We start from the raw sequence: 113,087 nt of genomic DNA, 5'->3' as shown, positions 1-113,087 counted from the left end.
CGGACATAGAGCGACAGGATCGGACTGATTGATTGTGCCGCGAACTGAATCAGGAACGTCGTCAAAAAGAGACTTAAAATCAGTTCCGGATGACGCAGCGACTGGATGATTTCCTTCGCGGACGCCATCTTTTTAACTTCCATTGGGACGAATTCTTCTTTAACTAAGAAGTAGGTCACGAGGAAGGTAATGAAGAGCGGTACGCTCGTAAAGAGAAAAACGGGTCGAAGCCCAACAACGTCGGCGAGGAATCCTCCAATGAGAGGTCCTAGCAATCCACCGGCAATCCCACCGGTCGACAGGGTGCCGAGCGCCCAGCCACTTTTCTCTTTTGGGGTTTGGGAAGCAACGAGTGTAATGCCGGCTGAAATGAATCCGGATACGGCTCCCATGACAAGACGTAAGAATACGAGTTGATAGACGTCTTGAACGAAACTAATCAAGAACATGACGATCGACATACCAAGACTTGCACGAAGCAACATCAGCTTCCGTCCTTTTCGGTCAGCGAGACGTCCCCAGATTGGTGAGACGATCGCAGCGACGAGGAACGTTGCACCAAAGGCGATGCCGGACCAGGTCGTAATGTCTTGTCGGCTGTCGACACCAAGTTCTTCAATGAATAAGGGCAAAAACGGTAAAACGAGACTGAGGGCTGCAGCGGTCAAAAAACTACCGAACCAAACGACGACTAAATTTCTTTTCCACAATGGCATTGTGGCATCACTTCCTTTTATTTTACAATTCGTTTCAATACAACAACTTCTAATATACACTTCACAATGTGAAATGTCTAGCGTTTGAATCGTTCAAGTATTTCTTCCAGTTGTCCTCTACTCTTCATTAATTCGCAAAATGAATGCTACAAAAAAAGAAGCATTCTCCGTTGAGAACACTTCCATCTTTTCATCACTTGCCTAGATTATCGAGCATGATGCCTGTACCGCGTGCGACACATAGCATTGGATCTTCTGCGATCAGAACCGGTAGTCCGAGTTCTTTTGCAAGCAGTTGATCGATGCCGTCAAGGAGTGCGCCCCCACCCGTCAGGATGATACCGCGATCGATGATATCCGCTGCAAGCTCTGGTGGCGTCTTCTCGAGCACACGCTTCGTTGCTTCGACGATTTCCATCGCTGCTTCCGCGAGCGCTTCGTGCATCTCTTCTGATGTCACCGTGATGTTGTGCGGTAAGCCTGTCACGAGATTGCGTCCCCGAATATCCATCTGTTCGCTCCGTCCGTCTTCTGAAACAGTAGCAACTGTCGTCTTGACCGCTTGTGCCGTCCGTTCCCCGATGATGAGCTTATGTGTATCCTTGATTGAACGGATGATGTCGTGGTCGAAGCGATCTCCTGCGACTTTGATCGTCTCCCCGCATACGATATCACCCATCGATAGTACAGCGACGTCCGTCGTTCCCCCACCGATATCAATGACCATGTGCCCTGCTGGCATCCAAATGTCCATACCAGCACCGACTGCTGCGACCTTCGGCTCGACTTCGAGGAAGACCGTCTTTGCGCCTGATTTTTCACCGGCTTGACGAATCGCCTTCGCTTCAACCGTCGTGATGCTTGCTGGTGTACAGATCAACATCCGGACGCCACCGAACATCTTACGGACTTCAATCTTATCGATGAAATGGCGAAGCATTGCTTCCGTCATCTCGAAGTCCGCGATGACTCCGTCTTGTAAAGGACGAATCGCGACGATGTTCCCCGGTGTCCGCCCTACCATCAAGTGTGCTTCCGTTCCTACTGCATGAATCTTACCTGTTGCCTTATCGATCGCGACGACCGATGGCTCATCGAGGACGATGCCTCTCCCTTTGACATGAATGACGACGTTCGCCGTCCCTAAGTCGATTCCGATATCTTTTGAAAACATCTCGTGTGCTCTCCTTTACCCGATGGCTATTCTTCCAAAATATAGAACGTCGTTTGGACGTCTAACCCATTTATGTATACATACTTTTCAATTCTAGCATACGCCTCATAACGAAACGACTTTCTTTTTCGCTTTTCACATTTCATTGTCATCTTTTTGAAAATACAGCAAAAAAGCATCATCTCAAAAACATGAGATGATGCTTGGATAATTGGAATTAAAGCTTTGTTGCTGCCGTTTCTTCGACGATTGCCGCTTCTTCTGTCACACGTTCGACGTCTGCACCGAGTGCTTGAAGTTTGAGGTGGAAGTCGACGTATCCACGATCGATGTGGTGAAGCGCACCGACACGCGTTTCGCCTTCAGCGATCAATCCTGCTGTGACGAGTGCAGCACCTGAGCGAAGATCCGTTGAAAGAACTTCCGCACCTTGTAACTGTACACCACCATTGATGATCGACGAGCGACCTTCAATCTTGATGTCCGCGTTCATGCGACGGAATTCTTCAACGTGCATGAAACGGTTCTCAAAAACTGTTTCCGTGATGACCGATGTGCCGCCTGCTTTGAGGACGAGAGCCATCATCTGTGCTTGAACGTCTGTCGGGAAACCAGGGTGTGGCATCGTCTTGACATCAACCGCTTCAAGTTTTGCTGGACCAACGACACGGAGTCCTTCTTCTGTATCCGTGATCTTAACGCCCATCTCTTCCATCTTCGAGATGAGTGGACGAAGGTGTTCGCGCTCAGCACCGATGACTTCGACGTCACCTTCTGTGATCGCTGCTGCAATCATGAACGTACCTGCTTCGATCCGGTCAGGAATGACATAGTGTGTTGCACCGTGTAATTTCTCGACGCCTTCGATGCGGATCGTTTCTGTACCTGCACCGCGGACTTTTGCGCCCATTGCGTTCAAGAAGTTCGCAAGGTCAACGATTTCTGGTTCTTTTGCGACGTTCTCGATGACTGTCGTTCCTTCTGCGAGTGTCGCAGCCATCATGATGTTCTCTGTCGCACCGACTGATGGGAAGTCAAGATAGATTTTTGCACCTTGGAGACGACCGTCGACATGCGCTTCAACAAATCCGTTTCCGATGATCGTCTTCGCGCCCATCGCTTCGAAGCCTTTCAAGTGAAGATCGATCGGACGTGATCCGATTGCACAGCCACCTGGCATTGCAACGCGTGCGCGCCCGAGGCGTGCAAGTAATGGACCCATGACGAGAATCGAAGCTCGCATCTTACGCACGTACTCGAGTGGTGCCTCGTCTTTAAGATTCGGCTCTGCATTGACCGTCACCGTGTTGGCTTCCGCATCGAATTCGACTTCCGCGTTCAAGTTGCGCAACACGTTATTGATCGTATAGACGTCTGCTAAACGTGGTACGTTTTGAAGGACGGATTTCCCTTCTGATGCAAGCAATGTTGCAACGAGTGTTTTTAATACGGCATTTTTTGCACCTTCTACTTTGACTGTGCCAGCTAATTTACGTCCGCCTCGGACAACGATTTTTTCCATTCCCCATACTCCTCTGCTTCGTTTCTGTTCTATTTATGATGGCGTGATAAGTGCGTATGCGGTTCGAGATGAACCGATAGAAGAGAAACTCCCAATAGTTAAAACTACTACGCGACTGTTTCGATGATTGATAAATTGACTGTGTTCTTTCATTAAAGAACAGTGTCCTTTTCCATGGTAATCCAGTTTCACGATACAAGGTTTACAATGAAGTTACAAGTTCAGCTGAATAAGAATTTCAGACGTTGCGCAAAACCCGCATATTCAAGTAAAAAGCGCGCCAGACTGGAACCAAGAGCAACAGCAAGCAGGACACGTAGTAAAACCGCCTGTGGACCTCTAGGATGTTGCAGGAATTTATCCCATTTGATTGGTAACATCACCCACCAAGCAAACAAGATGGCGATCACGTACATGAGCATGCTGATCAGAGCACTAATACCAATTGACGTCACTACCATTGCACCTCTTCTTCATAATTTCTTCAACTTTACCATGATTTCATAAAATGAATGATTGCGCAAACAAAATGACACAAGCTGCATTTATTTTATCGCATAAAATATATTTATTGAAGAGCAAATGAGGAAAATCATGAGCTTTCTGTTGAAGAAATCGTGAAAACAAGGCATATAGTGTTCTTTTACATATTTTTCGCTTCCTAAACCTGATTCCAAGCGCCTCGCTCAGAAAACGCTTCTTCGCACTCATTCATTGATGCGTCGTACAAAAAAAGACCCGATTCCATGAAGGAATCGAGTCTTTGATCGACATCAATCGCGACCGTAGTCTTTCAAGCTGAGACGGTTAACTGCTCGTTTCAGTGAAAGTTCAGCACGCTTGAATTCGAGTTCTGATAATTTCGTGTCCTGGAGACGACGTTCTGCACGAACCTTCGCAGCTGCAGCACGGTCGTAGTCGACCTTGTCTGCTTGCTCCGCAGTTTCCGCAAGAACCGTTACAGTATCCTGGCGCACTTCCATAAAGCCACCGCTGATAGCGATCAACGTGCGTCCGCCATCTTCGTGGCGCAACTTCAAGATGCTGATGTCGAGTGGTGTCACGAGTGGGACGTGGTGCGGGAGAACCCCGATCTCACCAGAAATCGTCTTCGCAACGACCATACGGACATCGCCATCATACACTTCGCCATCCGGGGTGACGATATTGACATGAAGTGTGTTCATCTCAAGTCCCCCTTATGCTTTGTCACTTAGACAAGCGCCTTCGCTTTTTCAATCGCATCTTCGATCGGACCGACGAGACGGAATGCTTCTTCCGTTAAGTCATCGTGTTTACCTTCGAGGATTTCTTTGAAGCCGCGGATCGTGTCCTTAACTGGGACGTACGATCCTTTTTGTCCTGTGAACTGCTCAGCTACGTGGAAGTTCTGCGACAAGAAGAATTGGATACGACGCGCACGGTGTACAGTCAATTTGTCGTCTTCTGACAACTCGTCCATACCGAGGATCGCGATGATATCTTGAAGTTCTTTATAACGCTGAAGTGTTTCCTGAACTTGACGTGCAACACCGTAGTGCTCTTCGCCGACGATTTCCGGTGAAAGGGCGCGTGATGTTGAAGCAAGTGGATCCACGGCAGGATAGATCCCCATCTCAGAGAGACGGCGCTCAAGGTTCGTCGTTGCATCTAAGTGAGCAAACGTCGTCGCAGGAGCCGGGTCAGTATAGTCATCGGCTGGTACATAAACCGCTTGGATCGATGTAACCGAACCTTTGTTTGTTGATGTGATTCGCTCTTGGAGCATACCCATCTCTGTTGCGAGTGTTGGCTGGTAACCAACGGCAGATGGCATACGACCGAGAAGGGCCGATACCTCAGAACCCGCTTGTGTGTAACGGAAGATGTTATCAACGAAGAGAAGAACGTCTTGTCCTTGCTCATCACGGAAGTATTCTGCCATTGTCAAACCAGTCAAGGCAACACGAAGACGTGCACCCGGTGGTTCGTTCATCTGACCGAAGACCATCGCTGTTTGTTTGATAACGCCTGAATCCGTCATCTCGTGGAACAAGTCATTTCCTTCACGCGTCCGCTCACCAACACCTGCGAATACCGAGATACCGCTGTGCTCTTGCGCGATGTTGTTGATCAATTCCTGGATGAGGACGGTCTTACCTACACCGGCACCACCGAAGAGACCGATCTTACCACCCTTGATGTAAGGAGCGAGCAAGTCGACGACTTTAATTCCAGTCTCGAGGATTTCAACTTTCGTTGAAAGGTTATCGAAAGTCGGTGCTTTTTTGTGGATCGGAAGACGTTCCACGTCAGCAGCGATTTCTTTTTCATCAATTGGGTTACCGAGTACGTTGAAGACGCGACCAAGTGTCGCTTCTCCGACGGGTACCGAGATTGGAGCATTCGTATCGAGTACTTCCATTCCACGGCGTACTCCATCCGTAGAGTCCATCGCAATGGTACGGACGACGTCGTCACCAAGGTGCAGGGCGACCTCAAGCGTCAAGTCGATAGCCACTTCTTCTACAGTTTGCGGCGTATATTGAATACGAAGCGCGTTGTAGATGTTCGGTAAGTGTCCTTCGAACTTAACGTCGATGACAGGTCCCATGACCGCGACGACGCGGCCTTTTAAACCGAGTTCGTTCATCGTGTTTCCTCCTACCTATCGTTACGCCAGTCGGGATTACTGCTGCGCAGCAGCCCCACTGACGATCTCTGTGATTTCTTGCGTGATCGCAGCTTGTCGAGCTCGGTTGTAGACGAGAGTCAATCGACCGATCAAGTCATCTGCGTTATCTGTCGCACTTTGCATTGCTGTCATACGTGACGCATGTTCTGCTACTTTCGCGTCAAGAAGCGCACCGAAGATCAAGCTCTCCGCATAACGCGGGAGGAGTTCAGCAAGGATTTGTTCCTCGCTTGGCTCGTACTCATAAGTCGTCGAAGACGAAGCTTCGATTTCTCCGAGTGGGAGAAGAGTTTCGACTTTCACTTCTTGGCTGATGACAGATAAGAAGTGGTTGTAGCACAGCTTGAGCTCGTCGATTTCGCCGATCGTGAACGCACTCACTGTGCGCTTCACGATCTCAGCGACGTCGACATACGAAGGAGAATCGTTCAAGCCTGTGATCGCATCCGTGACCGTGATTCCGCGTGAACGGAAGAACTGGACACCGACTTTACCGACCACGAAGAGAACGTAACTGTCCGCAGTATGCTTTTCTTTGATTTCCCGGTAGACTTCACGCAGCACGTTGGCGTTATATGCACCAGCTAAGCCGCGATCCGATGTGATGACGATATAGCCCGTCTTTTTGACGGGACGTTTCTCGAGCATCGGATGGCTCGCACCTGTCGTGCCATTCGCAATGGTTCCGAGTACCTCTTGCATTTTCAGCATGTAAGGTTGGAACTTCGCGCTATGTGCTTGAGCGCGGTTCAGTTTCGACGCCGAAACCATGTTCATCGCTTTCGTGATCTGTTTCGTACTTTTCGTCGAGTTGATCCGCGTTTGTATCTCGCGCAACGATGCCATTTCGATTCACCACCTTGTTAGTATCAAGAGCGTTCCGCCGGATTAAACCGTCGCTTGGAACGTTTTCTTAAATTCTGAGATTGCTGCTACGATCTCTTCGTCTGCTGGAAGGTTACCTGTCTTACGGATCTCATCGCAAAGTTGTTTGCGGTTTTGATCGAGCCAGAGGTTGAGTTCCTTTTCAAAACGACGAATATCCGTTACAGCAACATCATCAAGGTGACCACGAGTCAAGGCATAGATGATGATGACTTGCTTATCGACAGTAAGTGGTTGGTTCAAGTCTTGTTTCAAGACTTCAACTGTCCGCTCACCACGGTTAAGCTTCGATTGAGTCGCTTTATCAAGGTCAGATCCGAACTGAGCGAATGCTTCAAGCTCACGGTAAGATGCGAGGTCAAGACGGAGCGTACCCGCTACCTTCTTCATCGCTTTTACTTGAGCCGAACCACCTACACGCGATACCGAGAGACCCGGGTTGATCGCGGGACGGACACCTGAGAAGAAGAGATCCGATTGAAGGAAGATTTGACCATCCGTGATCGAGATAACGTTCGTCGGGATATAAGCTGAGATATCCGACGCTTGTGTTTCGATGAACGGAAGGGCAGTCAAGCTACCTGCGCCAAGCTCGTCGTTCAACTTCGCCGCACGCTCAAGAAGGCGTGAGTGGAGGTAGAAGACATCCCCTGGGTAAGCTTCGCGGCCTGGTGGGCGTTTCAAGAGAAGTGAAAGCTCACGGTAAGCAGCTGCTTGTTTTGAAAGATCATCATAGATGACAAGAACGTGTTTGCCTTGGTCCATGAAGTGTTCACCCATCGCGACACCTGCGAATGGTGCGAGGTAAAGAAGTGGAGCTGGCTGTGAAGCCGCTGCCGAAACGACGATCGTGTAATCGAGGGCACCGTTTTTACGGAGCGTCTCGACGACGCCACGGACTGTTGATTCTTTTTGTCCGATTGCGACATAGATACAGATCATGTTTTCTTCTTTTTGGTTGATGATCGTATCGATGGCGATCGACGTTTTACCCGTCTGACGGTCACCGATGATCAACTCACGCTGTCCACGACCGATTGGAACGAGGGCATCGATCGCCTTGATTCCTGTCTGAAGTGGCTCGTGTACCGATTTACGCGCCATGACGCCAGACGCCTTACGCTCGATCGGGTTGTAGTGTTCTGTTTCGATTGGACCAAGACCATCGATTGGCATACCGAGTGGGTTGACGACACGTCCGAGGAGTGCGTCTCCTGTTGGTACTTCCATGATGCGGCCCGTACGGCGAACAGAGTCGCCTTCTTTGATTTCAAGGTAGTCACCGAGGATGATGATACCGACGTTGCCTTCTTCTAAGTTTTGCGCCAAGCCCATTGTGCCGTTAGCGAATTCTACGAGCTCTCCCGACATGACGTTGTCGAGTCCGTGTGCACGAGCGATACCATCACCGATTTGGATGACCGTACCTGTCTCGTTCACTTCCATCGTAGAACCGTACTGCGCGATACGCGCTTTAAGCAGGGCGCTGATTTCTTCAGCTCTAATGCTCATGCGTTTCACCCCTATTTTCTTACGCTTTTAACAGCTCACGCTCAAGGCGCGTTAGTTTAGTTTCGATCGTACCGTCATATGTCGTGTAACCGATTTGAACGCGAAGTCCTCCGATGACACTCGTGTCGACGACGTTCTCGACTTCAAGCGTTTTACCTGATTTTTGGCCAAACGTCTCTTTCACTTTCGTGAGTTCCTCGTCTGACAATTTGTATGCACTCGTGACGATTGCCGTCGCGACATTGCGGTGTTCATTCAACAATGCAATGAAGTGTTCCGGTAATGTAACGATCTCTGCCGCCCGGTCGTTTTCGACCATGACGAGCAATGTGTTCAAGACGATCGAGTTGAAGCCCGTGAAGCTTGTTTGAAGAACTTGCTTGAGCTCTTCAGCAGAAATCGATGGGTTATCTAAAACCGAAGCGAGCTCTGGTGTTGCGTGGAGCACTTCGCCGAGCGTCCGCACATCAGCTTCTGCTTGCTCGAGCACATGGTGCTCAAGCGCAAGATCGAAGAGCGCTTTTGCGTAGCGTCCCGCTACGTGATCACGCATTAGTTCGTGCCCTTAGTATCAGCAAGGAATTGATCGACGAGTGCTTTTTGAGCGGCTTCGTCTGTCGCAAGCTGTGTTTTCATGACGTGGCGTGCTGCAGCGATTGCTTGAAGAGCGACATCGTTCTTCAAAGCAGCTTGTGCTTCAGCGCGTTCACGTTCGATCGCACGGCGAGCTTCTTCCTTACTCATTTCGGATTCAAGACGTGCCTGCTCCATCGCACGTGCTTGCTCTGCTTCTGCCTGACGGCGTGATGCTTCTAAAAGATCGCGTGCTTCCGTACGCGCCTTGTTTAATTCTTCGCGTTGTTGTTCTACGTAGACTTCAGCGTCTTTACGGCTCTTTTCAGCCGAGTTGATCTCGCTAGCCACATGCTCTTCCCGCGCTTTCATCATGTTGACGAGCGGGCCCCATGCGAATTTCTTCAAGAGGATGAGGAGCAAGAGGAAAACGACGATCGTGACGATCATGTTGGCTAATAAGAGTTGGTTGCCTTCGCCGCCAGCCTCTGCCGCAAGATACGTTAGATTCATTCGATTACACTCCCCTCGTGGTTGGTTCAACTTCAATATCTACATAAGGGAGCCTAAGCTCCCGTGACGGTTCACTCAAACGTTGAACGAATAGCGCCCTATGTAGTCCGTTCTCGTTAATCGTGGATTAAGAGTTGAGAAGAAGGAAACCGACCGCTACACCGATGATTGGAAGTGCCTCAACAAGACCGATACCGATGAACATTGTTTGACGAAGTTCGTTTTTGAGTTCTGGCTGACGTGCTTGACCTAATACTGTACCGTTTACGATAAGACCGTTACCGATACCTGCGCCGAGTGCGCCGAGTCCGATGATGATCGCTGTTGCAATAAGATTCATGATAAATTGCCTCCCTAGAGTATGTTCATTGATTTGTCGTGCTGTTATCGGAAAAGCGGATGCTTTACCTTCGAATTAATGGTCGTGCGCTGCCTTATGTCCGATGTAAACCATCGTCAGGATAAGGAAGATGTACGCTTGGATACCACCGATGAAGAGTGAGAATCCTTGCCAGATCAACATCGGGATACCCGAGATGATCGCGCCGACTGGTCCGAGGAATTGGAAATCGTTCGTACCAGAGACGATACCGATCGAAAGAATGATTCCGATCATGATTTCACCAGCGAAGATGTTTCCGTAAAGACGAAGACCGAGCGTCAACGTGTTTGCAAACTCCTCGATGATGGTAATGATAAACATCGGCGTCATGAATGTTTTCGCATAAGCGCCGAAGCCTCGCATCTTCACACCGTAGTAATGACTTAAGACTACTACGAGAGATGAAAGTGCCAGTGTCACGTAAGGATCTGCAGTTGGTGAGTTGAACCAAATGTAGTGTCCCGTCACGACGTTGAATGGGAGACCCATGATGTTGGACACAAGGATGAACAGGAATAATGTCATTCCGAACGTAAGGAAGCGACCCCCTGTTTTCCAGTCCATCGTGCTGCTGATGATTCCGCGAACGAATTCAAGGAACATCTCCATCACGTTTTGAGCACCGGTTGGCTTCATCACAAGACGTCGCGTACCGGCCACGGCAATCAAGAAGACGAGAGCAGCAGCAATTAATACTGTGATCAAGTTCGTCCAGCTACCGTACAGAACGAAGTCACCCCAGAGTGGGATTTCGTAAAGTGGCATTTCGTGGTTCATTTGACTATTCACCTCTTTTCCCGCTTGAGTTCGTGAGTCAAGAACTCACAAAATTGTATGACGTGGCCGGCGAGAAGGCCTATTACCACCGCAGTTAATGACAATTCAGTTTGATATTTCAAACCGATCATCACACAAAGTACCGCGACCGCCATGCGTGAAACGGTCCCTCGAGACACTGGCTTGCGCCCGGTCTCAATTACACGATACATACGATCGACGCTTAATCGTTGAAGCGTCAAGATCAGAAAGCTGCCAGTTCCACCAAGTGCTAGTCCATAAATGACCGGGTCACTCGGGCGTCCGATGAGCAGCAGGACAGCCAGGATTCCGTAAAAGAGTCCAAACCATCGTAAGTACGCACGATACAACGCATCTTGAAGGATGATGTTCATGTCTTCTCCCCTAACAAGTGCCTGATCATGGCGATCATGCAAAGAATGCCGATGAAAATCCCGATGAACACGGCGAATGTCGCACCCATTTTTTCCCACCATTGTTGTTGTTCCCCATAGTTCCCAACCAAAAAGCCAATGACGATCGGTGCAGCCAGTGCCGTCGAAATTTGCGAGGCCATGACCATACTCTTCGCGAGCCCACTTTGGCGCACTAGAGACGACCCCCTTTTTTCCCAATTGCGAGTTCTTTTTCTTTCCCACAATTTGCGGATTTTCATACTAGTCAAGAATACAATGAAGCAGCTTTCATAGTCAAATGAATTCACAATAAAAACAGAGCCAAAAAACCTATACATATCAACGAATGATAAGGTTTTCACAGATGTCATACGTGCAACTCATTTCACGAAGATGTGAAGAAAATATGTAGTACTATCAACGGTTATAGAGATTGTTCATATGGTGAACAAAACCGTTGAATAGTAACGTTATATCGTGCTACCTCAACCGAAACAAGACCTCTAAAATTGATTTGTGTCGATTTTGTGAAAAAACATTTTCTGTTCACAATTGTAAACGCTTCCGAATCGGGACGCAAAAACAGCTCTGACATCTGTTTGTAACAATAGATTTCAACGATTTCCAATTTTTCAATCGTGAGGTGTGTCACAGCCTGAATCGTCATGGTTTATCTTCCAGTTTCAAGGTCATCTGGTTTTACATTTTCTAAACAAATGGGCTGATTTTAGTGGAAATGGTAAGAATTAAAGATGTTATTCCTATAAACTAAAACCTCTTGTCGCCATAGATGTACTAAAACAAAAAGAATCGCTTATTTCACGCGACTCCTACAGGAAAAAGCACAAGTCTTTGTGCTGTCAGAGACAGGTGAGACCTGACTCCTCGTCTAAGGACGATGGAGACGCGGCTTGCGTCTCGCCTGAGGAAAGCAAGTGAATGTAAGCGATTCGGAGAGTGATCGTCGTTTCTCATTGCGTGAGTAGCGGTGCCGGCGCTTCCCCTTGACCGAAGTGATGCAGGATCGCTTGGACGATCCGTTCTGACGCATGACCATCACCGTATGGGTTTGAGGCATGTGCCATTTCTTTATAAAGTGCGTCATTCGTCAACAGTTCGGTTGCCATCTGATAAATCGTCTCTTCTTCTGTTCCGGCAAGCTTTAACGTCCCAGCAGTAATTCCTTCCGGACGCTCGGTCGTATCGCGTAAGACAAGTACCGGAACACCGAGTGACGGCGCTTCTTCCTGTACACCACCGGAGTCCGTTAAGATTAAGTGAGCACGACTCGCGAAGTTGTGGAAGTCGAACACGTCGAGCGGAGCAATTAACGAAATCCGATCATGTCCCTCAAAGACCGTCTTCGCCGCTTCCTGAACAACTGGGTTAAGGTGAACTGGATAAACGACGTGTGTATCCGGGAATGCATCGACGAGACGACGAATCGCGCGGAACATCTGGTGCATCTTCTCGCCTTGGTTCTCACGACGGTGCGCTGTCATCAAGATCAACTTCCGATCCCCGACCGTCTCAAGCATCGGATGGACGTAATCGGCTTGGACCGTCGTTTGCAGGGCATCGATTGCTGTGTTCCCTGTAATATAGACGCCAGCATGACGATTCTCGGACGCAAGGTTCGCTGCCGCTTGTGCGGTCGGAGCAAAATGTAAGTCTGCGAGCGTCGACGTCAACTGACGATTGACCTCTTCCGGGAACGGTGAGTATTTATTATACGTGCGCAGCCCTGCCTCGACGTGACCGACCACGATTTGGTTGTAATAGGCAGCAAGGCTCCCAACGAACGTCGTCGTCGTGTCGCCATGGACGAGGACAAGGTCCGGCTTGATCTCTTTCATGATCGCATCGAGTCCTTCAAGACCACGCGTCGTAATGTCAACGAGAGTTTGACGTTGCTTCATGATGTTCAAATCGTGATCCGGTTCGATTTCGAACAGGGTAAGTACTTGATCGAGCATCTCGCGGTGCTGGGCTGTAATTGTGACATGAACATCAAAAGCAGGGTGTTGCTTCAGGGCGTTGACGAGCGGTGCCATTTTAATAGCTTCCGGTCGAGTCCCGAAAATCGGCATGACTGTAATCGGCATGGTGACTTCCTCCTTTTTTCCTTTTTTCATTAAAACATATTTCAGCAGTCTTGCGCAGTTTACGAAATAGCAACGAAAAGACCGCAGATCATCGTCTGCGGTCTTTTTGTGTATCTTACTATTTTTACTTCGTTCCGAAGAGACGGTCTCCTGCGTCACCGAGTCCTGGGACGATGTAGCCGTGGTCGTTCAACTTCTCGTCGAGTGCCGCGAGATAGATATCGACGTCCGGGTGTTCTTCTTGAACGCGTTTGACGCCTTCAGGTGCTGCACAGAGACATGCGAGCTTAATGCTCTTCGCCCCTTGTTTCTTTAAGGAGGAGATGGCGTCTGCCGCCGAACCACCTGTCGCAAGCATCGGGTCAACGACGACGAAATCACGTTCTGCGACGTCTGTTGGGAGCTTGAGGTAGTATTCCGTTGGCTCGAGTGTCTCCGGATCACGGTACAAACCGATGTGACCGACCTTGACGTTTGGCATCATGCGGAGCATGCCGTCGACCATCCCGAGACCGGCGCGGAGAATCGGGACGATCCCGAGTTTCTTGCCTTCGATCATCTTCTGCGTCGTCTTCGTGACCGGTGTCTCGATCGCGACATCTGTGAGTGGAAGGTCACGTGTGATTTCATATGCCATCAATGAAGCCACCTCGTCGACAAGTTCCCGGAATTGTTTCGTTCCTGTTTCGACCTTACGCATGATCGTCATCTTGTGCTGAATCAATGGGTGATCAAATACATGTACTTTACTCATTGTTTGCATCTCCTCTCCATTCTCTTTTCGCATTGTACTCTAAAAGCGCACTGCTTGGGAACTGTTTTTTCGTCAGTCCCCAAGCGTGCTCTTGCCGGAAAGAATCGCTTTCGCCGCGTAAGACCATTCATTGTCCGGCTGTTGTGCGAGTTCTTGCAAGGTCGCGCGATAATCACCTTTTTTATATTTTTGTTCATAGACCGCTTGCATCCAGAGGACATCACTCATGTAACCCGACTTCGGAAAATCCTCACGGTACGCGATATAGTCCGCCTGTGTCGTCTTCTTTAACTTACCAGCGGCAATCAACTTATAAAAACGCGCCATCCCTGCCGTCTCTTTATTTTTCAAGACGTCTGCACTCAACAGGTCATTTGCTTTTTGATAATCCTTTGCTTGGACAGCCGCAACCGCTTCCTTTAATGCGGCTTCCGGTTTCAGACCACTCGTTTTCGTCGTTTTCTTTTCCTTAACCGGCGACTCTTCTTGTTTTACTTCCGCTTCCGTCTTTTCCTTCTGATCGGTATTCAATTTCTCGTTTTCTTTTTTTAACTGCTCGACTTCCGTTTGTAAGGCAGCCAATTGTTGCGCAATTTTTTGATCGGTCTCTTCTTTCGGTGCAGCATTTTCTGAAGTAGGAGACCACGCTTGAATACCTACGAATAAGAGGCCGGCCGCTACCACTCCGGTTGCCGCCATCCACCATTGATTCTGATTCACCGCTTGGCGCCACTGTTTTAATTTGTCATGTTTCTGAATCGCTTCCGGCAGCGCCTTGAATCGCTTCTTCGCAAGACGTCGTCCGCCTGCCTTTGAGGCGATCGCAAGACGATATGTATAATATTCAACCGGCATCGGTAAATGTTTCCATTGCAGAAGCCGTGCATCCGCTTGTTCATAAAAGCCTGCTTGTTGCATGATGATGATCGTCTTGAAATCTTCGTACAGTCGTTTGTATTCTGATTTCGTCGTACTCTTCTTCTCCAACCATTTCAACATCTGGCTTCCTGTCGTCGACGCGAGCTCGGCTTGGGTCAACTTCATAATATTCATAACGCGTAAACTCCTTCATTTCCTTTTTTAAAAAGTATAGCAAATTTTTGGAATGACATCGCCTCCTCTTACAAGATTGAATATAAAAAAAGAATCGCTTTCCATTCTCTCGAAAGCGATCCATTCGTTGTCTTATGCTGTATGAATTTTTCCATCCTCGATCCGCCAGATGCGATCACAGACGTCAAGCATCCGTTCATCATGAGTGATGACGATAATCGTCTTGTTTGACTCATGCGCTTGCCGTTGTAATAGCTCCATCACTCGACGCCCATTCGCATAATCGAGACTTGCGGTCGGCTCGTCCGCTAAGACAAGTTGCGGATCATTGACGAAGGCGCGGGCAATCGCGATGCGTTGACGCTCACCGCCCGATAACGCATGCGGCAAATGGTCTTTGCGATGTTCGAGTCCGAACATGGCGAGTGCTGCGACCGTATCCACTGTTCGTCCAGCTTCTTTTGCGACGAGTTCCAGTTGCTCCTGGGCTGTCAAAAAGGGTACGAGATGCGACTCCTGAAAGATGAACCCGACTTCCTCAAGACGTAAGCGACGACGTTCTTCGCCCGATGCTTCACTGACGCACGTACCATCAAAATAGACGGCACCTTTTGTTGGTGTCTGCAGTAAACCGAGCAACTGAAGGAGTGTACTTTTCCCACTCCCGCTCGGTCCAACAAGGGCAATCAGTTCCCCTGCTTCTGCCTGTAAGTTGATATCGTGCAAGACGGTCATCTCACCATAACTCTGTTCAATCCGTTCTAACTGAATCATCCGTTCATTCCTCCCATCGCGTCTGCCACCTCAAGTTTTTTCACCATTCGTAACGGAACGAGCGCTCCGAGGATCGCCGTTATGAGTAAAATGCCGCCGTACATCAGACTCGTCGACCATTCAAATCGGAAGGGAAGATCCGTTGGTAAGAAGCGGCTCGTCAGATAGGTGATAACGACACTGACACCAAAGGCGAGGCTCGTCAGGAGGATGACTTGTACGAGTAGACTCGCACCCATCGTCCGTGTTCGGATGCCGATTGCTTTTAGGACGCCAAGTTGTTTCATCTTCTGCATCGTCAAGATATAGAAGAAAGCTGTCAGAATCAATGCCCCGATGACGACGAGTGCAACCCGCATCATCTGGAAGGAGTTTTGCTCCGCTGCATAGCCTGGCACATTCTCAACGACTGCTTGTTTTGAGAAGACGGCTTGATCCGTTTGCAACGACTGACCGATGTACGCTGAGACGTATGATGCCCCCATCTTGGATTGCCACGCTTGCCACGATTCATCCGTCATCCAGAGGACCGGTGCGTGACTATAACGTCCGTCCGTGACCGTGCCGGCAATCCGGAACGTCTCTTTCGTCCGAAAATCGGTGATCGTATCGCCGACACGGGTTCCGCGTTGTTCCGCATACGCGGCATCAACGAGCACTTCTCCTTGTTTCAATGATTGCAACTGTTTTGGACCATAGTTCGTAGTCTCTGGTAACGCAAAGACTGTCACGTCATCCTTCGTTCCATTCTTCTTCTCAAGCACCATGTTCTGGACACCGAGCGCTTCCGCGCCCTTCGGTGTCTCATCCGCCCGTAAGAATGAACGGGTCAGCTGCCCTTCCGCATCTTTACTCAGTGCAAACTGCTCGACCGGCAGATTACGGACGGCAGCCCCATTGTCGTAGGCCAGCCCGTCCGCAAGACCGGTGATCATTAAAATCAATAAAACGATCAACATCGTCACGATCGTCATCCAACTGAATCGTCCTTTCATCCGGACGAGTTCTTTCCATCCTAGTTTCATTGCATGATCCCTCCTGTATGTTCGCTACAGGATTGATGATACGACTGCAATATGAACGGAACATGAACGCACGCGTCAAGTACGTAAAAAAATCAATGTCACAGTCAGACCGGATGAATCGGACGACAAGCTCGCATCCCCACCAAGTTGGCGCATCGTCTCTTTGACGATCGCAAGCCCAAGACCCGTCCCGCGCGACGTGCGGGATACATCACCTTGATAAAAGCGTTCAAAGGCATGTTCCATCTGTTGTTCGGTCATGCCTGGTCCTTCGTCCTTGATTCGGACGATGACCTGATTCACTTGTTCTTCCGCTTGAATGTGAATCGTCGCTCCTTCGGCTGAGACCGAAACAGCGTTTCGAATGACGTTTTGGAAAACATGTTCGAGCGCACTAGCATCTGCTTGAATCTGTAGCGCTGCTGGTACATCGAGTGCGACGGCGATGCCTTGCTCATCGAGCTGAAAGGCAAGTGTTGCGAGTGTCGTCTCTAGACTCGCGCGTAGATCGAGTGCTTGCCGCTTGAAGCGCCGTCCTTCATCGAGCTTCGCTAAGATCAATAATTGACGCGTCAGCTCCGACATTCGCGCTGCCTCTTGTTGAATGATTGCCCGTCTCCTGACGTCTTCTCCCGTCACGTCGAGTTGTCCCGCGTACCCCGAGATTGTCGTCAGCGGTGACTGAAATTCATGCGAAACGTTTGCGACGAACCGGCGTCGTTCTGTATCAGACGCTTCGACTGCCGTTGCCATCTCGTCAAAGCGTCGGGACAGCTCTCCAATCTCATCGCGTGCCTTCGTTCCGACGCGGATTCCGTAGTCACCGTACGCCATCTGTTCCGTCGCTTTTGTCAGGCGCCGGATCGGACGCACGAGATACCGGATGGAGAAGACAAGCAAGAGGAAGCTGATCACGACCAGCAGTCCGAGGAACAGACCAACAAACAGGTGCAACTCACGGATCTGCCGACTTAAGTCCGGACGAACGAAGATCGCATCCGTTCCTTGCGCCGTCTTGACTGACGTCCCGTACGTATTGATGACTTCATTGTCGAATAGACCGAGCAAGAAGAGGTGGAACGGATACTCACGCATCCCGTAGTACGGTTGACCATTTTTCACTTGCTCGACGATTTGACTTGAGAGCGTTTCATCACGAAATGGATTTCCGTAACGCTCCGTTCCGTCTTCGGTCTGCACATATAGTTGAAAGCCAGTCGCTTGTAACATCCGGTAAAACGATTCTGTCTTTCCGTCACCGTGCGTCTCGTAATAATCAATCGCTGTCTCGACCGCTTCCTCAACTTTTTGACTATAGCTGTCCTGCCAAAACGAATAGTAGGCGATGTTACTGATTAAAAGCGCGAGTAGTGCGGACACGAGTAGGACGACACAGACGAGTCCGACGATTTTCGTATAGAGGGATCTCATGATTCGACCTCCAACCGGTACCCGAGTCCACGAACCGTCTCAATCTTCACCTGATTCGTCTCCTTTAAGCGTCCACGGAGTCGTTTGATGTGGACGTCAATCGTCCGGTCATCTCCCATGAAATCAAGTCCCCAGACGTGTTCAATCAATTCCTCGCGACTGAAGACCCGTCCCGGAAAACTTGCCAGCTGATGTAATAATTCGAATTCGCGCCGCGGAAGTGTCCACTCGGTCGACTGGATCGTCACGAGCTGACTGCGTTTATCGATCGTGACATCTCCGAGATGCAGAACGGGTTGCGCCGCTTTTTGATAGCGCCGCGCCACGGCGTGAAGCCGAAACACTAATTCTTCCGGATCAAACGGTTTCGTGATGTAATCATCGGCACCGGCTGCAAAGCCGTCCCGCTTATCCGTCAGTTCACCGAGTGCTGTCAGCATCAAGATCGGGATGTCCCCGTTTTGCCGTAATCGCTCACACAGGACGAGACCGGTCTGCCCGGGAAGCAAGACATCGAGCACCGCTGCTTCGAACGTCATCGTGTCAATCCAAGCGAGCGCTTCATTTCCGTTTGCTGTCGCTCGAACGGAATGTCCGTCGGCTTGTAACGTCGATACGACAAGTACTTGGATATGTGGATCATCTTCAACGACTAGAATATACATCGTACGCCTCCTTTTTTAGACAAACAAAAATCCCCTTCCCCTTCTCATAACGAAAAGGACGAAGGGGATGACGATCATCCGCGCTCTGGGTAGAGTGGGAAACGACCTGTCAAAGCAACGACACGCTCACGTGCTTGTGTGAGAACGTCTGCTTCTTCTGGGTGATTCAAGACGAGTTCGATCAACTCGGCGATTTCTTTCATCTCCGCTTCCTTAAAGCCACGTGATGTCATCGCAGCCGTTCCGATTCGGATACCGCTCGTGACGAACGGGCTCGCTGGGTCGAACGGAATCGTGTTCTTGTTGACCGTGATACCGGCTTCGTCAAGCGCGTGCTCTGCGAGTTTCCCTGTGATCCCGAGCGGTTGCAAGTCGACGAGGAGCAAGTGATTGTCCGTTCCGCCTGAGACGATCCGGAGTCCACGCTTCGTCAATTCCTCACCGAGGACTTTCGCGTTCGTGACGACTTGACCGATGTAGTCCTTGAACTCAGGTGCCAGTGCTTCACCGAACGCGACAGCTTTCGCAGCGATGACATGCATGAGTGGACCACCTTGAATTCCTGGGAAGATCGCTTTATCGATCGCTTTCGCATGCTCTTCTTTACAGAGGATCATCCCACCACGTGGACCACGCAACGTCTTATGCGTCGTCGTCGTGACGAAGTGTGCATGCTCGACCGGGTTCGGATGCTGACCTGCTGCGACGAGTCCAGCGATGTGTGCCATGTCGACCATCAAGTAAGCACCGACGCTGTCTGCGATTTCACGGAAACGTTTGAAGTCGATGACGCGCGGATACGCCGATGCGCCCGCGACGATTAATTTTGGTTTGTGCTCTTCTGCTAATTGTGCGACGACGTCGTAATCAATCATCTCTGTCTCTTGATCGACACCGTATTCCACGAAGTTGTACTGGACACCGGAGAAATTGACGGGGCTACCGTGCGTCAGATGGCCACCGTGCGAGAGGTTCATCCCGAGGACCGTATCGCCTTGCTCGAGAATCGTGAAGTAGACCGCCATGTTCGCTTGTGCGCCCGAGTGTGGTTGCACATTCGCGTGCTCCGCCCCAAAGATTTCCTTCGCGCGGTCGCGTGCTAAATTCTCAGCGAGATCGACATACTCACAGCCACCATAATAACGACGACCTGGGTAACCTTCTGCGTACTTGTTCGTCAAGACGCTGCCTTGTGCTTCCATGACAGCTTGCGAGACGAAGTTCTCGGATGCGATCAATTCGATGTTATCCCGTTGACGACCTAGTTCCTGGCGCATTGCCGAAAAGAGTGCCTCATCTTGTTGTTTCAGATACGTAAGCGGTGTTTGTTCCATCTGAATTCCCCCATTTCATTTCGATAGACCTATCTTAACACGAATGTTTCGTTCCCGGCATCCCTAAAAACAACATCAAAAAAGCAAGGGGTGCGCAACCCCTTGCATCAATCATTCGTATTTAGCACGTGCTCCACCGATTAATTTCGGTCGTGTCACGGCTGCCGTCACGTGTGCCTCACCGATTTCCTTGTGCGGCAAGCGCACGGGAATCGCAACAGCTTTCAAGTGCATCCCGATGAACGTGTCCCCGATATCAATCCCGGCGTCTGCCTGAATCGCTTCGACGACGACCGGTGCCGAGAAGCGCTGATAGGCAGCACTTGCCATCGATCCACCGGCTTCCGGAACCGGAACGACCGTCACTGGATCCAGTCCGAGTCGTTCTGCTGTTTGCCGCTCAAGCGTCAGCGCTCGGTTGATATGCTCACAGCCTTGGAAGGCAAGATCAACTTGGTGCGACCGACGAAAGGCATCAAACACGTCGAACAACGCGTCCGCGACTTCTGGTGAACCGGCCTTGCCGATTTGTTTGCCGATGACTTCGCTCGTCGAACAGCCGATCACGAGCAATTTTCCTTTTAAGGAAAATCGTTCATCCAGAGCGTTCAGTGCTTCTTCTAAATCGTGCTGGATGCGTGTCAAGTCCATTACTTCACCTCATAATCTGAGATTTTGCAAACGCGGTTCTCATGACGTCCGCCTTCGAATTCCGTTTCAAGCCAAAGCTGTGCGATCTCACGAGCCAGTCCTGGACCGATGACGCGTTCGCCCATCGTCAAGATGTTCGAATCGTTGTGCTGACGCGTCGCTTTCGCGCTGAACGTGTCATGGACGAGTGCTGCTCGGATGCCCTTGACCTTGTTCGCTGCGATTCCGATCCCGATGCCTGTTCCACAAATCAAGATGCCACGATCAAACTCTCCGCTTGCGACTGCCTCAGCGACTGGAATCGCGACATCCGGATAATCGATCGAGTCGGCTGAATGCGTACCGAAGTCCGTATAGTCGATGCCGAGCTCTTGTAAGAGATCGTTGATTTCTGCCTTTAACTTAAAACCGCCATGATCCGCGCCGATTGCTACTTTCATCTTTACTATTCCCCCGTTTGTTTAGGTTGTTTTTTCGGAAGTTTCCGTGTATCCGGAGCTTTTCTTCCGTTTCCGTTCTGCGTCAATTTTAACACAAGACGGTTGACGAGGGGTTCGAGTTCATTACGTACTTGCCGGTAGACGTTCATCGATCCGCCATACGGATCATTGATGTCCCGTTCAAGCCCTGTCACATATTCATATAAGGTGAACGTCCGTTCCTTCAGTTCCGGATAGCGTTCACCGACTTCCTGCTTGTGCTGACGCGTCATCGTCAAGATGATGTCAGACCAACGTCCGAGTACATCATCAAAGACTTGCGTATAGTGCTCGAGTTCGATACCGCGCTCACGTAACACTTGTAAGGCGTTCTCGGACGCATCAAATCCTTGCATCGAACGTAGTCCTGCTGAACGGACGTCGAATTCCTGATCAGCGACCTTCGAGCGTAGTAACGCCATCGCCATCGGGCTACGGCATGTATTTCCTGTACAGATGAATAAAACGCGACGTGTGCTCATCTCCGTATCCTCCTTCTTCAAGGGCGAATGACCCGACCACCTGCTGCTTTATGGAGGCGGTTGCGGACCGCAAGCCCCACCCCTTCTTCTGATAGGTCTCGTACAAAAATCTGATCCACCGTCGTCTGATCAAATCGCCGTAAACAATCGTAAAGACGTTGTGCCGCCGTCTCCATCGAGTTACCAAGGGAGCAGCGAACATCTGCGTCGACATCCTCCCCATCAAACAGGAGAACGCCCGTCTTGTGTCCGGTTTGTCGTGCATCATCGATGAGTTGCTGTAAGAATGAAAGATCTCCCTCAACTACGGACAGTGTTGCTTCCGGTGCATAGTGAGTATATTTCATCCCGGGTGCCTTCGGTGTAACATCTTTCATCGATAAGGCAGGATCGAGTGTGACAGGACCGATGACCGACTCGATTTGTTCGCGTGTCACGCCGCCCGGTCGTAAAATCGCCGGTGGCGTCATCGTACAATCGATGACAGTCGATTCGACCCCGATGCCCGTTTCCCCTCCATCGACGATCGCAGCGATGCGCCCCGAGAGGTCATGTGCGACGTGCGCAGATGACGTCGGTGAAGGTTTTCCAGAACGGTTGGCACTCGGTGCTGCGAGACCCAACCCTGTCGCCTCGATCAATCGAAGCGCGAGCGGATGGTCTGGCATCCGTAATCCGATCGTATCTAGTCCTGCTGTGACGAGTGTGGATGCGGTGCCGTTCGATTCGAGGATGATCGTCAAGGCTCCTGGCCAGAACGCCTCCATCAAACGTGCCGCGACATCTGGAATATGCGTGACGAACTGATGTGCCTGTTCTACGGATGCGACATGGACAATCAGCGGATTGTCAGAAGGTCGACCCTTCGCGGCGAAGATTCGCCGAACAGCCGCTTCGTTCGTTGCGTCTCCTGCGAGACCATAGACGGTCTCGGTCGGCATCGCCACGACCTCTCCTTCCTGCAATAACCGAACTGCTTCATCCATCGTCTGTAAGTCAATCATTTCCGTCTTCACGCTGTACAATCCTTTCGTTCCGCATACACGATACGGTCTTTACCGTTTATATCTTTTAAAATACCCGTTTCCGCATTTGGATAACGTTCTTTTAACATCATTTGCACTTCTGGTCCTTGATTGTGTCCAATTTCAAACGCAATCAGTCGGAAATCGTCGCGTAGGACCCGTCCACTCTCCTCGACGAGACGTCGGTAAAAGACGAGACCGTCTTTTCCGCCAAACAGGGCGAGATGCGGTTCATGATCGAACACGACTTCACTGAGTAATTCCTCTTCCTCGATATAAGGAGGATTCGAAACAAGCACCCGCACGGAATTATCCGCAAGTGGCGCTAGTAAATCTCCTTCAAGGAACGTCACGTCTCCACCAAGCGCTGCTTGATTTTGCTTCGCGACCGCGATTGCAGCTGGTGAAATATCGACGGTCGTGACCGGTTGCTCGAGTTCGAGGGCGAGCGTGATTCCAATCGCCCCGCTACCGGTACCGATGTCGACGATCTGTCCCGCGGTGAACGTCTCGCGTTTGAGACGCTCCGTCACGAAGACGATCAACTCTTCCGTTTCCGGTCGTGGAATCAAGACATCCGGTGTGACACGAAAGTCCCGTCCGTAAAACGGCTGATAGCCGATTAAATGCTGAACGGGCACACCGTGAACATGAGCAAGCAAGTATTCACTGAATCGTAAATCCTGCTCCGGTGTCAATTCATCGGACAAGCGGACAAGGAGTCCGGTCCGGTCGACTTCTAAGACGTGCATGAGTAACCATTCGGCACTTGAACCCTCGCGTCCTGCTTGTTCCATCATCGTTTTTGCCTCATTTAGACGTTTTGCGATCCGCATCAGTTTGCCGCCTCCGATGCTCGCGCCTGATGTTCCATGACGAGCGTATCGATGACTTCATCCATCTCGCCTTGCAAGATTCGATCAAGCTTCTGAATCGTCAATCCGATGCGATGGTCCGTCACCCGGTTTTGGGCGAAATTATACGTCCGAATCCGCTCTGAACGGTCACCCGTACCAACAGCCGACTTTCGTTTTTCATCATACTCCGCTTGCTGTTCGCGTTGAATTTTATCGTAGACACGCGCCCGTAAAACTTTCATCGCTTTTTCCTTGTTCTTGATTTGCGATTTCTCATCCTGACAGCTCGCGACGATCCCCGTCGGCACGTGCGTGACACGGACGGCGGACTGCGTCGTATTGACGGACTGTCCACCCGGTCCACTCGACGTGAACGTATCGACCCGGACATCCTTATCATGGATTTCGACCTCGACGTCTTCTGCTTCCGGTAACACGGCAACCGTTGCGGTCGATGTATGAATCCGTCCACCCGATTCCGTTGACGGAACGCGTTGGACGCGGTGTGCCCCGTTCTCATACTTCAGTTTCGAGTAGGCGCCTGTTCCTTTGACGATAAAGATGATTTCTTTATAACCACCGAGCTCCGTATAGCTCGCGTCGATGATCTCAATCTTCCAGTTCTGTTTCTCAGCAAACTTCGAGTACATCTTAAACAGGTCACCCGCAAATAAGGCTGCCTCATCTCCCCCTGCCGCACCACGAATCTCGACGATGACGTTCTTGTCGTCATTCGGATCCTTCGGTAAGAGTAAAGCTTTCAGCTTCGCTTCGAGCTCTTTGATCTCCGGCTCAAGCATCGCGACTTCTTCCTTCGCAAGGTCGCGCATCTCCGGATCTGTCAACATCTGACGTGCCTCTTGATAGGCTTCCATCTTCTCGCGATAGACGCGATATGTCTCAACGGTTGGGGCAAGCTGCGACTGCTCCTTTGAGACCTCGCGTAATTGATTCGTATCATTGATGATGGCTGGATCAGCCAACATATCATTCAGTTTTTCATAACGGTCCTCTAAGGCACTCAATCGATCCAACATCTCGGTCATCCTTCCTGGCGGTTCTTCTGTCGTCAGTATAGCAAATATTGCGATCGTTGGCGTAACCGTCTTCTCGAAAAGAAACATTGACAGACCGATTCGAAATTCCTATAATTGGTGTATTAATTGAATTAGTACACTTAAGGAGGTGAAGAAATGTTCACCGTCGATCCGAAAAGTCCCTTGCCGATTTATGAACAGTTAGTCACGCAAATCATCCGCTCGATTGCTCGTGGTCTACTCCGCTCCGGCGAACAGATGCCATCCGTTCGTGAACTTGCCGGTACACTCCTTGTCAATCCGAACACGGTCTCCCGTGCCTATCAGGAACTCGAGAGCCGCAACTTCATCGTCACGATGCGCGGCAAAGGCTCCTTCATCTCAGATATTCCCCTCAGTGAAGTCAAACAAGCCGCTATTCAAGATCCACTCATCCGTCTTTGTTCCGTCGCCGACGAACTCTCGATCTCAAACGAAGAACTCTATCAACTCATCTTACACATAAGGGAGGATTCCTCATGTTGACCGTTTCTCATCTAACGAAACAAATTGACCGTACCATGATTTATGAAAATGCATCCTTCACCCTGCCAGCAGGAACGATCACCGCGTTGATCGGTCGTAATGGTGCCGGAAAAACGACGTTACTGAAAACACTCGTCGGAGCCCTCGAGCCGACACGCGGAAAGGTCGAATGGAACAACGAATCCATTCACCATGTCCCGCAGACGCGGGAGCACCTCTTTCTCGTTCCGGACTCCGTCTCCGTCTATCGTCAAATGACACTTGGCGAACTGATCAACTTCTACAATGCGTTCTATCCGAATTTCGAAAAGACGTATATCGAAAATTATTGTCGCTCGTCGAATCTCGATCGTGGTCGTCGCGTGACATCTTTATCAAAGGGACAAGCCCAGTTGTTCCTTCTCCAACTCGCGTTTGCAACCAATGCTCCGGTTCTCTTACTCGACGAACCAACTGATGGACTTGACCGGATCAACAAACGTGATTATCTGAAACAACTCGTCTCATTACTCGCGGAGCGCCAGACAGCCGTTCTGATTGCTTCGCACCAACTCGAAGAACTTGATTCCCTTGCCGATCGTGTCATGACGATCGAAAAACACCTCGTCCGCGAACCAAAGGCACTCGACGATGCCAAAGCTAGCATGCAGAAATGGCAAGTCGTCTATGAAGACGTTCCAGAGCTCAGTCATGCCGATCTCCACGTCTTATCCCAAACGGGTCGGGTCGTGACGTTACTCGTCTTATCGGATGAAGGCGCACGTTATCTTGAAACGACAAGCCCTCTCTTAAAGGATGCTTTACCGGTGCAGATGGAAGATTACTTCTTAGGGACATTTGGAGGGAAACGACATGGTTAAGCAATTGATCCGCTATCATATCAAGCAAGGTATTTGGCCTCTCGCTTGTTTCATTCTGCTCGCAATCTTCAGTTATGGGTTCGGCAGTTATACCGTCATCAATGAATTCGAAAAATACGATGTATCTCAGCAACCCGATCTACTCAACACTGTACTCGTCAGTCCGTTCTTCGCTGGGTTCGCAGCAATTCTGATTGCCGTCTTTGCAATCCTGATGCTCGGCTCTGAGCGTGGAAGTGGTCGTAGTTTGATCTTGCATGCACTCCCATTCCCGAAGGTCTGGTTGTTCTGGATCAAATGGATCATCGGTGTCGTGACATTGATCGTCTTCCCGATCATCGGCTTTTTTGCTAGTTGGTTATTACTTCAAGCATTCGGAATCGATCCGTTCGATTACGTCACGTGGTCGTCACTCCTTCAAGATTTTGGTCTATTCCTTCTATTTGATGTGACGATTTTGACGATCTTCCTATTCGCCGGAACGATTGCTGGTGATATCATCGGTCAGCTATTGCTCGGAACGTTCTTCTTATTCTTGAACTACTTCACGTACTTCAGCATCTATGCCATCGGTCAGCTGGGCTTCGGTATGGGCTACGAAGAGTTAGACAAACCAATAAGCTTCCTGATGACGATTACGACACCGTTTGCGCTCTTCTTTGAGTACAATACTGAAATTAACATCACGTATGCCGTGTTGTTCAGCTTAGCCTTGACAATCGTCTTACTGATTTTCGGTAGTCGTCTCTATGTCAAAGGTGCGAACGAACGTCTCGGTCGTTTCACGATCTTCCCGAAATTACATCCAGCACTCATCATCACCTTCTCGATCTATACGACGATTTTGCTCGCTGGCATCATCGGTCTGATCTCGTCTGAGAACCAGTTCCTGTACTGGCTCGCAATCGCGATTCTCGCCTGGCCGACGTTTAGCTCGTATCGTCGGATGATTGGGTGGAGTCGCTAATGCAACGAATGGACCTTCTGAAATGACTTTTCAGAAGGTCCATTTTTTTGTTATCGATTCTTCACAAAGCTTTACACACTATACACATGGTTTTCATATTTCACCCGTAAGGTGGAGTTTGTAGTTCGTATCGATTATCAAACCCCATCACCTTTCGAGGAGGAACCTGTATGAAATTAAAACGTATCATTCCGATTTTTGCCTTATCAACCCTTTCCCTCAGTACGATGTTCTCGATGCCTGAAGCAGAAGCAAAGACAAAACCTGTTAAATCACCGGAAATCCGGAACGTCATCTTCTTGATCGGCGACGGAATGGGGGTCTCGTATACATCTGCTCATCGTTACTTAAAGAACGATCCATCGACACCGGTTGCTGAAAAAACAGCGTTTGACCAATACCTCGTTGGTCAACAGATGACTTATCCGGAAGATCCGAAGGAAAACGTCACCGATTCCGCTTCCGCAGCAACAGCGATGTCATCCGGCGTCAAGACGTATAATGCAGCAATTGCCGTTGATAACGATAAATCGGAAGTCAAGACCGTCCTTGAAGCAGCGAAAGAACGGGGTAAGTCAACAGGACTCGTTGCAACATCGGAAATCACGCATGCGACACCTGCTTCGTTCGGTGCTCATGATGAGAGCCGAAAGAACATGAACGCGATCGCAGACGATTACTTCAAGGAACGCGTCAATGGGAAGCATAAAATTGACGTCATGCTCGGTGGCGGTAAGTCGAACTTCGTCCGTCCGGATGTTGATTTGACGAAAGCATTCAAAAAAGACGGTTACAGTTACGTCACGGATCTGGATCAATTGCAAGGTGATAAAAACAAACAAGTCCTCGGTCTGTTCGCAGATGGTGGATTACCAAAACGGATTGACCGCGAAAACTCGGTCCCATCGCTTGAACAAATGACGAACTCTGCCATTAAGCGACTCGACTCGAATAAAAAAGGATTCTTCCTGATGGTCGAAGGTAGCCAAGTCGACTGGGCCGGTCATGACAATGATATCGTCGGTGCCATGAGTGAGATGGAAGACTTCGAGCGGGCATTCAAAGCCGCGATCGCATTTGCAAAGAAGGATAAACATACACTCGTCGTCGCGACAGCTGACCACTCAACGGGTGGATATTCAATCGGTGCAGATGGCATCTATAACTGGTTCGCTGAACCGATCAAAGCGGCAAAGAAAACACCTGACTTCATGGCGCAAAAAATCGTCGATGGTGCGGACGTCCGCAAGACGTTGACGACGTATATCGATCAGGACAAACTCGCCTTGACGGACAAAGAAATCGATAGCGTCTCCCGCGCTGCTGAATCGAAGAAATTACTCGAGATCGATAATGCGATTGAAGAAATCTTTAACGAACGCTCGCATACAGGCTGGACGACAGGTGGACATACAGGTGAAGACGTACCGGTCTATGCGTTCGGTCCTGCTAAAGAACGTTTCGCGGGACAAGTCGACAACACGGATCACGCGAAAATCATCTTCGATCTCTTGAAATCGAAGAAATAAGGAGAATGTTCATGAGACAGATACTTGCTACTTTGATGCTCGGGACGGTGCTCGCTGGTTGTGGCACTTCAGCATCACAAGACACACCAAAAGAACCAGCGTCTGCGAAACAGGAGCAGCCGGTATCGCTTGAAAAAACAAGCGCCTACGTTCCAAACCCACAAATTCCAGACGATCGCGATTTGACAAAAATCGATCAGACCGTCACGGATGATAAGGGCGACCTGACGCTTAAACAATTCAAACGAGTGAACGAAACACGGAAGATTGGTCCGATCGAGATGACGATCGAAGAGATCAAAGTATTCCATGCTCGTCCAAGCTATGGCATGATTGATTTCTTCCATGGCTTTACGCACGATGAATCCTTTGATTTGATCAAGACACGGGTCACGATCAAGAACACAAGTAATGAACCGGTCACGTTCAATCCTGTCGCCCACTTCAAACTCGATGCTGCGACAGAAAAGACGCTCGAGGACGACGTCTATTTGGAGTCGCTTGCGAAGACTTACGCCCCGTCCGAGTCACGGAGTGGTAACTTCGGCTTCATCTTGGAACATCCGGTTGACTCGATTGAACTCTTGACGAGTGATGTTCTCGATGAAAAACAAGATGTCCTCAAAAAAGGAACGACGTTTTCGACGTCTCTTCGTTGACTGACATTCACACTTCTACGCTCTATCTATTTTCCGGTCATGTCCGGATCATAGGTGGAGCTATTTTGATGCCTGTAATCGTTCCGTGCTACACTAAAGGCATTATTTGAGTGTAAAGGACGGATCATATGCCGAAGTATGTAAACATCTATCACGAGCTCGCACAGCGGATTCAGGAAGGAACGCTTCCGGCCGAAACGAAATTACCTTCTGAAACGGAATTGATGCATGAATTCGAGGCGAGCCGCGGAACGGTTCGAAAAGCGATTGATGCCCTGCAAGAAAAAGGCTTCGTCCGTAAACACCAGGGGAAAGGTGTCTTCGTCCTGTCGCAAGAAGCGATCGAGTTCCAATTCAACGGCATCGTCAGCTTCTCGGAAGCACATCGCCGGATGGGGCGTCATACCGTCGAGACGGATGTCTTATCCTGCGAAGTCCTTTCCGCTTCTGCTGAACTCGCTTCGTTATTACATGTGGCACAAGGAACGGACGTGACGCGCATCGAGCGCATTCGCCAAATCGATGGTGAACGTGTCATCCGTGACATCAATCATTTCGTGACAGCACTCGTACCCGGACTCACGACTGACATCGCTCAAGGTTCGATCTATCAGTACATCGAAGAGACACTTGGTCGGCAGATCAGCTACGCAAAACGAAAAATCGAAGCTCGCCCTGCGACAATGGAAGACCAAGAACGACTCGACCTTCACGATATGACGCATGTCATCGTTGTCACGAACGATACGTATTTCTATGAAGGACAACATTTCGAACGGACGGAATCGCGTCACCGGCTCGATAAGTTTCAGTTCACTGATATTGCCCGTCGTTGAATATAGGCTGCAAGATGAGGGAATCCGTAGATGACGGATTCCCTCTTTTTTATTCTTCCCAACTTATCTATATAAGTTCTTGACCAACTTATATAGATAAGTTAAGATAAGTGTGCGCAGATAAGAAAACGTTTTCATTTCAAAAGTGGTCGAGTATGTCACTTCCAAAAAGGAGCATCGAGATGAAACCAAACTATCGTCAGATTGCAGAGCAAATCATTGAGAACATCGGAGGTAAGGAGAACGTTGAGCAGGCAGCTCACTGTGTCACCCGTCTTCGTTTAACGCTTAAGAATCAAGAGCTTGTCGATCAAGAAGCCTTACTTGAAGTTCCGCTCGTCAAAGGCGCGTTCTTGAACGCGGGTGTCTATCAAATCGTCATTGGTGCCGGAGACGTCGACCGGGTCTATGCAGAATTCATTCAATTAACCGGTTTACAGGCAACGACGATCGCAGATGTCAAATCGTCTGGCGCTGCTAAGATGAATCCGTTCCAAAAGTTGATCAAAGTCTTTTCTGATGTCTTCATGCCTATCATCCCGGCGATCATCGTTGCTGGTCTCTTAATGGGAATCAATAATCTATTCGGTATCGAGTTCGGTGGCAAGACGATGATTGACCGTTACCCGAATCTGCAAGGGTTATGGGACCTCATCAATATGATGGCAAACACGGCCTTCGTCTTCCTCCCGGCACTCGTCGGTTGGTCAGCGACGAAACGCTTCGGTGGAAGTGAGATTCTCGGGATCGTCATGGGTCTGATGCTTGTTCATCCAGATCTCTTAAACGCTTGGAACTACGGACAAAGTGCTCTAAAAGGTGAAATCCCGACGTTCAACATTCTCGGTCTCTTTGAAATTGAAAAAGTCGGTTATCAGGGACAAATCCTCCCTGTACTCGCCGCTGCTTATGTTCTCAGTACGATTGAACGTTGGCTCAAAAAACGGGTACCGAATGCGATTCAATTACTCGTCGTACCGATTACGACGATCACATTGACGGGATTCCTCGCCCTTGCCGTCATCGGACCAGTCACGCGTCAAGTCGGTGACTGGATTACGATCGGTGTCGTCAATACATTCGAAGCTGTTCCATTACTCGGTGCCCTACTCTTTGGTGCACTCTATGCGCCGCTCGTCATCACTGGCATGCACCACATGTTCATCGCCGTTGATCTACAGTTGATCGGACAAAGCGGAACGACGTTTATCTGGCCGATGATCGCGATTTCGAACATCGCTCAAGGTTCAGCAACACTCGCGATGCTTTTCCTCGCGAAAAACGTTAATGATAAAAACATGGCATCAACGTCCGCTTTATCCGCCTACTTCGGGATCACGGAACCGGCCATGTTCGGGGTCAATCTCCGGTTCAAGTATCCGTTTTACGCGGCACTCGTCGGTTCAGCGATTGCGTCAGCTTTCATCGCTGTCAGTGGCGTTCTTGCTCCTGCGATCGGTGTTGGCGGATTACCTGCTTTCATTTCGATCGTACCAGGTTCGATTCTGTCGTTCATCGTCGGCATGGTGATTGCGATCATCGTCCCTGTCGCCTGTACGTTCCTGTTCCACTATGTCTCAACGAAACGCGCAAAAAAAGCTGCCCTCAATAAAGCAGCGTAATTCTAGAAAGGTGTGTATCTCATGATCACGACAACCGATTGGCGCAAATCCGCCGTTTATCAAATCTATCCGAAGAGTTTTTATAGTCCGGAGGGCAAAGCGACCGGTACGTTACGTGGCGTGACGGCCAAACTCGATTATCTGGCGGATCTGGGTGTCGATTATCTTTGGTTGACGCCGGTCTATGCCTCACCGCAAAACGACAATGGCTATGATGTCAGTGATTATTACGCGATTGATCCATCCTACGGAACAATGGACGATTTCGAGACGTTACTTGCAGAAGCAAAACAACGCGGTTTGTCTGTCATGATGGATATCGTCGTCAATCACTGCTCGACGTCGCACTCTTGGTTCGAAGAAGGACGTCACCCGGACAGCCCGTATCACGACTATTTTATCTGGCGCGATACACCGAACGACTGGGTATCGAAATTCGGCGGTTCCGCTTGGTCATTTGATGAGGTAGCTGGCAAGTATTACTTGCACCTGTTCGACAAGACACAAGCGGATCTGAACTGGGAAAATCCACGTTTACGGGAAGAGGTTTACAACATGATGCGCTTTTGGCGGGATAAAGGGGTCAGCGGCTTCCGACTCGACGTCATCAATTTGATCTCAAAGACGCCAGGTCTTCCGAACGATCCAGCAGGAGACGGACGGACGTATTATACGGACGGACCGAACGTCCACGACTACTTGCAAGAGATGAACGCAGAAGTCTTTGCCGGACACGATCTCTTGACTGTCGGTGAGATGTCATCGACGTCACTTGAACACTGTCTTCGTTATTCATCGCTTGATGAACAAGAACTGAAGATGACATTCAACTTTCATCATTTGAAAGTCGATTATCCGAACGGTGAGAAATGGACGGCAGCACCGTTTGATTTCACGCAACTGAAACAGATCTTCTCCGACTGGCAATCCGGCATGAACGGACAAGCCTGGAACGCGATCTTTTGGTGCAATCATGATCAGCCACGCGTCGTTAGCCGGTTCGGTGACGACGTCACGTATCGCGTCGAAAGTGCGAAGATGCTCGCGACGACGCTTCATGGTCTACAAGGTACACCGTACATCTATCAAGGAGAAGAGATTGGCATGCCGAATCCGGACTTCACGGATCTGTCCGACTACCGCGATGTCGAGACATTGAACGCCTATCAGGAAGCTCGGGACAACGACGTAACGGAAGAAGCGATTCTCGCTGCGATTCGTCAAAAGTCGCGTGACAATGCGCGGACGCCGATGCCATGGTCAGACGCACTCAACGGTGGCTTTAGTACAAGCGAGCCGTGGATCCCGGTCTCGCCGACGTATGATCACATCAATGTCGAGTCGGCTGTCGCAGACCCAAACTCGGTCTATCATCATTACAAACGATTGATTCAACTCCGTAAACAGTATGACGTGCTCACGGATGGTTCGTACCGTCTGTTGACACCAGACGATCCGTCACTCTGGGCGTACGAACGCGTAACGAACGAGGAAGAGTTGCTTGTCGTTTCGAACTTCTACGGAACAGACACGACGTTCACGTTACCTCGTGACGGGTCGGACTATACGGTGTTGATTCACAACTACCAGGAGATGCAGACAGAAGATCACACTCTGACGTTACGTCCTTATGAATCCTTGATGCTTTATCGTAAAAAGTGATGCATCTCTTGTTGTTCTCTTGATCACCATCTCTAACAACGCATGTTTTATCATCCTCGCTTTCCACAGGCGGGAGTCGAGTATGATGCACATTCGTATTTCTTTCGGATCAAATAAAAAGGGAAATCACCATCCGAGTACATGACCCGGAACGTGATCTCCCTTTTCTCATACTTCATCATACACGAACTCGTTTTTAGAGCATGTATCCTACGAAACCTTCCGATTCGCTTCTTCTCGTCTCAACTGTTCGCGGAACAGTCGTGTCTCGGCAATGACGACGCCAGACAATCCAATCAAACCGATTAAGTTCGGAATCGCCATCAATCCGTTAAAGACATCGGAAATCGCCCAGACCATGTTCAAGTTCGTCGTCATCGCGCCGGCTCCGGCGACTAAAACGAACAGGATGCGGTACGGTAGGATTGATTTTTGACCAAATAGATAATAGATCGACTTTTCACCGTAATACGACCAACCGAGGACCGTCGAGTAAGCGAACATGACGAGACCAATCGTAACGATGTATTTCCCGGCAGGACCGAGGAAGACCTCGAAGCTTGCTGTCGTCAACTCGACGCCTTCTAATTTCGTGTCCAACTGTCCCCCCATGACGAGCGTCAGACCCGTGATCGAACAGACGACCAATGTATCGAGGAAGACTTGCGTCATCGAGACGAGCGCTTGACGCCCCGGGAAGTCCGTCTTCGCAGCAGCGGCTGCGATCGGTGCTGAACCGAGTCCTGCTTCGTTCGAGAAGACACCACGCGCGACACCATAACGAATCGCTGCCCCGATTGCCCCACCCGTGATGGCTTCGTTTGAGAACGTACTGCTGAAGATCGTCGAGATCGCACCTGGAATCAAGTCATAGTTCATGACGAGAATCAGAAAGCCACTTCCGACATAGAAGAAAATCATGAACGGAACGAATAGACTGACGACCTTTCCAATCGATTTGACCCCACCAAGAATGACGACACCCGTCAATACCATCAACGCGATCCCCGTCACGTAAAGTGGCACATCGAACGTCGATTTCATCGCGAGGGCGACCGAGTTTGTCTGGACCCCGTTTCCAATACCAAACGCAGCGATCGAAGCGAATGCAGCAAACAAGACACCGAGCCATTTCTGCTTCAGTCCACGCTCAAGGTAATACATCGGTCCTCCTGCCATCTGTCCTTTTTCATCGACGACGCGATATTTGACGGCAAGAATCGCTTCCGCGTACTTCGTTGCCATCCCGAACAGACCGGACAACCACATCCAGACGATCGCACCTGGTCCCCCGAGGACGACAGCGGTTGCGACACCGACGATATTCCCCGTACCGACGGTCGCAGCCAGTGCCGTCATCAACGCTTGAAAGTGACTGATGTCACCTTCTGACTTATCGTCCTGATGCTTTGAAAACGCAAGCTTCAGCGCATACGGCAGTTTGGTAATTTGAATGAATCCTAAGCGAATCGTCAAGTAAATCCCCGTACCGACCAACAGAATGAGTAACGGTGGTCCCCAAACAAAATTGGACACCTTACCAATCCAGTCACTAAATGAATTTCCCATTCGTTTTACCTCCCCCTATGTAATCTATAGTTCCTTACCATTTTTTCAGAATTTACTGATAATTGTCAAACTATTTTTTCATAAAACTATTCTACATTTTAATTTTTTCTATAATAAGTAAATTTTTTACTTGTGACGGTATAATCAAGAAAATGAATAGTTCATCTTGCAAAAAAAGGAGCGAATCATATGAAGATTAAAACGAAGCTTATCTTATTGTCCTCCATCCTTTTGCTTAGCTTGATCGGTGTCGGGTTATACGGCGCATCTTCTCTCAATCGTGTTGACCAAGAGAGTCAAACGATCACCTCGTCCTGGATTCCCGGTCTGAACTTATCTCATGAAACGAATACTGCTCTATCTGATTTACGACGTGTCGAATTACTACACATTCAAGAAAATGATCCAGAAATCAAAGCCGGTTATGATAAGCGTGTCAAAGACGGTTTAGCGACCGTTGATGCGAATCTCGCGAAATACGAAAAAACGATTTATTTAGAAAGCGATCGCGCACTGTACAATGATCTCACAAAAAAATGGCAAACTTTCAATGAGACGACTGATCGTCTTCTCGCCCTCAGTACACCAGAAACTCAAAAAGAAGCGGTCACCTATTATGAAGGTGAGAGTCGTGATTCATACTTCGCTGTTTCGGATCAATTGACGAAAATCGTGAAATACAATAATCAACAAGCTGGTAAAAATGGTGACGCTATCACCAGCGCCGCTAATACGGCGCACCTTATGCTGTTCACGATCATCGGTGTCGTCGGATTGCTCGGTGTCATCTTCACCGTCTTGATTTTACGCTCAATCTTCGGTCCACTCCGTCAACTGCAGGCGAAAACGCATGAACTCGCAACACAAGGTGGTGACTTGACGGCGCAACTCGACGTCGTACGAGAGGACGAAATTGGACAAATCGCCAAGTCGATGAATCAATTCATCGCTCACTTACGAACAATTATTGTCCAAGTCGATGATACGGCAACACACGTCGTGTCGACCTCTCGTCATGTCTCTGGTCGAATCAGCGAACTCGATCAAGATATGGCGTCGACTTCGCATACGATTGAAAACTTATCGGCGGGTATGCAAGAGACAGCCGCTTCAGCTGAAGAGATGAACTCGTCTGCCGTCGATATGGAAGCGACGATTCATGACATCGTCTCCGGCGCAGAAGCGAACGGAAAACGCGCTCAAGAAGTCGGCGGTCGTGCTGAATCGCTTCAAGTTGTCGCCACAGAAGCGAAACAGACCGCCACTCAAATTCTCTTCGAAACAAAAAATAAACTGGAAGATGCGATGGCACGGGCGAAAGCCGTTAAGGAAATTTCCGTTTTGTCTGACGCGATCCTTTCAATTGCGGCGCAAACGAATTTATTATCCCTTAACGCTTCGATTGAAGCAGCACGTGCCGGAGAAGTCGGTCGAGGCTTCGCCGTCGTCGCCGATGAGATTCGAAAACTCGCCGAGAGCAGTCGAGATACCGTTGAACAAATTCAAGACGTCTCACTCTCCGTCATCGATTCCGTCGAACACTTGAATGCCGCGTCCGGTGAGATGCTCTCTTTCATCGATACAAAGGTCGTCAAAGACTATGATTTATTCGAAGATGCCTCGATTCAATACCGTGATGATGCGCAATTATTTGGTGATGCAGCAGAACATTTTGCCGCTCAAGCTGGTCAACTTCAGGAACTGACAGCAAATATGCTCGGTGTCATCCATGACGTTGCGGTCACCGTCAATGATGGGGCGCAAGGCACTCAATCGATGTCGGAGCAAATCAATCATTCCGTTCAAGCGTTCCGAGATGTGCATGAACAGACTTCCGTCAGTCAACAGCAGGCGGAAGCATTAAAAGAGGTATTACGTCAATTTCAAGTCTAAATGAGACAAGCCCCTCACTTCCGATTGGATGTGAAGGGCTTGTTGTTCGTTATTGTGTCGCACCTGTGAGCGGTTGGGCATCTTTTGCTTCCGCTGGTAATTTGATTTCGTCAATCTCATTGAATTTCGAGAACGTCGACGCGTTTTTCATATTGAACTCGGTATCTTTTTCAATCGCAAATACCATGTCCATGTCGAGAGACTTCGGATAGAACGTTTTTGCGTCATACGTCATCTTGTAGTTCATCTTCTTATAGTCGATGCTATCCATCGCATCTTTCATCTGCGCCATCTGTCCTGTTTGTTCGAGCGAATCCTTCATGAAAGCTTTGAGGTCGTCACCCTTTAGTTTGACGTCGATTTGATAGACGTCACCCTCTTTTTTTGCTGTCCAGTTGTCTTTATACTTTTTCAACAGCTTGAGATTTTGATCCGTCGATGCCGATGACTCCATTGCTTCAACCATATCGCCTAGTTCCGAGACATCTTGAACGAGCCATTGTCCGTTTTGCGAGATATACATCTTATCGTCGACGATATAGCTCTCAATCGACATGTCTTTACCGTCCTGTGGATTTTTCATTGTCATCGTCTGGTGCATCGTAAGCGGCTTCTGGATGATATCGGCGGATACCTTTTGATCCACTGTCATCTCACCTGCTTTTGAGTTGACTGTCCCTTCCATATGGAACGATTTAATATCTTTTTGAGCGGCTGTCGCTTTATTCAGTAATTCCGTATTCGAGAGTTCCCCCGACTTCGTCGAACCAGACCCACTGCCACTCCCTGTATCTGTTTGTCCATCTTGACATCCCGCAAGCCCAATCGATGCTGCAACGATCCCGGCTGCTACCCACCTAGCTTTCTTCATATTCATTTCCTCCTTTATACGCGTTACCCTGATTTACGAAAAACATTGGAAAATGTTTCAAACTTTCTTTAGTAGACCATTACCGTTCTACTTAAAATTGAATCCTCAAATTTCAAATCAACGATTCTTTTTTTGAAATTTGATTCAATCTTCAAGAGATTTCCGCAAAAAAACAGGATGACGGAATGTACCGTCACCCTGCCTCTATTCAATTAAATCGTCCGTAAAAGATTCGCCATCTCAATCGCAGAAACCGCAGCTTCGTAGCCTTTATTTCCGGCTTTCGTACCGGCACGTTCGACTGCTTGCTCGATCGAATCCGTCGTCAGGACACCGAAGATGATCGGTACGCCTGTGTCGCGCGAGGCACTTGCGACACCTTTCGCGACCTCGTTACAGACATAGTCATAGTGCGACGTCGCCCCACGGATGACGGCACCGAGTGTGATGACGGCGTCATACTTGCCGCTTTTCGCTAATTTTTCCGCGACGAGCGGAATTTCGAATGCTCCCGGAACCCACGCTGTATCGACAGCATCCGCTGCGACCCCGTGACGACGGAAAGCGTCGTTTGCTCCTCCGACGAGTTTTGAAGTGATCAATTCGTTAAAACGTGCTGCGACGATTGCGACGCGTAGTCCTTCTCCTGTTAAGAAACCTTCGTAGATCATGATGTGTGTCCTCCTTGGATGTCGAGCCAGTGCCCGAGTTTCGTTTGTTTTGTTTTTAGGTAACGCTGATTTTCCGGCTCGGCTGGTACTTGATGGGGTACACGTTCGATGATTTCGATCCCCTCTTGCTCGAGCACCCGTTGTTTGTCCGGGTTGTTCGTCATCAAGCGGATCTTCGTCACGCCGAGATCGCGCAACATATTGGCTGCGACCGTGTAGTCACGCATGTCCGTCGGATAACCGAGTGCATGGTTCGCTTCGACCGTATCGAGTCCTTGTTCCTGTAACTCGTACGCTTTTAACTTCGCCATTAGACCGATGCCGCGTCCTTCCTGACGTAAATACAAGACGGCTCCACCTTCTCGTTCGATCCGCTCGAGTGCCGCATCGAGTTGTGGTCCACAATCGCAACGCTTCGAACCGAAGACATCCCCTGTCAGGCATTCCGAGTGTAGACGGACGAGCATCCCGTCTTGCGCTTCGCCGGATAAGACAGCGACATGTTCTTTCTCGTCTTGCGTCGTATAGCCAATCATCCGGAAAGCTCCGAACGTCGTTGGAAGTAATACTTCTGCTTCACGTGTCAATGGACGCTCGAGATACGCGACAAGTGCTTCAATCGTGACCAGTTTTAAATCGTGTTCTTCCTTATAGAGAAGTAGATCGTCGACCCGTGCCATCGTGCCATCTTCTTTAATGATTTCACAGATGACGGCGATCTCATCGCTACCGGCAAGACGGGCAAGATCGACACCTGCTTCCGTATGTCCGCGTCGCTCCCGGACACCACCCTCTTTTGCGATCAACGGGAAGATATGACCCGGTCGTTTGAAACGTTCCGGTCCATCCGTCAGCATCCGCTGAATCGTTAGCGACCGTTCCTCGGCACTGATGCCGGTCTTTGCCTCTTCATGATCGATGCTGAGCGTGAATGCCGTCCCATGCGGGTCCGTATTATTCGCTGTCATCGGAGCAAGTTCGAGTCGCTGTGCGATCCGCGGACTGACTGGTACACAGACGAGTCCTTTTCCATGTGTAATCATGAAGTTGATGTTTTCCGGTGTCGCGTGTTCCGCGAGCATGACGAGATCGCCTTCATTCTCACGATCCTCGTCATCACAGACGATGATCGGTCGTCCGTTTTTCAAATCTTCTATTGCGTCTTCAATCAAGTCGAATCCGTTCATTACATGTCGCCTCCTAAGAATGCTGCCCAGTCCGTCTGCTTCTCATGCTGCGTGAAATGATAGAGATGTTTCGCCATCATGTCACACTCGATATTGACGACTGCACCGCTTGCCAATCGATCAAACGTCGTCACTTGACGGGAGTGCGGAATCAATGAAATCGAGATCGTTTCCGGTGTGACGCGTTGCAACGTCAGGCTCGTGCCGTTGATTGCGATCGAGCCTTTCGGAATACAATACTTTTGCCACGCTCCGACATCAAACGTATAGACCATCGCTTCTCCATCCGGTCGCCGACTGATCAGTCGGGCTGTTCCGTCGATATGTCCACTAACGAAATGTCCACCGAAGCGACCGTCTGCCGGCATCGCCCGCTCAAGTTGCAAGGGACTTCCGACTCGGTACGTACCGAGTGCTGTTGAACGGATCGTGTCATGGACGGCATCTGCCGTGAAACCGGTTGGACTCATCGACGTGACCGTCAAACAAATCCCGTCGACGGCGATGCTATCACCGATCTTCGTTCCTTCGAGTACCCGGTGCGCCTCAATTTCAAGCGCTAACCCGTTCGGTCGCGGGATCTTTCGTTTTAAGGTTCCGACTTCTTCAATCAATCCGGTGAACATGTCGTCTCCTCCTTTCGGATGTACGTCAGATGGAGATCCGGTCCGACCGTCTCAACCTGGTCGATTTGAAAACGATCTTCGATATCGTGTTGACCATTCCACGCATCGCCTTCAAAAATCGATGGGGCTTGGTAGACTTCGATTCGGTCAACGAGATCTGCCTCAAGGAAAGCGGCTTGAATCGTTGGTCCGCCTTCAATCAAGACACTACGGATGTCTTGTTCGTATAAGCGTTTCAAAATCGCTTCCGGCGTCTCATATTCACCAACGAGGACCGTCACCTGATCGTGACTAATCCGAGGAACACTCGTCAGCCAGTAGGTTGGATTTTTACCATCGCGGAAGACTTGCGCCGTCTCCGGAATCCGCCCCCGGCGATCAACGATTACTCGAATCGGCTCGATGCCTGACGATGCGCGTAACGTCAGTGCCGGATCATCGACGAGCACCGTCTCACTTCCGACGAGGATGGCATCGTGGCGTCCACGCAGGGCACGACCGTTCGCGCGTGCTTCTTCTGACGTGATCCAGCGCTGTTCACCTGTCGCCGCGATCCCGTTCATCGTCTGAGCGATTTTGACGGTCACGGTCGGACGTTTTCGTTCGATCGTCTTCCAGAATACCGTGTAAAGGGCTTCTGCCTCATGCCGTAACAAGCCGACATCGACTTCGATTCCCGCGTCCTGTAGCCGTTTGATTCCGGAACCAGCGACAATCGCATGTTTGTCTTCCGTTGCAACGAAGACTCGTTTGATTCCTGCTTGTAGAATTGCTTCCGTGCATGGTGGCGTCTTGCCGTGATGGTTGCATGGCTCGAGCGTCACGTAGAGATCGGCACCACGGGCGGCTTCTCCTGCCATCCGTAAGGCTTCGACTTCTGCGTGCGGCCCACCGGCAAACCGGTGTGCACCGAAGCCGATGATGCGTCCTTGTTTGACGATGACACAGCCGACACTTGGATTCGGACTTGTTTGTCCGTGTAACATTTGTGCTAATTGCATGGCATAACTCATCATCTGTGACATCGCGTTCACTCCTTTCAAATGAAAAAAGACGCCCCTTGAAAAAGGGGCGTCTGTATAGAAGGGTTCACGAAATACACGGTTCGCTTCCTGCATTTTTTCATGCAGAAAGAGACTATCTCCTGAAAACATTTTTTCAGAAAACAGCTTGAATCGCGTCGTTTCGTTCTTCTCCCATCCGGACTTTACCGTCGGCCCTGGAATCTCACCAAGTCAGCCATGATGCGTACATCACAGGTCGCGGGCTCGTCGATCGATTGATCGCATCACCGCCGGTTGGGATTTTCACCCTACCCCGAAGAACTGGATTATTGAGTTATACAATTTTAGCCTAGCATATCTTTTTCAAGAAAACAAAGCGCAAATGCTTCTGTCTTGTCTCTTTTTTGATTTCGCTCCAGTTCTGTCACTCATCACCAATTCGTGATTGATCGCATCTCAAAAACGACCGGAGCACTTGATAGCAGTGCATCCAGTCGTCGTTTTCCGCTTATAAATATCCGTTCTTCCGATCGTGGAATTCTTGAGCGATCGCCCCGCGCGTCCGTTCATCAGCGAGGACGCGAAGCGCTGTCCGGGCGAGGATTTTTGCTCCTGTGATCAATGCTTCATCTCCAGCTTCTGAACGGGCCGCTTCTTTGAATGCTTCCGTATGGGCGACGAGATCATCTGGTCCAATCTTGATATACGGATGGATCGTCGGGATGACTTGACTGATGTTACCGGCGTCCGTTGAACCAAGACCCGGTCGTTCGTCCAAGTGAACGATTTCGCCGAGCGCCTCTGCTTCTTCTTGGAACAGACGGTCGAACGTCCGGTTGAAGACGAGGTTATCGACTTCATTTTGGAAGGCGATGACATCGAGCGTCGCCCCAGTCGCGAGTGCCGCGCCTTGGGCGACGGCTTTGACTTTTTCCGTGACGGCATTCAATCGTTCCCGTGTCGTTGCCCGGATGAAGAAACGTGCTTTTGCGTATTCCGGGATGATGTTCGGCGCATCGCCTCCATGCGTGATGATCCCGTGGATCCGGACATCGTCTGGTAACTGCTGACGTAAGGCATTGATTCCGTTGAAGAGTTGAATGACAGCGTCGAGGGCGTTGATGCCTTCTTCCGGTGACGCCGCTGCGTGCGCCGGACGACCCGTAAAGGCAAAGTCGAGTGGATCGACCGCAAGGGAAGAACCCGTGATCCGTGTTTGTCCCGACGGATGGACCATCAAGGCTGCATCGATTCCTTCCAGTAACTGATGTTTGACGAAACTGCCTTTCGCACTGCCGTTCGGTCCACCTTCCTCGGCTGGTGTTCCAAGGACAACGACACTCCCGCCGACTTCATCGAGCACTTTACTGAGCGCGATCGCCGCTGCGACGCTCGTCGTGCCGATGATATTATGACCGCACGCGTGACCAATACTCGGCAACGCATCGTATTCAGCAAGAAAGGCAATCGTTGCGCCTGGTCGGTCGCTCGATTTCTTCGCGAAGAACGCGGTATCATGCCCCGCGACGCCGAGTTCTACTGTAAAACCTTCCGCCGTTAGACGCTCCGCATGGAGCCGCGAAGCAAAGAATTCCTCGTTCCCGATTTCCGGCGTTGCATGAATCCGGTGACTTGTCTCAAGATACGATTCCCGTTTTTGTTCGATATCCTGTTCAATCGTCTCTACCCATGTCGTGCGTACTGGTGTCGTCATACTGTCCACTCTCCTTTTGAAATTATTCGCCGATGTCGCTCAGTGGAACGAACGTCGGGATCGTACTGCCTTTGTATTCTTTTTTGATGAAGGCCGCGACATCTTTTTGTTGATACAGCGATGCGATTTTTTTCAGTTCTTTTTTGTTCTTGTCTTCCGTCCGTGTCGCGATGATGTTGATGTATGGTTTTGCTGTCTCGTTCTCATGAACGATCGAGTCCTTGATCGGGTTGAAGCCAGCGTCAACCGCGATGCCATTGTTGATGATAGACGCCGCGACGTCCGGTAAGACGCGTGGCGTTTGTCCGGCGACGATCGGAACGATTTTCAGCTTCTTCGGATTCTCGACGATCTTATCGACCGAACCGTTACCATCGAAGTCGTCCGGTAGCTTGATCAGACCTGCTTCTTGCAGTAACAAGAGGGCGCGTCCCATGTTCGTCGCTTCGTTCGGAACAGCGATTTTTCCGCCAGTTGGAATGTCTTTGACGTCCTTGTATTTATCCGAGTAAATCCCCATCGGTGCGATGACAGTCGTCGCAATCGGCGATAGCTTCAAGTTATGTTCTTTTTTGAAAGCGTTGAAGTAGGAAATCGTCTGGAAGGCATTGGCGTCGATCTCGCCCTCAGCCAGTGCCATGTTCGGCTGGACATAATCGGAGAACTTGACGAGCTCGATTTTGATGCCTTCCTTCTCTGCTTTTTTGGCGACATAATCCCAAACTTGTGTGTCTGAACCGCTGACACCGAGCTTGATCGTCTTTTCGTCTTCTCCTGATGCTGCGCACCCGGCAAATAAAATCGTCGTGAGTGTTGCTCCAATTGCTACTGCTTTTTTCATGGCTGAATCGCTCCCTTGATTAATGTCTTCTGATTTTTCGTGCGACGATGTTGCCTGTCGTCTGTAAGCCTTGGACTAAGATGACGAGAATCCCGACCGTGATGATCATGACTTTCGTATCAAACCGTTGATAGCCGTAAGTAATTGCTAAGTCACCCAAACCGCCACCACCGATGGCGCCTGCCATCGCCGATGCCCCGATCAAGCCGACCGTCGCGATCGTTAAGTTCAGGATGAGTGAACCGAGTGCTTCCGGTAGGAGGAAGCGGAAAATCGTTTGAAACGGTGTCGCGCCCATCGCTTCTGCTGCTTCAAGAACGCCTTTATCGACTTCGAGTAAAGAACTCTCGATCAGACGCGCCATGTACGGTGCAGCGTAAAAGACGAGCGGAACGATTGCGGCTTCTGTTCCGATCGATGTCTGAACGATCAAGCGCGTCAACGGGATGATCGCGACGAGTAAGATGATGAACGGAATCGAGCGGAAAATATTGACGATACTGTTGAAGAACGTGAACAACGGAACATTTTCAAGTAACGCTCCTTTTCGCGTGACGACAAGCAGGATACCGAGTGGTAAGCCGATCAAGGTCGAGAATAAGAGTGAGACGGATACCATCGTCATCGTCTGCAAAAATGCTGTCCAAATATCACTGTAGTTAACTAGCATCAGCGAGCACCTCCTCAACGGTTACCTGTGCCTGATCGATGTAGTGTAAGGCACGTTTCACTTCTGTCGTCTCACCGATCAGTTCAACGAGTAATGTGCCGAACGGCGTCTCCTGCAACTCCGTGATGCTACCGTGCAGGATATTGACATCGACGTCGAAGCGTTTTGCGACTTGCGACAAGAGTGGTTGTCCGGTGTGATGTCCAAGGAAGTGAATCTTATAGATTGGATGCGCATTTCGCGACTCGATCAACTGACGAATCGACGCTGGAATCTCGTCATGCATGACGGACCGTACAAAGTTCCGTGCCGTCTCGGTCTGCGGATTTGAAAAGACATCAAAGACCGTTCCTGACTCGATTAGCTTCCCAGCTTCGATGACGGCTACACGATCGCAAATCTCCCGGATGACGCCCATCTCGTGGGTAATCAAAAGAATCGTGATCCCGTACTCTGCATTGATCCGTTTTAATAACTGAAGAATATGATGTGTCGTCTGGGGATCAAGTGCTGACGTCGCTTCGTCACATAAAAGGACGGAAGGTTGCGTCGCGAGTGCCCGGGCGATACCAACGCGCTGTTTCTGCCCACCCGACAATTGATCTGGATAATGATCCGCCTTGTCCGCGAGATCGACGAATTCGAGCAACTCCGTCACCCGACGGCGAATCTCATCTTTCTTGACGCCTGCGAGAACGAGTGGTTTTGCAACGTTCGTAAAGACCGTGTTCGCATTCAATAGATTGAAGTGCTGAAAGATCATTCCAATCCGTTGTTTTGCTTGGCGTAATTTTTTCGGAGACAGTTGCGTTAAATCTTCCCCATCGACCGTCACCGTTCCTGACGTCGGTCGTTCTAACAGATTGACACAGCGGAGCAGTGAACTTTTCCCGGCACCGCTAAAGCCGATGACACCAAAGATTTCGCCTTTCTCGATTGTCAGGTCGACACCGTCGAGCGCTGCAATCGTCTGATCTTTCGTGACGTACGTTTTTTTGACTTGATGAAATGCAATCATTCCGTTTTCCCCCTTCATTCAACAAAAAAGGTCCCTTCTTGAGAAACAAGAAGAGACCTGGATCCGCACAGTGGCAGAATCCACTCCACTCATCTCTCAGACATCTGTCTGATGGAATTGGCACAGTGCTCATAATGAGTCTGTTGCCGAGGTTTCGTAGGGCCAGTCCCTCCACCTCTCTGGATAAGTATTGCGGTATGAAATTCGTATGTGTGTTGTTGCGTTGTTGCTTATGTCGTAAAACTAATTTTTACATTACGGGTCGAAACTTTAAAAGTCAACCAACTTTGCAAAAATAATCCATTTGGCGCATATCGATGGATTTACAAGTTATGAATTAGCTTAATGAACGGATCACGATTCGTCAAGAAAGATTTGACAAGTCATTTTTGGTCGTGCTACCATCGTTTCAATGATTATTCCGACAATTCCAATATGATATTTATCAAGAGTGAACGAGAGACCTGGCTCTATGACTTCACGGCAACCTGCAATTTGTAAGGTGCTCCGACCAGCAAAGCGCGGCTTTGGATGATACGGTGAAAAACTCGTGGGCGTCCAAGCAGTGACGTCGACGAGTTTTTTTCATGAATGGAGGAAAAATAGTAATGATGAACTATCCTGTATTGACTGGTGCTGAAGCGTTTTATTTTCAAGGTGGATCGATCGGCATTCTAATCTGTCATGGTTTTAACGCCACTCCGCAAAGTGTCCGGGACGTCGGTGAGGCATTCGCTGCTGAAGGTTTTACCGTCTATGCCCCGCGCTTACGTGGACATGGAACGAACGTCCGCGAGTTCGAACAATCGACTGCTCGATGTTGGAAGCAAAGCCTGCAAGACGGCTATGAACGTTTACAAGAAACATGCGATCAAGTCTTCGTCATCGGTCAATCGATGGGTGCGACGCTTGCGCTGTCGCTCGCCGCTGACGGGATTCCGTTTGCCGGCATCATTACGATCAATGCCGCACTCTCCGTTCCATCCTATGAATCACTTTCGTTCGAGGACGGTCCAGAGTATTTACCGGAAGGCGCACCGGACATTAAGCGAGCAGCCTTTGAAATCATCTATGATCTTGTTCCGAGCCGTTGTGCGTTCGAACTTGTTCGCCTAATGGATGAAACAAAAGGACGCCTTGGATCGATCCTTCTACCGACATTGATTCTTTACTCAGCGACCGATCACGTCGTTCCACCTTCGAGCTCGGATTATCTGCACCAGCACATCGGAACAAATGATAAACGAAGCTACTGTTTACTGAACTCGTATCACGTTGCGACACTCGATCATGATCAGGATTTGATTGTTCGTGAGACGATTCGCTTTATCGAACAATCGTGTCAGTTTTCGCAAGAAACAGGCTGAATCAAAAAAACAGCTATTCGTTTCCATATGGAAGCAAATAGCTGCTACATCAAAGGACGACCATCATCGGTACGTCTTTTTTTAATTTTCTTGGTGCTGCACCGATTGGAGCGGCTTCGGTTTTCCAGGTACCTCATGGCAATGACGGCAACGTGGCTCATACGATTCCGACGCTCCGACTAGGATGATCGGATCATCATAGTTGGCTGGTTTCCCATCAATCAAACGTTGTGTCCGGGAAGCCGGATCCCCACACGAAAGACAGATGGCTTGTAGTTTCGTCACGAATTCTGCGCGCGCCAGTAATTCAGGCATTTTCCCAAATGGCTCTGCCCGGAAATCTTGATCAAGGCCTGCACAAATGACGCGTTTTCCGTCTTGTGCGAGTGCTTCGATGACTTGTACGATCTCATCATCAAAGAATTGAACTTCATCGATCCCGACGATTTGTGTTTCTTCTGCTACTGCCGCATAAAGATCACGACTCGTCGCCATCGGAATCGCTACGACAGAGTTGCCAACGTGAGAGACAACATGCTCTTCATGGTACCGGTCGTCGATTGCCGGCTTGAATACTTGCACGGGCAGTTTGCCGTACTGCGCCCGTCTGACACGACGAATCAACTCTTCCGATTTCCCGGAAAACATACTGCCACAAATTACTTCGATCCAGCCGTACTGATTTATTACATGCATCATCGTCCGACACCGTCCTCTAAAAATAGTCACTTTAACGAGTATAGCCCGAAACGGTATCGAGAAAAAGGGTTGACTTCCGGAAATCAAAATTCATTTTTTCTTTCCCTAGAATTTTTGTCCTTTCATTCCAACTGCCCCCTATTTCCTGTACACTGAAGAAGAAGATTCTCACGAAAGAAGGTGTCCCCGATTCATCATCTCTTACATGACATCCTGCACCAATATGGTGCCCTTGGTCTCTCCGTCCTTCTCGCAGGTGGTATCGTGGGATTGCCGGTTCCTGATGAGACCCTGCTCGTTTTGTCCGGATTTTGGATGCATCAAGGCAATCTACCACTCGTCGGTACGATTCTCGCCGCTTACGCCGGCAGTTGCATCGGGATGACGATCAGCTATTTACTCGGATTAAAACTCGGTATGCCACTACTACACCGCGTTGGACCGAAAATGCGTATCTCAGAAAAACATATTCTTTCCGCTGAAGCCGGTTTTCGTCGTTACGGAAAATCGGTCTTGATCATCGGTTACTACATACCTGGTCTCCGCCAACTCTCTGCCTTTTTTGCAGGCGTCTCAAAAATGCCGTTTCGCGTTTTTGCGAGTTATGCGTATACAGGTGCCTTGATTTGGATCAGCGTGTTCTTAGGTGCCGGTTACTTCGTCGGCCGCCATCTCTCGTTCCATAAAGTCATGGACTATGTCTTGGCACATCCGGAAGTCATGCCCTATTTAATCGGGATTGCTGGCGGAATCGCCTTCTCGTTCGTCTTGAAGACGTATCTCACTTATCGTTCACAATTCAGTCTATACAAAAACAGCCTGCTTCCGTAATGGAGGCAGGCTGTTTTTTTAAGAACCAACAAGTAATTACTTGCGGCCGTATTTTTTGTTGAAGCGATCGACACGACCATCTGCCGCGTTGAACTTTTGACGACCTGTGTAGAATGGGTGCGAGTCTGAAGACACATCCACACGGATGAGTGGGTACTCGTTACCATCTTCCCAAGTGATCGTTTCGTTCGAAGAACGAGTAGAACCGCTTAAGAATTTGTACTCAGTCGTTGAATCCATAAATACTACTTTGTTGTAGTTAGGGTGAATTCCTTGTTTCATGGTTGATTTCTCTCCTTCCGCCCTGGTTCATTTGCTGAGCCAGAGTAAGTTACCTTCCTATACTAAACGATTTTTTTATGCGTCGCAATAGTTATTTTTCTGTCGTCGTTTCCTTCTTGACGGTACGTGGTTTAGCTGGCGCGCGTCGGACCGCCTTCTTCTGTTCTTTCTCAAGTACGACGAAAAATTCTTCATTATTTTTCGTATCACGAATCTTACGCAGGAACGTATCGACGAACTCGTTCGACTCATTCATCGTCCGGCGAATCGCCCAAAGCGCATCAAGCTGCTCTTTCGGAAGCAACAGTTCTTCCTTCCGTGTACCGGACTTCCGAATGTCAATCGCTGGGAAGATTCGACGCTCTGACAACTTACGATCGAGATGCAGTTCCATGTTGCCGGTTCCTTTGAATTCCTCATAGATGACGTCATCCATGCGCGATCCTGTCTCGACGAGTGCTGTCGCAAGAATCGTCAAACTACCACCGTGTTCGATGTTTCGCGCTGCACCAAAGAACCGTTTCGGCTTATGGAACGCAGCCGGATCAATTCCGCCCGAGAGCGTCCGACCACTTTGCGGTACCGTTAAGTTATAGGCCCGTGTTAGACGCGTGATCGAATCCATCAAGATGACGACATCCTTCTTGTGTTCGACGAGCCGCATCGCCCGCTCGAGGACCAGTTCAGAAATTCGGACGTGGTTGTCCGGTGTTTCGTCAAACGTCGAGCTGACGACGTCTGCTCCTGGAACCGAACGCTCAATGTCCGTTACTTCCTCAGGTCGCTCATCAATCAAGAGAATGATTAGTTCGACATCCGGATGATTCTCCTGAATCGAGTTTGCGATTTCTTTGAGGAGTGACGTCTTCCCTGCTTTTGGCGGTGCGACGATCAAACCACGTTGACCAAATCCAACCGGTGCGATCATATCCATGACACGAACGGATAGATGGCGTGGTTCTGTCTCAAGTCGCATCAATCGGTCCGGATAAATTGGTGTCAGTGCCGGGAAGAATAAACGGTTACGGGCAGTATCCGGTGCTTCACCGTTAACGGCTTCCACGCTAAGTAACCCTTGGAACCGTTCGTTTTCCTTCGGTGGACGGACTTTACCTGTGACGACATCACCATTACGTAGATTAAAGCGTCGGATTTGAGATGCTGCGATATAAATATCTTCAGAGGATTGGGAATAATTGATAGGACGAAGGAAGCCAAAGCCACCATCGTTTTGCATTTGTGGATTGCCAGGGATGACTTCGAGTACCCCTTCGAGGAAATAAAGACCAGTCGATTCAGCCTGTGCTTTTAAAATCTTGAACATCAACTCGCGTTTACGGGCTTCCCGGTATTGTGGGACATTTTTCGTCTTTGCGATTTCATAAAGTTCTTTTAATGTCAGTTGGCTCAATTGAGCCAGTGTATAGGAACGTTCTGGTTTATCTTTTTTATCAGTTGTTGGCATGTTCTTCACCTATTCTTTATAAATTCAACTGCATTCAGCATACTTCCATACATACATCAGGAGGTATGTAATTTTATTCGTGAACTAAAGGTATCATATTTTTTTGAATTCGTCGTCAACAATCCTTTGCGTTTCTTACTTTGTAATATTCAAGGATATTATTTCAGTTATGTTACAAAAACATCTGTTTTGTCTTCTAACTGAAAAAACGTTTTCAAGTGTTCGCATGCTAAGATATTCCTGCAGACGAAATTCTTACACAGTTGTAAGGTTCACTGCTTAACCAAACACTTAATGATTTCATCATATAACTTACGGACGCAACACACTACATTAAACGGAGGAATTCTTAACATGAAACGTTTTCTAGCATCGATCGCGACAGCAGCCTTAGTGGTTTCAGGTTTTACATCAGTGGGTACAGGTAAAGTTGAAGCAGCAACAGTCACGAAAGTCAAGATCACGGACAACGGTCTTCGTGTTCGGACAGCACCTTCTACGAAAGCAAGCATCGTCGGGAAAGTCAACGCTGGTCAAGTCTTTACATATAAAGGCAAGTCAGGCAGCTGGACAAAAATCTCATACGGCGGCAAAACACGTTATGTCTTCTCACAATACACAAAGACATACAAATCATCTTCAAGCGCTAAAAAAACAACGAGCACATCTTCTAAACGGACTAAAATCCTAAGCGAAGCAGCAAAACATAAAGGTACACCATATGTATGGGGCGGAACGACGACTCGTGGATTCGACTGCTCTGGTTTCACAAGCTACGTCTACAAGAAAGCGGCTGGTAAAACATTACCACGTACGTCTTCTTCACAATATTCTTCTTCTAAGAAAGTCAGCGTTTCTAAAGTACAGCCAGGAGATCTTGTCTTCTTCTCACACGGTAGCGGCATTCAACACGTTGGGATCGCAACAAGCAAGTCAAGCATGGTCAACTCAGAAACAGGTGGCGTTAAATACTCAAGCTTCAAATCAGGGTACTGGGGTTCACGCCTTGTCGGCGCAGGATCTTACCTATAATTCATCATCTCAAAGCGGTTGAGCATTGGCTCGATCGCTTTTTTTCATCGAATCGATTACAGGAGGAGGAAATCGGATGCATGTCTTAATCACAGGTGCTTCAAGAGGTCTTGGTCGTGAATTTGCTTATCTGCATGCACGACAAGGGGATCACGTCTTGCTCGTCGGACGCGATGCGACAGCACTCTTCGAAACGAAGTTCCATGTCGAGCGACTCGGGGGAACGGCAACCGTCTTTCCGTATGACTTAACGCAGCCGACGCATCGTCTTGCACTATTTCGGGCAACGGAACAGATTCCGGTCGACTGCGTCATCAACAACGCCGGGATTGGCGTCTTTGGTTCTTTCCTTGAGACCTCGTTCGAAGACGAGTCCCGGATGATTGCCTTGAATATCGAAGCATTAACACACGTGACGAAGGTTTATGCCTCTCGCATGAAAGCACAGGGAATCAAAGGACGCATCGTCCATCTCGCATCAACGGCTGCGTTTGAAGGGGGTCCATGGCTGAGTGTTTATTACGCAACAAAGGCCTACGTCCTTCATTTCTCGGAAGGATTGACGGAAGAACTCGCACAAGACGGTATCCAAGTCAGCGTTGTCTGTCCAGGCGCGACCCATACCGGCTTCGAATCAGCAGCAACCCTTGAACAGTCGCGTTTGTTCTTGCGACCTGGTGTCATGGATGCTCCGACGGTTGCGCGCATCGCCTACCGCGGCTATATGAAGGGGAAAACGTTCATCGTGCCTGGCTTCGGCAATGCCTGGTATATCTTTTCGACGCGTTTTCTACCGCGTCGGTACGTCACCAGACAAGCAGGAGAAGTCCAGCGTCCGCGGTGATAGTTATAATGTTCATTATTTCAATATTTATGACGTTCATCCTCAACTCCTACAGGAAAAGGAAACGAGTTCAACGTTTCCGTCAGGGTAAGGTAAGACCCGACATTTCGCATAAGTTGCGAGATGTCGCGGCTTACCTCCCGCCTGAGGAAAGTGAGGATATGAACGTTATCAGTTTTAAACATCATCAAAAAAGAGTTGGCCTTCCGGAAATTATCCGCAACGCCAACTCTTTTTGTATGGATTCAGACGTCCTTTTTGAGGAGTCAGTCTGTTTTACTTAATGACAAGCTTCGGTTTCTTCTTGAACGAGTGAATACCTTCGACGAAACGCACCGTTCCGGATTTTGCACGCATGACGACAGAGTGTGTCTGACCGCCTTGTGCCGTGAACTGGACACCTTTCATCAACTCACTGTCCGTGACGCCTGTCGCAGCAAAGATACAATCGTCTCCTGAAACGAGATCATCCATCATAAGGATCTTCGATGGATCTTCAATGCCCATCTTCTTGCAACGCTCGACCTCGGCATCGTCTGCTGGTAACAAGCGTCCTTGGAGCTCACCACCGAGGCATTTCAAGGCAACGGCAGCAAGAACGCCTTCCGGTGCACCACCTGAACCGAGCAGGATATCAATCCCCGTATGCGGGAACGCCGTGTTGATCGCAGCAGCGACGTCACCGTCACCGATCAAGCGAATCCGCGCCCCTGTTGCCCGAATCCGTTGAATGATTTCTTCATGACGTTCGCGATCCAGAATCGAGACGACGACGTCTTCGATTTCTTTGTTCTTCGCCTTCGCTACGGCTGCGATGTTTTCTTCGATCGTCGCATCCAGACTGATGTGTCCTGCCGCTTCCGGGCCGACTGCGATCTTATCCATGTACATGTCCGGTGCATGAAGTAAATCTCCTGCATCCGCGACCGCGAGAACAGCAAGTGCGCCCCATGTTCCTTTTGCGACGATGTTCGTTCCTTCCAGCGGATCGACGGCGACGTCGAGTCGTGGTCCATACCCATTTCCTAGCTTTTCTCCAATGTAAAGCATCGGTGCTTCATCCATCTCGCCTTCCCCGATGACGACGGTTCCTTTCATCGGAATCGTATCGAAGACATCACGCATCGCGCTTGTTGCCGCATCATCCGCTTCATTCTTCAATCCTTTTCCCATCCAGCGTGCAGAGGCGAGTGCTGCTGCCTCCGTGACGCGTACCAGTTCCATTGATAGACTTCTCTCCATGTGTATGTCCCCTCTCCCTTGTTACAAATCGGTCAAATCGTTTCACGCCATACGAGGGCGCCAAGTTCCTTCAACTTCTGATCAAATCGTTCGTAACTCTGGTCAAGCACTTCTGCATGGTGCAGCGTCGTCTCCCCTGAAGCGAGAAGTCCCGCCAAGACAAGTGCTGCGCCACCGCGTGGGTCCGGTGCCTCGATTTCCGTACCAAGTAAGGATTCGCCACCACGAATGATGATTGAGGCGTCTTCATGCGTGATTCGAGCATTCAAGCGTCGTAACTCCTGCACATGCCGGAAACGCTGCGGATACAACTTATCGACGACGATACTCGCTCCTTTTGCTTGCAGCAACGCTGCCGAGATGACAGGCTGTAAGTCGCTCGGGAATCCACCGTAGTGGAAGACACGAATATCGACCGGCTTCGTCTCCTGAAACGTCGCCGTGACGGAATCATCCGTTGCTTCGATCAACGCACCGTACCGCTCGAGTTTTTGGATGACGCTCTCGAGATGAAGCGGAATGACGTTATCGACGGTGACGCGTCCAAGTGCCGCCCCCATCGTCAAGAACGTTCCTGCCTCCATTCGGTCCGGAATCAAGGTATGCCGGCAACCACTTAGTTGCGATACGCCCTTGATTCGAATCTCGTCCGTTCCTGCCCCTTTGACGCTTGCCCCCATGTTCGTCAACATCGTACTGACGTCGATGACTTCCGGGTCGTAGGCGGCGTTTTCGATGACAGTCGTTCCTTCAGCGAAGACAGCGACGAGTAAGGCACTGATCGTCGCTCCGAAAGACGGGAGATCGAGGTAAATTCGGTTACCGACGAGACGATCGACGCGCATGTAATGGACGCCTTGCTCGTTACGTACAGAAACACCTAGACGCTCTAGTGCTTTGATGTGTAAATCGATCGGTCGTGGTCCGATGGCATAACCTCCAGGAAGACCGACGACTCCTTGTTTGAATCTGGCTGCCAGAACGCTCATGAGGTAGATCGATCCGCGTAACTTGCGCGTCTCCGCACCAGTCAACGGCATCGATTCGACCCGGCTTGGATCAATCGTCACCATATCGCCTTGACGTGTCACGACCGCGCCGAGCGTCTCCAAAATCTCGATCATCGTCGCGACGTCGCCAATCTCCGGCACGCCTTCAAGAACGACCGTTTGATCCGTCAGGAGGGCTGCAGCAAGACACGGGATGGCGCTTTGCTTCGAACCACTGATTGATACGGTTCCTTCTAGGCGTTGTTGCCCTACGATATGCAAAATGTCCACGTTCCATCAACCTTTCTCTTCGCTACGATTATTGCTGCGTTTTTTCCCAGTCCGCGAGGAACTTTTCGATCCCTTGCGTCGTGAGTGGGTGGTGTGTGAGTGACTCGATGACCGAGAACGGAATCGTCGCGATGTCTGCGCCCGCAAGAGCAGCGTTCGTGACGTGAACCGGGTTCCGGACCGATGCCGCGATGATCTGTGTCGGAATATCATGTACGACGAAAATTTGAGCAATCGTCTCGACGAGCCCCATTCCATCTTGGCCGATGTCATCTAGACGACCGAGGAATGGTGATACGTATGTCGCACCAGCACGGGCTGCGAGTAACGCTTGGTTCGGATTGAAGATCAATGTGACGTTCGTCGTGATCTTCTCTTTTGAAAGGGCTGCGACTGCTTCGAGTCCTGCCGGAGTCATTGGAACCTTAACCGTAATGTTCGGTGCAATTTGGGCAAGTTCCTTCCCTTCACGAATCATTCCTTCTGCATCGAGCGCGATGACTTCAGCGCTAACAGAGACGTCCCCGACGATTTCACAGATTTCACGAAGTCGTGTATGGAAATCGACGCCTTCCTTAGCGACGAGCGACGGATTCGTCGTGACACCATCTAAAATCCCCATTTTATGTGCTTTCTTGATGTCTTCTACGTTTGCTGTGTCAATGAAAAATCTCATCTTTCTCGTTCCCCTTTCATCCCTTGAAATCGCTTACGACTCTATTATAGGTTTTTTTCACGAGAAGTCCTACTGTTTTCCATTGAATATATGTTCACATGATATGAAAAAAGCACGGTAGACCGAAGTCTACCGCACTTTAAAGAGGAGTCGATTAAGCTTTGTTGCTTGAACCGAACTCACGCATCTTACCGATGACAGTTTGTTTGATTGCTTCACGACCTGGTGCGATGAATACGCGTGGGTCATATGCTTCTGGTTTCTCAGCTAACACTTCACGAACGACTTTCGCGAATGAGATTTGGTTCTCTGTGTTAACGTTGATTTTTGAAGTTCCGAGTGAGATCGCTTTTTCGATATCGTGTGTCGGAATTCCAGTTCCACCGTGAAGAACGAGTGGGAGGTTTGTCGCATCACGGATTTCTTCCATCTCTTTGAATCCGAGGTTTGGTTCACCTTTGTATGGTCCGTGAACAGAACCGAGTGCAGGAGCAAGCGTGTCGATTCCAGTTTCTTTGACGATGCGTACACACTCGTCAAGTTTCGCGTACATGACATCACCGATGACGTCGTCTTCTTGTCCGCCAACTGTGCCAACTTCCGCTTCTACTGAAACGCCTTTAGAGTGAGCGTATTCAACAACTGCTTTTGTTGTTTCGATGTTTGTGTCGATCGGGCTGTGCGAATCATCGATCATGACAGATGTAAATCCAGCGTCGATCGCTTCTTTACATTTCTCAACGCTCGAACCGTGGTCGAGGTGGATTGCAACTGGAACTGTGATTTTCATGTCGTGTACAAGACCTTCAACCATTTTCACGACAGTGTAGAATCCGCCCATGTGGCGTGCTGCACCTTCAGATACTCCAAGGATGACTGGTGACTGCTCTTCTTGAGCCGCACCGAGAATCGCTTGTGTCCACTCGAGGTTGTTGATGTTGAATTGACCTACTGCATACTTACCTTCGAGAGCTTTGTTTAACATGTCTGTCATAGATACTAATGGCATAATGACATCCTCCTCTGTTTTGATCGCTGCTTACACGAACTCGTGCAATTTCAGACTGATTATAACATACTGATTCATCGGAACGTACAGCATTTCGCTCGGTTTTTTGGTTTGTGACGGCGACGTGAAAGATTAACCGCTTACATCGTGAGAAATTTGCACAGTCACTTCTTTTTTTAATTCAAAGATGTCAAATGGCTTTCCGAAGAAGGCGACAACCCCTAATCGTTTCGCTTCTTCCATCGCTTCTTTTTCACCGAGTGCCGTCATTAAAATCGTCCGGACGCGTCGTCCAATCCGGTCCTGATGACGCAACACTTCGATCCCAGTCCGCCCCGGCATGTTGACATCCATCAACAATAGATCGTACGCTTTTTCCTGTAAGTAGACGATCGCTTCCTCTCCATCGACGGCGACGTCCGTTTCATACCCTTCTGCCCGGAACAATTGCGCAAGCAAATTCCGGATTCCCGGCTCATCCTCGACGATCAACAATCTGCCTTTCATCTCTGCCACTCCCCCTCTAGTTATTTCCATTCTACACTAAAGCAAAACTTGCTTTATACTGTCCTTGAGAGAAACATAGAAAGGATGAAGAAAAATGATGAAAATCTTAGCTACACAATTCAACGGAAAATTGCAAACGCTCGCAAAACAGGAAGACGAACTATTCGATGTCGTCCGTCTACTCGCACAAGCGCTCGTCGGGGAAGGCACGGTCTACGTCGACGCCTACGGCGAATGTGAAGGACTCTATCCGATGCTCTCAGAAGGACCAGACCAGATGAAACGCGTTACGAAGATCAAGGATCGAAAGACCCTGCACGCTGTCGATCGTATCTTGATCTTCACGCCGGATACGGAACGTTCGGATCTCCTCGCTTCTCTTGCCCGTTACGATGCATGGCATACGCCTTATGCGATCGTCACACTCAGTGACGTGACGGAGACGCTCGAGCGTTCGATTGCTCCGCTTGCATTGAAGTTCAATAAAGGATTGCTTCCGGCAGAGGACGGTTCACGCCACGGACTACCGAGTCTTGCCCTTTGTGCGTTCCTCTTGACGCATATCTTGACGCAACTCCAAGAGATGACGGAAGAGTGGGATTGACGTTTTTCTTCTATAATATAAAACTCACTGGATACGTGTCTGCGTCTGACTAAGTTTACGATCTTCATTGAATCAAAGCGAAACCGTCAATGACCGTTATACAAAAAGGAAGCGCCATTCGCGCTTCCTTTTTTGATCATGCCGAAGCATGTTCTTCTTGTGCTTTTAGTTCTTCGCCGTAAGACAGCTGATCCTGCATCCGAACGAACGGTAGATAGATTGCGACCGACATCGCAATCGTCGCCAGCTGGAGCAAGGCACCCTGCCAGCCGCTGATCAAGAAGCCAGAGATGACGGGTGGTGTCGTCCATGGTACTTGAAGCGCATTAAATGGTTCGACCCAACCCCAGAGGATCGAGAAGTAGACCATGAAGGATGCAATCGCTGGTACGATGACGAACGGAACGAACATGATCGGGTTGAAGACGATCGGCATCCCGAAGATGACCGGTTCGTTGATGTTGAACAAACTTGGCGCAAGTGATAGCTTCCCGAGTTGCTTCAAGTGAGCCGAGCGAGCAACGATCAATGTCGCGATGATGAATCCGACCGTAATCCCTGTTCCACCGAGCTTCGTAAAGACATCGAGGAACTGAATCGTAACGATCTTCGCGTTGTCACCGACGACAAGTTCTTTTCCGGAGTCGATGATCGCTTGGTTTTGTAAAGCGTTCGCTGTCAGCAACGGTCCCATGATTCCCATGATGATCGCTGCGCCGTGAATCCCGCACCACCACATGACAGACATCAAGATCATGATCAGGACTGCTCCTGCGAGCGTATCCGTCAAGTTCTGAATCGGTGCTTGCAAGACGTCGTAGACGACTTCCGTGAACGTCCGGTCAGCGAATGCTTGGAAGACAGCAAACGTGACGACAGACAATGTAATGATTGCGAGTCCCGGAATGAGTGCCGAGAACGAGTTTGAAACGCCCGGCGGTACACCGTCTGGCATCTTAATTCGGATGCCCCGCTTGATGAACTGCGAGTAGATGAAACCAACGACGAGTCCGACGACGATCGAGGCAAGGACCCCTTGTCCGCCCGTCCATACTTTCGGTACGACACCCGTGACGACTTCCCCTGACTTCGACAGAACGGATGATTGTGTGATGATCAAGAAAGCGATGATTCCGAGAATCCCGGCTGGAACCCCTTCGATCTTCTCGTTTTTTACATAGGAGTAGGCAATACCGAAGACACCAATCAATGCGAGGATATCAAACGTCGCACCGACGACCTGCGTCAGCGGTAATGTCCAGTCGGCACCGAATAGGCCCGTCATGAACTTCTCCCAGCCTGGGATTGGTAACGCGAGAATCAGTAGGAATAACGAGCCGATGATTGTCATCGGCATCGTTAAGATGAAGCCGTCCTTGATCGCAAGGACAGGCTTGGCGTTCGCGAATCGTGCGAAGGCAGGAGTGACTTTTTCAAATACGGTTTCTAATCGGTTCATTCCGACTCCTCCTTATAGTTCAGCAGCACGTGTCGCGATGATTTCCTGGTACCAATGGAACGACTGTTTCTTCTTCCGTGCCAGACCATTCGCATGATCGACATAGATGAATCCGTACTGCTTTTTATATCCGTTCAACCAGCTGAGTAGATCGATGACGGACCATGCATAATAACCAGAGACATTGATGCCCTCTTCGACAGCACGCTTGACGGCGCGAAGATGACTTTCGATGTACTCGATTCGTGGTGTATCCATGATTTCTTCGCCGACGATCGGATCCTCGTCACCGAGACCGTTCTCCGTGATGTAGATTTTGATATCGCCGTATCGTGCTTGGAGCATCCGCATTCCTTCCAGGAAAGCATCCGGTGCGATTTCCCAGCCCCACTTCGTGTAGACTTTATCGTCCATCAAGACTGTCTTGTAGACGCCATCGAACGACGGGTTCCCAGGACGTCCGGTTGAGTTTTCGCGACCACCTGCCATGACGAGCGCCGAATCATTCTTCATGACACGTTGTGGACAATAGTAGTTCAGTCCGATGAAGTCGTTCAGCGGTGCTGTCCGTTTCAAGAGATCGAGCTCTTCTTCTGTCCATTCCGGTAACAAGCCCTGCTTTTCTAAATCCTTCACGACATATGCTGGGTACTCACCCTTTAAAATCGGATCATAGAACCAGTGTGTCGCGTATTCATTCGCATGTACTTCGGCCTGTTTGTTCTCTGGCGCTTCATCGATGCTGAATGCCGGGTTGAAGACGTGGGTGATCCCGATTTCTCCTTCATATCCCGCTTCCTTGAACGCTTCGACTGCGCGAGCGTGAGCGACGAAGACGTTGTGCGTCGTTTGGAAATACGCTTTTGCATCGCCTGTGATGCCGGGTGGGTGTGCGCCCGTCAAGTAGCCGAGCGAACAGAAAATGACCGTCTCGTTGAAGGTAATCCAGTTGCGGACACGATCGCCGAACGCTTCGAAACAAGTCTTCGCAAAACGCACGAAGGCATCTGCTGTTTCAGGACTACGCCAGCCGCCTTGTTCTTCAAGGACTTGTGGTAAATCCCAGTGATAGAGTGTCACGAACGGGACGATCCCGTGCTTAAGGCACTCATCGATCACGTTGTTATAGAACTCAAGTCCTTTTTCATTCGCTTCACCTGTGCCGTTCGGGAAGATGCGTGGCCATGAGATCGAGAAGCGATACGATTCAAGACCCATCTCTGCCATCAGACCGATATCTTCTTTGTAACGGTGGTAATGATCGATTGCGACATCCCCGTTCGTCGCTTCAAACGTCTTTCCAGGAATCTTCGAGAAGACATCCCAGTTCGAGACGCCTTTTCCGTCTACGTTCCAAGCACCCTCTACTTGATAAGAAGCAGAAGCAGCGCCGAATAGAAAATCTTTTGGCATTTTCATCGTCTTCACCTCTTATTTGTTTGCGAGTTTGATTGCTTGGTCGAGTACTTTCGTTCCGTTCATCATGCCGTAATCGATCGTGTTGATGACATCGATCGGCACACCTTTTGGTTCACAGATCTGTTTTCCTTTTGAAAGAAGGTATTTCACCTGTGGTCCGAGGAGAGCGACGTCAAGCTCATTGACGTACGTTTCCATCTCTGATTCCGGGTATGCTGCGATGTCCGCTTCTAAGCCGCGCTCCGAGGCAACCGCTTTCATTTTTTCTACTAACATACTCGTCGACATACCTGCCGCACAAAAGAGTCCGATTTTCATCATTATTGATCCATTCCCTTCAATTGGTTGATTTCGTTTTGCATGTTCATCATATATCCGAGCATTTCCTTGACGAGGATCGTGTTCATGAGGTGATCCTGCGCGTGTACCATCAGGACGCCAACCGTCGCTGTCTTGCCTTGTGCTTCGAGTGTGACGAATTTCGTCTGAATGCTATGGGCATCCTTGAGTGTCGCGTCACCTTCTGTAACGGCAGCTTGTGCCTCTTCGACTTTACCTTCTTGCATCAGTAACATCGCTTGGTGGTAGCTTGCTTTGGCGTCGCCCGACAAGGCGATCAATCCAAAAATATCTTCCGGGGTAATTTCAATCGTTTCAGAAGTCATGCTGTCTCTCCTTTGTTGTATGGATAACTCAAATTCATAGGTACAAATTCTACAGTTCGATAATAGCATGCGCTTTCATAACGTGTAAACCCTTTCTTTTTAAAAAATTTAAATAAAAAAACACACGAAATTCGCTTCGTGTGTTTCCTTCTTATTTAATATTCGAGACTTTCAGCATCTTCACGTGGCGAAAATGATGCGTCGCCCGCGAGACGTCGAAGATTTTCCCATTCGTCAAATAGACCGTATTATCGACGAGTAAGGATGGATCGTTCTCTTTTAATCCAAGCAACTCGGCGTCACTGCTATTCAAGTAATCTGCATAGATGACGCGATCCGCAAATCCGATCGATAGATTTTGATCGTTGCGTAAATACGTATAGATCGATTTTTGAACGATGTTCTCATCGAGATACATGACGAGATTTTTTCGGAAATAAGACGCTTCGATCGAAAACGGGTGATCATCGACGAGACGCAGTCGTTTGACGTAATAGACCGGTGTACCGACCGGACATTTCATGCGTTCCGCGACTTCTTCGTCTGCCTTCGTCTGTTCGAAAGCGAGAACGCGCGTCTCGACCTTCCGTCCACTGAAGTCGCTCGTCAATCCTTGTAGCTTTTCGAGATTCACGTAATCGCTCTTATAATGATCGCGGACGAAGACACCGCTCCCTTGCACTTGGTAAACGTATCCTTTATTGACAAGAATCTCGATCGCCTTCCGGATCGTGTTCCGGCTGACATCGAATTTTTGGGCGTATTCGTCTTCCGTCAACAGTTTGTTCGTATGTTGATAGACGTGCTCATTGATCTCGATCTCGATTTGTTCAGCGACATGTTTATACTTCGGAATCAATGATATTCCCCCCTCTACCTAAAATTTGTAGGAATGAATCCGCTACCATTATAGCAGATATGTATTTTGACGATAGGAATAAATGAAAATAAACCCGTCTTCTTGAAGAAGACAGGTCTATTTGAACATGACTTATTCACCAAGTGAAGCTTGGATGAAGTCATGGAAAAGTGCTTGTGGACGTTCTGGACGCGAGATCAATTCTGGGTGGAATTGACACGCGACGAACCATTTGTGTTCTGGAATTTCGATGATCTCAACGAGACGACCGTCTGGGCTCGTACCTGAGAAGACCATGCCGTTTGCTTCGAACTGCTCGCGGAATTCGTTGCCGAACTCATAACGGTGACGGTGACGTTCGTAGACGAGCTCGCTTGAGTACGCGGCACGTGCTTTCGTTCCATCTTCGAGTTTACATGGGTAGAGTCCGAGACGGAGTGTACCACCGAGGTCCTCGATGTCTTTTTGTTCTGGCAACAAGTCGATGATCGGGTATGGTGTCGCTGGGTCGATTTCCGCTGAGTGTGCGCCTTCAAGGTTGAGGACGTTACGTGCGAATTCGACTGTCGCGAGTTGCATCCCGAGACAGATACCGAAGAACGGTACGTTGTTCTCACGTGCGAAACGTGTCGCTTCGATTTTCCCTTCGATACCGCGTTCTCCGAATCCACCAGGAACGAGGATTCCGTCTGCTGAACCAAGTAATTCGTTGACGTTTTCGCGTGTCACGTCTTCTGCGTTGATCCAGTCGATTTCGATGTCACTGTTGAAGGCGAATCCAGCGTGTTTTAATGCTTCTGCGACCGAAATGTACGCATCACGCAATTCGACGTATTTCCCGACGAGTGCGATCTTCGTCGTCTTCTCGAGGTGCGTCACTGTGTGAACGAGTTGTTTCCAAGCCGTCATGTCAGCAGCTGGTGTATCGAACTTGAAGTAGTCACAGACGAGTTGGTCCATACCTTGGCGTTGCAAGTTGAGTGGTACTTCATAGAGTGTCGATGCATCTTGTGCTTCGATGACTGCTTCCGGACGTGTGTCGCAGAAGAGAGCAATTTTATCTTTCATCTCTTGTGGGACTGGGTGCTCCGCACGTAAGACGATGATATCTGGTTGAATACCGTAGCTACGGAGTTCTTTGACACTGTGTTGTGTCGGTTTCGTCTTGAGCTCACCTGCTGCTGCAAGATACGGAACGAGCGTACAGTGAACGTACATGACGTTTTCTTTCCCGATATCGTTTTTCACCTGACGAATGGCTTCGATGAACGGAAGCGATTCGATATCCCCTACTGTTCCACCAATCTCTGTGATGACGACGTCAGCGCCCGTTTCTTTTCCAGCACGGAAGACGCGATCCTTGATTTCGTTCGTGATGTGCGGAATGACTTGGACCGTTCCACCGTTGTAGTCGCCACGGCGTTCCTTCTTGAGGATCGTCGAGTAGATACGTCCAGACGTGACGTTCGCGTTCTGGCTCAAGTTGATGTCGATGAAACGCTCGTAGTGACCAAGGTCAAGGTCTGTCTCCGCGCCATCATCCGTGACGAACACTTCTCCGTGTTGATACGGACTCATCGTACCTGGGTCGATGTTGATGTACGGATCGAATTTTTGGATCGTGACATTGAGGCCACGGTTTTTCAAGAGACGAGCGAGCGATGCAGCGGTGATCCCTTTACCGAGTGACGATACGACGCCACCTGTTACGAAAATATACTTTGTCATGTTAAATATTGCTCCCTTCTCTAATTCACATCTCAACAATACAGAGGTGGTAAAAACAAAAAAGCAAAAGTGCCCCCATTGGAATAGGAGACACTTTTGCTGAAATAAGCACGTTGCTTAAAGAAGCCCATGACTAACTTACGTCATTCGGAAAACTTCGTCAAGCCTAATTTTTCAAAGAAAAATTTCCGTGCTCGTTCGTCAGCCGTCAACGAAAAAACTGCCATTTCTATAGGGAAATAGCAGCTGTACAGTTGTGGTTGATCGTGCTTAGACTTCCTCTTCTTCTTCGAAGTCTTCTAAGTCTTCTTCGTCGAGATCATCATCGAGATCATCGATGGCTGCGACTTTTTTGAACGTATCATCGTCTTCGCTGTCGTCAGCTGAATCATAGTCCGCTGTCTTCGCGAATGTATCAAGATCGTCTTCAATCGTTTCGAACTCATCTTCTTCTGCATCATAGTTGAACTCTTCTTCAAACTCATCGAGTTCTCCACGTTGACGCGCTTCGATGACGAGATCCTCATCCGACTTATCGAACGGATACCAAGCGCGGAGTGACCAACGGTTTGCTCCGACGTTGACGAAGTTTCCGTCGATGTTCATGTCTGTATAGAGTTGAGCAAGTTTCTCGAACTTGTCTTCTTCATCTGTAAACGTATGGTACTTTTCGATTTCTGACGTGATGTCATCGAACGTGATTGGCTGTTCGCCAGCTTCTTGCAACATTTCGTTGACGAATTCGATCAGCGAAAGATCAGTAATCTCTTCTTTACTTAAACGGCTGAGGCTCATTGTGACGGCCACTTCCTTTCATTTGCGTTCAATCCATTACTTCTCATTATACGCAAAACGGCTTTTAAAAATCCAGTCTCTATTTAAAAAAAGCTCGAATTGATTCTCGATTCGTGTTTTTCCCACTCCCGAAAAAGGAATATCCAAGGGAGAAGAAGGAGGAATGACAGATGGAGATGACAATCGAACGGGTCAACGATTTTGATGACTTCAACTGGTTACCAATCTTATCAAAGAGTACACAGGAAGGCTATCCCTTCATCGAACGGATGCTACGTGAACGCCGAAATGAAACGTATCGAGAAGACGGAGAAGCAATGTTCGTCGTTTTGTCGCTCTCCGGTCACGTCATTGCGTGCGGGGGTTATATGAAACAAACCGACGCGATCGACGTCGGTCGGATTCGTCATGTCTACGTCTTACCGGAAATGCGACATCACGGTGTCGGTACGCAACTGCTTGAGAAAATCATTCCAGAAGCGCTGTTGACGTATTCCGAGCTCTGGCTCTATACGGACGATGCCAGTACATTTTATGAACGATTTGGTTTTGAGCCGTATACGGCAACTAAGGTGACACATCGACTTTTAAAGCATGCATTCGTCCAACCTTAAGTGTCTTGGATTGACATATCGAGAATCATCGATTAGTTTAAGCGTATGACAAATCAAGTGGATCTATTCAAGGCATTATCGAACGAGGTACGTCTTGATATCTTACGCTGGCTCAAGGATCCCGAGACTCATTTCAATAAGCCGACGGCCCATCTCGCGACGAATCTGTCGGACAAGGGAGGCATCTGCGTCGGAGATATCCAAGAGAAGGCGAACTTATCTCAATCGACCGTCTCCCAATATCTTGCGATGTTGCAAAAAGTCGGATTGCTCGAATCCGAACGTCACGGCAAATGGACGTATTACCGGCGAAATGAAGAAAAAATCCAGGAGCTCGCAGCGTACCTCAAAGGAGAACTTTGATCCGTTCTCCTTGCCTTACATATCGACATTTCTCGATATTTAGATTCGTGAAAGGATGAATTCTGTTGAAAATCGTGTATTACGTACTCGCGTTACTTGCGGGTATCGCTTTAAGTGTCGAAGGAGCCATCTATGGTGAACTCGGGAACTTCGTCGGAAAACTCGAAAGTAGCTTTTATAATTTCTTCGCCGGTACGATCATCATCGGACTGATCGTCCTCTTCTTCGGAAAAGGTTCACTCGGCTATACATTCCGTGCACCGAAATGGACCTTGCTCGGTGGTCTGCTCGGTAGCATCTACTTGACGATCCTGATCATCAGCATCCCGCTCGTCGGTGTCGGTCTCGCCATGATCAGTGTCATCATCGGACAGATGATCGCCAGCATGGTCATCGAACATTACGGCTGGCTCGGTAGTCCGAAACGTCCGATCAATCGTGACAAGCTGACGGCTTCTGCTTTGATGCTCGTCGCTCTATTTCTCATCTTTTAAGGAGGTTCGCTCGTGAATATTCTATTGCTCGGTTTTACATTACTCGGCGGCGTGATGCTGAGTGCCCAGTCTTCGATCAACGGTGCCTTCAGTCAAAAGGCAGGGGCTCTGGAAAGTACGTTCCTGACTTTCTTTACCGGAATGCTGATTCTCGCACTCGCCATCCTATTCTTTGGTCAAGGAAACGTCTTGCTCTTGCTTGAAGCACCACGTTGGCAACTCAGTGCCGTCCTATTCGGCGTCAGTTATCTCTTCCTGACGATTCTTGCTGTTCCGCAAATCGGTGTCACGGCAGCTAGTATCGCGACCGTCATCGGTCAACTCGCAGCAGGGATGGTCATTGATCACATCGGTGCGTTCGGTGGCGTCGTCGTGCCGCTCGACGGAAAACGTCTGCTTGGTCTAGTTGCGATGCTTGCTGCGCTTTACTTCGTCTATCGCGGGAACACACGCAAAGACGTGTCCGCTTCATCTGATTCGATGGCATCGTGACGATTGTCCTCACGATTCGTTCACGCGCTTTCCTCAGGCGAGACACAAGCCAGTCTCGGCTGTCAGTGACAGCCGACACGGGTCTTGTTTGTCTCTGACAGCGCAATATCTTGCGCTTTTTCCTGTAGGAGTCGCGTGAACAACGTGAGTCCGACTGTTTCTCATGATCTGTCAAATAGAACATAAAAAAACCGAAATGCTGAAGTGGATCTACTTCAGCATTTCGGTTTTTTCGTGTCGAACGATCCGTTGATGAACGTGCAAGACGAAGACTCCTGCGGGAAAAACGGAATGGGTGAGACCCCGTAGGCGCGAATGCGGCGAGGAGGCTCGCCTTCCGCCCGCGGAAAGCGAAGTCTTGCACGAGAATCAACACTTGTGTTTTATAAATACCTTATTGCCCCAGCTGTTGTCTCTTAAGTAAGCGCAACGCTTCCGTCGCGAGGCGATGATCCGCTTCCTGCGATAAACCGGAAACGGTGATCGTACCGACGACACCGACTCCTTCGATCCGAATCGGGAACGATCCACCGGCATCGGCATAATCAGCTGGCGAAACGGCATACATCGAGTGGTACGAGCGATGTTTACTTTCATTATACCGACGCATGTAGAGCGAGCTATAGCCATGCCGCAAGACGACGTTCGATTTCCGGCGGATCCACTCTTCCTGATCCGGTGCCGTACCGTCGAGCGCCGCGTAATATAAACGCTGTCCATTCCGTTTGATTTCAACGGCGATCGATAAGTTCTCCTTCATCGCCCGTCCGATCAATTCATGTCCCATCCCGATCGCTTCCGTATTCGTCAAGGACGTCAAGACGAGTTCGTCCTCTTCCGCTAGCAACACCTTCAATTCTTCCATGCATCCCATTCCTTTCGTAAGAGGCGTCGTCCTTCATCACTGCTGATACGTACTGCTTCAATCAAACGCATCGTTTTTTCCGCGTCGCGTAAATCGACAGGTACTCGTCCCCTGCGAAGTCCTTCCGCCAACTGTTCATAAAACGTCGCATAACTGCCTGGAAGTGTCGCGAGACGCTCGACTGGCTGATCAGCGATTTGAAGGTAACCGTAGGAATCTACTTCATCTTCACCGAGCTGTTCGTTCACCGGATGACCTTTCGCAAGCCGTCCTTCTTGCGGGTCCATTCCGTATTTAATGTAACTGCCGCGCGTCGCATGAAACTCGAAACGTGGTGTTGGTCCTTGAATGAAGGACGTCGAACGGAGAATGACACGACGCGTCCCGTAGTGCAACGTGATATGGAAACCATCATCAACGACAGCACCGTCACGTTGCAGGTAGACGTCGCCCGTGAGTGCATCCGGTTCTCCGAACAAGGCAAGTGATTGATCGAGTAAGTGTGAGCCGAGATCAAACAGGATGCCGGCGCCACTTCCCGCTTGTTCCCGCCAGCGTTCCCGAACGACCGGACGATAGCGATCAAAGCGTGATTCGATGACTTGCCAGTCGCCGATCTCGTTCATTTCCATCAATTGTTCAAGTGTCAGGAAGTCCCCGTCGAAGCGACGGTTTTGATAGATGGCGACCTGCACCCCGTGTTGTTTCGCTAACGTTTGCAGCGCTAGTGCTTCTTCGATCGTCACGACAGCCGGCTTTTCGAGTAAGACGTGCTTTTTCGCTTCAATCGCTTGTTTTGCCATTTCGAAATGCAGTGCCGTTGGTGTCGTGATGATGACGAGCTCCGTGTTCTCATCCTGCAAGGCTTCTGCAAGTGTCGCGACGACCGCCGCATTACTGAAATGTTGTGCCACCTGCTCCGGTCGACTCGAGACGACTTGCGTCACTTCAAATGCCGGTAATGCCTGTAAGAACGGAACGTGGAACGTCACCGCTGAAAAGCCGAATCCGACGAGCGTCGTTTGAATCGGGTTCATGTTGTTTCCTCCTCTGTCACGTCGAGATCGACATGATAATGATCTAGTCGTTCTTGCCACGTTGCGTCTGGTACTTGATCCGTAACGAGCACATCGATTTGCTCCCAGTCACAGACCTTATGCAAAAAACGCTTATTGAATTTCGTATGGTCTGCGAGGACGATGACACGGGTCGCACTTCGAATCATCGCTTTCTTTACGACCGCTTCTTCGAGTTGTTCCGCAAAAAGTCCTTCTTCCGTCAATCCACATGCTCCAAGAAACACACAATCAACTTGATAATTCAGGATGTCGTCTGCCGTCTTGATCCCACTCAAGCTGCGCGCATGCCGGTCGAAACGTCCTCCCGTGACGTACAGCTCAATATCCGTGCGAGCTCCGACATAGTCTGCGATGTCGAGTGAGTTCGTGATGACTTGTAGTGGATAAGGCGGAAGTGCTCGTGCCATCTCAGATACCGTCGTTGCAGCGTCGAGCAATAAGCGATCGTTCGCTTGGACGTGACGCGCTGCACGCTGTCCGATCCGCCGTTTTTCCGGTTTCTCTGTCCGTTGCTCATATGCAAGTGTTCCACCAGCACGGACTAATCCATTCTTAACGCGAATGATCTCCCCTTCTTGTTCGAGGGCGATGACGTCACGACGTGCAGTATCCCGTGAAATCTGATACTCCTGCATCAATTGATCGAGCGAAATTTCAGGACTCGTCTTGATCCATTCCCGCATCTGTTGCAACCGTTCGATTTGCCCCATCGATTCCTGCCTCCTTTTTTCTTTATATTAAGTTTTTTCATTACAATATGCAATTTTAATGCAAATAGTTCAACAGTAATTCGGGTAAATAATAGAAGACAACTACTTTCAGAACGGAGGAATAGATATGCAAACGATGTTGATCACGGGTGCTTCTTCCGGTATCGGTCTTGCGACGGCGCGGCGATTCGCAGACGCCGGATGGTTCGTCTACGCTGGTGTCCGGAGCCCAGACGAAATGACCGTATCATTACCGACGCTTACCTTCTTGCCGCTCGATGTGACGGATGAAACAAGCGTGAAAGCAGCCGTTCGTCAAATTGAACAAGAAGTCGATCATCTCGACGTCGTGTTCTGTAATGCCGGTCATGGTTTGCTGCGCGCACTCGGTCAAGCAACGAGTTATGAAATCAAGCAACTCTTCGAAACGAACGTCTTCGGTGTCATCCGAACGATCGAAGCTTGTCTCCCCTTACTCAAACAAGCACCGGACGGTAGTCACTTACTCGCGACTTCAAGCGTCAGTGGTCTCGTCGGTCAACCGATGAATGAACTGTATTGTGCCAGTAAGTTCGCGATCGAAGGGCTGTTCGAAAGTCTTGCGACCTACTATAAACCGTACTTCAACATCGACGTCACCCTGATTGAACCAGCCGCCGTCGAGACGAACTTTACCGCAACGGTTCTCGATCAACTTGAACGGACGGGCGGCTTACACGAAGACGACTTCAAACCGATCATCACGGCCTATTTGCAGACGTATCGGACGCGACATGCCGATCGCCAATCGGCAGAAGCCCTGGCTGAGGTGATCTTCGAGGTCGTCCACCGTGACGAACGTCCGTTACGGATCCGGACGACAGAAGCCGATGAACATTTCGTCGCCCATAAGACACATCATGATCCATCAGGTCTCGAAGGGATCGCCAAAATACGACGACTGACATTAAATCTCGACTGATTTCCCTTTTTTTGAAATTTCAATCCGCCTAAGCAATCTTCGCCCACTATACTGAGACTATCTACCTAAAAATTATCTAGAAGGGCGGAACGCCATGCCATCCTTGTTTCTTTTTACGATCGTCTATCTGATTCCGACCTTCATCATGTTCTACATGTCGATTGATATATTTTTACGCAACCCATCACGTCCGCAACACCGACTGCTGAGTTTATTCACGTTCGCTTACGGGATGTTGTTCCTCGGTGAATTTTTCCGAAACGCCTCCCCAATCGAGTCGAGTCCGGCGTTCGTGACCTACTGGTTCGGGAATGCGGGTCTAATCGTCTTCAGTACATCGCTCCACTTCATCTTTCGCGTCTCGAATTTGTGGAAACGAATGCCACGTTTACTGTACCCATGGATTTTCTATCTGCCAATGGGCATCGTGCTGACGACATACGTCTTCCAGACGAACGTCATCAACAGTCAGCAATTCACACAGGTCGGGCAGTTCATTTACCCTGAATTCAACACACAATATTTAGTGACGATGACGGTCGGAAACGTCTTTCACCTTCTTGTCATCGGTCTGCTCGTGTACGCACGGACACACTTGAAAGATGCACGTCGTGGCATTATCAATGTCTTACTCAGTGTCGCGATTCTCGTTCTCGCGTGGGATATCGTCTTCGGCTACTGGTCGTTCTACGGCATCATGCCACCGTATGCCTATATGTATGGCGGTTTGTTCTGGGCAGGAGCACTGGCGATCGCAATGCGCCGATTCGATTATCTCGCGTCCTATCAGAAGCGTTTCGCGACGCTCTACAATTTGAATCCTTCGGCAATCCTGCTGCTCGACCGGGATGGACGAATCGAGAGTGCCAACCCAGCCGCTCATCGCCTGTTTGAGACCGATGACTTAACGGCATGTACGTTTTCGACCTACTTGCCGGATAAAAAACAAGCCGATTGGTCGCTGCATTATATGACGCACTTTTTATCACAGCGGAAGTTCAACGAATTCGAAACGAAGATTTTGACAGCACAACAGCAAGAACGCTACGTCGTCATGGATGCCGATTTCGTCTTCATCGAACAGGAACTGCACGGGATGCTGTTGATTCGTGATATCCAGTCCTTCAAGGAGGCCGAGCAGACGATTCGTTTCTTCGCCTACCACGATCCGTTGACGAAGATTGCGAATCGCCGGAGCTTTTATGAACGTGCAGCGCAAGAGTTACTCGAACTTGATCACGCGGCGATCATCGTCGTCGACCTCGATGGTTTCAAAGCCATCAACGATACGTATGGACATCAAATCGGTGACGCCTTCTTGATTCATATCGCTCGCCTACTAGAACACCATGCGGAACAGAATGGATTCGCTGCCCGTGTCGGTGGCGACGAATTCTTCTTACTCTATCGTCATCCGTCTGTCGCTACGCTCCATACTTATGCCGCAGACCTGTTGACGTACTTGCAAGACAACCCTTACCGGTTCGCTGAAGAAACCATTGAAATCCGAACGAGCATCGGACTCAGTTACTCACCCAATCATGGCGTCGATCTCGACACGCTGATTCAGCATGCTGACCAAGCGATGTATCGTGTCAAACATGCCGGAAAGAACGATTATTTCATTCATGATACGATGGACTCGACGCAACGATCCTAAAGGAGAGATTCCATGATTTCTGTACTGACGATTTTTTCACGCTTATTCAAGGGATTGCGCCGCGCCTTTCACTTATCTTACTTTCGTGGTCTATTGATTCTCTGCCTGTTGACACTCGTTTCCGGTACAATCTTCTATAGCACGGAAGAAAACCTGTCGATAGTGGATGCACTTTACTTTTGTATCACGACACTAAGTACGGTCGGGCATCCAACGTTCGTTCCGACGACGACGCTCGGTAAGGTCTTTACGATGGCATACATCACGATTGGCTGCGGGCTGTTCTTAACACTGATTGCCACGTTATCGTATGTCCTGATTAAACAACCGGAGGATGAATAAGGGGGAATGATCCATGCGCCAAGCCGCCATCCAAAATAATTTCGATTGGTGTCGCCTCGTCTGTGAGTCAGCCGGTTGCCGGGTGACAGAAACTGATTCGACCTGGCACGCTCAAGGAAACGTACCAAGCTATTATCCGGAACTTATGGTCCGGCTTCCCCATCAGCGAATTGGTGTCACGGATGTCTACAGTATCAAGGACTGCACGGCAAGCTATGATTTCTCGAGTGCCGGTCTCAGTCATCTGTTCACAGCGGAATGGATGACCCGCCCTGCCATACTCGATCGCCGTGCTCTTCCCGTCGATTGGTCCGTCGTGACGGATCTCGATCAGTTCGCTCGCTTCCAGGCTATCCAGGCAACACCGGAGTTGCCCACAACGTTATGGCAACATCCCGCTGTCCGATTCTTCTATTCGGAGGCGCAACAAGCAAGTTGCATCGCCTACTCGAATCAAGTGACGACCGGACTGACGTACGTCAATTCCGATTACCTCGACGAACGCTTATGGGATGATATCGCACGTTTGAGTTCAGCACATTTTCCCGGTCAATCGCTCGTCGGTTACGAGTATGGTGATCACCTGATCACGGCGCTTGAAGCCGGCTTTGACGACGTTGGTCCACTCGCGATCTGGATTCGCACGACGAATGATCACACATGAAAAAACCGAACCGATTCCTTTCCTCTTGACGAAAGTGAATCGGTTCGGTTTTTTTACATCAAGCGGCTAATGAAGGCCGTTGCGATCCCGAAGTAGACGAGGAGCGACAAGATATCGTTCAACGTCGTGATCAATGGTCCGGATGCAATCGCCGGGTCAATCTTTAGACGATGTAAGATGAGCGGAATGATTGTTCCAGCAAGTGTCCCAAAGATCAACGTGATGACGAGCGAACTGCCGACGACAAGTCCTAAGACGGCACTCCCTTGCCAGACGTAGGCGATGACGGCGATCAAGATACCACAAATGATACCAATGATTAAACCAACCCAGAGTTCTCGCAGGATTAATCGAGTCGCGACCCGCTTATCGACTTCACGCGTGATCAATCCGCGGACGACGACCGCGAGCGATTGAGTACCGGTATTTCCGGTCATCCCGGCAATCATCGGCATGAAGAAGGCGAGCGCGACGACTTTTGAGAGAGTCTCTTCGAACTGACTGATGATTGATCCGGAGACGAGCCCGATGAACAGTAGCAAGACGAGCCACGGTAAACGACGGGTCGCAGCAATCCACGGCTTCGTCTCGAAATCAATCGATTTACCGGACGCCGAGAGTTTCTCGATATCTTCGTTCGCTTCTTCCCGTAAGACGTCAAGCGCATCATCGACCGTGATCAATCCAACGAGAATGTCGCCCTCGACGACGGGTAACGAGACGAGATCATAGCGTTCGAACAATTGCGCGACCTCTTCTTGATCGGTCTCTGCTGCGACTCGGATCACCTTCGTCTCCATGACGTCACTGATCCGTTCCGTGTTTTCAGCTAGAATGACATCCCGGTATGAGATGACCCCAACGAGTTCACTGAGTTGATTGACGACGTAGACATAGTTGATCGTCTCCGAGTATTCGATGTAGTCGCGCATTTTCTCGACCGTCTCACCGACCGTGAAATCCTCGCCGACCCAGATAAACCGGTTCGTCATCAAGCGCCCGGCCGTTTCCGGTGGATACGTCAAGAGATTGCGGACGATCAGAGCCTCGTCCGTCCGCATGCTACCAAGCAAACGGTCGGTCTCTTCCGGTCCCAGTTCCTCAAGTAAATCCGCGACGTCATCGTTTTCCATTAAATCGAGGACGTGCCCGGCACGCTCGACGTCCAAACGACGTAAGACGGCGAGACGTTGCTCCCCTTCGAGCTCCTCGAGGACATCTGCCAATCGCTCGTGATCGAGATAGTCGAGGAGTCGTGCCTGATCGTCTTCGCCCAACTCTTCATACACTTGCGCGATATCATACGGATAGACCTCTTCGATGACTTGCTGTGCTTGCTCCCGCTTTTCCTTCGCGAGCGCATCGAGCAATAACCACTTCCATTGTTGTTCTGCTGTCTGACGCAATCTCCTCACCCCCATTACGATTCTGCCTTTTCATCTTAGCACGAGTTGATTCGCGATCGATATCGAAAAACAGTTGACATCTGTTTCCTACGGCTTTAAAGTTTGCCTTAAGGAAACATTATTTGTAGACCGAATCTTTATCCAGTAATTGGAGTTAAAATTTTTACCCTATTTTTTGCCCTAAGGAAACTTTCCTTCTATATACCACAAAACCAAAGGAGTGATCATTCATGTACGCCCTTGACGTTGATCGTCTCACCGTCTCTTATTTTGATACCCATGCACTCGACGGAGTGTCCGTTCGCCTCCCGGTCGCTTCGTTGATTGGCATCATCGGACCGAACGGTGCTGGTAAATCCACATTCTTAAAAGCCGTCCTCGGTCTGATCCCGGCTCGTATCGAGCAGTTACGCGTGCTCGACCAATCACTCGAAGACGTCCGGTCACGCGTCGCTTATGTCCCACAACGAAGTGCAATTGATTGGGATTTCCCGGTTCGTGTGCAGGATGTCGTGTTGATGGGCTGTTATCCGAAGCTCGGCTTATTCAAACGACCATCGAAAGCACAAAAAGCGTTCGCCATGGATTGTCTCGAACGCGTCGGTATGTCCGATCATGCTGAACGCCAAATCGGTGAACTGTCAGGCGGACAGCAACAACGGGTCTTTCTGGCGCGTGCCCTTGCCCAAGAAGCAGAGCTACTATTGCTGGACGAACCGTTCGTCGGCATCGATGTCGCGAGTGAGCAGATGATCATCGAGCTCTTACGGACACTCCGAGCCGAAGGGCGGACGATTGTCGTCGTCCACCATGATTTGCATAAAGCAGAAGACTACTTCGACACATTGATGCTGTTGAACAAACAACTGATCGCTGTCGGTCCGCCGTCTGATATCTTGACACCGGAATGGCTCGAACCAGCGTATGGCTTACCGCTATTCGAACGACGCAAGGAGGGACGAGGATGACGTTCATCGAGGCATTACTTCAGTATGAGTTCTTACAAAAAGCGATGATCACCGCCGTCATGGTCGGCATCATCTGTGGTGTGATCGGCTGTTTCATCATCCTTCGCGGAATGTCGTTGATGGGGGATGCAATCTCGCACGCCGTTTTACCTGGTGTTGCGATTTCCTATCTACTCGGAATCAACTTCCTGATCGGTGCTGTCGTGACGGGTCTCGTGACCGCACTCGGAATCGGCTTTGTTAGCCAGAACAGTCGCATCAAGAACGATACGGCAATCGGAATCATGTTCACATCCGCCTTCGCCCTCGGGATCATCCTGATTTCGTTCTTGCGTAGCAGTAGCGATCTCTATCACATTCTGTTTGGTAACGTCCTCGCGGTCCGTCCGAGCGACATGTGGATGACCGTCATCATCGGATTGATCGTCCTCGGTGGAATCTTCTTGTTCTACAAAGAGTTGCTGATCAGCTCGTTTGATCCGACGATGGCGCAAGCCTATGGACTATCGACGCGTTGGATTCATTACGGACTGATGACGTTACTAACACTCGTCACCGTCGCTTCACTTCAGACCGTCGGCATCATCCTCGTCGTCGCGATGCTGATCACACCGGCAGCGACCGCGTATTTACTGACGAACCGCCTCTCACGGATGCTGTTCCTAGCGGGAGGCTTCGGTACGTTGTCCGCCATCATCGGACTGTATTTCAGCTTTACCTATAATCTATCTTCCGGTGCGTCGATCGTCCTCGTCGCGACGACGTTGTTCGCCCTCGTCTTCGTCTTCTCACCACGTCACGGTCTGATGCGTCACCGGAAACGAAAGGAGTCTACTGTATGAAATTAAAACTTTTTCTGTTCGTCCTCCTCAGCACGGTCTTGCTTGCTGCTTGTTCGACACCTGCAGAAGATAACGGGAAGCTGAAGGTCGTTGCGACATATTCGATTCTCGCTGACCTCGCACGTGAGGTCGGTGGTGAACATGTCGATGTCCACAGCATGGTCAAGATCGGGGCAAACCCGCACGAGTATGATCCACTTCCAGCAGACGTACAAGCGATGGCAGATGCTGACGTCGTCTTCTACAACGGGTTGAACCTGGAAGCCGGCGGTGCGTGGTTCGATAAACTCCGGGCAACGACTGGCAAAGACGCGTCTGACGCACCAGTCTATCGTTTAAGCAAAGGCGTCGAACCGAAATACCTGACGACGAAGGGCAAAGAATCGGAGACTGATCCGCATGCGTGGCTCGATATAAGCAATGGGATTCGCTACGTCGAAAACGTCAAGCAGGCATTAATCAAGGAAGATCCGAAGCACAAAGCCGACTACGAAAAAAATGCCGATGCCTATATTAAAAAATTGCAGACGCTTGATCAGGAAGCGAAAAAGCAGTTTGCCGCTATTCCGAAAGCAGAACGTCATCTCGTCACGAGCGAAGGAGCCTTCAAATACTTCGGAACTGCCTATGACGTCAAAGCGGATTATATTTGGGAGATCAACTCAGATAATCAAGGAACTCCGGCTCAAGTCCGCCGGATCGTCGATACGATCAAGGAGCAAGATATCCCAGTCCTGTTCGTCGAAACGAGCGTCGATCGGCGGAGCATGGAAACCGTCTCAAGGGAGACTGGTGTTCCGATCGGTGGTACTCTCTTCACCGACTCACTCGGTGCACCGGGTAAGGATGGCGACACCTACTACAGCATGATGCAAGCAAACATCGAGACGATCACGGAAGCACTCGCCAAGTAAGCGTCAACAAATCGTCACGCCTTCTCGATACGTCTTTCCTTATAATGAAGGCAAGACGATGAAAGAGAGGCACATTATGCAAATAGGACTATATCGTTACGCCTTTCCCCTTAGTATCAGCCTGTTGCTCGCTGCATGCGGAACAGCTGATCAAACGGGTGCTCCAAAAACAGAACAGACGAATCACGGAGATCATGCGGACCATGCCAGCCACGGTGCTGGTGATCAACTCGAGAAGACCGCGGGACCAGACACGTTACCCGCTTTTCTGAACGAACAGGATGAGTCGATCCAGACGATTTACCGCTCCGTCGCTAAACATCCTGATCTCTTGAAGAAGATGCCTTGTTATTGTGGTTGCGGTGAATCTGCTGGTCATACAAGCAACTATGACTGCTTCATCGAAGAGCAGACTGCTAGTTCCACGACCTGGACGACGCACGGCATTACGTGCGGCACCTGTCTCGATATCGCAGCGCAGTCGATCGTCGCTTATCAAAAAGGTAGCTCCGTCAAAGAAATCCGGACTGCCATCGATCAAGCTTATAAGAAGACCGGTGTCACACCGACGCCAACTCCGGCACTTTAAAAAACAGTCCGCCCTCCTCGCGATGAACGTCAGGAAAGGCGGACTGCTTTTTCATGTTCTGTTTTTCTGTCTCATGTGGAGCGCTCTTGACTTCTAGCTCGCAAGACGAGCGGCCGACCCGACAACAGCTCATCCAGTTGATAGTACGTATGTGCCCGAATCGGTCGATCCGTTCGTGGTAGATGACGGAGTTCATACGCTACTTCCAGTAAGTAAAATTTGTATTCCTCCCCTTCATCAAAACCGAAGCTCGCGCGACGTTCTTCGATATACGCAAGGACACGCTCCTGTTGTGAGAACGAGAGCCGCTGGACTTGTGGGGCAAGTGCCTCGTACGGAGAGAGCACGATTTCCCGCTCCGTGCGATACAGTCGATGCATGACGCCACCACTTTGACGCAAGGCAATCAAACGCGCGGGTCGATACGGACGTGGGTGCGGATGCGCATGGACGAGGTAACGTTCAATCGTGACTTGAGTCGGTCCTGCCGGTAGAGAGATGACGTCATACATACAAAATCGCTCCTTCTCAAAAGTTGATAGCTACTCTCATATGCTACCATATCTATCCAGCATTCTTACGTTGACGACAGAAGGGGAATCGGTTTTCAAAGTTTCGCAATTGGTTTTAAGACCGAGCGGGGGTGGAACAGATGGAGAGAAACGATTCCTATCTGGAAAGGATGATTGTCGATGTCGAACATGTCCGCTGTCGGTTTCCACCGACACTTACCACTAACGGAACAAGAGAGTCTGATTGATTTAGAACTGCCACGCCCGGAAGCAACCGGACACGATTTATTGGTTGAGATCAAAGCTGTCTCCGTCAACCCGGTCGATACGAAAGTCCGTGCTCACGGGAAAGACGAAGACGCCCCGAAGGTCATCGGTTACGATGCAGCCGGAGTCGTCGTTGAAGTCGGCGATGATGCCTCCCTCTTCCAAGTCGGTGATGAAGTCTATTACGCCGGTGCGATTCAGCGCCCCGGGTCAAACAGTGACTTCCAACTCGTTGATGAACGAATCGTCGCCAAAAAGCCGGAACGGTTGACGTTCAGCGAAGCCGCTGCTCTCCCGTTGACGACGCTGACAGCTTACGAAGCATTGACCGATCGTCTCGGATTGACGTTTGATGCTAAGTCGAATCTCGAGAAGACGATTCTCATCATCGGAGCCGCTGGTGGTGTTGGTTCAATCGCGACACAACTCGCGAATCACGCTGGGCTGACCGTCATCGGAACGGCGTCACGCGACGAGACGATCGAGTGGGCTAAGGAACATGGTGCACATCATACGATCAATCACCACAAGGCATTCCGTCCTCAGCTTGAAGCCCTCGGCTACAAGTACGTCGACTATATCTTCTGTCTCAATGCGACGGACCAACATTTTGAGGCGATGGTCGATGTGATTGCACCACAAGGGAAAATCTGTAGCATCGTCGAGACGGATCAAAAACTCGATTTGAGTGCGCTCCAACAAAAGAGCGCGACGTTCGTCTGGGAGTTCATGTTCACGCGTCCGCTGTTCGCGACAGAGGACATGATCCGCCAACATGAGATTCTGACGCAAGTCGCAGCATGGATCGAAGAGCATACACTTGAGACGACGGTCACACAGACGTTAATCGGCATGAATGCCGACAATCTAAAAGAAGCACACCGTCTCGTCGAGAGCGGAAAAACGATCGGGAAGATCGTCGTCGAACATCATTAATGGGCATCGGAGCAGGATGGGAGTAAGATCCCGTTCTGCTTTTTTTGTCGTTCTAAGTTTTCTTTGTGAACCTGTATCTCTTACTTTGAAGATATTTTAAGCATTATGACTATATTTATTCGTCTAAAAAATGTACGATTACGGTAACAAATATTCCAACGTAATACATCTAATAGACGCTTGACTCACATAGACAAAGGAGCATCCATAATCCATATGCGAAAATGGTTCAATCAAAAGATCAGCCGACAGATCATGTCGTCGTTTTATCTCATTCTTATCACACTATCGATCTCTTCCCTGGCTGCTTATTTTTATACGAACCACCAAGTCACGGATGCAAAACAGGAGCTTGATGCGATCAGCTTGCGCGAAGATCGAGCGACAAAACTTTGGGACGATTGGCAGTCCCTTCAATACGAGATGCGGGGTTATATCGTCTTCGGTGACGATGCCGTGCTCGACGTGATTGATGAAAAAAAAGCCTCACTTGAACAACAGACCGCTTGGTTTGAGAAAAATCGTCTCTACAAAGCGGATCAAATCTATGCGTCTGATATCCGGTCGCTCTATAACTCGTATACGAACTTCGTCATGCCAAGCTTGATTAAATATGTTCAAGCGAAGCAGTCAGGCACGATCGACGAACGTTTCTTGCAGATGCCGAGTCTGAAGGCGATGATGCCAGAAGTGCCACGGGACCCGAACCGGAAATTCAAGATGAATGCCTCGAATAGTGAAACGATGCGTAAAAGCGTCAACACGATGGAGAGCACGTTCACGAACTACCGGAGTAGTCTTCGCGCGAAAGAACTTGGTGCAAAAGAACAACTCGTCACCCAGACGAAGTATGCTGAGTGGATTTGGCTCGTCAATTTGCTCGTCCTATTCCTTGTTATCTTGCTGATCGTCCGCCCGTTCATCGAACGGACGACGCGACAGATCCATCTTCTTAGCAAGGAGAGTAAACTTCTTGCAAGCGGTGAGCATACGTTACCGTTGATTCCACTCAACCGTGCTGACGAGATTGGTGAATTGAGTAAATCGTTCCATCAGATGGCGACAGCTTTGATCGAAAATAAACATCAATTGATGTCAACGAACGTCAATCTCGAAGATGCCTTAAAACTGACGCAACGGAACGAGTCCCACTTGCGTCTACGGAATCAATTGACGGAGACACTGGCGTCGCGCGATAGCATCAGCGCTTATCCTTCTGTCATCCAAAAGATGGTTGAGATCACGCAGTCTGATCAAGGCGCACTGATCTTTAAAGAAGGAACAAAAGTCATCGATATCGTCTTTTATCCACAGACACCGCTCACAGTCGAGGATTGGATGCCAACGATTGAGCCGTTATTGCGTGAGTCGCGACAAGATAAACGACCGCATACACAGTTCGAGGACGAAGTCGCACGCGCTGTCACACCGGTTCTTGATCCGAGTCAAAATGAGATCATCGCCTATATCTTCTTGTCCCGCGGTCAGGATCGGTTTGATCGTTACGAGCAGGAAGAACTAGCCGCCTTCGCGCGCCAGCTGGCATTGTCACTCTTGCGGATGCGGACGTTCGACGAGATTGAACGTGAGCGGGAAAAAACGGCGCGACTATTGAACTCGATTCGTGAATCGATCGTCTATATCGAACCCGAAGGCGATATTCAATTGATCAACCGACCATTGCTCGATCTGTTTGACCATCCGGTTGATGACAGTATCGATGAGAACGGACTGATGAACATCACTCCGTCTGTCGTCCAACTTAAGCATCGCGTCGACCAACTACCGGAATTCGAACGTTACTTGAAAAAGACGTTCGTTCAGCGTGAAATCGGTGAAGGAATCACCTTCTCAATCGATCACGAGCGACGCTTCATCAAGACGTATTCCGAGAGCATTCATTATGGTGGACAGTTCCGCGGGATTCTACTCGTCTTACGTGACGTGACGAACGAAGTCGAGATTGACCGGATCAAAAACGAACTCGTCTCGACGATCTCGCACGAACTGCGGACACCACTCTCGTCGATCTATGGCTTTACTGAGCTGATGATTCAGCGTGACCTGCCACCGAAGCGACAGAAGAAGTATCTCGAAGCGGTCCATTCGGAAACAGAACGTCTTTCGCTGTTGATCAATGACTTCCTCGACCTGCAACGGATGGAAGCAAACCGTCAGGAATATGAGATGGCACCGTTTGATATCGTCGCGATGATTCGGGATTTGAAACAGTTGCATAGCCTGTCGTCGTCTTCCCACGCGATTGAAATATTCCGAAACGTCGAACCGCTGATCGTCGAAGGGGATGCGAAGAAGATTCGCCAATTGTTCAGTAACCTGATCAACAATGCGATCAAATACTCACCAGCTGGTGGAACGATCGATATCCAACTGACGCGACACGCGTCACGTGTCACCGTCGCGATTCAAGATGAGGGTATCGGGATTCCTGCTTCTGCGATGAGTAACTTGTTCCAAAAATTCTATCGTGTCGACAATTCGGACACCCGTCAAATCGGCGGTACTGGTCTTGGGCTCTCAATCTGTCGCGAAATTGCGCGTGGGCATGATGGAGAAATCCATGTCGAGTCGATCGAAGGACAAGGTTCGACGTTCACAGTCGAACTTCCGTTGACGCAAAATACATGATGCATATGAAAAAGCGCCAGAATGCGAATCAGCATTCCGGCGCTTTTTGAATTAGGTAATGTTATGAGTTGAGACGGCTTGCCACTTCAACCGTCCGTTTCGCTTGATGGCGCACGGCTGGTTCGACCGATTCGACCATGTTGCCGTCTTGGTCGACAGTGACCGATGTACCATATGGATTTCCGCCCGCTGCGAACAAGACAGGATCCGAATAACCTGGTGCTGCAACGATTGCACCCCAGTGGAACATCGTCGTATAAACTGCGAGAACAGTCGCTTCCTGACCGCCATGCGGATTCTGTGCCGACGACATCGCACTGACGACTTTATTAACGAGTTTGCCTTGTGCCCACAGTCCGCCTGTCGTGTCGAGGAACTGTTGGAATTGTCCTGGGACATGACCGTAACGTGTCGGGACGCTAAAGATAATCGCATCTGCCCAGTCGAGTAGATCCGGTGTCGCTTCTTCGATATCACGTGTGGCATCCGCATGCTTTTGCCACAATGGGTTCGAAGCAATCGCTTCTGCTGGGGCTGTCTCCTTGATTTTCGCAAGGCGGACTTCTGCTCCTGCCGCTTCTCCCGCTTCTTTTGCCCATGAGGCAAGTTGATGGTTCGTTCCGGTTGCGCTGTAATAGATGACCGCTAGTTTCACGTTTGACATGACTTCGCTCCTTTTTTAAAAGACAGTGACGGACGATGGACGTACACGCTTTCTATTCCCGCTTTCTGCGCAAATTAACGTCAATTGTTTGAATTCAAGAGGAAATATAGACCAATTTTTCGACTATATCATGGAACAAGCGAACATGGCTGTCCACATCTGGGCGTTCCACCATTAAACGTTTAGGGTAAAGACCGTGTGACGACACACGTAAGGAGTACTGACCATGGCGATTCGCTACACCCTTTATCTATTACTCGGCATGCTGAAGTTCATGCTGTTTAGTTACTTTACAAAGACCGATCTTTCGCTCCATTTAACACTCATGAACCTGGCCGGGATGCTGATCCTGTCGAGCTGGACGTTACTGATTCCGTGGAATAAACGCCGCTGGGTCTGGCTCGGTCTACTGCTCGCGCACAGTTTTCTACTGGCTTCCGACATGTGGTACTATCGTTACTTCGAGGACTTTCTCTCCGTCTCGCTCCTCTCACAGATGACGCAGATGAGTGACGTCAGTAGCGGCTTCACCGCCTTGATCGTACCGCAAGACTTCCTCTTGTTCGCTGATAGTTTGATCTTTGTACTACTGCTTTTTGTTTTCCACAAACGACCGGAAGTGACGACGAAGCAAACACGACGCCGGACGGCGGGAATCCTTGCAGTCAGTGGTATCGTCTTGTCTGCTTCGCTACTGACGTACCGGACGCTAACGGAAGAGCGTCAACCGACGGCAACGATCTCCGATATGCGTGACTACTACCTGTTTGGCTTTTGGGGTTATCACGGATGGGATGTGTTTAAAGGCGTGACTGGACGACCCGGCGACGGACTGACGGCACAGGAACAACAGCGCATCAATCAAAAGGAACAGACGAATCCAACGGGTCCGAAGCAGACGCCAAATATCATTCTGGTGCAGCTCGAGTCGTTCCAGGCTTCAGTCATCGACCAGACCATCAACGGTGAAGAAGTGACGCCGAACCTGAATCAATTGAAGAAGGAATCACTCTACTTCTCGTCGTTCTACCACCAGACGCATGAAGGACGAACTTCGGACGCTGAGTTCATCACGAACACGTCACTTTATCCATTAAAATCAGGCTCTGTCTATACGCGATATCCGACGAATGAATTCGAGCCGCTCCCTGCATTACTTGAGAAAAACGGATACGATACGGCAGCGATGCATGCCTACGAAAAAGGCTTCTGGAATCGTGACGATGTCTACAAGAACATCGGTTTTAAGCACTTCTTCAGCCAAAAGGATTATTCAAAAGAGAAGAAAATCGGCATGGCACTGAACGATCAACAGTTCTTCCTCGAATCGATTGATCACATGGAGACGTTGCAAGAACCGTTCTTCTCGTTTTTAGTCGCGCTGACGAGTCATACACCGTATGAAATTGACAAGGAAGACCAGACGCTTGATCTATCTGGTTATGAGGATCCAATGCTGAAACGGTATTATCAGACCGTCCATTACGTCGATACCGGTGTCGGAAAGATGATCGACGAGTTGAAACAACGCGATCTTTGGGATCAGTCTCTCGTCATCTTTTATGGCGATCACGATAGTGGACTTGTCAATGAAGACAGCGAGATGCGCAAAAAAGCGGATATCTCGTCCCCGGTTGCTGCCTTTGAACTCGAGCGCCGCATCCCACTCTTCATCAAAAAACCCGACCAGCAAACCAGTCGGGTCATGAAAGAGAATGGCGGACAGATCGATATCGCACCAACAATCATTGATCTATTGAATCTTAAGACGTCCTATATGATGGGACAATCCCTCGTCGATGATCAACCGAATCTGACCGGCTTCCGTGATGGTTCGTTTCGCTACAAGGACTATTACTATGAAGCGGATTTGACGAAAGCATCCGGTGAAGGCACCTGCTATGACGTCTCGACAAAAAAGAAAGTTGAGCTGAAGTTCTGTCGAAATCAAGTCAAGGATGTGAGTAAGCAGTTAAAGCTGTCGGATAAGATTATTGAGGAGAATGAACTGGAGTAATCAAAGGACATCTGATTTTCTTAAAATAAACAAGCCTGACTTCTCACTAGACGTGAAGAAGGTCAGGTTTGTTTATTGATTGTTATCTCCACCTATCCTCGAGCCCATCAATAGCAAGTAAAATGGTCTTCGATCCATTGCCATTCTTCGTCAAACAAGACTTCTCTTTTTGTTTGAATGATCCAATGAAATAATTTAGGAATCGCCTGATGGGAATGCTGGTATCGATGTAAAAATCGAAGAGCGATTAGGACTTCATCTGTTTGTATTTGTCGCGTTCGCTTCAATAATATTTGTACACGTTTGATCACCGGTTCAATCGCTACTTCATCACCATGTCGCTCGATTGCGACTAACGCATACTCTCTCACATTGCTAGATCGATCTTTTAGTCCATGCAAAAATATCGAAAGATCTAACCCATTTCCAAGTTCACTTAGCGTTGCTAAAGCCGAATGTCTCACGTCTCCTCGAGAATGATCCAACAAAGGAGTCAAATAAGGAACGGCTCGCTCTGTTCCAATCGTGGCTAAAACAAAATTAGCACTCATGATATCAAAAGAGTTATTTGATGTCGTAATCAAACGAATTAGCACATCCTCTGCTATCTCATCTCGACAGGCTCGCAATGCTTGAATCGCAGCTTCTCGAACTGACGACCGAGAATCGTCTATATATTTTACGATTCGTTCTGTATCAGGAATGCATTGCTGTTTTGCTAGTTCTTCCAAAATGCTTTCGAGAAGACTCGGCTTTGTCTCTTGCTCCAGTTTTTCAAGCAGTAACATCCCTGCACGAACATCTCCCGAATTCACACCAATCGTCCCAATCATAAAATAAAGATGTTGTTTTTGTTCTGCTTGTTTCACTTTATCGAGTAAATCGTTCAATATCGGAAGCATCTTCGCGTCCCTAAATTGACGGACTCTTGCATAAGCTAAGTCGGATGGTGAGCCTTCGTTCGTATAGCACTTCAATTCTTCATGATAGAGGTATTCTTCATCAGACATCTGTTCAACTAAATATAAAATCTCATCGTCCTTCATATTTTGTAGTTGCTCCTTAACCCTTTAAATATCTATTTAACTTTGTTCTAAAGCAAACTGAATTAATTGATACGATAGCCAGAACATTAAGCATCCTATTCCAAAATCTAGTACTTTCCACGCTTTTGGTTGTTTAAACACAGGAATGAGCCATCTCGATCCATATCCTAATCCAAAAAACCAGACAAATGAGGCAATCAAAGCTCCGATCAAGAAATTGACTTTTTGATCAAATGTCAAAGTCCCAGCTATACCACCAATGATGACGACCGTATCTAAGTAGACATGTGGATTTAAAAGTGTAATCGCTAATGTGAGTAAGATCGTTTTGTGAATAGGCATGATTTTAGAATCTGTTGAAACATTCATTGTATGTGATGACGAAAATGCACTACGAAAAGATTTAAATCCATACAAGAGAAGAAACAGTCCTCCAACAATCGCAAGTCCAATATTTGCAAACGTATTATTCTTAATGACGGTACCAACTCCCAGTACGCCCGCACACATCAACAACACATCGCACAAGAAACATACTAGCGCCACCCAGAAAATATTGTTTTTAAGTAAACCTTGTTTAAGGACGAACGCATTTTGAGCGCCGATTGCGACGATGAGTGTACCCGAGGTTACTATGCCTTTTAAAATTTCATTCACTTGACGTCTCCTCTCTCGTTATCGCTATCTTTATTTTTAAATTGATGAGTACTGTTTATGTAATTCTTTCAACTATTAAGTATACTATCGCAAACAAAAAGTACCGAACCCTATTTACTAGGATTCGGTACTTTTAGATGAAATGTCTTACATCATTCCGCCCATTCCACCCATGCCGCCCATATCAGGCATTGCAGGAGCAGATCCGGCTGGTTCTGGTTTATCGGCGATGACGGCTTCCGTCGTCAAGAACATCGCTGAAACGGACGCTGCGTTTTGAAGTGCTGAACGCGTTACTTTCGCTGGATCGACGATTCCTGTCTCGATCATGTCGACATACTCGTCCGTTGCCGCATTGTAGCCCATTCCTGGCGCTTCATGCTTGAGACGCTCGACGATGACCGAACCTTCTTGACCTGCGTTTTCCGCGATTTGACGAAGCGGTGCTTCAAGTGCGCGAAGCACGATGTTGACACCTGTTGCTTCGTCACCTGTTGAGACCGACAGAATCGATTCGACGGCTTTCGTAACGTGAATGAGAGCTGTTCCCCCACCTGCTACGATACCTTCTTCGACCGCTGCGCGTGTCGCGTTAAGTGCATCTTCAATCCGGAGCTTGCGTTCTTTGAGTTCTGTCTCGGTTGCTGCCCCGACTTTGACGACTGCTACGCCGCCTGCGAGTTTCGCCAGACGCTCTTGTAATTTCTCACGATCGAAGTCACTTGTCGTCTCTTCGATTTGCGCACGGATCGTACCGACACGTGCTTCGATCGAATCCCCGTGTCCGTGACCTTCGACGATTGTCGTGTTGTCTTTTGAGACGACGACTTTCGACGCGCGACCGAGTTGCGTGATTTGTGTTTCTTTCAGATCAAGACCGAGGTCTTCTGTGATCAATTCTGCGCCTGTGACAATTGAAATGTCCTCAAGCATTGCTTTCCGGCGGTCACCAAAGCCTGGTGCTTTGACTGCTACCGCGTTGAACGTACCACGGAGTTTGTTGACGACGAGTGTCGCCAGTGCTTCGCCTTCAACGTCTTCTGCGATAATAAGGAGTGGTTTGTTTTGTTGAACGACTTGCTCGAGGACTGGAAGAATCTCTTGGATGTTCGAGATCTTTTTGTCCGTGACGAGGATGTACGGGTTCTCAAGGACCGCTTCCATCTTATCTGAATCCGTAATCATGTATGGTGACGCGTAACCACGATCGAACTGCATGCCTTCGACGACGTCGAGTTCTGTCGTGAAGCCGCGTGATTCTTCGATCGTGATGACACCATCTTGACCGACACGTTCCATCGCTTCTGCAATCAATTGACCAACTTCTTCGTCTGCTGCTGAGATTGCTGCGACTTGGGCGATTGCTTCTTTACCTTCGATTGGTTTTGCGATCGTGTGCAACTCTTCGACAGCGCGACGGACCGCTTTTTCGATTCCTTTACGGATGACCATCGGGTTTGCGCCCGCTGTAACGTTTTTAAGACCTTCACGAATCATCGCTTGTGCGAGGACTGTCGCTGTTGTCGTACCATCCCCTGCGATCTCATTCGTTTTTGAGGCAACTTCTGCAACGAGTTTTGCACCCATGTTCTCGAAATGATCTTCGAGTTCGATTTCTTTTGCGATCGTCACACCATCATTCGTGATGAGTGGTGAACCGAACTTCCGCTCGAGGACGACGTTGCGTCCTTTTGGTCCGATCGTGACTTTGACTGCATCCGCTAATGCGTCGACCCCGCGGAGCATTGCTCGACGTGCTTCTTCACTGAATAAAATCTCTTTTGCCATGACTGAAATCCCCCTTTAGATGATTGACTGAATTACTCGGCTACTGCCAAAATATCGCTTTCGCGTAAAATTAAGTATTCATTGCCGTCGACTTTGACCTCTGAACCGGCATATTGTGCATAGATGACGTGATCTCCGACACTCACTTCAAGTGGTACACGTACGCCTTGCTCTGTCACACGGCCTGTACCGACAGCGACGACTTTACCCTCTTGTGGTTTTTCTTTCGCTGACCCAGGAAGAACGATTCCTCCGAGTGTTGTTTCTTCTTTTTTAACGACTTCGATCACGATGCGATCACCAAGTGGTTTTAACATGCGAAACATCCTCCTTGAAAATGACTGTTTTTTAGCACTCACTTTAGTTGAGTGCTAACATATTTTTATCTTATACGCTTTCTCTTCTGAATTCAAGCCTGAACCTTTATCCGTTTTCCCGAAATCGACACCTTTGAATCATCGTCAATCGTGCGCCAAGACCGTTTGTTTGTTACAATCGGGACAGTACCTTCATTACAAAGGAGTTGTGTCCTGTACGATGAAAAATCCAATCAGTCTGCCTTTCGTGATGGCGGAGAAGTGGCAAAAGCGTCACGTCATTCCGATCATCATCTATCTGATCGTCCAATTGGTTCCGGGTTCGTTCCAGTATTTCCTTCCGAAAAACGTCATTGCTGACGTCGCCGGTTGGTGGCTTGCGATCGGCTTCACGGTCGCCGTCATCGTCTCCTACTACTGCCTGCGTCCCGATTGGCAGAAGTGGAAGGCAGAGGGACGTCAAACCGATCCGATGGATACGTTGAAATGGATCGGAATCGGGATCGTGCTCCTGTATGCGCTCTTGATCAGCGTCAACTTGATCGATGCCTGGATGGCAGGCGGGATCGAGAATGTCGCGAAATCGCAAAATACGGATCAGATCATCCAAGCGATCCAAGTCATCCCACTCCTTCAAGTCATGGTCGTCCTGCTCGGACCGATCATGGAAGAGTTCTTGTTCCGGCATATCCTGTTCGGGAATCTCTCCTCGAAGCTCGGTTTCTTCTTCAGCTTCATCTTGACGGGTGCCTTGTTCGGACTGATTCACCAAGACAACAAATTTTTAATCTATGTCGCGATGAGTTTTGTCTTCTCGCTCGTCTTCGTCAAGACGCGCCGGATCATTGCTCCGATCGCCATCCATGTCTTTAACAACGGAATCGTCGTACTCGCCATCTACGCGATGTCTTAATTTACGAAAGGTCGTGTTTTCATGCGTCAAAGCTCGAACTTCATGGCAGTATTCTATGCCATATTCGGTATTCTCTTCATGTTCCTCGCCTACAACAACTCGGTCGAAGCAGGAACGGTCTTTAACTTCTGGACGATCCTGCTGACGTTGTTTGCCGCGATCGACTTCTACCGTCTCTACTTGATCTTCCGCTTCCGCGCAGCAGCAAAGAAGATGATCAAGAAGGAACAGGACAAAAAGAACGACAAACAATAAAAAAACGAGATTTCCGTCAGACGGGAATCTCGTTTTTTGGTTTATTCTTTCGCTTGACCCTTGCGGTAGGAATCGATGATCGTCTTCGCCACATCGAGACTCAACCGTTCATCTAAGACCAAGTTCTTGATCATATTGACGAACTCGACATCCTCTTGCTGCACCGAATCAATCCGCTCGATCAACTGGTTCAACTTCGCCCGGACGGTCGGGTAGGATACTTGATAGGCAGTTGCCATATCCTTTAATGAACCAGAGCTCAAGACGAACTTGCGGATGAACTCGAGATGCTCCTGTTCGAGTGCCAGTACCCAAGCGGGCACGTCTTGTCGTTCCATCGTGTTCCCTCACTTCTCTTACAAATCTTGAATCTCCATTCGTTCTTTTTCACGCTTCAGTTGCTTGCGACGTGAGTTAACTCCCATCTCGGCCATTGAGATCATGAGTGATAAACAGGCAAACGTTCCCATCCGAATCACTGACTCCCGATCCGACGTGTGTGGTCCTGTTCCGAAATACCAGTAAATTCCGAGCCCGATGATGATCGCTGGAATGATGAGGCTCCAGACTCTTCCTCGCCGTGCTAAGTAAAATTGTACGATACAGACTGTGACAATACCAATGACGATTCCTACCGTTTCCATCCTATCGCCTCTCCCCTATGATTATATCAATAATATTAACTTTATAATTAATAATATTCAACATAATTTTAACTATAATCAAAAATAAGGGATTTTATTTAAAAACAATCGATTTTAATCTATTTTCAAGGACGAAAAAAAGAAGGACTGACGATTCAGTCCTTCCTTATATTTACGACAATCACGCACTGCGGACGTCGTCTTTTTTACCTTCTGTCGACATGAACGTCTCGAGTTGGTCTTCGTCAAGGACACCTTCCCACTTCGCGATGACGAGTGAAGCGAGCGTGTTTCCTGTGACGTTGACGACCGAGCGCATCATATCCATGATTCGGTCAATCCCCGCGATGAAGGCAAGTCCTTCTGCCGGGATACCGACCGTACCGAGTGTTGCGAGTAAAACGACGAATGAGACGCCAGGAACGGCAGCCATCCCTTTTGATGTCAGCATTAAGACGAAGACAAGCGTCAGCTGTGTTCCAATCGAGAGATCAATCCCGTACATCTGTGCGATGAACAAGGCTGCGAGCGCTTGATAAAGCGCAGATCCATCAAGGTTAAACGAATAACCCGTCGGTACGACGAAACTGACGATTGATTTCGGAACACCCATCTTCTCGAGTTTTTCCATGATCCGTGGCAGTACCGTCTCAGACGACGCCGTCGAATACGTCAGCAATAACTCGTCTTTGAAGATGCGTGTGAAATCAGATACCCGAATACCAACCCACTTCATGATGGCACCGAAGACGACGACCATGAAGAGAAGCGCTGTGACGTATAACGTCGCAATCAATTTAAACAATGAACCGAGCGATTCAATCCCGAACGTCGAGACCGTGACACCGATTAAAGCGAAGACACCAATCGGCGCAAATTTCATGACGATATTGACGAGATTGAACATCGCTGCTGCGACGCCTTCAAAGAAACGAACGACCGGTTGGCCCTTCTCTCCTGCAAAACCGACACCGAGTCCGAATAAGACCGAGAAGAAAATAATTGCAAGCATGTCACCGCGGACCATCGCGTCCAAGATGTTCGTCGGGACGATGTTGACGATCTTGTCGACGAGTCCTGCGTCTTGTGTCGTCTCTTCCGTTTCGACATATGTCGAAATGTCCGTTTTATCGAGTGTCGACATGTTAATACCAGCACCCGGTTCAACGAGATTGGCTGCGAACAGCCCCGTGAAGATGGCGATCATCGTCACGATCGTGAAGTAACCGAGCGTTTTGACGCCAAGACGTCCGAGACTTTTCGGACTACCGACTGATGAGACACCGAGGACGATCGTCGTGAAGACAATCGGAACGACAATCATTTTCATCATCCGGATAAAGATGTCACCGATTGGCTTGAGCCACTCCGCGACATGGGGATTCCCATAAAATACACCACCGACTGTGATCCCGAGAATCAAGCCGATTAAAATTTGCCAGGCAAGACCAATTGGCTTACGTTTCGTAGTTGTCATACTCTTCCTCCTTATACATCCGTCTTACTTGTATCCTACATGTAGTGGAACATAAGTAGAATTTTGTCCTAAATACAGTACGTTGTCAAATCATTCTGTTATAGTACAAAACTAGATTCTGTATAAAAAAACGTCCAAAATCCGCTTGTTTCCAAGCATTTTGGACGTTTGAACATTATTCAAGATTGTTGATTGACGCGTTCCTCAATCAACGCACGATTGCGTTTTTTAAAGACTTCGTTATGTGACGAGACCATCGCCACTTTTGGCGCTTCCGGCTCAATGAAGCGTTTTGCCCGGTTGACGGCATTCGCCGCATCTTGAAAGGCACCTGAGATCAAATGGACCTTCCCGTCGTGTGAAAGAATATCTCCGGCAGCATATAGTCCCGGTACACTCGACTCGCTCGCTGCGTTACCCGCGATATAGAAGTCATCGACCCGTTCGATATCGAGATCACAGGCGTCAAGCAGTGCCGCGTCCTGCTCGTAGCCGTGATTGATGATGACTTCATCAATTGGAATCTCAACGATTTCCTCTGTTTGACAGTCGATCAATTCGACTGATGCGATCCGTTGATGATCAGGACTTGCGATCAGCTTGTGAATCGTCGTGTTGAGGAGACAAACAGCCGAACTTTTAACGAGCTGGTCGACTTGCGCCTCGTGCCCCGAGAAACAATCCCGGCGATACGTGACGTAGACTTTTTTCGCGACCGGTTCGAGCTCGTTCGCCCAGTCGATCGCAGAGTTCCCACCACCTGAGACGATGACGGTCTTTCCTTTAAAGCGTTCAATCGATTTGACCGTATAGTTCAAGTTCGACACTTCAAAGCGTTCCGCACCTTCGACTTTTAATTTTTGAGGATTGAGGATGCCGCCGCCGACCGCGACGATGACCGTCTTCGAATAATGGATCCGACCCGATTCTGCTTCTAAGACGAAGTTGCCGAAGACGTCTTTTGCGATCGAGATGATCTTTTCATTCAATTGAACAGTCGGTTGGAACGTCAGTCCTTGTTCGACGAGTTGAGCCATGAGTTTTTCACCAGTGATCGGTGGCTGTCCGCCGACGTCCCAGATCATCTTTTCCGGATAGACGTGCAATTTTCCTCCGAGTTCTGCTTGATACTCGATCAATTTCGTCTTCATGCCCCGAAGACCACTATAGAACGTCGAATATAACCCTGCAGGTCCTCCGCCGATGATCGTTACGTCGAACAACTCCTGTTCCCTCATCTCACTCACTCCTCATCTTTGATTACGATTGATTATCATTCTCACTCCCTCATGATAACGTGAACATCTCTTGAACACAAGAAAAAATGTTGACAGCGTTTTTACAGGACTGGTATGGTTAATGAGACGATAGTGATAATCATTATCATTGAAAACGGAGAGAACAACGAAGGAGTCGTCGCGTATGGTACGTCTAGCAACAGAAGAAATCAATATCGGCTACGGTGATCGTCCCATCGTCAAAGACTTGTCCGTCCAAATTCCCGATCGACAAATCACGACGATCATTGGGGCGAACGGATGTGGCAAATCGACTTTATTGAAAGCGATGACACGGATCATTCCTCATCAATCAGGACGTGCATTGCTCGATGGTCTCGATATCGCCAAGGAAAGCACGAAGCTACTTGCCCGGAAAATGGCTATTCTGCCACAAACTCCAGAGAGCGCAAGTGGTCTGACGGTCGCAGAGCTCGTCTCATACGGTCGTTTCCCGTACCAAAAAGGATTCGGACGCTTGACGAAACACGATTACGAGATCATCGATTGGGCACTCGAAGCAACGGATACGATGGCATTCAAACACCGTCCGGTCGATGCGCTGTCGGGTGGTCAACGTCAACGGGTCTGGATTGCAATGGCACTCGCCCAAGAGACGGATATCATCTTCCTCGATGAACCGACGACTTATCTTGATCTCGCCCACCAACTCGAGGTGCTCGAACTGCTCGAGCATCTCAACCGGACCGAAGGACGGACGATCGTCATGGTCCTGCATGATTTGAATCAAGCGGCACGGTTCGCCGACTATATCATCGCCATGAAAAACGGCGAAGTCGTCAAAGCCGGGACGTGTGAGGAAGTCATCGCAAAAAACGTCTTGCAAGAAGTATTCCATATCGATGCTGAAATCGGACGCGATCCGCGGACGAACAAGCCGATGTGTATCACCTACAACTTAATCAAGGGAGATTGAATCATGAAGAAACTACTTTTACCGGTTCTACTCATTCTCACGCTCGTCATCGCAGCGTGTGGCAATACGGAGAAAAAAGATGACGCAGCGTCTGGGTCGAAAAACGAGACGATTACGTACAAATCGGAGAACGGTGACGTCAAAGTTCCGGCTAATCCAAAACGTGTCGTTGTTCTCGCTGGTTTTGCCGGCAACGTCATGGCACTCGACGTACCTGTCGTTGGTGTCGATTCGTGGTCAAAAGCGAATCCGAAGTTCGACAAGCTCAAAGATGTCACGGAAGTATCGGAAGAGAACGTTGAAAAAATCATCGAACTCGAACCAGACTTGATCATCGGCTACTCAACAACGAAAAACCTTGATAAAATCAAAAAGATTGCTCCGACGGTCACGTACACATACGGAAAAGTCGACTACTTGACGCAACATATCGAAATCGGTAAATTGCTCAACAAAGAGCAAGAAGCACGCGACTGGGTCAAAGACTTTAAAACACGCGCTGCTGCTGCCGGTAAAGACATCAAAGCAAAAATCGGTGAAGATGCTACCGTTTCTGTCATCGAAAGCTTCGATAAACAACTCTACGTCTTCGGCGATAACTGGGGTCGTGGAACAGAGATTCTCTATCAGGAAATGAAATTGAAAATGCCAGATAAAGTCACGAAGATGGCATTAAAAGACGGATACTACGCGTTGTCACCAGAAGTCCTTCCTGAATACGCAGGCGACTACCTCATCTTCAGTAAGAGTGCGGAAGCGGACAACTCATTTACGAAAACGGATACGTTCAAGAACATTCCAGCCGTCAAAAATGATCGTGTCTTCGAAGTCGATTCGAAGGAGTTCTACTTCAACGATCCGCTCACACTCGAACGTCAACTCGAGTTCTTCAAGAAAAGTTTCCTTGGCGCATAATGAATAAGGGAGGGAACCTGCGGGATCCCTCCCTTTTTTTTGCGGCTCACTCACTGAATCAGAAATGGAGGCGACATTCATGTCAGCTGGTCGAATTCCGTTCGGCATTAAAATCACACTCGGTCTCGTCCTCTTTTTCGGGATGTTCTGGATCGCAATGACGTTCGGTGCTGCCGATACGACGACGCGCGAAGTCTGGAACGCTTTGACGTTCGGACCGTTGAATGAAAAAGCAAAAATCGTCCAAGAAATCCGCTTGCCACGGGAACTGGCAGCAATCCTCGTCGGTGCGGCACTCGGTGTCTCAGGTGCCATCATGCAAGCCATGACACGCAATCCCCTCGCAGATCCTGGTCTGCTCGGTCTGACAGCAGGTGCGAATGCGGCACTGGCGCTCGTCATCGTCCTGTTCCCGAAAATTGACTACTTCGGGATCATGATCGCGTGTTTCGTCGGAGCAGCACTCGGGGCAGCACTTGTCTTTGGAATCGGCGCTTCGAAAAAAGGCGGCTTCTCCCCGCTCCGGATCGTCCTTGCTGGTTCTGCGATCTCAGCGTTTCTGTATGCGATTGCAGAAGGCATCGGGATTTACTTCAAGATTGCCCAAGATGTCTCACAATGGACGTCCGGTGGACTCGTCGGGTCGACCTGGGGACAACTGCAAGTCATTGCGCCAGTCATCGCAATTGGAATTTTGATTTCGTTCATTTTCTCACGACAATTGACAATCCTCAGTCTTTCGGAAGAAGTCGCGCTCGGACTCGGACAGAACATCCAGCGGATCAAAGCGGTCCTCTACGTCGTCGTCATCCTGCTTGCCGGTGCTGCCGTAGCCCTCGTCGGTAACATGGCATTCATCGGGCTGATGATTCCGCATATCGTCCGCGCGATCGTCGGGACGGACTATCGGTTCATCCTGCCGATGACCGCGATCTTTGGTGCGACGTTCATGTTGCTTGCTGATACGATTGGACGGACACTATACGCACCCTATGAGACGCCGGTCATCGCGATCGTTTCGATGCTCGGGCTACCATTCTTCCTCTTAATCGTTCGGAAAGGAGGGCGTGCTTTCTCATGATGGAATCTCGTTTACGCCGTCGCCAGCAACTGACGTTTTGGACGTTACTGGCACTATTGATCGCAACACTCGTCGTCAGCATCGGTCTTGGTCCTGCTTCCCTGTCGTATGATCGTTTACTGCCGACGTTACTTGGAAGCGGTTCGTTCAAAGAGGAGTTCGTCCTCTATTCGCTTCGCTTGCCCCGACTGCTCATCACCGTCATGGCGGGAATGGCACTTGCCTTATCCGGTGCAATCCTTCAAGGGATCACACGCAACGAACTCGCTGATCCTGGTATCATCGGCATCAACACGGGAGCTGGCGTCGCCGTCGCCTTGTTCTTCCTGTACTTCCCAACCGATGTCGGGTCATTCATCTATCTGTTACCAATCGCTGCCTTCTTCGGTGCACTCGTCACCGCGACAGCGATCTACCTGTTCTCGTACGACCGTGTACAAGGACTCCAACCGATCCGCTTGATCTTAACGGGTGTCGGCTTCTCGATGGCACTGTCTGGAATCATGGTCATCCTGATTTCATCGACGCGTCGTGAAAAGGTCGACTTCATCGCCAAATGGCTCGCCGGTAACATTTGGGGAACAGACTGGATTTTCGTCTACTCGCTGTTACCGTGGTTACTCGTCTTGATTCCGCTCACGTTCTATAAGGCGAATAAGCTCAATCTACTTGCCTTGAATGAACCGGTCGCGATCGGTGTTGGCGTCGCGATTGAAAAAGAACGGATCCAACTCTTGTTGACAGCCGTCGCGCTCGCTGCTGCTGCCGTCTCCGTGACAGGGGGAATCTCCTTCATTGGTCTGATGGCGCCACATATCGCCCGTGCGCTTGTCGGACCACGGCATCAGTTCTTCCTGCCGATCGCCCTCTTGCTCGGCGGCTGGTTGCTTGCGTTCGCTGATACGATCGGACGCAACATCGCGGGACCAGACGGGGTACCGGCTGGGATCGTCGTCGCCTTGATTGGAGCACCATACTTCATCTATCTACTGTTGAAGAAATAATCAAAAATCCGTATCAATCAGCGTCTTTCACTGATTGATACGGATTTTTTTGCTTTACCGTTTCCACCACGCACGTTCAATTTCTCCCATCGAGACGTACGCAGGATCGATTTGTTTAGCCAATCGATTCATTCGAATGACACCAAGACCGACTCCGCCGCTCCAGACAAGTAAGAGAACGAATAAATAACCGGGAGCATTTGGAATCGAAAGCATGACGAAAGCGATTAGCCACGCCACGACATATCCTATGATCGTCAGGTGAGCAACCTTCTGAACAGTCTGTTGATAGATACCTTGCGTTAAATAGGACTTCATGAGTCGTAGCCGGACGATTTCTCGAGCGACTCCAATTCCACAAAGACAGAAAAACAAGGTTTGTCCAAAGACGGATTCAACCGCTGGTAAAAACCAAGCAAGTATGACGACAATCAATCCAGGAATCGAAAAGAAATAGGTGACGACATGCACTGGACGTTTCATTACATTCAGACGTGCTTGTCGCTCGAATAGGTGTTCCATTTCGATGTTCCTTTCTGTTTGACGAAGCGGGCTACTTCTCTGTCACTGATATAATCCGGGTCACGCGCTCCGTCACGTCGGATGATCCATTCGCTGATGAAGTAGAGCGGTGTTAAAATCGCAAAAATGGCCACCAGCATCTTCCAGAACGGTTCCTCGATCGTCTGGATGATGACGATCGTCAAGACAGCGTACAGCAGGACGTGACTACCGACACGTAGTAAAAATTGCCGACGGACTTGTGCTTTTGAGATATAGCCGTCTAAAATTTTTTGTTTTTTTAATTGATAGCGAAAATCGGAGGCGAGAAAAACGGCTGGAATCGCCAAAATCAACATCGGGAGATCCGTCCATTCAATTAAGATACCGACTGTTATGAATAGAAACATGTTCCAATACCAGCGTGTGCCGAGCCACTCGACGTCTCGGTACGCGAGCGCAAGTTTTTGTAGACGTTCTTCACGAGCTGTTTGCATGACATCGTCTCCTTTAGCGCGCTTTGTGAATTTCTTTTTCCGTGATATATGTTGGATCAATCTTTCGTGAGATGAACTCTAACGTCTTTCGACAGAGCCAGTAGAACGGAATGACGACGATGACGAGACCGATCAAGAAGTACGTGTTCGGTCGATCGACCGCCCAAACGATCAGACCAGCGAGTGCTCCGTACTGTAAGATGCCGATCAGGACATGTACCTGATAGAGCCGTCTTGCTGAATCCTTTGATGTGTATTCCGCGACAAGCGCGAACCTCTTCCGTTGTACGAACATGTCGTAGCCAAAATACAATAACGGGACGATCATCGCGTAGATTGGTTTCTCGAGTGTGTTACTGAGCGCTAAGAATGCCGCAAGCATGACCCACATGCCGGTCTTCGTCTTCTGATGCATCTCTTCGTACAGCGCCGCTAAGGCATCTGTTTGTGTATGTACGTGTTCCATGATCATCCACCTTTCTATACTGTCATATACTTACATTTTACTCGATCGGTTTCATCTGTAGTACGATTTTTGAAAAAAAAGACGTCCTACCGCTTAGGGTAAGACGTTTTCCATGAAGACTACGCACTGACCTGAATGATCAGATAGATGACGCTATAGGCAACGATCGCGAGCGGTATCATCGCGACACCGATCAGCCAGCCGTTTTTGTCGCGGATACCGAGATATAAGACGAGACACCCTACAATGAAGGCGATTAAGGTCGTGAACGGATTCATGGTTGTTCCCCCTCTGACTTGTTTCTGTTCTTAAAATTCCCCCTCTTCTCGTCTCATAAACCCTTCAAGACGCTTCGGCACGCAAGAAAAGCCAGACGGATTTCCGCCTGGCTTTATCTTTTGTTTCTTATTTTTTCGTGATAACGACTGTTTTCGTAACAACGTGTCCACCAAGATCCTTCAGTTTCAAGTTGTACGTGTTTTTCCCCTTCTTGAGCGTCACTTTTTTCGTGATTGTCTTTTTGAAGGATCTCATTTGGTATGGTTCCTTGAAGGTATGACGGTATACCGCATTATCATTCATATCAAATCGAATCTCATCATAATTATCTTGAAGAACGATTTTAAGAGATGCTGTCTTTGTTTTTGCTGATACTGTTTTTGGTGCTGTCACTTTTAAAGTCGGCAATGTCGAATCTAGAATGACTTGACGACTAAATACCAAGCGATTTCCTTTTCCATCATAAGCTTCGACTTTAAACGATTTGACGCCATCTTTCGTATAGGTCACATCATGGCTGAACACATACTGCTGTTTTGCTGCATCAAAACGAAGCTGGACGGCTTTTCCGTTAATTTTGAATGATTTGATCCCTGACTCATCGGATACATGACCCGCGATAGTAACCACTTTAGATGTCGACAGACCGAGTGCGACCGGTGTATCGATTTGGACGGTTGGTACCGCCTTGTCGATGCCTGTCGTGTTCACCGATTTCGTCACTGTATTTCCTGCATAATCCTTGACGACGAAATCAATCTTCGCCGATTTCGAGAGACCTTTTAATTCATATGCTTTTTCTGTCGGCGCAAGCGGCTGTTTGAGGACACTTGTTCCATCAACGAGAATGTCATACGACGCTATACCTGTTCCTTGATCGCCTGCTGTCCATGAAAGCGTTTCTTTTGCAGTATCCCATTGAACCGTTGCTGCTGGTTTTTTCGTATCGATATAGACGGGGAAGAGATTCGACTGCCATTTCGCATTCGGATAATCGATGACTGATTTAACTTGGTAATAGTAAAGACCGTCTTTGACTGGTTTTCCATTGACTGTTCCATCCCAAGCCGCACTTGTGACGGGTGTGAACCCATCTTCAGAACCGCTATCATAATAGTTCTTCACAACGTCTGTTTGTAGATCTAATTTACGGAGTGTTGCTTTATTCCGGTCAAGAATCGAATACTCGACTTTTCGTGCATTACGAAGGAACGAGAGGACTGGGAACGCCTCGTCAACGCTACCATCGTTGTTCGGTGAGAACGCAACCTTGTTTTCAACGACTTTTCCCGCCGTGTTCGTGCCGAGGAACTCGAAATCATCTTTTACTTCTGTCGCTAATCCAGTTAATCCGTAGAATGTCTTCTCTTCGTCATAACGCGGTGCATCGACGATCGGTGCCTGATCCCACTTTCCTTTGAATCCGACGTACGGCACTGTCAATTCCGGATTTTTACTCTTCGTATCGATTAAACGAACGAAACCTTCAACGAAGTAGCCATTTTCAAAGACTTGCTCAAGTGGAAGACCGTTTGCCCAATCGACTGTATCTTTCAAATCGACCGATACACTTACTTTCGTTGAGCTCTTCGGATTGATGGAGACAGAACTTGCTTTTTTCGAACCGACTGCGAATGAGATTGGGAACGTTCCTTTATTCGGATCGACCGCATCCACTGAGTTTTTCTTATAAATATTGTTGGCTTCCAGGAAGTTCGTTCCTTCTGCACCGAGATCCGATTGTACCGTTCCGGCTAATTGATATGTCACTTTTTCGCTACTATAGTTTTTCAAATCGAGCGTGAATGTGAATTTTTCGCCGACCTCTTTGAGTGCAGCCTTTCCTTCACCCGATTTCGTTTCCGTAACGACGACTGGTGTTTTCATCGCAGCACGTAGATCCATTAAACCAGCACCTTCACGACGTGGTGAATAGAAGCTACCAGTTTTCGCTTCAGCATTATACTGCCCTTTATCAAGCTGTGGACGTGACGTGTTCATGAGGATATTCTTCGCGAGTTTAACGCGTGTCGCACCATCGACTTTGAAATCCTTCGCGATTCGTTGCATGACAAGTGCCGTTCCTCCGGCGACGTGTGGTGCTGCCATCGATGTTCCACTCATGACGCCATATTCGTTATCATTGAGCGTCGAGTAGATTTTTCCACCCGGTGCCGTGATTTCAGGTTTGAAATCAAGATTTGGTGTGACACCCCATGACGTGAAATCAGACATCTCGCCCGCTACTGGGTTATCTGCTGAGACCGCTTTTCCATCGAACGTGACAGCAATTGCTTTTCCTGCTTTCGCTTTTTCTTCAAGATCATTCCCATCCGCGATGCTGAGCGTCACCATCGGAATCGTCGGATTGTTAAGTGCCATGCTGACATAATCCCCATGATCGACTCGTCCACGAACGATGACACCGGCTGCTCCTTGTTTCTCAGCTTCTGCTTGAATCATACCGTAATTGAAACTGCCGTTACGCACAACAAAGACAACTTTTCCTTTGACATCTTTTCCTTGATAGTTCGATGCTTGACCATCGCCGACATAAATGACGTCTTGCTTCTCCTTGTTGAATACCTTAATCGGATTCGGCGAGTCCTGTTTTTGGTACGCCAAATACCCAGCATCCTGTCCGTCAATCGTCAGTGCCATACCTTCAAGCGTTAATTTCGTATTCTCTAGCGATGCGACTTGTAGCGCTTGGCTGATCAACCCTGGAGATCCTACAACACCGATGTCAGGATTCGCTGTATACGGATTGCCTGCACCATGTCCTGTGAATGCCGAGTTTCCAGCAGAGATCGCACATAAGATCCCGTTGTTCATCGCGTTGACGATCGCCCGTTGCTCTGGATCATCTGCGTTGACGAATGATGCCGTCGAACCGAGACTCATGTTGATGACATCCGCTCCGAGGGCGATCGCATCATCAATCGCTTTGATGTAGATATCACTGAATGTCGATGGCATGCCTGGATCATTTCCGAATACTTTCATCGCGAGGAGTTGTGTTTCCGGTGCGACCCCTTTGATACCACCGTTCGCTTCGTCTCCATTAGCACCGACCGTACCCGCTACGTGCATTCCGTGCATCGATGCACCTGCACCTAAATCACGGATTTCGCTATCGTGATCAGCGTAGTTATAGCCGTATGGAACTTTTTCCGTGAAATACTTACCTTTTAGTCCTTTTGTTTCTTTAGCACTCTCGACCTTCGAAGAAGTCAAATCAATCTTCGTCTCTGGGCTCAACACCATATCTTTATGCGACGGATCAATCCCCGTATCGATGACCGCTACAATTGTCCCTTCCCCTTTGAAGCCGTAGTCCTGCCATGTTTCTTTTGCATTAACCATATCTTTGCTATATAACATATCTGGTTTTGCACCTTTATCGGCTTTCGGTCGCGCGTATTCATGGGCGATATGTACGCTCTTGACTCCGTCGAGTTGTTTGATGTCTTCGATGTCGCCGAACTTGACTTCACCACTGAATCCGTTAATGACGGTCGTGAAGCTTTCCTTATATGTAACGGGAATCGATTTTTTAGCGATCGCTGACTTGACTGATTTTTGGACACTTACGAGGCGATCTTTAATCGACTCTTTTTCGGCATTGCTCAATGTGCTATACCGCTTGTTTTGTGCCTGCGCAATTTGAATCGCCGGCTTCTGCTCCATCTCGATGACGACACGGACCTTGTCAGACTGCTTATACACCTTCTCCTGTCCTGTTTTCTTAAGTGAGAGGGCGTGCGGCTTTTGACCGCTTGCCTTATCTTGCGAGGACAGTGCTCCTTGAGCACTGACCAAGTTGGAAGATGTCATCAAGACAGCTGCCAAGAGTGCGATTTCCTTCTTCATACTTCTTTTCCCCTTTTCTAAAAAACTATAATGATGTTACCAACAAAACAGTTAAACGAAAATTCTGTATATTTAGTTTAATGAAATAGATGGAAATAAACAATTCAGTTCTGTCTGTTTTATATAATTATTTGTTTTTATTGACACTTTATATTGCATTTCCATATTTTGAAAACAACAAAAAACTCTTGAATGCTCAAGAGTTTGAAGTGTACGAATATGGTGGAGACTATCGGGATCGAACCGACGACCTTTTGGCTGCCAGCCAAACGCTCTCCCAGCTGAGCTAAGCCCCCATGAATTAACTTTAGTATACGCATCGCTAACTGCTTTATCAATATAAAAATAACGCTTTCATAAAAAAGAATCCCTTCCAAAATTATCGGAAGGAATTCACGATTCATTTATTCAATTCACGCATCAAATCCGCCTGTCGTTCAAGCTCTGCCTGTTGCTCGAGGACCAAGACCTTTTTGTACGTCCGCGCAGAAATCAAGATGCTGATTTCATAGAGAACGAACAATGGGACCGAGATCATCAAGTGTGACGTCACGTCCGGCGGTGCGATCAATGCCGCAACGACGAACAGCGCAAAGTACGCATATTTCCGATTCTTTCGCATGAAAATTGGCGTCACGAGACCAAGACGTGTCAGAAACATCGTCACGACCGGCAATTGGAAAAGAAGACCGAACGGAATCGTTAATCGGATTAAGAAACTGAAGTAGTTCTCAACTCCGATGACTTGTTCGATTCCGAGTTCCTTCCCTAGTTCAGTCGAAACTTTTAATAAGAAAGGTAACAACCAAAAGTATGAGAAGGCTACACCAGCCAAAAATAGAAAGAAGATGACCGGAATATACGTCAATGTCGCTTTTTGCTCCTTATCATACAGACCAGGGCGGACGAATGCCCAGAGTTGATACATCCAGAACGGCGATGCCAGCACGATTGCGATGATGAACGCAAGATTCAAATACAACATTAAAGGATCTGCGACGTTGAAGGCATTCAAACCGATACCGAGCTCTTTTAAGTCCGCTTGCAAGAAGCGAACGAGCGGTCGGACGAGCGGAAATGCAACAGCGAACAGGACGACGACGATGATAAGCGACCAGACGATCCGTTTACGCAGTTCGTCCAGATGCGACGTCACGCTTTGTTCTTGATCAATCGCCATGATTCAATCACTTCTCTTTCGGTTCATCCTTTTTATCGTCGTCCATGATACCGTTCGTTGCGCTCTTGAACTCTTTCAATGTCTGACCCGCAGCACGACCAAGTTCAGGTAACTTCTTCGGTCCGAAGATGATTAATGCGACGACACCGATTAGTGCTAAGCTACCTGGTCCGATGAATGCTATAGTTGACGGGATAAGGTTTTCCATTATGATTTCACTCCTTCAGCTGATTGCGAATAATGCTTCATGAAATAAACTAACGACTGCAACTCGATCGATAAATCGATGTGATGGACCCGGACGCTCGCTGGCACGTTCAACCGCGCGGGCGTAAAGTTCAGGATGCCCGTCACACCATACTCGACTAACTCATCCGCTACTGACTGCGCGAACTGGGATGGAACCGTCAAGATGGCAACATCGACCTGATTCGCTTCGATTTGTTCTTTCATGTCCGAAACATGATAGATTGGAACGTCATGCGTCGTTGTTCCGACCTTCTCTTCGTCCGCATCAAACGCAACGACTATCCGAGTACTATTATTCTTTAAAAAGTTATAATTTGCAAACGCTGTTCCGAGATGACCGACCCCGATTAAGGCAACATTCGTCACCTCATCTTGATTCAAGGTTTTGCGGAAAAACGTTAAGAGATGTTGAACGTTATATCCATACCCCTTCTTCCCTAATGCCCCAAAGTAGGAAAAATCGCGACGAATCGTTGCTGAATCAACCTTCACCGCCTCGCTTAACTCAGCAGAAGAGACGCGGAGCTTGCCTGAATTGTATAAACTTTGGATGAAGCGATAATATAGCGGCAACCGTTTTGCTGTCGCTTGTGGAATTTTTGTGTCTGGTCCATTCATCCTGCAGTTCCCCCTTCGGCCACATCCATCGTGGCACCCAAATCTTTGCAAAAAGCTTTCTACTCTTCTTGATTGTAAACCACTTCACATAGAGTCACAAATAATATATTCCGCAGGACCTCGCGCTTTTGTTCGTGATAGACTAAAGGGTGGAAGGATGGATGGAAATGATACTCTTACAAGTCAACCAACTCTCGAAATCATTCGGCGTTGAGCCGATTTTAGAAAATATCAAATTGGAAGTACAAGAGCGCGACCGGATTGCGCTCGTCGGACGAAATGGTGCCGGTAAATCGACCTTGCTCAAAATCATTGCTGGCGAACTCAGTCATGACTCGGGTGACATCATGAAAGGTAAAGATGTCAAAATCGGTTATCTCGCGCAGGACAGTGGTCTTGAATCGAACGAGACGATCTGGAACGAGATGCTGACCGTCTTTGAACATTTGCAGGAACAAGAACGAACACTACGCCGGATGGAAATCGAAATGGGCATGGAGCATATCTTGAACGATCCGGTCGCGTACGATCGTCTCCTAAAGACGTACGATCAAGCGCAACACGACTTCTCAGAAGCGGGTGGTTATCAGTTCGAAGCGAATATCCGCTCCGTCCTGCACGGCATGCGCTTTTATCCGGACGATTATTCGCGCCGGATCCAAACGTTATCCGGTGGTCAACGGACACGTCTCGCCTTAGCGAAGATGCTCCTGCAAGCACCAGAGCTCCTCATTCTCGATGAGCCAACCAACCACCTCGATATCGATACGCTTGCTTGGCTCGAAAGTTACCTCGGTGGTTATCGTGGCGCCGTCCTAATCGTCTCGCACGACCGGTACTTCCTTGACCAAGTCGTCAATGTCGTCTATGAGCTGTCACGCAATGTCTGCCGTAAATTCACCGGTAACTACACGAAGTACTTGGAACAAAAAGCGGCATTGTACGATCAAGAAATGAAACAGTTCGAACAGCAACAAGAAGAGATCGCGAAGATGCAGGACTTCATTCAACGCAACATCGCTCGGGCGACGACGACAAAACGTGCCCAAAGTGTCCGGAAGCGACTCGAGAAGGTCGACCGACTCGACCGACCAGATGGCGATGAGCGTAGCACGGTCCTTTCCTTCCCGATTGAAAAACAGAGCGGGAACGACGTTCTTCAAGTCAATCAACTGGCGATCGGTTACGAAGAAGCTGTCTCAAAAGACATCACGTTCCGCTTGCAACGCGGTGAATCACTGGCACTCGTCGGACCGAACGGCATCGGAAAGTCGACGCTCTTAAAAGTCCTCGTCGGTCGCTTACGCCCCCTCTTCGGTGATTTCCGTTTCGGAACTGGCGTCTCGATCGGATATTACGATCAAGAGCAGGCAGAACTCAATGACCGGAACCGCGTCATCGATGAGATTTGGAACGAATGGCCCTTGATGCGTGAACAAGAAGTCCGGTCTGTCCTCGGGCAATTCCTGTTCAGCGGTGACGATGTCTTCAAAATCGTCCATGAGTTATCTGGTGGCGAACGCGGACGTCTCGCGCTTGCGAAACTGAAACTCCGGAAGACGAACGTCCTCGTCCTCGATGAGCCGACGAACCACTTGGATCTAGATTCGAAGATGGTCCTCGAAAATGCGCTCGTCGACTATGAAGGAACGCTACTATTCGTCTCTCACGACCGTTACTTCATCGACCGGATCGCGACCCGCGTCATCGAGATGAGTGAAGCCGGCGTGACAGAGTACCTCGGTGATTATTCGTACTACACGGAGAAGAAGGCGGAGCAAGAAGAAATCGCTCGTCTTGAAGCCGAGGAAGCAAAAGCAGCAAAAGTCACGGCATCGAAGACGATCGATAAAGAAGCGCAGAAGGAAGAGCGCAAGCGCCGTCAGCAAATCGAACAACTCGAACAAGACATTGAGCGGCTCGAACAGCGTTCAGCGGAGATCGAACAGTTGCTTTGCGAACCGGAAGTCTTCAATGACATTCCGAAAGCAACGGCACTTTCGGCAGAACGTGATCAGATTGATGTCGATTTGCTCGAATTAATGGAACGATGGGAGAACCAACACTGATGCGGACGAAGAGCTTTTTCATCAATCTCATCTTAGGATTACTATCCGGTGTTCTCTATTTCGTACCGTTATATGCCGATTATGTATCCGTCTTTATTCGTCCAGATGCCTTCAATGCTGCACTTCCTTTGTTCCTCTTGATTTCCTGCATGATCGGTCTCGTCATCCAGACATGGAGTGGGCTCTTCATCAGTTTACTCTCGGGATTATGCTGTACGCTCCTGACGATACAGCTATTCGTCGAACTCAATGATCCGTTGATCTTATCGTATTACGGTAGTGTCTCTCCAATCAGCGCTTTCTTGATCAGCTGCGTCGGAATATGGGCACTCGCAATCGTCTTTTATTTGCTCGATGGCTATCAGTACAGTAAACGTCATGGACTTGAAGCCTCTTCAAACGAAATCGATCCGCAGCCTTGATGAATCAGATGAACGACATGAAAAAAGGAGTGGAGATTCCGGTAGTTAGACCGGTCTCTCCACTCCTTTTTGTTTGAATCAAAACGAATCATACGATGAGTCAGGCATTCACACTTCGATCATTTCGTCGGTCGGGCAATCGTAAACGTCTTCCCGATCGTCGCATAATCATTCCCTGCTAAACGAGCGACAGCCTTCAAGCCTGCCGCGTCAATTCGGAACGACTCGACGAGTTCATCTGCAACGTGATAGCGCAGCACTTCCCCGATTAGAAGATCGGCACCTTCTAGCTCGACGTGTTGCGTCAAGCGCATCTCGAAGCGAATTTTCGCTTCCGCGATTCCGGGTACTTCGATTGCGTCACTATCGACGAGTGTTAAGTCCGTCCGCTTAAGCTCACTTTCACCGTAAGCAAGTGGCGCTGCTGTCTCATTGACTGCGTCGACGATCTCTTCGCTGACGATATGGATGACATAACTTTGTTTCGCTAAGATGTTACGTGCCGTATCCTTCTGCCCCTGATCCGTCCGTTGTACGGCGATCACCAGTTGCGGCGGACTGCTTGAAGCGACCGTAAAGAAGGAAAACGGTGCAGCGTTGACCGTCCCGTCTTCTCCTTGCGTTGTCACGAAAGCAATCGGACGCGGAATGATGCTTCCGATCAGTAATTTATAATTGTCTTTTGCGCTAAGCGTTGATGCCTCAAACTTCATGAATGACCCACCTTTTTCTTCACCCGATGAGTGCAGCGAGTGAATAGTCTCCAGCACCGATCATCGCTACACCAAGCGCGATGACGATCAATGCCATGTTGTATTCGTACCCGTTCTGCGTCACCCAGTAACCATTTGCACCGTGTACTTTAACGATCGCAACAAGCATCGATCCGATGATGAGGAGCGCTGCAATCCAGAGGAATACGCCTCCTGCAAACAACAAGCCGCCGATCAATTCAGCAAGACCTGCTGTAATCGCGAGTGCCTTCCCTGGCTTCATGCCGATTGATTCGAACCAACCGCCTGTTCCAGCGATTCCGTGTCCACCGAACCAACCAAATAATTTTTGTGTCCCGTGTGCAGCGAATGTTAAGCCGATGATTAAACGAATGATTAAAAGTCCTGTATCCATCATTGCTCTCTTCTCCTTTTACCTAATGTATTTTAGTTACTTTAAGTAACTCGATAAACAGACTATATCTTATCACTTACTAAAAGTAAATAGATTTGTTTTAGTTCTTTTTGTTACATTAAGTAAAATGATTCGATTTTTTTAGCAGAAGCGGGTATACTACAACTATAGAAAGGATGAGTGCTGATGGAAGAAGTCGCAATCCAACCGGCTCTTTGTCCCAAAGTCGAACATGCCTTTGAAATCTTAGGTAAGAAATGGACGGGTCTGATCTTACGTCACTTGTTGACGAAGACATGTCGTTTCAATGAGATTCAAGATGCCATTCCCGAATTATCAGGTCGTATGCTCACGGAACGTATGAAGGAGCTCGAAGCGGAAGGCATCGTCATCCGGACTGTCATTCCCGATCGTCCGATTAAGATTCAATACAGTTTGACCGACAAAGGGCGCCAACTCGAACCGGTCATTCGTTCCATTGAGGAATGGGCCGAACTACAAGACTAATGTATAGAAAAGCATCTTCTTCGGAAGGTGCTTTTTTATTTGTCCTTTGACATTGATAATCATTATCAATTAAAGTAGAGAAGTACAGTGAAAGGAGGAAGATGCATGCATATCGCGATTGGATTCGTCAGCATGTCTGGGAATACGGAAGATATCGTCTCGCTCATTCAACATGAACTCGAGCAACACGATGTCGACGTGACGATCACGGAACTAGATCAATTCGTCGGGGAGGACTTATCACGTTTTGATGGTCTATTACTCGGCTCATATACATGGGGAGACGGTGATTTACCGTATGAAGCAGAAGACTTCGTTGAGGAGCTAAGGGAACAATCCTTAGACGGGATACCGGCGGCTGCTTTTGGTTCGGGGGATCTTGATTATCCGAAGTACTGCGCAGCCGTTGATTTGATTGAAGACGCATTAAAAGAAGCTGGGGCGACCCTCGTCACGGATGGCTTGAAGATTGAGTTTGATCCGAATACCCCGGAGAAACAAGCCGCTTGTCGTGCATTCGCGCAAACGTTTCATCGCTTTTTACAACAGGTTCATTCTTGAGTGTCGTTTGAATCCGTACTGTAAGGGAATCGTTAAAGCAGACTCTATGAAAGTGAGATGAATGTTTTATGACGATTCAAGCACTCGTCTTTGACGTCTACGGTACATTATTCGATGTCCATTCCGTCAAAGAACAAGCCGAAGCGCTTTATCCGGATCACGGAGAAGCGATCAGCAAACGCTGGCGGGAGAAACAACTGGAGTACTCTTTCCTCCGACAATTGAACGGACAGTATGTGCCGTTCAGCCAAGTGACACAAGATGCTCTCCGCTATACGTTACTCGAACTGAAGCTCCATGTGACCGAGGAACAAATCACGACCTTAATGGAGACGTACCTGACGCTTGATGTATATCCTGAAGTCAGCTCCGTTCTCGAGACGATGGCGGACAAGCGTCTGGTCGTCTTCTCGAATGGTTCCCATGATATGCTCGATCCGCTCATTGAGCAGTCAGGCTTAGCCGATCGGTTCGAACATCTCGTCAGTGTCGATGATATCAAACAGTATAAGCCAGCACCTGCATCCTATATGCATGCCTTAAACACGCTCGGTCTAAAACGCGAGGAGATCCTCTTCATGTCCTCGAACGGTTGGGACATCACCGGGGCGAAGAGTTTCGGCTTCAAAACGGCATGGATCAATCGAAATGGACTTCCGGTCGAGGAATTGAATCTCGATCCCGATCGTATCTATGATGACTTGACGGGTATCACTGAATGGCAATGAACGAACAACAGCGGACTCCTATTTAGGAATCCGCTGTTTTCATGGATTTAGTAATTAGACAAACGTGAGTAACCCTTCTTAAATAGATCGAGTTTCAGACCGCCTTCTTTTTCGATGAAGAAGAGGTATTCGTTTTGATCCGTATCCTTATAGAAGACCTTAAATAACGTCAACGTCCGTTTTTTATTGTTCTCGACAGCCGTCACCTCATGCTTTGAGATGACCTCGGCTTGGACTTGTTCTGCATCCATCTTTTGAATCATTGGTTCGAATGACTTCTTTTCTTGATCCGTCACCGGTGTTCCGGAAGCAATCATGAAATAATCATCACTCGCCTTGTTCGTTAAACCATACTTCCGATCGACGATGACGACGTTACTGAGCTTACCATTGATTGTCTGATCAAAAGCATATAACTTTTGAATCCGGGTCTTTTCCCCTTCTGCTCGTCCGATTTCGTAAAGTGGACGTTGTTTCGTATTCGTCTCGACCGCTTTTTTATCGGGTACGAGTTCTTCCTTATAGGCGACTTGGTATGCGTTGACGATTTCTCGGACCTGAAGTCCGATCGCGACGATGACCAGTACCGCTAACAATGCGATGATGACTTTTTTCATTCCATTTCCCCCAAGTTGTTCGGATTCCTTACTTTAAATCTAGCCCAGGTTCTGCGTTCATGGCAAGTGTCGAATAGCGTAACGCGCGATATGGATGAATTGCAGCCGCTCCGATCATCGCTGCATTGTCTCCACACAGGTGCATCGGCGGAATGACGAGATCGATTCCTTCCTTCGCACACGCCGCTTCGAGACCTTGGCGTAATCCTTTGTTAGCAGCGACGCCACCAGCAAGTAGCAATTGACGTCCCCCTTTATCCTTCACGGCACGAACCGCCTTTGTCACGAGTACCTCGACGACGCTCGCTTGGAAACTTGCAGCTAAATCTTCCGGAATGATCGTTTCTCCCCGTTGTTCGGCGTTATGCACGGCATTGATGACCGCTGACTTCAAACCGCTGAAGCTAAAGTCGTACGAGTCCTTCTCAAGCCAGACGCGTGGAAAATGGAACGTATCCTGACCAGTCTGTGCCAATTGATCGATCCGTGGACCACCCGGATACGGTAACTGCAACGTTCGAGCAACTTTATCATATGCTTCCCCTGCGGCATCATCCCGTGTTTCACCAATGACTTCATATACACCGTCTTCCGGCATGTAGATCAGTTCCGTGTGCCCACCTGATGCAATCAAACAGACGAGCGGGAACTCAAGCTCTTGCACGAGACGATTCGCATAGATATGACCTGCGATATGATGAACACCAATTAATGGTTTATTGTGCGCAAAGGCGAGTGCCTTCGCTGCGCTGACACCAATGAGTAGTGCTCCAACGAGTCCAGGTCCTTCCGTGACGGCGATCGCATCGATATCGTCGATCGTGACGTTTGCTTCCGTCAAAGCATCATCGATGACGTATGTGATCCGTTCAACGTGATGCCGTGAAGCCACTTCAGGCACGACGCCACCAAAACGTTTATGACTTTCGATTTGAGACGAGACGACGTTCGATAAGACGTCAGTTCCTCCACGGACGACGGCAGCCGCCGTTTCGTCACAACTCGATTCGATTGCTAGAATCAATGGTTGTGTCATAGGTCTTCTCCCTCCAGTTCCAGCCAGTAGATGGCAGCATCTTCATTGTTATCTTGATAATATCGTTTTCGGACACCGACATACTGGAATCCGAGTTTTTCATATAAAGTCCGCGCTGGTGTGTTCGAGACACGTACTTCAAGCGTCATCGCCCGCAAACCAAGCGCACGACCGACGGCGATCAATGCCGTTAGCAAGTCTTCCCCGAGCCCTTGTCCGCGATGCGACTGCTTGACGGCAATATTCGTAATATGTCCTTCATCCGCAATATGCCACAGACCAGCAAACCCAACGATACCATCTTGATCGGCAACGACATAATAGGCATTCGGATTTTGTGTCATTTCCGCTTCGAAGGCATCTAGCGTCCACGGTGTCGCAAATGATTCGAGTTCGACCGCATGAACACCTGCAGCATCCTGTACGGTCATGCGACGAATGCCCTTACTCATGACGCTGTGCCTCGATCCATTTCGCTTCTGCTTCAGCCAGTCGCAGGTAACGTGGCTCAAACGCATGTGCTTCGACCGTCTGACGCGTTGCACCGAGTAAAGCGAGTACGCCGGCACGTGGCGTCCGGAAAGCAGGAGCCACCTTTTCGAAGGGCTGAAGAATCTCTTCGAACGCCTCGACGTCTCCTGTGACGAGCGTATCTGGCGTTAACGTCTTTACAAAGGACGCAATCTCGACATGCTGTTCTTCACCGATTCGTTTCCCGGCGTCGTACACTCCGACAAACCCTGCTCCACGCCGCGCATCTTGAATTGCTGCGACACGTCCCGTATGACCTGTCGAAGCCGCCATCAGTTCAAGTGTCGAGATGGCAACAAGCTCGATACCGAGTGTATAGGCAAGCGTCTTCGCTGTCGTCGCTCCAATCCGTAATCCCGTATAAGAACCAGGACCGTCAGCAACAACGATGCGTGTCAGTTGAGCCGGTGTCCATTTTGCTTCTACCATCAAGCGCTCAAGCAACGGCATGAGTTTCGTCGCATGATTCAAAGACGTGACGTAAGAAGCTTCTGCTACAATCTGTTTCCCGTCTGAAAGAGCGACTGATAATTGTTTCGTCGATGTATCAATAGCTACGATTTTCATGATTTCAATCCCTCACATAATGTAATGTATCGTTCTCCGATCGGCGTCAGCTCAAAACGTCGACTATCATCACCTGTTCGCGTAATCGTGATTGCCAACCGTTCAGGTGGAAGACTGTCCGCAATTAACTCAGACCACTCGACGACGGCGACGCCTTCACCATTCAAATATTCTTCAAGTCCGATATCATCACCGGAACCTTCCAGGCGATAAACATCCATATGATAAAGAGGAAGACGTCCCGTATAGACTTTCATGATCGTAAAGGTAGGGCTGTTGACGTGACGCGTCACACCTAATCCTTTCGCAAAGCTTTGCGTAAAAGTCGTTTTCCCAGCACCTAAATCCCCATCGAGCGTAATGACCATCCCTGCTTCAGCACGTCGTCCGAGTTCAAGAGCCAAGGCAGTCGTTTCTTCCAAGCTGTTCATTTCCAGTTCTATCATACGATGTCTCCTCCTTAATACGTACTGTTCGTCCTTCTCTATTGTACCGGACGAAAAAGGCAAAAAAAAATACGAAACGCTGAACGTTTCGTAGTAAAGTTGAAGTTAAGTTTAAAATTGGTTGCGGGGGCCGGATTTGAACCGACGACCTTTGGGTTATGAGCCCAACGAGCTACCAGACTGCTCCACC

Annotated in this window: 122 protein-coding genes, 1 tRNA gene and 3 riboswitches (1 of these 126 running past the window's edge); of the genes, 40 read left to right on the top strand and 83 right to left on the bottom strand. The window is 49.1% G+C overall.

Translation table 11 applies throughout. The annotated features are described in order from the left end of the window. The 28 genes from NOM72_RS00615 to prfA all read right to left on the bottom strand — a co-directional run. Positions 1-716, bottom strand: the 5' portion of a protein-coding gene (locus NOM72_RS00615) for a multidrug efflux MFS transporter (protein ID WP_023469489.1). Its footprint begins 481 nt before the window's first position; the window shows 716 of its 1,197 coding nt (coding positions 1-716); its start codon is at positions 714-716; its stop codon lies beyond the left edge, outside the window. A 193-nt stretch (positions 717-909) separates the two neighbouring features. Continuing rightward, a complete protein-coding gene (mreB, locus tag NOM72_RS00610) occupies positions 910-1,890 on the bottom strand; it encodes a rod shape-determining protein MreB (protein WP_023469490.1) in 981 nt (326 codons plus the stop codon). A gap of 217 nt (positions 1,891-2,107) precedes the next feature. After that, positions 2,108-3,412: a UDP-N-acetylglucosamine 1-carboxyvinyltransferase gene (murA, locus tag NOM72_RS00605; protein ID WP_023469491.1), complete on the bottom strand. Its 1,305-nt coding sequence runs from the start codon at positions 3,410-3,412 to the stop codon at positions 2,108-2,110. A 221-nt stretch (positions 3,413-3,633) separates the two neighbouring features. Continuing rightward, positions 3,634-3,873, bottom strand: a complete 240-nt coding sequence (locus NOM72_RS00600; protein ID WP_235515945.1) for a DUF1146 family protein — start codon at positions 3,871-3,873, stop codon at positions 3,634-3,636. Between the two features lie 312 nt (positions 3,874-4,185). Further along, positions 4,186-4,599, bottom strand: coding sequence for a F0F1 ATP synthase subunit epsilon (locus NOM72_RS00595; RefSeq protein ID WP_029342737.1), 414 nt, complete (start codon positions 4,597-4,599; stop codon positions 4,186-4,188). Positions 4,600-4,625: 26 nt separating this feature from the next. Beyond that, positions 4,626-6,044, bottom strand: coding sequence for a F0F1 ATP synthase subunit beta (atpD, locus tag NOM72_RS00590; protein WP_023469494.1), 1,419 nt, complete (start codon positions 6,042-6,044; stop codon positions 4,626-4,628). A 36-nt stretch (positions 6,045-6,080) separates the two neighbouring features. After that, positions 6,081-6,932: an ATP synthase F1 subunit gamma gene (gene atpG, locus NOM72_RS00585; protein WP_023469495.1), complete on the bottom strand. Its 852-nt coding sequence runs from the start codon at positions 6,930-6,932 to the stop codon at positions 6,081-6,083. Positions 6,933-6,974: 42 nt separating this feature from the next. Beyond that, the gene (gene atpA, locus NOM72_RS00580; RefSeq protein ID WP_023469496.1) at positions 6,975-8,483 is read right to left on the bottom strand and encodes a F0F1 ATP synthase subunit alpha; all 1,509 of its coding nucleotides are present in this window, start codon (positions 8,481-8,483) and stop codon (positions 6,975-6,977) included. Between the two features lie 19 nt (positions 8,484-8,502). Further along, the gene (locus NOM72_RS00575) at positions 8,503-9,036 is read right to left on the bottom strand and encodes a F0F1 ATP synthase subunit delta (protein WP_023469497.1); all 534 of its coding nucleotides are present in this window, start codon (positions 9,034-9,036) and stop codon (positions 8,503-8,505) included. Next, positions 9,036-9,569 (bottom strand): F0F1 ATP synthase subunit B, encoded by a 534-nt coding sequence (gene atpF / locus NOM72_RS00570; RefSeq protein ID WP_023469498.1) that lies wholly within the window; start codon positions 9,567-9,569, stop codon positions 9,036-9,038. The genes NOM72_RS00575 and atpF overlap by 1 nt, the downstream gene beginning before the upstream one ends. Positions 9,570-9,696: 127 nt before the next feature. After that, the gene (atpE, locus tag NOM72_RS00565) at positions 9,697-9,909 is read right to left on the bottom strand and encodes a F0F1 ATP synthase subunit C (protein ID WP_023469499.1); all 213 of its coding nucleotides are present in this window, start codon (positions 9,907-9,909) and stop codon (positions 9,697-9,699) included. 75 nt (positions 9,910-9,984) lie between these two features. Further along, positions 9,985-10,728: a F0F1 ATP synthase subunit A gene (gene atpB / locus NOM72_RS00560; protein ID WP_023469500.1), complete on the bottom strand. Its 744-nt coding sequence runs from the start codon at positions 10,726-10,728 to the stop codon at positions 9,985-9,987. 8 nt (positions 10,729-10,736) lie between these two features. After that, on the bottom strand, positions 10,737-11,123 hold the full coding sequence (locus NOM72_RS00555; RefSeq protein WP_023469501.1) for an ATP synthase subunit I: 387 nt from the start codon (positions 11,121-11,123) through the stop codon (positions 10,737-10,739). Then, entirely contained in the window at positions 11,120-11,338 is a 219-nt protein-coding gene (locus NOM72_RS00550) for an AtpZ/AtpI family protein (protein WP_023469502.1), read from the bottom strand. Before NOM72_RS00550 ends, NOM72_RS00555 begins: the two co-directional genes overlap by 4 nt. 777 nt (positions 11,339-12,115) lie before the next feature. Then, positions 12,116-13,249 carry a non-hydrolyzing UDP-N-acetylglucosamine 2-epimerase gene (wecB, locus tag NOM72_RS00545; protein ID WP_058264532.1) on the bottom strand — a complete coding sequence of 378 codons (1,134 nt, stop codon included), beginning with the start codon at positions 13,247-13,249 and terminating at the stop codon, positions 12,116-12,118. A 124-nt stretch (positions 13,250-13,373) separates the two neighbouring features. Then, positions 13,374-14,003 (bottom strand): uracil phosphoribosyltransferase, encoded by a 630-nt coding sequence (upp, locus tag NOM72_RS00540; protein ID WP_023469504.1) that lies wholly within the window; start codon positions 14,001-14,003, stop codon positions 13,374-13,376. 72 nt (positions 14,004-14,075) lie between these two features. Further along, positions 14,076-15,047, bottom strand: coding sequence for a hypothetical protein (locus tag NOM72_RS00535; protein ID WP_255997308.1), 972 nt, complete (start codon positions 15,045-15,047; stop codon positions 14,076-14,078). 141 nt (positions 15,048-15,188) lie between these two features. Further along, positions 15,189-15,830 (bottom strand): ABC transporter ATP-binding protein, encoded by a 642-nt coding sequence (locus NOM72_RS00530; RefSeq protein WP_255997307.1) that lies wholly within the window; start codon positions 15,828-15,830, stop codon positions 15,189-15,191. Next, positions 15,827-16,855, bottom strand: a complete 1,029-nt coding sequence (locus NOM72_RS00525; protein WP_255997306.1) for an ABC transporter permease — start codon at positions 16,853-16,855, stop codon at positions 15,827-15,829. Before NOM72_RS00525 ends, NOM72_RS00530 begins: the two co-directional genes overlap by 4 nt. A 75-nt stretch (positions 16,856-16,930) precedes the next feature. Next, positions 16,931-18,286, bottom strand: coding sequence for a HAMP domain-containing sensor histidine kinase (locus NOM72_RS00520; RefSeq protein WP_255997305.1), 1,356 nt, complete (start codon positions 18,284-18,286; stop codon positions 16,931-16,933). Then, the gene (locus NOM72_RS00515) at positions 18,283-18,951 is read right to left on the bottom strand and encodes a response regulator transcription factor (RefSeq protein ID WP_255997304.1); all 669 of its coding nucleotides are present in this window, start codon (positions 18,949-18,951) and stop codon (positions 18,283-18,285) included. The genes NOM72_RS00520 and NOM72_RS00515 overlap by 4 nt, the downstream gene beginning before the upstream one ends. 74 nt (positions 18,952-19,025) lie before the next feature. Next, positions 19,026-20,285: a serine hydroxymethyltransferase gene (gene glyA, locus NOM72_RS00510; RefSeq protein ID WP_255997303.1), complete on the bottom strand. Its 1,260-nt coding sequence runs from the start codon at positions 20,283-20,285 to the stop codon at positions 19,026-19,028. A 111-nt stretch (positions 20,286-20,396) separates the two neighbouring features. Then, positions 20,397-20,936 carry a TIGR01440 family protein gene (locus NOM72_RS00505; RefSeq protein ID WP_023469511.1) on the bottom strand — a complete coding sequence of 180 codons (540 nt, stop codon included), beginning with the start codon at positions 20,934-20,936 and terminating at the stop codon, positions 20,397-20,399. Then, positions 20,936-21,376 carry a ribose 5-phosphate isomerase B gene (gene rpiB, locus NOM72_RS00500; protein ID WP_023469512.1) on the bottom strand — a complete coding sequence of 147 codons (441 nt, stop codon included), beginning with the start codon at positions 21,374-21,376 and terminating at the stop codon, positions 20,936-20,938. Before rpiB ends, NOM72_RS00505 begins: the two co-directional genes overlap by 1 nt. A gap of 5 nt (positions 21,377-21,381) precedes the next feature. After that, positions 21,382-21,897: a low molecular weight protein arginine phosphatase gene (locus NOM72_RS00495; RefSeq protein ID WP_023469513.1), complete on the bottom strand. Its 516-nt coding sequence runs from the start codon at positions 21,895-21,897 to the stop codon at positions 21,382-21,384. A 17-nt stretch (positions 21,898-21,914) separates the two neighbouring features. Next, positions 21,915-22,913, bottom strand: coding sequence for an L-threonylcarbamoyladenylate synthase (locus NOM72_RS00490; RefSeq protein ID WP_047394502.1), 999 nt, complete (start codon positions 22,911-22,913; stop codon positions 21,915-21,917). Next, positions 22,910-23,758 carry a peptide chain release factor N(5)-glutamine methyltransferase gene (gene prmC / locus NOM72_RS00485; RefSeq protein ID WP_255997302.1) on the bottom strand — a complete coding sequence of 283 codons (849 nt, stop codon included), beginning with the start codon at positions 23,756-23,758 and terminating at the stop codon, positions 22,910-22,912. Before prmC ends, NOM72_RS00490 begins: the two co-directional genes overlap by 4 nt. Next, on the bottom strand, positions 23,758-24,816 hold the full coding sequence (prfA, locus tag NOM72_RS00480; RefSeq protein ID WP_023469516.1) for a peptide chain release factor 1: 1,059 nt from the start codon (positions 24,814-24,816) through the stop codon (positions 23,758-23,760). Before prfA ends, prmC begins: the two co-directional genes overlap by 1 nt. A gap of 156 nt (positions 24,817-24,972) precedes the next feature. Between prfA and NOM72_RS00475 the strand changes: the two genes are divergently transcribed. From NOM72_RS00475 to treC, 8 genes are all read left to right on the top strand, one after another. Continuing rightward, the gene (locus tag NOM72_RS00475) at positions 24,973-25,341 is read left to right on the top strand and encodes a GntR family transcriptional regulator (RefSeq protein ID WP_023469524.1); all 369 of its coding nucleotides are present in this window, start codon (positions 24,973-24,975) and stop codon (positions 25,339-25,341) included. After that, the gene (locus NOM72_RS00470) at positions 25,335-26,201 is read left to right on the top strand and encodes an ATP-binding cassette domain-containing protein (protein WP_023469525.1); all 867 of its coding nucleotides are present in this window, start codon (positions 25,335-25,337) and stop codon (positions 26,199-26,201) included. The genes NOM72_RS00475 and NOM72_RS00470 overlap by 7 nt, the downstream gene beginning before the upstream one ends. Beyond that, on the top strand, positions 26,194-27,168 hold the full coding sequence (locus NOM72_RS00465) for a hypothetical protein (protein ID WP_023469526.1): 975 nt from the start codon (positions 26,194-26,196) through the stop codon (positions 27,166-27,168). The genes NOM72_RS00470 and NOM72_RS00465 overlap by 8 nt, the downstream gene beginning before the upstream one ends. 170 nt (positions 27,169-27,338) lie before the next feature. After that, entirely contained in the window at positions 27,339-28,697 is a 1,359-nt protein-coding gene (locus NOM72_RS00460; protein ID WP_035395839.1) for an alkaline phosphatase, read from the top strand. A gap of 11 nt (positions 28,698-28,708) precedes the next feature. Then, positions 28,709-29,356 carry a DUF4352 domain-containing protein gene (locus tag NOM72_RS00455; protein WP_055969310.1) on the top strand — a complete coding sequence of 216 codons (648 nt, stop codon included), beginning with the start codon at positions 28,709-28,711 and terminating at the stop codon, positions 29,354-29,356. 128 nt (positions 29,357-29,484) lie between these two features. Next, a complete protein-coding gene (gene treR, locus NOM72_RS00450; RefSeq protein WP_055969313.1) occupies positions 29,485-30,192 on the top strand; it encodes a trehalose operon repressor in 708 nt (235 codons plus the stop codon). Positions 30,193-30,374: 182 nt separating this feature from the next. After that, positions 30,375-31,814: a PTS system trehalose-specific EIIBC component gene (treP, locus tag NOM72_RS00445; RefSeq protein ID WP_174316669.1), complete on the top strand. Its 1,440-nt coding sequence runs from the start codon at positions 30,375-30,377 to the stop codon at positions 31,812-31,814. Between the two features lie 21 nt (positions 31,815-31,835). Next, positions 31,836-33,476 (top strand): alpha,alpha-phosphotrehalase, encoded by a 1,641-nt coding sequence (gene treC, locus NOM72_RS00440; protein WP_255997296.1) that lies wholly within the window; start codon positions 31,836-31,838, stop codon positions 33,474-33,476. A 210-nt stretch (positions 33,477-33,686) separates the two neighbouring features. Here the strand turns inward: treC and NOM72_RS00435 are convergent, their stop codons facing one another. Next, entirely contained in the window at positions 33,687-35,045 is a 1,359-nt protein-coding gene (locus NOM72_RS00435) for an alanine/glycine:cation symporter family protein (RefSeq protein WP_255997295.1), read from the bottom strand. Positions 35,046-35,234: 189 nt separating this feature from the next. On the opposite strand from NOM72_RS00435, the gene NOM72_RS00430 reads away from it, so the two are divergent. Further along, positions 35,235-36,938 carry a methyl-accepting chemotaxis protein gene (locus NOM72_RS00430; protein ID WP_035395827.1) on the top strand — a complete coding sequence of 568 codons (1,704 nt, stop codon included), beginning with the start codon at positions 35,235-35,237 and terminating at the stop codon, positions 36,936-36,938. Positions 36,939-36,987: 49 nt separating this feature from the next. Here the strand turns inward: NOM72_RS00430 and NOM72_RS00425 are convergent, their stop codons facing one another. From NOM72_RS00425 to NOM72_RS00385, 9 genes are all read right to left on the bottom strand, one after another. Then, a complete protein-coding gene (locus NOM72_RS00425) occupies positions 36,988-37,809 on the bottom strand; it encodes a DUF6612 family protein (protein WP_035395824.1) in 822 nt (273 codons plus the stop codon). A gap of 212 nt (positions 37,810-38,021) precedes the next feature. After that, a complete protein-coding gene (gene ribH, locus NOM72_RS00420) occupies positions 38,022-38,480 on the bottom strand; it encodes a 6,7-dimethyl-8-ribityllumazine synthase (RefSeq protein ID WP_035395821.1) in 459 nt (152 codons plus the stop codon). Then, on the bottom strand, positions 38,477-39,667 hold the full coding sequence (locus NOM72_RS00415) for a bifunctional 3,4-dihydroxy-2-butanone-4-phosphate synthase/GTP cyclohydrolase II (protein WP_023469536.1): 1,191 nt from the start codon (positions 39,665-39,667) through the stop codon (positions 38,477-38,479). The genes ribH and NOM72_RS00415 overlap by 4 nt, the downstream gene beginning before the upstream one ends. Further along, positions 39,667-40,293: a riboflavin synthase gene (gene ribE, locus NOM72_RS00410; RefSeq protein ID WP_035395815.1), complete on the bottom strand. Its 627-nt coding sequence runs from the start codon at positions 40,291-40,293 to the stop codon at positions 39,667-39,669. Before ribE ends, NOM72_RS00415 begins: the two co-directional genes overlap by 1 nt. Continuing rightward, the gene (gene ribD / locus NOM72_RS00405) at positions 40,278-41,318 is read right to left on the bottom strand and encodes a bifunctional diaminohydroxyphosphoribosylaminopyrimidine deaminase/5-amino-6-(5-phosphoribosylamino)uracil reductase RibD (RefSeq protein ID WP_023469538.1); all 1,041 of its coding nucleotides are present in this window, start codon (positions 41,316-41,318) and stop codon (positions 40,278-40,280) included. Before ribD ends, ribE begins: the two co-directional genes overlap by 16 nt. Before the next feature lie 159 nt (positions 41,319-41,477). Beyond that, positions 41,478-41,622: riboswitch (FMN riboswitch) on the bottom strand. 183 nt (positions 41,623-41,805) lie between these two features. Continuing rightward, a complete protein-coding gene (locus tag NOM72_RS00400; protein WP_023469539.1) occupies positions 41,806-43,011 on the bottom strand; it encodes a M20 family metallopeptidase in 1,206 nt (401 codons plus the stop codon). 22 nt (positions 43,012-43,033) lie between these two features. Further along, on the bottom strand, positions 43,034-43,852 hold the full coding sequence (locus NOM72_RS00395) for a MetQ/NlpA family ABC transporter substrate-binding protein (RefSeq protein WP_029342773.1): 819 nt from the start codon (positions 43,850-43,852) through the stop codon (positions 43,034-43,036). Positions 43,853-43,871: 19 nt separating this feature from the next. Beyond that, positions 43,872-44,522: a methionine ABC transporter permease gene (locus NOM72_RS00390; RefSeq protein WP_023469541.1), complete on the bottom strand. Its 651-nt coding sequence runs from the start codon at positions 44,520-44,522 to the stop codon at positions 43,872-43,874. Continuing rightward, the gene (locus tag NOM72_RS00385) at positions 44,512-45,540 is read right to left on the bottom strand and encodes a methionine ABC transporter ATP-binding protein (RefSeq protein WP_023469542.1); all 1,029 of its coding nucleotides are present in this window, start codon (positions 45,538-45,540) and stop codon (positions 44,512-44,514) included. The genes NOM72_RS00390 and NOM72_RS00385 overlap by 11 nt, the downstream gene beginning before the upstream one ends. Before the next feature lie 86 nt (positions 45,541-45,626). Beyond that, positions 45,627-45,730, bottom strand: a riboswitch (SAM riboswitch). Positions 45,731-45,979: 249 nt separating this feature from the next. Next, positions 45,980-46,081, top strand: a riboswitch (SAM riboswitch). Between the two features lie 67 nt (positions 46,082-46,148). Here NOM72_RS00385 and NOM72_RS00380 point away from each other — a divergent pair. Further along, positions 46,149-46,907 (top strand): alpha/beta hydrolase, encoded by a 759-nt coding sequence (locus tag NOM72_RS00380; RefSeq protein WP_035395806.1) that lies wholly within the window; start codon positions 46,149-46,151, stop codon positions 46,905-46,907. Positions 46,908-46,988: 81 nt separating this feature from the next. On the opposite strand, the gene NOM72_RS00375 is transcribed toward NOM72_RS00380, so the two are convergent. Continuing rightward, on the bottom strand, positions 46,989-47,603 hold the full coding sequence (locus NOM72_RS00375) for a thymidine kinase (RefSeq protein ID WP_041255579.1): 615 nt from the start codon (positions 47,601-47,603) through the stop codon (positions 46,989-46,991). A 183-nt stretch (positions 47,604-47,786) separates the two neighbouring features. Between NOM72_RS00375 and NOM72_RS00370 the strand changes: the two genes are divergently transcribed. Further along, complete coding sequence (locus tag NOM72_RS00370; RefSeq protein ID WP_023469545.1) at positions 47,787-48,437, top strand: DedA family protein; 651 nt, start codon at positions 47,787-47,789, stop codon at positions 48,435-48,437. A 36-nt stretch (positions 48,438-48,473) separates the two neighbouring features. Here the strand turns inward: NOM72_RS00370 and NOM72_RS00365 are convergent, their stop codons facing one another. Continuing rightward, complete coding sequence (locus NOM72_RS00365; RefSeq protein ID WP_023469546.1) at positions 48,474-48,719, bottom strand: type B 50S ribosomal protein L31; 246 nt, start codon at positions 48,717-48,719, stop codon at positions 48,474-48,476. Positions 48,720-48,810: 91 nt separating this feature from the next. Next, positions 48,811-50,184, bottom strand: coding sequence for a transcription termination factor Rho (gene rho, locus NOM72_RS00360; protein WP_023469547.1), 1,374 nt, complete (start codon positions 50,182-50,184; stop codon positions 48,811-48,813). 354 nt (positions 50,185-50,538) lie between these two features. Between rho and NOM72_RS00355 the strand changes: the two genes are divergently transcribed. Continuing rightward, complete coding sequence (locus NOM72_RS00355) at positions 50,539-51,216, top strand: C40 family peptidase (RefSeq protein ID WP_023469548.1); 678 nt, start codon at positions 50,539-50,541, stop codon at positions 51,214-51,216. A gap of 76 nt (positions 51,217-51,292) precedes the next feature. Continuing rightward, the gene (locus NOM72_RS00350; protein ID WP_255997289.1) at positions 51,293-52,060 is read left to right on the top strand and encodes an SDR family NAD(P)-dependent oxidoreductase; all 768 of its coding nucleotides are present in this window, start codon (positions 51,293-51,295) and stop codon (positions 52,058-52,060) included. Positions 52,061-52,336: 276 nt separating this feature from the next. Here NOM72_RS00350 and glpX read toward each other — a convergent pair whose 3' ends face one another. From glpX to NOM72_RS00325, 5 genes are all read right to left on the bottom strand, one after another. Next, positions 52,337-53,302, bottom strand: coding sequence for a class II fructose-bisphosphatase (gene glpX, locus NOM72_RS00345; protein ID WP_035395794.1), 966 nt, complete (start codon positions 53,300-53,302; stop codon positions 52,337-52,339). A gap of 32 nt (positions 53,303-53,334) precedes the next feature. Then, on the bottom strand, positions 53,335-54,582 hold the full coding sequence (gene murA / locus NOM72_RS00340) for a UDP-N-acetylglucosamine 1-carboxyvinyltransferase (RefSeq protein WP_023469551.1): 1,248 nt from the start codon (positions 54,580-54,582) through the stop codon (positions 53,335-53,337). A gap of 28 nt (positions 54,583-54,610) precedes the next feature. Next, on the bottom strand, positions 54,611-55,258 hold the full coding sequence (gene fsa, locus NOM72_RS00335) for a fructose-6-phosphate aldolase (protein ID WP_023469552.1): 648 nt from the start codon (positions 55,256-55,258) through the stop codon (positions 54,611-54,613). A gap of 154 nt (positions 55,259-55,412) precedes the next feature. Continuing rightward, complete coding sequence (gene fba / locus NOM72_RS00330; RefSeq protein WP_023469553.1) at positions 55,413-56,267, bottom strand: class II fructose-1,6-bisphosphate aldolase; 855 nt, start codon at positions 56,265-56,267, stop codon at positions 55,413-55,415. Between the two features lie 132 nt (positions 56,268-56,399). Further along, on the bottom strand, positions 56,400-56,774 hold the full coding sequence (locus tag NOM72_RS00325; protein ID WP_023469554.1) for a response regulator: 375 nt from the start codon (positions 56,772-56,774) through the stop codon (positions 56,400-56,402). 94 nt (positions 56,775-56,868) lie between these two features. Between NOM72_RS00325 and NOM72_RS00320 the strand changes: the two genes are divergently transcribed. Next, positions 56,869-57,378, top strand: a complete 510-nt coding sequence (locus NOM72_RS00320; RefSeq protein ID WP_023469555.1) for a DUF2529 family protein — start codon at positions 56,869-56,871, stop codon at positions 57,376-57,378. A gap of 136 nt (positions 57,379-57,514) precedes the next feature. Here NOM72_RS00320 and NOM72_RS00315 read toward each other — a convergent pair whose 3' ends face one another. The 7 genes from NOM72_RS00315 to rpoE all read right to left on the bottom strand — a co-directional run bounded on the left by NOM72_RS00315 (position 57,515) and on the right by rpoE (position 64,303). Further along, positions 57,515-58,837, bottom strand: coding sequence for a PTS sugar transporter subunit IIC (locus NOM72_RS00315; protein ID WP_023469556.1), 1,323 nt, complete (start codon positions 58,835-58,837; stop codon positions 57,515-57,517). Positions 58,838-58,849: 12 nt separating this feature from the next. Beyond that, positions 58,850-60,256: a GH1 family beta-glucosidase gene (locus tag NOM72_RS00310; RefSeq protein WP_255997286.1), complete on the bottom strand. Its 1,407-nt coding sequence runs from the start codon at positions 60,254-60,256 to the stop codon at positions 58,850-58,852. A gap of 12 nt (positions 60,257-60,268) precedes the next feature. Beyond that, entirely contained in the window at positions 60,269-60,577 is a 309-nt protein-coding gene (locus NOM72_RS00305; RefSeq protein WP_055969344.1) for a PTS sugar transporter subunit IIB, read from the bottom strand. Further along, the gene (locus NOM72_RS00300) at positions 60,577-60,921 is read right to left on the bottom strand and encodes a PTS lactose/cellobiose transporter subunit IIA (protein ID WP_174316675.1); all 345 of its coding nucleotides are present in this window, start codon (positions 60,919-60,921) and stop codon (positions 60,577-60,579) included. The genes NOM72_RS00305 and NOM72_RS00300 overlap by 1 nt, the downstream gene beginning before the upstream one ends. A 151-nt stretch (positions 60,922-61,072) precedes the next feature. After that, on the bottom strand, positions 61,073-61,780 hold the full coding sequence (locus NOM72_RS00295) for a GntR family transcriptional regulator (RefSeq protein WP_023469560.1): 708 nt from the start codon (positions 61,778-61,780) through the stop codon (positions 61,073-61,075). A gap of 132 nt (positions 61,781-61,912) precedes the next feature. Then, the gene (locus NOM72_RS00290; RefSeq protein WP_023469561.1) at positions 61,913-63,508 is read right to left on the bottom strand and encodes a CTP synthase; all 1,596 of its coding nucleotides are present in this window, start codon (positions 63,506-63,508) and stop codon (positions 61,913-61,915) included. A 270-nt stretch (positions 63,509-63,778) separates the two neighbouring features. Beyond that, positions 63,779-64,303 (bottom strand): DNA-directed RNA polymerase subunit delta, encoded by a 525-nt coding sequence (rpoE, locus tag NOM72_RS00285; protein ID WP_023469562.1) that lies wholly within the window; start codon positions 64,301-64,303, stop codon positions 63,779-63,781. Between the two features lie 170 nt (positions 64,304-64,473). Between rpoE and NOM72_RS00280 the strand changes: the two genes are divergently transcribed. From NOM72_RS00280 to NOM72_RS00265, 4 genes are all read left to right on the top strand, one after another. After that, positions 64,474-64,917: a GNAT family N-acetyltransferase gene (locus tag NOM72_RS00280; protein WP_023469563.1), complete on the top strand. Its 444-nt coding sequence runs from the start codon at positions 64,474-64,476 to the stop codon at positions 64,915-64,917. Positions 64,918-64,962: 45 nt separating this feature from the next. Beyond that, positions 64,963-65,280 carry an ArsR/SmtB family transcription factor gene (locus NOM72_RS00275; RefSeq protein WP_023469564.1) on the top strand — a complete coding sequence of 106 codons (318 nt, stop codon included), beginning with the start codon at positions 64,963-64,965 and terminating at the stop codon, positions 65,278-65,280. 65 nt (positions 65,281-65,345) lie between these two features. Then, positions 65,346-65,774 (top strand): DMT family transporter, encoded by a 429-nt coding sequence (locus NOM72_RS00270; protein WP_023469565.1) that lies wholly within the window; start codon positions 65,346-65,348, stop codon positions 65,772-65,774. A gap of 12 nt (positions 65,775-65,786) precedes the next feature. Next, on the top strand, positions 65,787-66,266 hold the full coding sequence (locus NOM72_RS00265; RefSeq protein WP_023469566.1) for a DMT family transporter: 480 nt from the start codon (positions 65,787-65,789) through the stop codon (positions 66,264-66,266). Between the two features lie 394 nt (positions 66,267-66,660). Here NOM72_RS00265 and NOM72_RS00260 read toward each other — a convergent pair whose 3' ends face one another. Genes NOM72_RS00260 through NOM72_RS00250 form a run of 3 tightly spaced genes read right to left on the bottom strand, consistent with a single transcriptional unit; the run spans position 66,661 to position 68,920 of the window. Further along, the gene (locus NOM72_RS00260) at positions 66,661-67,131 is read right to left on the bottom strand and encodes a heme-degrading domain-containing protein (protein ID WP_023469567.1); all 471 of its coding nucleotides are present in this window, start codon (positions 67,129-67,131) and stop codon (positions 66,661-66,663) included. Beyond that, a complete protein-coding gene (locus NOM72_RS00255) occupies positions 67,119-68,168 on the bottom strand; it encodes a Gfo/Idh/MocA family oxidoreductase (RefSeq protein ID WP_255997282.1) in 1,050 nt (349 codons plus the stop codon). The genes NOM72_RS00260 and NOM72_RS00255 overlap by 13 nt, the downstream gene beginning before the upstream one ends. Further along, positions 68,165-68,920, bottom strand: a complete 756-nt coding sequence (locus NOM72_RS00250; RefSeq protein ID WP_035395763.1) for a DeoR/GlpR family DNA-binding transcription regulator — start codon at positions 68,918-68,920, stop codon at positions 68,165-68,167. The genes NOM72_RS00255 and NOM72_RS00250 overlap by 4 nt, the downstream gene beginning before the upstream one ends. Positions 68,921-69,047: 127 nt before the next feature. Between NOM72_RS00250 and NOM72_RS00245 the strand changes: the two genes are divergently transcribed. The 4 genes from NOM72_RS00245 (at position 69,048) to NOM72_RS00230 (ending at position 72,547) form a co-directional block, all read left to right on the top strand. Then, positions 69,048-69,881, top strand: coding sequence for an SDR family oxidoreductase (locus tag NOM72_RS00245; RefSeq protein WP_023469570.1), 834 nt, complete (start codon positions 69,048-69,050; stop codon positions 69,879-69,881). A 94-nt stretch (positions 69,882-69,975) separates the two neighbouring features. Then, entirely contained in the window at positions 69,976-71,541 is a 1,566-nt protein-coding gene (locus tag NOM72_RS00240; protein ID WP_255997280.1) for a sensor domain-containing diguanylate cyclase, read from the top strand. Between the two features lie 12 nt (positions 71,542-71,553). After that, entirely contained in the window at positions 71,554-71,883 is a 330-nt protein-coding gene (locus tag NOM72_RS00235) for a potassium channel family protein (RefSeq protein WP_023469572.1), read from the top strand. Positions 71,884-71,896: 13 nt separating this feature from the next. Further along, positions 71,897-72,547, top strand: coding sequence for a hypothetical protein (locus tag NOM72_RS00230; RefSeq protein WP_050678853.1), 651 nt, complete (start codon positions 71,897-71,899; stop codon positions 72,545-72,547). Between the two features lie 53 nt (positions 72,548-72,600). Here the strand turns inward: NOM72_RS00230 and mgtE are convergent, their stop codons facing one another. Continuing rightward, positions 72,601-73,953, bottom strand: coding sequence for a magnesium transporter (gene mgtE / locus NOM72_RS00225; RefSeq protein WP_255997277.1), 1,353 nt, complete (start codon positions 73,951-73,953; stop codon positions 72,601-72,603). Between the two features lie 230 nt (positions 73,954-74,183). Here mgtE and NOM72_RS00220 point away from each other — a divergent pair, with 230 nt between their 5' ends. From NOM72_RS00220 to NOM72_RS00205, 4 genes are all read left to right on the top strand, one after another. Next, positions 74,184-74,921 carry a metal ABC transporter ATP-binding protein gene (locus NOM72_RS00220; RefSeq protein ID WP_055969370.1) on the top strand — a complete coding sequence of 246 codons (738 nt, stop codon included), beginning with the start codon at positions 74,184-74,186 and terminating at the stop codon, positions 74,919-74,921. Further along, positions 74,918-75,763, top strand: coding sequence for a metal ABC transporter permease (locus tag NOM72_RS00215; RefSeq protein WP_023469576.1), 846 nt, complete (start codon positions 74,918-74,920; stop codon positions 75,761-75,763). The genes NOM72_RS00220 and NOM72_RS00215 overlap by 4 nt, the downstream gene beginning before the upstream one ends. After that, positions 75,760-76,677, top strand: a complete 918-nt coding sequence (locus NOM72_RS00210) for a metal ABC transporter substrate-binding protein (RefSeq protein WP_023469577.1) — start codon at positions 75,760-75,762, stop codon at positions 76,675-76,677. Before NOM72_RS00215 ends, NOM72_RS00210 begins: the two co-directional genes overlap by 4 nt. A 76-nt stretch (positions 76,678-76,753) precedes the next feature. Then, positions 76,754-77,266 (top strand): PCYCGC motif-containing (lipo)protein, encoded by a 513-nt coding sequence (locus NOM72_RS00205; RefSeq protein WP_255997274.1) that lies wholly within the window; start codon positions 76,754-76,756, stop codon positions 77,264-77,266. Positions 77,267-77,337: 71 nt separating this feature from the next. On the opposite strand, the gene NOM72_RS00200 is transcribed toward NOM72_RS00205, so the two are convergent. After that, the gene (locus NOM72_RS00200) at positions 77,338-77,778 is read right to left on the bottom strand and encodes a hypothetical protein (RefSeq protein WP_255997273.1); all 441 of its coding nucleotides are present in this window, start codon (positions 77,776-77,778) and stop codon (positions 77,338-77,340) included. Positions 77,779-77,967: 189 nt separating this feature from the next. Between NOM72_RS00200 and NOM72_RS00195 the strand changes: the two genes are divergently transcribed. Next, the gene (locus tag NOM72_RS00195) at positions 77,968-78,981 is read left to right on the top strand and encodes a zinc-binding alcohol dehydrogenase family protein (protein ID WP_255999181.1); all 1,014 of its coding nucleotides are present in this window, start codon (positions 77,968-77,970) and stop codon (positions 78,979-78,981) included. A 216-nt stretch (positions 78,982-79,197) separates the two neighbouring features. Continuing rightward, complete coding sequence (locus tag NOM72_RS00190) at positions 79,198-81,630, top strand: HAMP domain-containing sensor histidine kinase (protein WP_255997271.1); 2,433 nt, start codon at positions 79,198-79,200, stop codon at positions 81,628-81,630. Positions 81,631-81,691: 61 nt separating this feature from the next. Here the strand turns inward: NOM72_RS00190 and wrbA are convergent, their stop codons facing one another. Beyond that, complete coding sequence (gene wrbA / locus NOM72_RS00185) at positions 81,692-82,294, bottom strand: NAD(P)H:quinone oxidoreductase (protein WP_023469582.1); 603 nt, start codon at positions 82,292-82,294, stop codon at positions 81,692-81,694. A gap of 226 nt (positions 82,295-82,520) precedes the next feature. Between wrbA and NOM72_RS00180 the strand changes: the two genes are divergently transcribed. Next, a complete protein-coding gene (locus NOM72_RS00180; protein ID WP_255997268.1) occupies positions 82,521-84,311 on the top strand; it encodes an LTA synthase family protein in 1,791 nt (596 codons plus the stop codon). A 107-nt stretch (positions 84,312-84,418) separates the two neighbouring features. On the opposite strand, the gene NOM72_RS00175 is transcribed toward NOM72_RS00180, so the two are convergent. From NOM72_RS00175 to groES, 4 genes are all read right to left on the bottom strand, one after another. Beyond that, entirely contained in the window at positions 84,419-85,321 is a 903-nt protein-coding gene (locus NOM72_RS00175) for a HEAT repeat domain-containing protein (RefSeq protein ID WP_203229904.1), read from the bottom strand. 72 nt (positions 85,322-85,393) lie between these two features. Further along, complete coding sequence (locus tag NOM72_RS00170; RefSeq protein ID WP_035395728.1) at positions 85,394-86,014, bottom strand: LysE/ArgO family amino acid transporter; 621 nt, start codon at positions 86,012-86,014, stop codon at positions 85,394-85,396. Between the two features lie 147 nt (positions 86,015-86,161). Continuing rightward, complete coding sequence (gene groL / locus NOM72_RS00165) at positions 86,162-87,802, bottom strand: chaperonin GroEL (RefSeq protein WP_029342811.1); 1,641 nt, start codon at positions 87,800-87,802, stop codon at positions 86,162-86,164. A 32-nt stretch (positions 87,803-87,834) separates the two neighbouring features. After that, positions 87,835-88,119 (bottom strand): co-chaperone GroES, encoded by a 285-nt coding sequence (gene groES / locus NOM72_RS00160; RefSeq protein WP_023469587.1) that lies wholly within the window; start codon positions 88,117-88,119, stop codon positions 87,835-87,837. A gap of 220 nt (positions 88,120-88,339) precedes the next feature. Here groES and NOM72_RS00155 point away from each other — a divergent pair, with 220 nt between their 5' ends. Next, entirely contained in the window at positions 88,340-89,032 is a 693-nt protein-coding gene (locus NOM72_RS00155; RefSeq protein ID WP_023469588.1) for a CPBP family intramembrane glutamic endopeptidase, read from the top strand. A 42-nt stretch (positions 89,033-89,074) separates the two neighbouring features. Continuing rightward, positions 89,075-89,287: a DUF4305 domain-containing protein gene (locus NOM72_RS00150; RefSeq protein WP_230088481.1), complete on the top strand. Its 213-nt coding sequence runs from the start codon at positions 89,075-89,077 to the stop codon at positions 89,285-89,287. A 41-nt stretch (positions 89,288-89,328) separates the two neighbouring features. On the opposite strand, the gene NOM72_RS00145 is transcribed toward NOM72_RS00150, so the two are convergent. From NOM72_RS00145 to NOM72_RS00130, 4 genes are all read right to left on the bottom strand, one after another. Then, the gene (locus tag NOM72_RS00145) at positions 89,329-89,625 is read right to left on the bottom strand and encodes a DUF2089 family protein (protein WP_023469590.1); all 297 of its coding nucleotides are present in this window, start codon (positions 89,623-89,625) and stop codon (positions 89,329-89,331) included. A gap of 18 nt (positions 89,626-89,643) precedes the next feature. After that, positions 89,644-89,931: a hypothetical protein gene (locus NOM72_RS00140; RefSeq protein WP_023469591.1), complete on the bottom strand. Its 288-nt coding sequence runs from the start codon at positions 89,929-89,931 to the stop codon at positions 89,644-89,646. A 181-nt stretch (positions 89,932-90,112) separates the two neighbouring features. Then, positions 90,113-91,408, bottom strand: coding sequence for a cation:dicarboxylate symporter family transporter (locus tag NOM72_RS00135; protein ID WP_023469592.1), 1,296 nt, complete (start codon positions 91,406-91,408; stop codon positions 90,113-90,115). 179 nt (positions 91,409-91,587) lie between these two features. Further along, positions 91,588-92,646 (bottom strand): NAD(P)/FAD-dependent oxidoreductase, encoded by a 1,059-nt coding sequence (locus NOM72_RS00130; RefSeq protein ID WP_255997263.1) that lies wholly within the window; start codon positions 92,644-92,646, stop codon positions 91,588-91,590. A 184-nt stretch (positions 92,647-92,830) separates the two neighbouring features. On the opposite strand from NOM72_RS00130, the gene NOM72_RS00125 reads away from it, so the two are divergent. The 4 genes from NOM72_RS00125 to NOM72_RS00110 all read left to right on the top strand — a co-directional run bounded on the left by NOM72_RS00125 (position 92,831) and on the right by NOM72_RS00110 (position 96,622). Continuing rightward, entirely contained in the window at positions 92,831-93,622 is a 792-nt protein-coding gene (locus NOM72_RS00125; RefSeq protein ID WP_029342815.1) for an ABC transporter ATP-binding protein, read from the top strand. A 3-nt stretch (positions 93,623-93,625) separates the two neighbouring features. Beyond that, the gene (locus NOM72_RS00120; protein WP_255997261.1) at positions 93,626-94,537 is read left to right on the top strand and encodes an iron-hydroxamate ABC transporter substrate-binding protein; all 912 of its coding nucleotides are present in this window, start codon (positions 93,626-93,628) and stop codon (positions 94,535-94,537) included. A gap of 79 nt (positions 94,538-94,616) precedes the next feature. Beyond that, positions 94,617-95,618: a FecCD family ABC transporter permease gene (locus tag NOM72_RS00115; RefSeq protein WP_023469596.1), complete on the top strand. Its 1,002-nt coding sequence runs from the start codon at positions 94,617-94,619 to the stop codon at positions 95,616-95,618. Continuing rightward, a complete protein-coding gene (locus NOM72_RS00110) occupies positions 95,615-96,622 on the top strand; it encodes a FecCD family ABC transporter permease (RefSeq protein ID WP_255997259.1) in 1,008 nt (335 codons plus the stop codon). The genes NOM72_RS00115 and NOM72_RS00110 overlap by 4 nt, the downstream gene beginning before the upstream one ends. 54 nt (positions 96,623-96,676) lie before the next feature. Here the strand turns inward: NOM72_RS00110 and NOM72_RS00105 are convergent, their stop codons facing one another. The 9 genes from NOM72_RS00105 to NOM72_RS00065 all read right to left on the bottom strand — a co-directional run bounded on the left by NOM72_RS00105 (position 96,677) and on the right by NOM72_RS00065 (position 104,285). After that, positions 96,677-97,144 carry a hypothetical protein gene (locus NOM72_RS00105; protein WP_255997257.1) on the bottom strand — a complete coding sequence of 156 codons (468 nt, stop codon included), beginning with the start codon at positions 97,142-97,144 and terminating at the stop codon, positions 96,677-96,679. Further along, positions 97,111-97,620 carry a hypothetical protein gene (locus tag NOM72_RS00100; protein WP_023469599.1) on the bottom strand — a complete coding sequence of 170 codons (510 nt, stop codon included), beginning with the start codon at positions 97,618-97,620 and terminating at the stop codon, positions 97,111-97,113. Before NOM72_RS00100 ends, NOM72_RS00105 begins: the two co-directional genes overlap by 34 nt. A gap of 13 nt (positions 97,621-97,633) precedes the next feature. Beyond that, complete coding sequence (locus NOM72_RS00095; RefSeq protein ID WP_035395724.1) at positions 97,634-98,086, bottom strand: hypothetical protein; 453 nt, start codon at positions 98,084-98,086, stop codon at positions 97,634-97,636. A gap of 119 nt (positions 98,087-98,205) precedes the next feature. Then, positions 98,206-98,364: a hypothetical protein gene (locus tag NOM72_RS00090; RefSeq protein ID WP_014971497.1), complete on the bottom strand. Its 159-nt coding sequence runs from the start codon at positions 98,362-98,364 to the stop codon at positions 98,206-98,208. A gap of 127 nt (positions 98,365-98,491) precedes the next feature. Then, positions 98,492-102,238, bottom strand: coding sequence for a S8 family serine peptidase (locus NOM72_RS00085; protein ID WP_255997255.1), 3,747 nt, complete (start codon positions 102,236-102,238; stop codon positions 98,492-98,494). A 220-nt stretch (positions 102,239-102,458) separates the two neighbouring features. Next, a tRNA-Ala gene (locus tag NOM72_RS00080) sits at positions 102,459-102,534 on the bottom strand. 104 nt (positions 102,535-102,638) lie between these two features. Then, positions 102,639-103,418, bottom strand: coding sequence for a twin-arginine translocase subunit TatC (tatC, locus tag NOM72_RS00075; protein ID WP_255997254.1), 780 nt, complete (start codon positions 103,416-103,418; stop codon positions 102,639-102,641). A gap of 7 nt (positions 103,419-103,425) precedes the next feature. Beyond that, entirely contained in the window at positions 103,426-103,626 is a 201-nt protein-coding gene (locus NOM72_RS00070; protein ID WP_023469603.1) for a twin-arginine translocase TatA/TatE family subunit, read from the bottom strand. Then, positions 103,626-104,285 (bottom strand): redox-sensing transcriptional repressor Rex, encoded by a 660-nt coding sequence (locus tag NOM72_RS00065; RefSeq protein WP_023469604.1) that lies wholly within the window; start codon positions 104,283-104,285, stop codon positions 103,626-103,628. The genes NOM72_RS00070 and NOM72_RS00065 overlap by 1 nt, the downstream gene beginning before the upstream one ends. Before the next feature lie 167 nt (positions 104,286-104,452). Between NOM72_RS00065 and NOM72_RS00060 the strand changes: the two genes are divergently transcribed. Beyond that, positions 104,453-106,354, top strand: a complete 1,902-nt coding sequence (locus NOM72_RS00060; protein ID WP_029342826.1) for an ATP-binding cassette domain-containing protein — start codon at positions 104,453-104,455, stop codon at positions 106,352-106,354. Then, positions 106,336-106,776, top strand: a complete 441-nt coding sequence (locus NOM72_RS00055) for a hypothetical protein (RefSeq protein WP_143404481.1) — start codon at positions 106,336-106,338, stop codon at positions 106,774-106,776. Before NOM72_RS00060 ends, NOM72_RS00055 begins: the two co-directional genes overlap by 19 nt. Positions 106,777-106,895: 119 nt before the next feature. Here NOM72_RS00055 and NOM72_RS00050 read toward each other — a convergent pair whose 3' ends face one another. Further along, positions 106,896-107,489, bottom strand: coding sequence for a flavin reductase family protein (locus tag NOM72_RS00050; RefSeq protein ID WP_023469607.1), 594 nt, complete (start codon positions 107,487-107,489; stop codon positions 106,896-106,898). A gap of 19 nt (positions 107,490-107,508) precedes the next feature. After that, positions 107,509-107,907, bottom strand: a complete 399-nt coding sequence (locus NOM72_RS00045) for a DoxX family protein (protein ID WP_023469608.1) — start codon at positions 107,905-107,907, stop codon at positions 107,509-107,511. A gap of 183 nt (positions 107,908-108,090) precedes the next feature. Here NOM72_RS00045 and NOM72_RS00040 point away from each other — a divergent pair, with 183 nt between their 5' ends. The 3 genes from NOM72_RS00040 to NOM72_RS00030 all read left to right on the top strand — a co-directional run bounded on the left by NOM72_RS00040 (position 108,091) and on the right by NOM72_RS00030 (position 109,700). Beyond that, positions 108,091-108,411: a winged helix-turn-helix transcriptional regulator gene (locus tag NOM72_RS00040; RefSeq protein ID WP_023469609.1), complete on the top strand. Its 321-nt coding sequence runs from the start codon at positions 108,091-108,093 to the stop codon at positions 108,409-108,411. Positions 108,412-108,516: 105 nt separating this feature from the next. Next, complete coding sequence (locus NOM72_RS00035) at positions 108,517-108,972, top strand: flavodoxin (RefSeq protein WP_174316696.1); 456 nt, start codon at positions 108,517-108,519, stop codon at positions 108,970-108,972. A 68-nt stretch (positions 108,973-109,040) separates the two neighbouring features. Next, positions 109,041-109,700 (top strand): haloacid dehalogenase type II, encoded by a 660-nt coding sequence (locus tag NOM72_RS00030; RefSeq protein WP_023469611.1) that lies wholly within the window; start codon positions 109,041-109,043, stop codon positions 109,698-109,700. A gap of 47 nt (positions 109,701-109,747) precedes the next feature. Here NOM72_RS00030 and NOM72_RS00025 read toward each other — a convergent pair whose 3' ends face one another. From NOM72_RS00025 to tsaE, 5 genes are read right to left on the bottom strand one after another with little or no spacing between them, the layout of a single operon-like run. Then, positions 109,748-110,317 carry a hypothetical protein gene (locus NOM72_RS00025; protein WP_055969420.1) on the bottom strand — a complete coding sequence of 190 codons (570 nt, stop codon included), beginning with the start codon at positions 110,315-110,317 and terminating at the stop codon, positions 109,748-109,750. Between the two features lie 28 nt (positions 110,318-110,345). Continuing rightward, positions 110,346-111,353 (bottom strand): tRNA (adenosine(37)-N6)-threonylcarbamoyltransferase complex transferase subunit TsaD, encoded by a 1,008-nt coding sequence (gene tsaD / locus NOM72_RS00020; RefSeq protein WP_255997249.1) that lies wholly within the window; start codon positions 111,351-111,353, stop codon positions 110,346-110,348. After that, positions 111,350-111,805 carry a ribosomal protein S18-alanine N-acetyltransferase gene (gene rimI / locus NOM72_RS00015; protein WP_071908837.1) on the bottom strand — a complete coding sequence of 152 codons (456 nt, stop codon included), beginning with the start codon at positions 111,803-111,805 and terminating at the stop codon, positions 111,350-111,352. Before rimI ends, tsaD begins: the two co-directional genes overlap by 4 nt. Continuing rightward, positions 111,798-112,451 (bottom strand): tRNA (adenosine(37)-N6)-threonylcarbamoyltransferase complex dimerization subunit type 1 TsaB, encoded by a 654-nt coding sequence (gene tsaB / locus NOM72_RS00010; protein ID WP_058264491.1) that lies wholly within the window; start codon positions 112,449-112,451, stop codon positions 111,798-111,800. Before tsaB ends, rimI begins: the two co-directional genes overlap by 8 nt. Further along, on the bottom strand, positions 112,448-112,897 hold the full coding sequence (gene tsaE, locus NOM72_RS00005) for a tRNA (adenosine(37)-N6)-threonylcarbamoyltransferase complex ATPase subunit type 1 TsaE (protein ID WP_023469616.1): 450 nt from the start codon (positions 112,895-112,897) through the stop codon (positions 112,448-112,450). The genes tsaB and tsaE overlap by 4 nt, the downstream gene beginning before the upstream one ends. Positions 112,898-113,087 lie beyond the last annotated feature (190 nt).

The organism is Exiguobacterium sp. LL15 (assembly GCF_024436095.1).
Lineage (GTDB): Bacteria > Bacillota > Bacilli > Exiguobacteriales > Exiguobacteriaceae > Exiguobacterium_A > Exiguobacterium_A indicum.
This window is presented reverse-complemented; position numbering and strand designations above follow the sequence as displayed.

What these genes read in the sequence shown, in the direction of transcription:
- NOM72_RS00060 (WP_029342826.1), top strand. Translation starts at nt 104,453, where the DNA reads ATGATACTCTTACAAGTCAACCAACTCTCGAAATCATTCGGCGTTGAG.
- NOM72_RS00150 (WP_230088481.1), top strand. Translation starts at nt 89,075, where the DNA reads ATGGCAGTATTCTATGCCATATTCGGTATTCTCTTCATGTTCCTCGCC.
- upp (WP_023469504.1), bottom strand. Translation starts at nt 14,003, where the DNA reads ATGAGTAAAGTACATGTATTTGATCACCCATTGATTCAGCACAAGATG.
- NOM72_RS00110 (WP_255997259.1), top strand. Translation starts at nt 95,615, where the DNA reads ATGATGGAATCTCGTTTACGCCGTCGCCAGCAACTGACGTTTTGGACG.
- NOM72_RS00505 (WP_023469511.1), bottom strand. Translation starts at nt 20,936, where the DNA reads ATGGACTTGACACGCATCCAGCACGATTTAGAAGAAGCACTGAACGCT.
- groES (WP_023469587.1), bottom strand. Translation starts at nt 88,119, where the DNA reads ATGTTAAAACCACTTGGTGATCGCATCGTGATCGAAGTCGTTAAAAAA.
- NOM72_RS00280 (WP_023469563.1), top strand. Translation starts at nt 64,474, where the DNA reads ATGGAGATGACAATCGAACGGGTCAACGATTTTGATGACTTCAACTGG.
- rpiB (WP_023469512.1), bottom strand. Translation starts at nt 21,376, where the DNA reads ATGAAAGTAGCAATCGGCGCGGATCATGGCGGTTTTAAGTTAAAGGCA.
- NOM72_RS00375 (WP_041255579.1), bottom strand. Translation starts at nt 47,603, where the DNA reads ATGCATGTAATAAATCAGTACGGCTGGATCGAAGTAATTTGTGGCAGT.
- treC (WP_255997296.1), top strand. Translation starts at nt 31,836, where the DNA reads ATGATCACGACAACCGATTGGCGCAAATCCGCCGTTTATCAAATCTAT.
- NOM72_RS00220 (WP_055969370.1), top strand. Translation starts at nt 74,184, where the DNA reads ATGTACGCCCTTGACGTTGATCGTCTCACCGTCTCTTATTTTGATACC.
- wrbA (WP_023469582.1), bottom strand. Translation starts at nt 82,294, where the DNA reads ATGTCAAACGTGAAACTAGCGGTCATCTATTACAGCGCAACCGGAACG.
- atpB (WP_023469500.1), bottom strand. Translation starts at nt 10,728, where the DNA reads ATGAACCACGAAATGCCACTTTACGAAATCCCACTCTGGGGTGACTTC.
- NOM72_RS00310 (WP_255997286.1), bottom strand. Translation starts at nt 60,256, where the DNA reads ATGAAAATGCCAAAAGATTTTCTATTCGGCGCTGCTTCTGCTTCTTAT.
- ribH (WP_035395821.1), bottom strand. Translation starts at nt 38,480, where the DNA reads ATGATCTACGAAGGTTTCTTAACAGGAGAAGGACTACGCGTCGCAATC.
- NOM72_RS00470 (WP_023469525.1), top strand. Translation starts at nt 25,335, where the DNA reads ATGTTGACCGTTTCTCATCTAACGAAACAAATTGACCGTACCATGATT.
- NOM72_RS00035 (WP_174316696.1), top strand. Translation starts at nt 108,517, where the DNA reads ATGCATATCGCGATTGGATTCGTCAGCATGTCTGGGAATACGGAAGAT.
- NOM72_RS00515 (WP_255997304.1), bottom strand. Translation starts at nt 18,951, where the DNA reads ATGTATATTCTAGTCGTTGAAGATGATCCACATATCCAAGTACTTGTC.
- atpG (WP_023469495.1), bottom strand. Translation starts at nt 6,932, where the DNA reads ATGGCATCGTTGCGCGAGATACAAACGCGGATCAACTCGACGAAAAGT.
- NOM72_RS00275 (WP_023469564.1), top strand. Translation starts at nt 64,963, where the DNA reads ATGACAAATCAAGTGGATCTATTCAAGGCATTATCGAACGAGGTACGT.
- NOM72_RS00475 (WP_023469524.1), top strand. Translation starts at nt 24,973, where the DNA reads ATGTTCACCGTCGATCCGAAAAGTCCCTTGCCGATTTATGAACAGTTA.
- NOM72_RS00255 (WP_255997282.1), bottom strand. Translation starts at nt 68,168, where the DNA reads ATGAACCCGATTCAAACGACGCTCGTCGGATTCGGCTTTTCAGCGGTG.
- prfA (WP_023469516.1), bottom strand. Translation starts at nt 24,816, where the DNA reads ATGTTGGATCGATTGAGTGCCTTAGAGGACCGTTATGAAAAACTGAAT.
- NOM72_RS00175 (WP_203229904.1), bottom strand. Translation starts at nt 85,321, where the DNA reads ATGTCTGATGAAGAATACCTCTATCATGAAGAATTGAAGTGCTATACG.
- NOM72_RS00465 (WP_023469526.1), top strand. Translation starts at nt 26,194, where the DNA reads ATGGTTAAGCAATTGATCCGCTATCATATCAAGCAAGGTATTTGGCCT.
- NOM72_RS00205 (WP_255997274.1), top strand. Translation starts at nt 76,754, where the DNA reads ATGCAAATAGGACTATATCGTTACGCCTTTCCCCTTAGTATCAGCCTG.
- NOM72_RS00460 (WP_035395839.1), top strand. Translation starts at nt 27,339, where the DNA reads ATGAAATTAAAACGTATCATTCCGATTTTTGCCTTATCAACCCTTTCC.
- ribD (WP_023469538.1), bottom strand. Translation starts at nt 41,318, where the DNA reads ATGTCACAGATGATGAGTTATGCCATGCAATTAGCACAAATGTTACAC.
- NOM72_RS00355 (WP_023469548.1), top strand. Translation starts at nt 50,539, where the DNA reads ATGAAACGTTTTCTAGCATCGATCGCGACAGCAGCCTTAGTGGTTTCA.
- rimI (WP_071908837.1), bottom strand. Translation starts at nt 111,805, where the DNA reads ATGAGTAAGGGCATTCGTCGCATGACCGTACAGGATGCTGCAGGTGTT.
- NOM72_RS00210 (WP_023469577.1), top strand. Translation starts at nt 75,760, where the DNA reads ATGAAATTAAAACTTTTTCTGTTCGTCCTCCTCAGCACGGTCTTGCTT.
- NOM72_RS00055 (WP_143404481.1), top strand. Translation starts at nt 106,336, where the DNA reads ATGGGAGAACCAACACTGATGCGGACGAAGAGCTTTTTCATCAATCTC.
- atpE (WP_023469499.1), bottom strand. Translation starts at nt 9,909, where the DNA reads ATGAATCTTATTGCAACAGCGATCATCATCGGACTCGGCGCACTCGGC.
- NOM72_RS00195 (WP_255999181.1), top strand. Translation starts at nt 77,968, where the DNA reads ATGTCCGCTGTCGGTTTCCACCGACACTTACCACTAACGGAACAAGAG.
- NOM72_RS00240 (WP_255997280.1), top strand. Translation starts at nt 69,976, where the DNA reads ATGCCATCCTTGTTTCTTTTTACGATCGTCTATCTGATTCCGACCTTC.
- NOM72_RS00435 (WP_255997295.1), bottom strand. Translation starts at nt 35,045, where the DNA reads ATGGGAAATTCATTTAGTGACTGGATTGGTAAGGTGTCCAATTTTGTT.
- NOM72_RS00230 (WP_050678853.1), top strand. Translation starts at nt 71,897, where the DNA reads ATGCGCCAAGCCGCCATCCAAAATAATTTCGATTGGTGTCGCCTCGTC.
- NOM72_RS00385 (WP_023469542.1), bottom strand. Translation starts at nt 45,540, where the DNA reads ATGATTGCATTTCATCAAGTCAAAAAAACGTACGTCACGAAAGATCAG.
- atpD (WP_023469494.1), bottom strand. Translation starts at nt 6,044, where the DNA reads ATGAACGAACTCGGTTTAAAAGGCCGCGTCGTCGCGGTCATGGGACCT.
- tsaB (WP_058264491.1), bottom strand. Translation starts at nt 112,451, where the DNA reads ATGAAAATCGTAGCTATTGATACATCGACGAAACAATTATCAGTCGCT.
- NOM72_RS00430 (WP_035395827.1), top strand. Translation starts at nt 35,235, where the DNA reads ATGAAGATTAAAACGAAGCTTATCTTATTGTCCTCCATCCTTTTGCTT.
- NOM72_RS00555 (WP_023469501.1), bottom strand. Translation starts at nt 11,123, where the DNA reads ATGAACATCATCCTTCAAGATGCGTTGTATCGTGCGTACTTACGATGG.
- NOM72_RS00320 (WP_023469555.1), top strand. Translation starts at nt 56,869, where the DNA reads ATGATGAAAATCTTAGCTACACAATTCAACGGAAAATTGCAAACGCTC.
- atpF (WP_023469498.1), bottom strand. Translation starts at nt 9,569, where the DNA reads ATGAATCTAACGTATCTTGCGGCAGAGGCTGGCGGCGAAGGCAACCAA.
- NOM72_RS00190 (WP_255997271.1), top strand. Translation starts at nt 79,198, where the DNA reads ATGCGAAAATGGTTCAATCAAAAGATCAGCCGACAGATCATGTCGTCG.
- NOM72_RS00365 (WP_023469546.1), bottom strand. Translation starts at nt 48,719, where the DNA reads ATGAAACAAGGAATTCACCCTAACTACAACAAAGTAGTATTTATGGAT.
- atpA (WP_023469496.1), bottom strand. Translation starts at nt 8,483, where the DNA reads ATGAGCATTAGAGCTGAAGAAATCAGCGCCCTGCTTAAAGCGCGTATC.
- NOM72_RS00135 (WP_023469592.1), bottom strand. Translation starts at nt 91,408, where the DNA reads ATGACAACTACGAAACGTAAGCCAATTGGTCTTGCCTGGCAAATTTTA.
- NOM72_RS00085 (WP_255997255.1), bottom strand. Translation starts at nt 102,238, where the DNA reads ATGAAGAAGGAAATCGCACTCTTGGCAGCTGTCTTGATGACATCTTCC.
- NOM72_RS00350 (WP_255997289.1), top strand. Translation starts at nt 51,293, where the DNA reads ATGCATGTCTTAATCACAGGTGCTTCAAGAGGTCTTGGTCGTGAATTT.
- NOM72_RS00120 (WP_255997261.1), top strand. Translation starts at nt 93,626, where the DNA reads ATGAAGAAACTACTTTTACCGGTTCTACTCATTCTCACGCTCGTCATC.
- NOM72_RS00090 (WP_014971497.1), bottom strand. Translation starts at nt 98,364, where the DNA reads ATGAATCCGTTCACGACCTTAATCGCCTTCATTGTAGGGTGTCTCGTC.
- tsaE (WP_023469616.1), bottom strand. Translation starts at nt 112,897, where the DNA reads ATGATAGAACTGGAAATGAACAGCTTGGAAGAAACGACTGCCTTGGCT.
- NOM72_RS00325 (WP_023469554.1), bottom strand. Translation starts at nt 56,774, where the DNA reads ATGAAAGGCAGATTGTTGATCGTCGAGGATGAGCCGGGAATCCGGAAT.
- NOM72_RS00400 (WP_023469539.1), bottom strand. Translation starts at nt 43,011, where the DNA reads ATGACGACACCAGTACGCACGACATGGGTAGAGACGATTGAACAGGAT.
- NOM72_RS00595 (WP_029342737.1), bottom strand. Translation starts at nt 4,599, where the DNA reads ATGAACACACTTCATGTCAATATCGTCACCCCGGATGGCGAAGTGTAT.
- NOM72_RS00050 (WP_023469607.1), bottom strand. Translation starts at nt 107,489, where the DNA reads ATGAAGTTTGAGGCATCAACGCTTAGCGCAAAAGACAATTATAAATTA.
- NOM72_RS00155 (WP_023469588.1), top strand. Translation starts at nt 88,340, where the DNA reads ATGAAAAATCCAATCAGTCTGCCTTTCGTGATGGCGGAGAAGTGGCAA.
- NOM72_RS00070 (WP_023469603.1), bottom strand. Translation starts at nt 103,626, where the DNA reads ATGGAAAACCTTATCCCGTCAACTATAGCATTCATCGGACCAGGTAGC.
- NOM72_RS00395 (WP_029342773.1), bottom strand. Translation starts at nt 43,852, where the DNA reads ATGAAAAAAGCAGTAGCAATTGGAGCAACACTCACGACGATTTTATTT.
- NOM72_RS00200 (WP_255997273.1), bottom strand. Translation starts at nt 77,778, where the DNA reads ATGTATGACGTCATCTCTCTACCGGCAGGACCGACTCAAGTCACGATT.
- fsa (WP_023469552.1), bottom strand. Translation starts at nt 55,258, where the DNA reads ATGAGATTTTTCATTGACACAGCAAACGTAGAAGACATCAAGAAAGCA.
- NOM72_RS00105 (WP_255997257.1), bottom strand. Translation starts at nt 97,144, where the DNA reads ATGGAACACCTATTCGAGCGACAAGCACGTCTGAATGTAATGAAACGT.
- NOM72_RS00130 (WP_255997263.1), bottom strand. Translation starts at nt 92,646, where the DNA reads ATGAGGGAACAGGAGTTGTTCGACGTAACGATCATCGGCGGAGGACCT.
- NOM72_RS00455 (WP_055969310.1), top strand. Translation starts at nt 28,709, where the DNA reads ATGAGACAGATACTTGCTACTTTGATGCTCGGGACGGTGCTCGCTGGT.
- NOM72_RS00260 (WP_023469567.1), bottom strand. Translation starts at nt 67,131, where the DNA reads ATGGAAGAATTGAAGGTGTTGCTAGCGGAAGAGGACGAACTCGTCTTG.
- NOM72_RS00065 (WP_023469604.1), bottom strand. Translation starts at nt 104,285, where the DNA reads ATGAATGGACCAGACACAAAAATTCCACAAGCGACAGCAAAACGGTTG.
- NOM72_RS00415 (WP_023469536.1), bottom strand. Translation starts at nt 39,667, where the DNA reads ATGAACGGATTCGACTTGATTGAAGACGCAATAGAAGATTTGAAAAAC.
- prmC (WP_255997302.1), bottom strand. Translation starts at nt 23,758, where the DNA reads ATGCGGATCGCAAAACGTCTAAATGAGGCAAAAACGATGATGGAACAA.
- NOM72_RS00215 (WP_023469576.1), top strand. Translation starts at nt 74,918, where the DNA reads ATGACGTTCATCGAGGCATTACTTCAGTATGAGTTCTTACAAAAAGCG.
- murA (WP_023469491.1), bottom strand. Translation starts at nt 3,412, where the DNA reads ATGGAAAAAATCGTTGTCCGAGGCGGACGTAAATTAGCTGGCACAGTC.
- NOM72_RS00250 (WP_035395763.1), bottom strand. Translation starts at nt 68,920, where the DNA reads ATGGGGCAAATCGAACGGTTGCAACAGATGCGGGAATGGATCAAGACG.
- rho (WP_023469547.1), bottom strand. Translation starts at nt 50,184, where the DNA reads ATGCCAACAACTGATAAAAAAGATAAACCAGAACGTTCCTATACACTG.
- NOM72_RS00520 (WP_255997305.1), bottom strand. Translation starts at nt 18,286, where the DNA reads ATGAGATCCCTCTATACGAAAATCGTCGGACTCGTCTGTGTCGTCCTA.
- NOM72_RS00530 (WP_255997307.1), bottom strand. Translation starts at nt 15,830, where the DNA reads ATGATTCAGTTAGAACGGATTGAACAGAGTTATGGTGAGATGACCGTC.
- NOM72_RS00045 (WP_023469608.1), bottom strand. Translation starts at nt 107,907, where the DNA reads ATGATGGATACAGGACTTTTAATCATTCGTTTAATCATCGGCTTAACA.
- NOM72_RS00100 (WP_023469599.1), bottom strand. Translation starts at nt 97,620, where the DNA reads ATGCAAACAGCTCGTGAAGAACGTCTACAAAAACTTGCGCTCGCGTAC.
- NOM72_RS00125 (WP_029342815.1), top strand. Translation starts at nt 92,831, where the DNA reads ATGGTACGTCTAGCAACAGAAGAAATCAATATCGGCTACGGTGATCGT.
- NOM72_RS00525 (WP_255997306.1), bottom strand. Translation starts at nt 16,855, where the DNA reads ATGAAACTAGGATGGAAAGAACTCGTCCGGATGAAAGGACGATTCAGT.
- fba (WP_023469553.1), bottom strand. Translation starts at nt 56,267, where the DNA reads ATGCCATTAGTATCTATGACAGACATGTTAAACAAAGCTCTCGAAGGT.
- NOM72_RS00380 (WP_035395806.1), top strand. Translation starts at nt 46,149, where the DNA reads ATGATGAACTATCCTGTATTGACTGGTGCTGAAGCGTTTTATTTTCAA.
- NOM72_RS00235 (WP_023469572.1), top strand. Translation starts at nt 71,554, where the DNA reads ATGATTTCTGTACTGACGATTTTTTCACGCTTATTCAAGGGATTGCGC.
- rpoE (WP_023469562.1), bottom strand. Translation starts at nt 64,303, where the DNA reads ATGAGCCTCAGCCGTTTAAGTAAAGAAGAGATTACTGATCTTTCGCTG.
- NOM72_RS00535 (WP_255997308.1), bottom strand. Translation starts at nt 15,047, where the DNA reads ATGAAGTTGACCCAAGCCGAGCTCGCGTCGACGACAGGAAGCCAGATG.
- NOM72_RS00025 (WP_055969420.1), bottom strand. Translation starts at nt 110,317, where the DNA reads ATGAAAAAAGTCATCATCGCATTGTTAGCGGTACTGGTCATCGTCGCG.
- tatC (WP_255997254.1), bottom strand. Translation starts at nt 103,418, where the DNA reads ATGGCGATTGATCAAGAACAAAGCGTGACGTCGCATCTGGACGAACTG.
- NOM72_RS00390 (WP_023469541.1), bottom strand. Translation starts at nt 44,522, where the DNA reads ATGCTAGTTAACTACAGTGATATTTGGACAGCATTTTTGCAGACGATG.
- NOM72_RS00305 (WP_055969344.1), bottom strand. Translation starts at nt 60,577, where the DNA reads ATGATGAAAATCGGACTCTTTTGTGCGGCAGGTATGTCGACGAGTATG.
- mreB (WP_023469490.1), bottom strand. Translation starts at nt 1,890, where the DNA reads ATGTTTTCAAAAGATATCGGAATCGACTTAGGGACGGCGAACGTCGTC.
- NOM72_RS00115 (WP_023469596.1), top strand. Translation starts at nt 94,617, where the DNA reads ATGTCAGCTGGTCGAATTCCGTTCGGCATTAAAATCACACTCGGTCTC.
- NOM72_RS00145 (WP_023469590.1), bottom strand. Translation starts at nt 89,625, where the DNA reads ATGGAACGACAAGACGTGCCCGCTTGGGTACTGGCACTCGAACAGGAG.
- NOM72_RS00180 (WP_255997268.1), top strand. Translation starts at nt 82,521, where the DNA reads ATGGCGATTCGCTACACCCTTTATCTATTACTCGGCATGCTGAAGTTC.
- glyA (WP_255997303.1), bottom strand. Translation starts at nt 20,285, where the DNA reads ATGGAACAAACACCGCTTACGTATCTGAAACAACAAGATGAGGCACTC.
- treR (WP_055969313.1), top strand. Translation starts at nt 29,485, where the DNA reads ATGCCGAAGTATGTAAACATCTATCACGAGCTCGCACAGCGGATTCAG.
- NOM72_RS00300 (WP_174316675.1), bottom strand. Translation starts at nt 60,921, where the DNA reads ATGACTTCTGAAACGATTGAAATTACCCCGGAAGATATTTTTGGATTG.
- NOM72_RS00095 (WP_035395724.1), bottom strand. Translation starts at nt 98,086, where the DNA reads ATGGAACACGTACATACACAAACAGATGCCTTAGCGGCGCTGTACGAA.
- ribE (WP_035395815.1), bottom strand. Translation starts at nt 40,293, where the DNA reads ATGTTCACCGGATTGATTGAAGAAGTCGGAACCTTAAAACGAAAGATC.
- NOM72_RS00140 (WP_023469591.1), bottom strand. Translation starts at nt 89,931, where the DNA reads ATGGAAACGGTAGGAATCGTCATTGGTATTGTCACAGTCTGTATCGTA.
- tsaD (WP_255997249.1), bottom strand. Translation starts at nt 111,353, where the DNA reads ATGACACAACCATTGATTCTAGCAATCGAATCGAGTTGTGACGAAACG.
- NOM72_RS00290 (WP_023469561.1), bottom strand. Translation starts at nt 63,508, where the DNA reads ATGACAAAGTATATTTTCGTAACAGGTGGCGTCGTATCGTCACTCGGT.
- NOM72_RS00600 (WP_235515945.1), bottom strand. Translation starts at nt 3,873, where the DNA reads ATGGTAGTGACGTCAATTGGTATTAGTGCTCTGATCAGCATGCTCATG.
- NOM72_RS00040 (WP_023469609.1), top strand. Translation starts at nt 108,091, where the DNA reads ATGGAAGAAGTCGCAATCCAACCGGCTCTTTGTCCCAAAGTCGAACAT.
- NOM72_RS00315 (WP_023469556.1), bottom strand. Translation starts at nt 58,837, where the DNA reads ATGAACCGATTAGAAACCGTATTTGAAAAAGTCACTCCTGCCTTCGCA.
- NOM72_RS00575 (WP_023469497.1), bottom strand. Translation starts at nt 9,036, where the DNA reads ATGCGTGATCACGTAGCGGGACGCTACGCAAAAGCGCTCTTCGATCTT.
- wecB (WP_058264532.1), bottom strand. Translation starts at nt 13,249, where the DNA reads ATGCCGATTACAGTCATGCCGATTTTCGGGACTCGACCGGAAGCTATT.
- glpX (WP_035395794.1), bottom strand. Translation starts at nt 53,302, where the DNA reads ATGGAGAGAAGTCTATCAATGGAACTGGTACGCGTCACGGAGGCAGCA.
- treP (WP_174316669.1), top strand. Translation starts at nt 30,375, where the DNA reads ATGAAACCAAACTATCGTCAGATTGCAGAGCAAATCATTGAGAACATC.
- NOM72_RS00030 (WP_023469611.1), top strand. Translation starts at nt 109,041, where the DNA reads ATGACGATTCAAGCACTCGTCTTTGACGTCTACGGTACATTATTCGAT.
- NOM72_RS00495 (WP_023469513.1), bottom strand. Translation starts at nt 21,897, where the DNA reads ATGAGCACACGTCGCGTTTTATTCATCTGTACAGGAAATACATGCCGT.
- NOM72_RS00245 (WP_023469570.1), top strand. Translation starts at nt 69,048, where the DNA reads ATGCAAACGATGTTGATCACGGGTGCTTCTTCCGGTATCGGTCTTGCG.
- NOM72_RS00425 (WP_035395824.1), bottom strand. Translation starts at nt 37,809, where the DNA reads ATGAAGAAAGCTAGGTGGGTAGCAGCCGGGATCGTTGCAGCATCGATT.
- groL (WP_029342811.1), bottom strand. Translation starts at nt 87,802, where the DNA reads ATGGCAAAAGAGATTTTATTCAGTGAAGAAGCACGTCGAGCAATGCTC.